Here is a 115343-nt window from a genome sequence, read left to right as displayed (position 1 = left end):
CTCGAGCAGGAGATCGAGCCCCTTCTGCCAGGACAGGCGGCTGATGACGCCGAGCAACGGCGCCTCGTCCGAGGAATCGAGATTGAACTGTTGCTGAAGCACCGCCTTGTTCGCGGCGCGGAACGTGAGGTCGTCCGCGCCGAAGCGGTAGGCGATGTGCGGATCGGTTTGCGGATTCCACACGTCGGTGTCGATGCCGTTGAGGATGCCGCTCAGCACATCAGCGCGCTCGCGCAGCAGGCCGCCGAGCCCCATGCCGCCTTCATCGCTCTGGATCTCCTGCGCATAGGTCGGCGATACCGTGGTGATGCGATCGGCGAGTCGAAGCCCCGCCTTGAGGAAGCTGATGCCGCCGAAATATTCGAGGCCGTGAACGTCGAAGGAGTCCCAGGGCAGGCCGATCGAACCGATCAGCTCGGGAGCGAACTTGCCCTGATAGGCCATGTTGTGGATGGTCATCACGGTGCCGGGCCGTGGACGGTTGTCATAGTGCAGATAAGCGGGCGCAAGCCCCGCCTGCCAGTCATGGGCGTGCACGACATCGGGCACGAACGCAGGGACGAGGCCGTGGCCGATGTCGGCGGCGATGCGTGACAGCGCGGCGAAGCGCAGGCCATTGTCGGGCCAGTCGACGCCCTCGGGAGTAACGTAGGGATTGCCCGGCCGCGCATAGAGATGCGGCACGTCGAGCACGAACAGATCGAGCCCGTCATGCGAGCCAGCGAGCAGGCGGCCCGGGCCGCCGAAATAATCCGGCCAGCGCCGGATTTCGCCGGCTCCCCCCAGCATCCGCATCACGTCGGGATAGCCCGGCATCAGCGTGCGCATCTCGACGCCGTGCGCCTTCAGCGCAAGCGGCAGCGCGCCGGCGACATCCGCGAGGCCGCCGGTCTTGACGATCGGGTAGACTTCGGAGGCGACCGCGAGGACGCGAACAGGCGTCATGTATTGAGCCTGTCGAGCATTGTCTGGGTGATGAGCGAGATGCCCTGCTCGGTGGTGCGGAAGCGCTTGGCGTCGAGCTCCGGGTCCTCGCCGACGACGAGCCCCTCGGGGATTTCGACGCCGCGGTCGATCACGACGTTCTTCAAGCGAGCGCCGCGAGCGACGTTCACGTAGGGCATGATCACGGCGTTCTCGACAGTGGCGTAGGAGTTGACGCGCACGCCGGTGAACAGCAGCGAGCGGCGCAGCGAGGCGCCGGAGATGATGCAGCCGCCCGAGACCAGCGAGCTCACGGCCTGGCCGCGCCGGCTCTCCTCGTCATGGACGAACTTGGCGGGCGGCGTGATCTCCGCATAGGACCAGATCGGCCAGGCGCGGTCGAACAGGTCGAGCTCCGGCACGACGTCGGTGAGGTCGATATTGGCCGCCCAATAGGCATCGACCGTGCCGGCATCGCGCCAGTAGGCGCGGGGATCGCTGCCCGAGCGTACGCACGAGGTCGAGAATTGATGCGCGATGGCGCGGCCGTTCTTGACGATATAGGGGATGATGTCCTTGCCGAAATCGTGACTGGAGTTCGTATCCTCGGCGTCGCGCTTGAGCTGGTCGAACAGGAATTTCGTATCGAACACGTAGATGCCCATGCTGGCGAGCGAGACGTCTGGCTTGCCCGGCATCGGCGGCGGATCGGCCGGCTTCTCCAGGAACTGCTGGATCCAGCCGTTCTCGTCGACATGCATGATGCCGAAGCCGGAAGATTCCTGGCGCKGCATTTCGAGGCAGCCGACGGTGACGTCGGCGCCGCTGTCGACATGCTGGCGCAGCATCACCTCGTAGTCCATCTTGTAGATGTGATCGCCGGCGAGCACGACGATGAAGCGTGCGTTGTGCGACTCGATGATGTCGATGTTCTGATAGATCGCATCCGCCGTGCCGACATACCACATGTTCTCCGAGACGCGCTGACTGGCCGGGAGGATGTCAAAGCTCTCGTTGCGTTCGGGGCGGAAGAAGTTCCAGCCCATCTGAAGGTGCCGGATCAGGCTGTGCGCCTTGTACTGGGTCGCGACCGCGATCCGGCGGATGCCGGAATTCACCGCATTGGACAGCGCGAAATCGATGATGCGGGACTTGCCGCCGAAATAGACCGCGGGCTTGGCGCGCCGGTCGGTCAGTTCCAGAAGCCGGCTGCCGCGTCCGCCGGCCAGGACGAACGCCAGCGCCTGACGGGCAAGCGGCTCGGGTCTCGCGGCACTCATGTCATCCTCCCACACCTCTGGCGCTTTGCGAGAAGCCTCCCGGCCGCGCACATTGGAACCGATAGTAACGGTACGAATAGTAAATCGGGAAGGTGCTTGTTGGTTGCGAACGCCCGGGAAGCTTAATGCTTTGCTGTGGCCTGTGGCTCCGTCGCACCGGCGTCATGTCCGTGCGGGCGCCGGCGTTGGCCGGACCACAATCGAGGCATGCGCGGGCATTCTTGTGCGGTGCACGCAATGCAGGCTGTGACTTTCGGAGGCTTTGACTTGGGGCAAGGATGCCCGATCATGGCCCTGCGATCCTTTTCCAAGCGAAACGTCAGACAGGGAGCAAGACGATGAGTATCTGGAAAGCGGCAATTGCCTGTTCGCTGGCGGGCGCGGTGATGGCCGGCCAAATCGAGCAGGCGGCAGCGGCTCCGCTGCCGACCAACGTTGCGACCATGAAGGCCGCCGTTGGTGACGATGTCACCCCGGTGTATTGGCGCGGCCGTGGCTGGGGATGGGGCGCAGGAGGCCTCCTCGCCGGAGCAATCATCGGCGGTGCCATCGCGAGCAGCGCGCCCTATGGTTACTATGGCGGCGGCCCGTATTACGGCGGTTATGGTGGTTATGGTTATGGCTCGGGCTACGGCTATGGCTACGCTCCGTCCTATGGCTATGCGCCGGCCTATTACGGCGGCTACGGGCCGAGCTATGGGTATGGCGGCTACTACGCGCGTCCCCGCTACTACGGCTATCGAGCCTATAGTCCATATTACGGCCCTCGCTACGGCTACTATCGACCGTACCGGGCCTATGATCGCGGATATTGGTAAGGACGCTGCGCGGCTAGAGCGAGAGCCACACGATCAGGCTCATGCAGGCGAGATGCGCGAGCACGATCGCGGCGAGATGCAACGGGCCGGCCTTGAGGCTAGACTTGCGCATCCCCGCCGCGCCCCGCGCTAGTTTGACCCCGCGGCCGCGGCTGTAAAGCTGCGGTCGACGGCTTTGCTCACATCGAGCGTCTTCGGCAGGATGCCGTAGCGCGTCGAGCGGTCGGAGGCTTCCTGCACCTCCTTCACCACGTTTTGGTCGATCACGATCGGGCTGGTGCGCTGCGCGGTGTATGCCGACAGCAGCACGTCCTCCGGCAGTTTTGTCAGTTCGGCCGTGCTCTTTGCGTATTCGGCAACATGATCGAGCGACCATAGCCGCGCCTTGTTCAGCCGCTGCACGAGGTCCTGCACCGCCGCGCGCTTGGTGGCGATGGCGTTGTCGGAGGCCACGATGAAGGTGATGGTCGGCGTCAGGCCTTCGCCGTCGGCGATCACGCGGGCCTTGTCCTTCAGCGTCGCGAACGAGACGTAGGGCTCCCACACGGCCCAGGCATCGATCGAGCCGGCGACGAGTGCGATCTTGGCGTCGACCGGGCCGAGCGGCGCGAGGGTCGCGTCCTCCAGCTTGATCTCCGCTTTCTCCAGCGTCGCGTCGATCAGGAACTGGCCCCAGCCGCCGCGCGTGCCGGCGAGGCGTTTTCCCTTGAGATCGGCGGCCGACTTGATCGGCGAATCCTGGCGCACGAGGATCGCTTGCGTCTTCGCATCCGACTTTGTGCCGCCGATTGCCTTGATCGGCGCGCCGGCCGCATAGACCGAGAGGAAGGAGAGATCGCCGGTGTAGCCGACGTCGAGCGCGCCGGCGTTCAGCGCTTCCAGGATCGGAGCTGCGGCAGGGAATTCCGACCATTCGATCCTGTAGGGCAGGTCCTTCGCATAGCCGGAGATTTCGAGCAGCGAGCGGTTGCCGCCCTTCTGGTCGCCGACGCGCAGCACGACGGTGTCGGCCGCGAACGAGGCGGCAGCCGTCGACAAGGTGATGGCTGCGGCGAACAGCGATGCTGCGAGCCGGCGTGTGATGGAATGGTCGTCGAAGTTGATGCTCATTTGGCCTGTCTTGTTGCTTTGCTCACGACGCGTGAGCGAGCGATGCAGCGAGACGATCAAGTCTATGACGGCGCGATGCGCAGTCAATGAAATGGCTATCCGTATTGCAGATGCGTCGGGAAATGACGTTTCAGCGCAGCGCCGCTTTCGAGAACGCACCGCGTGCGCGGCGGGTGATGCGCAAGAATGATGCAGGCTGCGGAGTCGCGGCGCATCCTTGCAAGATGATGCAGCAACGAAAATCGTTTCATCGCTGTCCCATGCGCTGATGGAGAGAATGACCTCGCTTCGCGCCACATTCGAAATTCCATTTCATTGACGATGCGGCGGGCGCGCCGCATGATTTGCGCATCGCATCAAAGCGGCGCGGGAAGCGTCGGCGAAATTATTCTCTCAACGCAGCTCCACATGGAACATGCGCAACGCGAGACGTTGCGTGAATGGCGGAGCTGTGCCAGCGCAGGAGTGGGGACTGATGGGCAACGACAACAAGGGCAGCGGATCGGGCCTCGACCGGCGTCATTTGCTGCAGGCGGGGCTTGCGGCGGCATTCGCCGCGCCGGTTGGTGCCTTTGGTGCAGCCCAGGCCTTTGCGCCACAGGCGATCGCGCCCGGTGTCGATCTCTCTGAGTTTCCGCTGTGCCGGACGGCCGCGGATGGCCCCGTCCTCACCGGCGCGCCGCGCAAGCTGAAACTCTCCTGGAACGCCGGCGCGGTCTGTCTCGCCCCGGTGCCCGTCGCCATCGAGCACGGCTTCTTCCAGAAGCACAATCTCGACATCGAGCTCATCAACTATTCGGGCTCGACCGATCAGCTGCTCGAGGCGATCGCGACGGGAAAGAGCGATGCCGGGCTCGGCATGGCGCTGCGTTGGCTGAAGCCGCTGGAGCAGGGCTTTGACGTCAAGATCGCCGCCGGCACCCATGGCGGCTGCATGCGCGTCCTGACCCGCGCCGACTCCAACGTGAGCAAGCTCGCCGACCTCAAGGGCAAGATCGTCGCGGTCGGCGACCTCGGTGGCCCCGACAAGAACTTCTTCTCCATTCAGCTCGCCAAGCTCGGTATCGACCCGGTCAAGGATGTCGACTGGCGCGCCTATCCCGGCAACCTGCTCAACGTCGCCGTCGAGAAGGGTGAGGTGCAGGCTTTCCTGTCATCCGATCCGCTGGGCTATCTCTGGCTCAAGGACAGCCAGTACAAGGAAGTCGCCTCCAATCTCGACGGCGAATATCGCGATAAGAGCTGCTGCATCCTCGGCCTGCGCGGCAGCCTGGTGCGCGAGGAGCCGCAGGTCGCGCGCGCCTTGACGCAGGCGCTGCTCGATGCCGCGATGTTCACCGCGCAGAACCCGACCGTAACGGCGAAGTCGTTCCTGCCTTATGCGCCGAAGACGGCATCACTCGCCGATATCGAGGGCATGGTGCGCTACCACACCCACCATCATCATCCCGTGGGTGAGGTGTTGAAGCGCGAGCTGAAGTCCTATGCCGACGATTTGAAGAGCGTCCAGGTCTTCAAGCAAAGCACCGATACCGCCAAATTCGCGGAGCGCATCTATGTCGACGTATTCGCTGTCTGACGGCCTCGCCTCCGGCGCGCCGCGCCTCTCGCGCGCGCCGGTTCTTGCGAGCTGGGTCCGGGAATCCGGCGTCGGCATTCTCGCCAGCGTCGCGTGGATCGCGTTCGGCCTGTCCTGCCTGTGGTGGGAGGATGTCGGCGACTGGTCGCGGACGCACTCGCTCGGCATCGCCGCCTTCATCGTTGCCGCAATCGCCTTGTTCGGCACCGTCGGCGCCGACTACCTCGGCTCCGCCGGTAAGGCCTTGCGCCGGCGCGCGCCCTGGCTCGTGGCGCTCGGCGCATTCCTGACGCTGTGGGAAGTTGCCACAGCAAAATTCGCCTGGCTGCCGCTGCCGTTCTTCCCGCCGCCGCAGTCGATCATCGAGGTCTATACCGACGATCTGCCAAAGCTGCTCGACAGCGTCTTCGCCTCGGTCAAGCTGCAGCTTGGCGGCTATCTGATCGGCGCCACGGTCGGCTTCCTGACCGGCGTCTCGATCGGCTGGTCGCGCGCGGTCGGCTATTGGGTGCATCCGGTGCTGCGCTTCATCGGCCCGCTGCCGGCGACCGCCTGGCTGCCGATCGCCTTCTTCACGTTCCCGTCGAGCTGGAGCGCCTCGACCTTCCTGATCGCTCTGGCGACCGGCTTCCCGGTCACCGTCTTGACCTGGTCCGGCGTCGCGAGCGTCAGCAACGCCTATTACGACGTCGCACGCACGCTCGGCGCAAAGCCGTCCTTCCTGGTGCTGAAGGTCGCGATTCCTGCGGCACTCCCGCACGTCTTCGTCGGCCTGTTCATGGGCCTCGGCTCGTCCTTCGCCGTGCTCGTCGTGGCCGAGATGATCGGCGTGAAGGCCGGGCTCGGCTGGTACCTGCAATGGGCGCAGGGCTGGGCCGCCTACGCCAACATGTATGCGGCGCTGATCGTGATGTCGCTGCTCTGCTCCGGCGCCATCACGCTGCTGTTCGCCATCCGCGATCGCCTGCTGGTCTGGCAGAAGGGGACCGTGAAATGGTAGCCGCAACCGCACTGGCCGAGGTCACGACCCCGCCGGCCGCCGGCGCCGCGCTCGACATCGAGCAGGTCAGCCACGCCTTCGACATCGATGGCACTGAGCTGCCTGTTCTCAGCGACGTCAGCATCTCCGTTGAGCCGGGCGAGTTCGTCGCGCTGCTCGGCCCCTCCGGCTGCGGCAAGTCGACCTTGCTGCGGCTCGTCGCCGGCCTCGACAAGCCCAAGGCCGGAACGCTCCGCGAGGACGAGGTGCGCATCACCCGCCCGCATCCCTCGCGCGTCGTCGTGTTCCAGGATCCGACCCTTTTTCCCTGGCGGTCGGTCTGGGACAACGTCGCCCTGGGCCTCGAGGCCCAGGGCATTTTGAAGAGCCAGCGGAAGCGTGTCGATGACGCGCTCGATCTCGTTGGGCTGTCGTCGTTCCGCAATGCCTATCCGCATCAGCTCTCCGGCGGCATGGCGCAGCGCGTCGCACTCGCCCGCGCGCTCGTGAATGATCCAAAAATCCTGATCCTCGACGAGCCGCTCGGCAAACTCGACTCGCTGACCCGCATCACCATGCAGGCCGAGCTCGTCTCGCTCTGGCAGCGCAAGGGCTTTACCACGCTGCTGGTGACGCATGACGCCGAGGAGGCGCTGGTGCTCGCTAACCGCGTCATCGTGTTCAGCGACCGCCCGGCGCGGATGAAGGCCGACATCCGTGTCGACCGGCCCTATCCGCGCCATCGCGGCGATCCATATCTCGCGGATCTGCGCCGCCAGATTCTTGGTCTCCTGGGGTTAGACGCCACATGGTAACGTCCGTAGCCAAGGGCCGGGCGGCCCATAGCGAGCCCGACTACATCGCGCGCGCCGAGGCGCTGGCCGAAGGCTTTGCTGCGCGTGCAGCCGAGCATGATCGCGCCGGCAGCTTTCCCTTCGAGAATTTTCGCGAGCTGTCCGAGGCGGGCCTGCTGTCGCTGACGGTGCCGGCCGTTCATGGCGGGGCCGGAGCGGGCGCACGGTACACCGCGCGCGTCATCGGCATCATCGGCAAGGCCGATTCGTCGACCGCGCTGGTGCTGTCGATGCACTACATCAACCATCTGGTGATGGGGCGCAGCCCGACCTGGCCGTTACGGCTGTCGCGCAAGCTTGCGCGCGAGAGCGTCGAGGGCCTCGCGCTCGTCAACGCGCTCCGCGTCGAGCCCGAGCTCGGCTCGCCGTCGCGCGGCGGCCTGCCGGCGACGATCGCGCGGCGCACCGAGACCGGCTGGCGCCTCACCGGTCACAAGATCTATTCGACGGGGTCGCCGATCCTGAAATGGTATCTGGTCTGGGCGCGGACCGACGAAGCCGAGCCGCGCGTCGGCCAGTTTTTGGTGCCGGCGGGACTGCCGGGCACCCGCATCGTCGAGACCTGGGATCATCACGGCCTGCGCGCCAGCGGCAGCCACGACGTCATCTTCGACGACGTCGTGATCCCGCTCGATGCCGAGGTCGATGTCCGCAATCCCCAGGAGTGGCGTGCGCCCGACGTTGCGCAGGCGACTGTCCACACGGTGTTCGTCGCCGCGATCTATGACGGCGTCGCCCGTGCCGCACGCGACTGGTTCGTCTCGTTCCTGAAGCAGCGCGTTCCCGCCAGCCTCGGTGCGCCGCTTGCGACCTTGCCACGGGCGCAGGAGATCCTCGGTGCCATCGAGGCCACGCTCGCAGTTAATGCACGGCTGATCGAGACGTTCGCCCGCGACTTCGACGAAGGCGTCGATCTCTCCACCGGCGAATCCAACGTGATCAAGCTGACGGTGACCAACAACGCCGTCGCCGTGGTCGAGGATGCACTATCGCTGACCGGCAATCACGGCCTGTCCCGCACCAATCCGCTGGAGCGGCACTATCGCGATGTCTTGTGCGGCCGCGTGCACACGCCACAGGACGATGCCACCCGCACCGGCCTCGGCCGCGCCGCATTGGGCCTCTAGCTTTCAGGACAACAAACAGGGAGACGATCATGTCGATCGAGTTCATCGGCTTCATCAGCAACAACAATTCGTCCGAGACCGTCGTCCGCGAGGGGCCGGTCCTCAACCCCACGCACATCGAGACGGTGGCGAAGGCGCATGAGAACGCCGGCTTCGACCGCGCGCTGCTGGCGTTTCATTCGACGACGCCGGATGCGCTCCAGATTGCCCAGCACGTGCTGGGCGTCACCGACCGCCTCAATGTGCTGATCGCGCAGCGGCCGGGCTTCACCGCGCCGACGCTGCTGGCGCGCCAGTTCGCCGTGCTTGACCAGTTTTCCCGCGGCAGGGTCGCGCTGCATGTCATCACCGGCGGCAATGCGACCGAGCTTCGGCAGGACGGCAACACGCTCGACGACAAGGACGAGCGCTATGCCCGCACGTCCGAATTCCTCGATGTCCTCAAGCTGGAATGGACCAGCGACAAGCCGTTCACCTACAAGGGCAAGCACTACCAGGTCGAGAACGCATTCTCGCAGGTGAAGCCGTATCGCCCCGAGGGCATCCGAATCTATTTCGGCGGCGCTTCGGATGCGGCGATCGAGGTCGCCGGCAAGCATGCCGACACCTTTGCGCTGTGGGGTGAATCCTATGCGCAGGTGCGCGACGTCACCTCCCGCGTCCACAACGCGGCGGTTCGTCAGGGACGGCCGACGCCGCGTTTCAGCCTCTCGGTACGGCCGATCATTGCCCCGACCGAGAAGCAGGCCTGGGAGAAGGCGGAAGAGATTCTGGCACGTGCCACCGCGCTCCAGGACAAGACCGGCTACCGCAAGCCCGCCGACGGCCATGCCACGGCCGGCGCGCGGCGTCTGCTCTCGCTTGCCGACCAGGGCAGCCGCATCGACAAGCGGCTGTGGACCGAGATTGCAAAGCTCACCGGTGCCAACAGCAACACCACCGCGCTGGTCGGCACGCCCGAGCAAGTCGCCGAAGTGTTCGGCGACTATTACGATCTTGGTATCAGCCACTTCCTGATCCGCGGCTTCGATCCCCTGATCGACGCCATTGAATATGGCCGCGAGCTGATCCCGCTGACGCGCGAGCTGGTCGCCAAGCGCCAGGCCGTTCGCGGCGAGGCGGCGGAATGATCCGTCTCATGCTGGCCGGTGCGCTGCTGTTCGGCTCGTTGGAGCTTGCGGCGGCGCAAACCACCTTGCGCGTCGGCGACCAGAAGGGCAATTCGCAGGCCGTGATGGAAGCGGCAGGTGTGCTCAAGGACGTGCCTTACAAGATCGAGTGGAAGGAGTTTCCGGCAGCGGCACCGCTGCTGGAGGCGCTCGGCGCCGGCGCGATCGAGACCGGTATCGTCGGCGATGCGCCCTTCACCTTCGCCGCCGCCTCCGGCGCGCCGGTGAAGGCGATTGCCGCGATCCGTCAGACGCGCGAGGGGCTCGCGATCCTCGTGCCCGAGAATTCGCCGATCAAGAGCTTCGCGGACCTGCGCGGCAAGAAGATCGCGACGGGCCGCGGCTCGATTGGGCATCAATTGATCCTCGCTGCGCTTGAGAAGAACGGCTGGGCTGCGTCCGACGTGCAGATCGCGTTCCTCGCGCCGTCCGATGCCAAGATCGCCTATACCCAAGGCTCGGTCGATGCATGGTCGACGTGGGAGCCGTATGTGAGCCAGGAAGAGGTGCTGTTCAAATCGCGCCGCGTCATCACCTCGGAGGGCCTGACGCCGGGGCTGAGCTTTCAGGTCGCGCGGCCCGATGCGATCCGCGACAAGCGCGCGGAGCTGACGGACTTCATCCGTCGCCTCACGGCGGCGCGGGCGTGGTCGCTGAGCAACGTCGACAGCTATGCCGCGACCTGGGGCAAGTTGATGAACATCCCGACCGCCGTGCCGCAGAACTGGCTGTCGCGCGCAAAGATCCGCATCGCGCCCATCGACGACGGCGTCGTCGCGGACGAGCAGAGCACGATCGACCTCTACTTCCGCTGGGGCCTGATCAAACAGAAGCTCGATGCGGCCGAGATCGTGGATCGGTCTTTTGCGGATGCGATCGCCAAGGCGGGGCTGTAAGCCACTCGTGAACCGGACGCGGCGCTTTCCCTCTCCCCTTATGGGAGAGGGTGGCTCGCCGCGATAGCGGCGAGACGGGTGAGGGGTATCTCTCCGCGTACTCACCTCTCACTATTGAGTTCGCGGAGAGATACCCCTCATCCGGCGCTTCGCGCCACCTTCTCCCACAAGGGGAGAAGGGGAGTAGCGTACGCCGGGTTACCCTCGAAACATTTCTTCTGCGTTCCTCACCGCCGACAACAGCCCCATTGCTATTTGCATCGCCTCCCTTGCACCACACCGCATCCCCGCAAAAATCACACAGACGACCACATCGGGAGACCGGCCATGGGCCTGCAAGAAACAAAAATCGAATCGCTTCCCTTCGTCACTGCTGAACTCAACTACCTCGCGCCGGTTTCGGGCAAGCCGCGCACCTATGCTTTCGATCCGCCGCCGGGCGAGCCCAAGAGCACGTCGTTGCCGGAGCCGCATCAGGTCCCGATCTTCGATGCGCGCCTGATCGCGGACAATTTCTCGCTCGATCGCGAGGGCTTTGCGCTGGTGCGTCACCCGACGCAGGTGAAGGATTTTTACAACGACGAGGAAATCCGCGCGGTCTACTACCCCGCGGTCGAGGCGTTCCTCCGCGCGACGCTGAAGGCCGACCGGGTCGTCATCTTCGATCATACCGTGCGCAGGCGTGTCGAAGGGGCGGCGGATATTCGCGACGGCGGCCCGCGCCAGCCTGCGACGCGCGTCCATGTCGACCAGACCGCCGTCTCCGGCGCCAACCGCGTGCGCGAGCATCTGCCCGACGAAGCCGACGCGCTGTTGAAAGGGCGGGTGCAGGTGATCAACCTGTGGCGGCCGATCCGCGGACCCTTGCGCGATTCACCGCTGGCGATGGCCGACGGCACGAGCGTCGCGCCCGAGGATCTCGTCGCCTCCGATCTGATCTATCCCAATCGCCGCGGCGAGACCTATTCGGTGAAATACAATCCGAACCATCGCTGGTTCTATTTTCCCGAGATGACGCCGGACGAGGCGCTGCTGCTCAAGTGTTATGATTCCGCGACCGACGGCCGGACCCGGTTCGGGCCGCATACGGCCTTCGTCGATCCGACCACGCCGGCCGATGCGGCACCGCGCGAAAGCATCGAGGTCCGCACGCTGGTGTTCCATAAACAGTAACAATGTGTGATGGCACTGCCGGGCGCGCCCGGCAGTGTTCCTGGAACTTACCGGAACAAATCGACGTTTGCAGCGCCGGGCAGGGCAACCGGGAGCGGTGCCGTGCGAACGCAGACGACGCTTTTCTTCAGTCTGGCCACTTTTTCGCTTTCTGCATTTTCTGTCGCGCAAGCCGAAAGCGGGCTTGCCTCATACTACGGTTACGGAAAAGCCGGTAAGGGCGGCGAGCTGACCTGCGCTCACCGCACGCGTCCGTTCGGCACCGTGCTGAGGGTGTCCTACGGCAGCCGGTCGATCCAGTGCCGCGTCAATGATCGCGGCCCCTTCATCCGCGGCCGGATCGTCGATCTCTCGGTGCCGGCGGCCAAAGCGCTCGGCATGATGAGCGCCGGCCTGGTGCGGGTCTCGGTGGAATAGGCTGGCCGTCGCGCTATAGTGCCGCCCAACGCAAGGGTAAGGGGGGCGCTATGGCCAGGATTCGGGTGGGACTTGTCGGCTGCGGCTTCGTGTCGGAGCTGCACATGTATGCGTTCCGCCGCGTCTACGGGGTGGATGTCGAGGTCGCGGCGGTCGCGGCGCGCGGCGATCATGTCGTTGAATTCGCCGGCCGCCACGGGATTCCGCGGGTCTATCGCAGCTTCGCCGAACTGGTCGCGGACCGCGAACTCGATGTCATCGACATCTGCACCCCGCCCAATCTCCATGCCGACATGATCGTCGCCAGCATGCAGGCCGGCAAGCACGTGATCTGCGAGAAGCCGTTCGCCGGCTATTTCGGCCGTGCAGGCGACGCGCAGCCGATCGGCAAGCATGTGCCGAAGGCGCTGATGTATGAGCGGGTGCTGGAGGAGATGGACGCGACCCGCGTCGCGATCGAGCGCACTGGAAAGCTCTTCATGTATGCGGAGGATTGGATCTACGCACCGGCGGTGGCCAAGACCGCGGAGATCATCAGGGCGACCAAGGACAAGATCCTGTTCATGAAGGGCGAGGAGAGTCATTCCGGCTCGCACGCCGCGCATGCCGCGCAATGGGCGATGACCGGCGGCGGCTCGCTGATCCGCATGGGCTGCCATCCGCTCTCGGCCGTGCTTTATCTCAAGCAGGTGGAGGCCAGGGCGCGCGGCGAAACCATCCGCGTCGCCAGCGTCACCGGCGATGTCGGCAACGTCACGGCCGTCCTGAAGCCCGAGGAGCGCACCTACATCAAGGCCAATCCGGTCGATGTCGAAGATTGGGGCACGCTGACGGCGACTTTCTCCGACGGCACCAAGGCGACCGTGTTTTCCGGCGACATGATCATGGGCGGCGTGCGCAATCTGATCGAGACCTACACGAGCGGCGGCTCACTATTCGCCAACATCACCCCGAACACGCATCTGATGAGCTACCAGACCAGCGAGGAGAAGCTCGCCAGCGTCTACATCACCGAGAAGGTCGACCGCAAAACCGGCTGGCAATATGTCTGCCTCGAGGAGGAGTGGACACGCGGCTATCTCCAGGAGATCCAGGATTTCATGGAATGCGCCGCGAGCGGGAGGCAGCCGCTGTCGGACCTGGCGCTGGCGTATGAGACGATCAAGGTGAACTACGCGGGCTACTGGGCCGCGGAGGAGGGACGGCGGGTGGTGTTGTAGGGCCGCTGAAGAGACCGCGGGCACGCTGCCATCCCTTCTCCAACCGTCCTGAGCCTCGAAAACCGATTACGCAACAGGCCCACAAAGGGAGAGGGGAAGAGACCGTCCGCATCACCTCACGCCCCGTAGGTCGAGCCTTTCGGCAGCGGAAACACCGGGTCCTGCGTGCGGATGTTCGTCGGCCACACCACCGAGATGCGCTCGCCGGCGTTCTGCATCACGACCGGCGTCGAGCGTTCGTTCTGGCCGGACAGCGGCGTTCCCGGCGGGAAGAATTTCACGCCGTAGCCCTGGATGGTGCCGCCGGCGGGAATGTCGACGTCGAGCGCGGCCTTGCGGATGGCCTCGGGATCGAAGCTGCCGTATTTCTCCTTGGCGACCGGCAGCACGTTGTTGAGCAGCACCCAGGTCTGGTTGAAGCCCATCGAGCAATGCGGCGGCACTTCGGTCGCGCCGGTCTTGGCCTTGTAGCGCGTGACCATGGCGTTGGTCAGATCGCCGATGCCCGGCGCGAGCTTTGCGGGATCGAGCAATTGCGCCGGCACCGGATCGATGTTGCAGAAATTGTCGATGTCGGCGCCGAAGGTCGCGCGCAGCTTGTCGAGCTGGCTGTAGCCGGCGCCGGCGCCAAACAGCATCTTGAAGCGCAATCCGCTCTCGCGCGCCTGGCGCAGGAACAGGGTGATGTCGGGGTTGTAACCGGCATGCGAGATCACGTCGGCCTTGGCGCGCTTGATTTTCGTAACGAGCACCGAGAGGTCGGGCGCCGAGGCGGAGTAGCCCTCGCGCAGCACCACCTGGATGCCGGCCTGCTTGGCATAGGCCTCGTCGGCCGCCGCGACGCCGACGCCATACGGGCCGTCCTCGTGGATCAGCGCGACCTTGACGTCCTTCGGATCCATACCGAGCTTGCCTTGCGCATGCTCGGCGAGGAAGCTCGCGAAGGCCTGGCCATACTGGTCGGAATGGATCTGCGCTCGAAACACGTATTGCAGGTTCTTGTCCTTGAACACGGCGGTCGAGACCGCGGTCGTGATCCAGAGGATCTTCTTCTGCTGCTCGACCTTGGCCGCGAGCGGCACCGCATGCGAGCTCGCATAGACGCCGTTGATGATGTCGATCTTCTCCTGACTGATCAGGCGTTCGGCCTCGTTGATCGCAACGTCGGGTTTGCTCTGGGAATCCGCGGCGACCGGAGCAATCTTGGTCTTGCCGCCAACACCGCCTTTCTCGTTGACGAGATCGATCGCGATCTGCGCGCCGATTGACGAGGCGACCGAGCCGCCGGCGGCGAAGGGGCCGGTGAGGTCGTAGATCAGGCCAATGCGCAAATTCTCGGCTTGCGCCTGGGCCCGGGTCCAATCGAGGCTGAGTGCAGCGGCGGCAGCCGCAGTGCTCTTCAGCAGCTGCCTGCGTGAAGTCGGCATCCTATCCTCCCTCAAAACCCGTCTGTTGATTGGTCTTGTTATTTTTTTGCGAATTATGGGGAGCGGGGAGGCGGAAAGTCAACATGGCGAAAGGTCGATAGACGGGTGCTGGCGCAGAACGCAACTGCGAAGGCGAGCCGCATCGAGCGATCTGCCCGACCTCAGTTCGTGTCGGAGCGCATGGCCTCGAATACCGCAAAGCCCGCGCCGTCGAGCAACGGCACCACCCTCGCCAATCGGAATCCGGCCTGCTCCAGCAGGGATCGATATTCGGCGTCGGTGCGCTCCATGCCGGAGACATTGACCAGCATCTCCATGTCGATATGGAGCACGCGCATGGCGTCGCGATGATCTGGCTCGATCCGTCGTTCGATCAGCAGAACCCGAGCATGTCCTGGCATTGCCGCGCGAACATTTCGCAGGATCGCCAGCGATTGATCGTCGTCCCAGTCATGGATGATCTGCTTCAGGATGTAGGCATCTGCGTCTGCCGGAACGGTTTCGAAGAAGCTCCCGCCGATGATCTCACATCGCTTCGTGCCTCCAATCGCCTCCAGAGACGCGCCGGCTACGACATCGGGAAGGTCGAACAGCACGCCTTGCATGGTCGGGTGGTTGGCCAGAATCGTTGTGAGCGTGAAGCCATGTCCGCCGCCTATGTCGACGATGCGGCCGATCCCGTGAAAATCGTAGTGCTTGAGAAGCGCGGTGGCCAACCGGGCGGAGCTGGTTGTCATCGTCGCGTTGAAAATCGCGGAGAGCTCGGCGTCCTCGCGCAAATAGTCGAAGACCCCCGTCCCGTGTGCGTGATCGAAGGCATGCTGGCCGGTCTGTACGGAGTGCAGAAGATGGCTCCAGGATTGCCAGTGCGACTCGCTGAGMCATAGCCGCACCACCGGACAGATCGAAGCCGGGATATCGGCGCGGAGGGTAGACCCAAGAGGTGTCAGCGCAAACTGCTTCGGAGACGTCTCGTCGAGCAGGCCGGCACCGGCCAGGAAGCGAAGCAGCCGGTAAAGCGTCGGAGCATGGCTTCCGGTCGTTGTCGCCAGATCGTCGCAATGGCGCGGGCCTGCCGCCAGGTGATCCGGAATGCCAAGCTCGACGGCAACGCGTAGGGCCTGCGAAATGCGGTACCCACCGATCAGCCTGAATATCTGGGCGAAATCTTGAGGTGCGGGAGATTGTCCGGGAGAGATGCCTGCGTCCATCTGAGATGCTCCGCTTCATCACCGGCGGGGTACATGGCGGAGGTTGCGGCAAAACGTCAACGTGACCCAAGGTCGCTACGGGCCGCCCGCGGCGCAGCATGTTTCCTGAAGGACAAAGATTCTTGAAGAACAAAGAAAAGCCCACCGCTCGCGAACGAGCGGTGGGCCTGATGCCGGGACGAGCCGGTTACTGCGACAGCTTCACGAAGGCGGGAAACTTCAGCTTGCCTTCCGCGATCTTCTCGGGCCAGACCACGACCTGCTTGCTGTCCTGCCACTGGAAGACGAGGCCGGACACGGTCGTGGGACCGGACTTGATGCCGTGGGTGAACTCGTCGTCCTTGCCGTAGAACTGGATGCGGCCGATCGTGCCCTCGTAGTCGGTCTTCTCCAGTTCGGCGACCATCTTGTCGGGATCGGTCGAGCCGGCGCGCTTGATCGCTTCGGTGATGAAGTAGACCTCGTCATAGGCGGTGTAGCCGGTATAGGCCGGCGGCGTGCCGAACTTGGCCTTGAACGCGGCCGCGAACGGCTTCGTCTTGGATGTCACGGCGACGTCGGGCGTCGCCACTGCCAGCGACGGCACGCCGTCGGCGGCGCCATTGGTGTCCTTCCAGAAGGTCGGGCTCAGCGCCTGCGCGCTGATGCCGAACATCGGGATCGGCACCTGCTGGTTCTTCCACTGCACCGTCGGCTGCACGCCGACATGCGAGATGCCGGTCACGATCACGTCGGGCTTCTTGCCCTCGATGTTGTTGAAGATCGGCGTGAAGTCGGTGGTATCGGGCGAGAAGCGCACATGCTCGACGACCTTCAGGCCCGCCTTGGGCAGGCAGGCCTCGTAGCCGACGTCGAGCGGCTTGGTCCAGGCCGCGTCCTCGCTCATGATCGCGACGGTCTTGAACTTGAGCTTGTCGACCAGGAGATCCTTGGCGGCGTCGCAGACGAGCTGGGCCTGGGCGGCCGAGGTCAGATAGCCGTGGAAGGTGTACTTGTTCTTCTCGTAGTCGTTGTGGATCGCCTTGGTGATCTCGTTCGAGGCGGCGCCCGGCGTGATCAACGGCATTTTCAGCCGCGCCGCCCAAGGTTCGAGCGCGAGAACGACCTCGCTGATATAGCTCGCGATCACCGCGGAGACCTTGTCCTCGCTCACCGCGCGCTGGAACGCGCGCACCGAGTCGGCCGACGAGCTCTTGTTGTCATAGGTGACGATCTCGACCTTGCGGCCGAGAATGCCGCCCTTGGCGTTGATCTCGTCGGCAGCGATCTGCGCGCCGCCCGGGGTCGCAGCACCAGCGATCGACTGCACTTCGGCGATGACGCCGATCTTGATCGGATCGTTCGACTGCGCGTAGGCGGGCGCGGCAAGGCACAGCGCCAATGCGGAGGTGAGGAGGCTGCTGCCGAGGATTGAAGGTCGCATGGTCGTTTCCCTTTCTATGTTTTTTATTGATGTTGACGGACTTAAAGAAAATCGGCGCCGGCTTCGCTCGCGAAGCGGCCGGGATCGCCCTCCCAGACGATGCGGGCGTGCTCCAGCACATAGACGCGGTCGGCATGCGGCAGCGCGAAGGTGACGTTCTGCTCGCCGAGTAGCACCGTGATCGCGGTGGTCTGCCGCAGCTTCGTCAGCGCCTTGGACAATTGCTCGAGGATGACGGGAGCGAGGCCCAGCGTCGGCTCGTCCAGGATCAGGATCTGCGGCTGCATCATCAACGCGCGGCCGATCGCGAGCATCTGCTGCTCGCCGCCGGAGAGCGTTTGTGCCATCTGGCCCTGGCGCTCCTTCAGGATCGGGAACAGCTCGAACAGCCAGGCGAGCTGCGCGGCGCGCTTGTCGTCGGAGAGATGCTGGCCGCCGAGATCGAGGTTTTCGCGCACGCTCATCTCGCCGAACAGCTCGCGCGATTCCGGGCATTGCACGAGCCCGCTGCGCGCGATCTTCGCGGGGCTCGTGCCGCGCAGCTTGGCGCCGCTGCGCACGATCTCGCCGCTATAGGGCAGGAAGCCGGAGATGGTGTTGAACAGCGTGGTCTTGCCGGCGCCGTTGAGGCCGACGACGGAGACGAACTCGCCCTCGTGGACGTGGATCGAGACGTTTTCCAGCGCCTGCGCCTTGCCGTAGAACACGCTGACATTCTCGACCTGGAGCAGCGGCACCTTGTCCTTGAAGCTGGTCTCGGGCCGCGCATGGGTCTCTATGGCGCCGCCGAGATAGACCCGGCGCACCGTCTCGTTCTTCATGACGTCGTCGGCCTTGCCGGTGACGATTTCCTCGCCGAGATACATCGCGAGCACGCGGTCGACCAGCGCGGCGACGCTCTTGACGTTGTGGTCGACCAGCATCACGGCGCGGCCCTCGTCGCGAAAGCTGCGGATCAGGTCGGAGAAGACGTCGACCTCCGCCCGCGTCAGCCCGGCAAAGGGCTCGTCCACCAGCACGACCTTTGGGTCACGCGCGATCGCCTTCGCAAGCTCCAGCCGGCGCAGATCGGCGAAGGGTAGCGTCGGCGGGCGGCGGTTCATCACGCTGCCCAACCCGACGCGGTCGGCGATCCATTTGGCGCGCTCGACCAGCGCCTTGTCCGGGAACAGCATGAACAGGCTGTCCGGCAGCAGCGCGACCATGATGTTCTCCAGCACCGTCTGCCGGTTCAGCGGTCGCGAGTGCTGGAACACCATGCCAAAGCCTTTGCGCGCGATCTTGTGCGCGGGCAGGCCGGCGACGTTCTCGCCCTCGAAGATGACTTCGCCCGATGTCGGGCGCTCGATGCCCATCACGCTCTTCATCGCGGTCGACTTGCCGGAGCCGTTCGGCCCGATCAGGCCGAAGATCTCGCCGGCGTTGACCTCGAAGCCGAGGTTCTTCACCGCCGTCAATCCACCGAAGCGTTTTGTCAGGCCGCGGACGTCGAGCACGGCCCGGTTTGCGATCATATCCATCACGAACGCGCCTCACGCGAGAGGGCCGCTCCGAGGAAGCCGCCGGGGAAGAACAGCACGACGAGCAAGGCAATCGCCGAGACGATGAAGGTCGCGAGCTCGCCAGTTGGCCTTAAGAATTCACCGGCGACGATCAGGAAGATCGCGCCGAGCGCGGCGCCAAGCACGGTGCGCCGGCCGCCGAGCACGGCTGAGACGATCACGTTCACGCCGACCGCGACGTCGACGACGGTACCGACCGAGGCGGTGCCGAAATAGAACACCAGCAGCGCTCCGGATAAACCAGAGAAGAACGCGCTGACGATGAAGGCGGCGAGCTTGTGCTTGACGATGTTGAAGCCGAGCGCGCCGGCCTGCACCGGATCCTGGCCGCTGGCCTGGAGCACGAGGCCAATCGGCGATTGCGACAGGCCGTAGAGGATCGCCGCCGAGATCGTCATGAAGCCGAGCGCGATCCAGTAGTTGGCGCCGGCGTTGATGGTGATGACGTCGGGGATGGTCAGGCCGATCTCGCCGCCGGTGAGATCGGCGAACACCACGATGAAATTCTGCAACATCAACACCGCGACCAGCGTGGTCAGGCCGAAATAGGGCCCGCGGACCCGGAGCGCCGGCAACGCCAGCACGAGGCCGGCGATGACGGAGGCGAGCGCCCCTAACACGATGCAGAGATAGACCGACCAGCCGTACTGGGCGTTGAGAATGCCGGCCGTGTAGGCGCCGACGCCGATCAGGAAGGTGGGCCCGAAATTGACCTCGCCCGCGAAGCCGAACAGCAGGTCCCAGGCCATCGCGAACACGCCGAAATAGAACGCGACGGTGAGCAGGCCGAGCACGTAGCCGGAGACGTAGAGCGGCAGCGTTGCCGCGACGATGACGAGCACGACCGAGATGAAGAACAGGCGGGAGGTGAAGAAGGTGGACATCTCAGCGCCTCCCCAGAAGGCCCTGGGGCCGGATATACATCACGAACACGAGCAGCAGCAGCGCCGGAATGGTGCGGTAGGCCGGCGAGACCAGGTAGGCCGTCAGCGTCTCGAGATAGCCGACCACGAAGGCCGCGATCAGCGAGCCGGAGACGCTGCCGAGACCGCCGAGCACCACGATCGAGAACGCGCTCGCCGTCAGCGGTCCGACGCTGTAGGAGCTGACCCCTAAGAACATGCCGAGCAGCACGCCGGCGATGCCGGCGAGGATGCCGTAGATCGCCCAGACCACGACGTAGATGTTGGTGAGCTCGAGGCCGAGTAGCGTCACGCCGCGCGGGTTCATCGACGCCGCCAGCACCGCCTTGCCGGTGCGGGTGCGATTCACGAGCAGCCACAGCAGTGCGATGACGAGGCAGCACACGATGGCTGTGAAGATCTCGTTCTTCGGCGTGCGGACGCCGAGGATCTCGACGACGCCCTCGACGATCGGCAGCACGGTCTTGGCGTTGTTGGTGAAGAAATAGGCGATCAGCTCCTGGATCATGATGCCCCAGAGCAGCGTTCCCGTGAGGACGAATATCTCCTTCTCCTCATTGGGGATGCGCCGGGAGTCCTGAATGGGCTTCACCACCGCGAAATAGGTCGCAAAGGCGGTGAGGAGGGCGACGGCGACCCCGATCAGTGCACCGGCATAGGTGCCGACGTTGAGGATGCTGGCAGCGGCCCAGGCCGCCACCGCTGCGGCGACCATGATGGCACCGTGGGAGAGATTGAGCACGCCGGAGACGCCGAAGATCAGGGTGAAGCCGGTGGCACCGAGAGCGTAGAGAGCGCTGATGGCAAAGCCATCGATCAATATCTGGAAAGCTCGCATCTATGATTGGCCGGGTGGCAGCCGAGCTGCCGCTTTGAGGAAAGGTGCTGCGGAGAGCCGCATGCGGAAGCTCCCGGGAGGTGGTCCCGGGAGCTTGTCCTGCTAGTTGCTGAGCTTGATGAAGCTCGGGAACTTGACGTCGACCTTGGCGACGTCCTTGGGCCAGACCGCGCTCTGCTTGCCGTCCTGCCATTGCAGCATCAGTCCGGTGATCAGGCCCTTGCCATATTTGATCGAGTGGGTGAACGGATCGTCCTTGCCGTAGAACTGGACGCGGCCGATCGTGCCTTCCCAGTCGGTCTTCTCGAGCGCGGTGACGAGCTTGTCGGCGTCGGTCGAGCCGGCGCGCTTCACCGCGTCGGCAATGTAGTAGACCTCGTCATAGGCGGTGTAGCCGGCATAGGAGGGATAATTGCCGAACTTCTTCTTGAAGTTCTCCGCGAACGGCACCGATTTCGGCGTCACCGCCACGCCGGGCCCGGAGACGCCCTGATAGAGCACGCCTTCGGCCGCCTGATTGGTGTCCTTGCCGAAGGTCTCGTTGGTTGCCTGCGAGGAGATGCCGAACATCGGGATCGGCACCTGCTGGTTCTTCCACTGCACCGTCGGCTGCACGCCCACATGGGAGATGCCGGTGATGATCACATCGGGCTTGGAGCCCTCGATCTTGTTGAAGATCGGCGTGAAGTCGGTGGTATCGGGCGAGAAGCGGATGTGGTCGAGCACCTTCAGCCCGATCTTGGGCAGGCATTCCTCGTAGCCGACGTCGAGCGGTTTGGTCCAGGCGGCATCCTCGCTCATGATGACCGCGGTCTTCATGTGCATCCTGTCGACGAGCAGGTCCTTGGCGCCGTCGCAGACTGAGAGTGCCAGCGCGGCCGAGGTCAGATAGCCGTGGAAGGTGTATTTGTTCTTCTCGTAATCGGCGTGGACGCTCTTGCTGATCTCGTTGGAGGCGGCGCCCGGCGTGACGAACGGCGTCTTCAGCCGCGAGGCCCAGGGCTCCAGCGCCAGCACGACCTCGCTGATATAGCTGGCGATGACCGCGTTGACCTTGTCCTCGTTCACAGCGCGCTGGAACGCACGCACTGAATCCGCCGACGAGGAGTGATTGTCGTAGGAGATGATCTCGATCTTGCGGCCGTCGACGCCGCCATTGGCGTTGATCTCGTCGGCGGCAAGTTGCGCGGCCTGCGGAATGGAGGCGCCGGCGATCGCCTGCGCTTCCGCGATCACGCCGATCCTGAGGGGATCGGCTGCAAGTGCCGCGCCTGACGCTGCCATCATCGCGCCTGTCGCGGCCGCACCGAGCGCTATTCGCAATGCAACAGAGAGTCGTTTTTTCATGTTGTTCTCTCCCTTTGAACAGGCCTCTTGTGAGCCATTATGTCGCAACTATAACGGCGACGGCATTCTCGGCAAGTGAAACCGCGTCCAGGATTGGTAGAGACGGACTAAAGTCTAGCGCTGCGCAAATTGCGGGCAGGATAGGTGCGAGACACCCATGACGCGCGCAGGCATGCAGATTCTGTCGGCGGGCATGCGTGAGCGTCGAAGCCTTGGAATCGAAGCCTTGGAGTCGAAGCCTTGGAGCGGACGGTCGCCTGGCTCCATCCAGGCTACAAGACGAGCAGCGATGCCGGTTCAGCGTGCTTGCAGCAGTGATGGATCGAGCGGCCTCAATCGGGCCGGATCGAATGGCGACAAGTCACCACGCGTCGCATCTTTGGCGATCAGCTGCGCCAGCGCTTCGCCGGTGGCGGGCGCATTGAGGATGCCCCAGACATTGTGCCCGGTCGCAACATAGAGGCCTTCGCTCTGCGGCACCTTGCCGATCAACGGCAGGCCATCCTCAGTCACCGGTCGAAAGCAGGCCTGCTGCGCGATGATCTTTTCGGGACGAAACAATGGCGACAGCCGTTCACACATGATTTGCAGGCGCGCGATCGCATCGACGTCCGGCGTCACGGCTGCCGGATCGAGCGGCAGCGGCGCGATGTCAGAGAGTGCGGTGATATGCGTGCTGCCATCGGCGCGTGGAAAGACCTCGATCGACACGGCGCTGCCGTCCTCGTCATACTCCAGGAACAACGCATCGGCCGGCACGTTGGGGCCGAGATCGTACACGATGCTCGGGCTGCGCTGGCCATAGACAGCGGGCAGGCGCATCCATTGCGCGGCGAGCAGCGACCATGGCCCCATCGCGATCACGACGGCATCCGCCTCAACGAGGCTGCCTTCGACCTCGACACCCTTCGCGGTCGTCCCATTCGCGTCGCGCACGATGCCCGTGATGCGGCCAACGCGAAGCTCGGCGCCTTGCGCGACTGCCGCGTTCATCACGGCCGACGTAAATTTGCGGGGATGAACGATCGCCGTCGTCTCAGTCGTACCGATGCGCTGCGCGATGACGACGCCGTTGGCGAGCCAGCCGAGCGCGGATGGTGCATTCCGGCGCGGATCGCCGCCGGACGCAACAAAGCCGCTATACGCGGTCATCGGGCGATAGCCCCAATCGCCCGCGATCTCCTGCGCCAGTTGCGCATGAAGCGCAAAACTCCGCCGCGCGAGTGCGTCGAGCGGCGAGCCGGCGCACCAGTCACGCGCCAGAAAGCCGCCGGCCTTGCCGGAGGCGGCGGCCGCGACCTCGGTCCGTTCGATGACGATGACCTCGATGCCGTGGCGCCGGAGAAACCAGGCGGTGCAGGCCCCGATCACGCCGCCGCCGCAGATGATGACGCGCATGGCTTGTTCCTTGGATAGTGCTGCGCTGATGTGCGCAACATCGCCTGTTCGGCACGATCGTTCAGGCGAAGATTGCCGCTTCGCCGCTAGAGGTGCAATTCTGTCGTATATCGAATGTCGTCACTCAACGATCATGCGAGCGTCATAAAGAATCACAAAAGCGTCATGCCGCAAGCCGCCAATGGAGCAGGCGCTGGGGCGAACACTCTACGGGGAGGGTAAACCATGGCGCTCAGATTCCGCAGCATCGACGGCTCCAACAACAATCGTGCGGATCCCACCTTGAACCAGGCCGACACCGACTTTGCTCGGCTGGGGCCGGCAAATTTCGTCGATGGGGTCAATGAAATGACGCCAGGTCCGAATCCGCGCGAGATCAGCAACATTGTCGTGGCGCAGACGGATATTGGCGATGACGCGGAAGGCCCGCATCTGGTGGATGACGCCGGCGTCGCGCTGTCAGGCATGATGTATGCGTGGGGCCAGTTCATCGATCACGATCTGGATCTGCAGAAGGAGGGCACAGGCACGGATGATATCTCGATCAAGGTCCCGGCTGATGATGAGTTTCTGCCGCCCGGCAGCATGATCCCGTTGACGCGGGTGGCGATCGATCCTGCGACGGGGGTCACCGGGCATCCGGCAGCCGCGATCAATACGGTGACGGGTTGGCTGGACGGATCGCAGATCTACGGTTCCGACGCGGCCACCGCAGCGAGCCTGCGAACGGCCGACGGCCATATGAAGGTGTCGGCGGGAGACAATCTCCCGATCGTCGAGACCGAGCACGGCAACGTCTTTGCGGCCGGTGACGTACGGGCGCAGGAGAATCCCGACCTGACCGCTTTGCAAGTCTTGTTTGTGCGCGAGCACAATTACCAGGTCGATCGACTGCACGAGGACCATCCGAACTGGAGCGGCGACAAGCTATACGAGACGGCCAAGGCCATCACCACGGCCGAGATGGTCAACATCACCTACAACGAGTTCCTGCCGCATCTGTTGGGCGAGGACGCCATCAAGCCGTACCAAGGCTATGACCGCACGGCGGACGCGCGGATCACCGAAGAGTTTGCCGGTGCGGCCTTTCGCTTCGGTCACTCTATCGTCTCCGACGAGATCAGTGCGACCAGCAATCTGGGTGCCTTTACGTCGGAGCAGACGCTGGCGCAATCGTTCTTCGAAGACACGGCGACTTTCAAGGCGACTGGTGCGGATGGCCTGCTGCGGCATCTGTCGGGGGACCTGGCCAACCCGCTGGACGCTCACATTGTCGATGGCTTGCGAAACCTCCTGTTCGATCCTCCGGACGGCATGGATCTGGCCGCGATCAATATCCAACGCGGCCATGATCTTGGGCTGGGTACACTGAACCAAACCCGGGAGGCGCTGGGGCTTGCGCCTTACACCAGCTTCGATCAGCTCAGCTCTGATCCGGCGACGGCAGCAGCGTTCGAGAAAGCCTATGGTTCGATCGATGCCGTCGATTTGTGGGCCGGTGGATTGGCTGAGGATCATGCGCCAGGAGCCGTCATCGGGCCCACCTTCGGCACAATCATCGCCGACCAGTTCGCCGCTTTGCGCGACGGCGATCGCTACTACTTCGAGAACCAGGGCTTCGATAAGCAGACCCTGAATGAGATAAAGAACACCACGCTGTCGGACCTCATTCTGCGCGACACCGATACCACTGCGATGCAGAGCGATGCCTTCGTCGCCACCGAGCGGCACAGCGGCACGCTGGGCGGCGTAGACCCGACCGGAGAAAAGGCTGCAGCAGGCATGGCGCAGCTTGTGGTCGGATCTCCCGGCAGGGATACCCTGACCGGCGGAGATCTGGATGACACGCTGGTCGCCGCGGCCGGCCGCATGACCATGACCGGAGGTGCCGGTGCCGACACATTCGAATTCGACCTTGGTGTTCTCGCAGGTAAGCACAACACCGCGGTCATCACCGACTTCGATCCCAAACAGGACAAACTGCAATTTTCGAACGACGTTCACGTCACGAAATCATCTGACCATCATGGCGGAACGCTGTTGCAGGTCGGCTCCGAGACCATCGACCTGCTGGGCGTAAAGCCGCATGAGATGCATCTTCACGAATGGGGATAATGCTGGGTCGCTTCAAACGAGCAATACAGCATCATTCGGCGCCGGCGGGGCACGCCGGCGCCGTGTCGTGATCCTGCTCGTCCCGCGTCAGCCTGGGCCGGCGCCTTGCGTCGCCGTGTACACGGCGTAGAGCGACTGGCTCGCGGCCATGAACAGGCGGTTGCGCTTGGGGCCGCCGAAGCAGACATTGCCGCACACTTCCGGCAGGCGGATGCGGCCGAGCAGCTTGCCCGCCGGCGACCACACCGTCACACCGCTATAGCCGACGGCGCGCCCGGCGTTGCTGGAGGACCAGACATTGCCGTTGACGTCGCAGCGCAGGCCGTCGGGCCCGCACTTCACCCCGTCGATCACGCAGTCGCTGAACTTCTTTCCATTGGAGAGCTTGTTGTCGGCGCCGACGTCGAACACGAAGATCTCGCCCTTGCCGCCGGGCCCGGTGTCGCCCGGTCCCTTGCCGGTCGAGGCGACGTAGAGCTTCTTGTAGTCCGGTGAGAAGCATAGGCCGTTGGGATCGGGCACCTGGTCCTCGGTGACGACGAGGTCGATGCGGCCACTTGGATCGATGCGATAGCAGTTGGTGGGCAACTCGCGCTTGCCCGGCACGAAGCCGGCCGGCTGTCCGATCCGCGGATTGAGCTTGCCGCCTGCATTGCTCGGGCCGCCCGCGACGTCGGGCTCGCCTTCATAGAGCTGGCCGCCATAGGGCGGGTCGGTGAACCAGTAGCTGCCGTCGGGATGCGCGGCGACGTCGTTCGGCGAGTTCAGGCGCTTGCCCTGATAGGAGTCCGCGAGCACCGTGGCCGTGCCGTCATGTTCGTACCGCGTGACCCGCCGGGTCAGATGTTCGCAGGAAAGCTGCCGGCCCTGGAAGTCGAACGAGTTGCCGTTGGAATTGTTGGAGGGCGTGCGGAACACGCTGACGCGGCCGTCGTCCTCGGTCCAGCGCATCTGCCGGTTGTTGGGGATGTCGCTCCAGAGGAGATAACGGCCCTGCGCGCTCCAGGCCGGGCCCTCGGCCCACAACAAGCCGGTGTAGAGGCGCTTGATCGCGGTGTTGGGCTGCGCCAGATCGTCGAAGGACGGATCGACGGTGATGATGTCGGGGTCCGAGAAATAAGTCGTCGGCGCGCCGTTGGGGCCGAAATCGCGCGGCGGGGTGGTGATCGTCGTTGGCGGTGCGGCAGGTCCGGTCTGGGCCAGCGCAGGGCCGGCCACGGTCGCCGCAGCGCCGAGCGCAAGTCCCCGCACAAGTGTTCGTCGTGAAAGCGCAGCATCCTGGTCACACTGCTCTGGGCGTTTCATCGCGTCCTCCCGGTTATGTTCGGCTGGCCGGTTGATCCGGCCGAGCGGGCGAAGGTTAGTCCGGTCCGCGGCCGGTTGCGAGGGGCAGGTACGCATCCTCCGCGTGATGCCGCGAGAACGCCGCAACATCGCCGCATTGCGGCTGTGCAAGGCGACAATTCGTCCCGCCCGCGCGCGGTTAACCGGAAGCGGTTTAGGGCCTGTCAAGCCTTGACCTCGCCCGCGATGCTGGCAGAACGTCGTCCAGGAGAAGAAGGCCGGATCTCATGGTGCTAGCTGTCGTCGTCCTGATCATACTGCTCGCGATCGCGTTTGCGGCCGGCTATTTCACGCGCGACCACGTCTCCCGCAAACGACGCGCGGAGGCGCGCCGCTGGCGCGAATATTCCGAGCCGGACTGGCTTCGCGCCGCTGCACCTGCCAACACCAACGAGGCCGCAAACACCAATGCGGCTGTCCCCGTCGCCACCGGCGAGCTCGGCCAGATGCTGGACCGTTGGGAGAGCAGGGCCCGCGCGCGCCGCGTTGGGTAGAGGCCAGATTGCCTGACGGCTGATCAGTCTGTAGCCCCTGATCCCGAGTGGCTCGGAGCGCAGAGTGTGTCTGCGCATCGAGTCCACCTCCCTGAAAGCAAAAGACGAGCGCGTCGGGTGTTACCGCCACGTTCGCCGTTGTGCCGGTCATACGCTCGTTGCGTGCAAGATTACTGAGTCGGCGGCAGCACAGCCGGCGAAAGCGCGCGTGCAGTGCCACTTCGCGCGACATGCGGCGATTTGCTCGTGCCATTCGCCCAGGTTGTGTGAACCAGTTAACACACCTGATGCCGCATTGCGCCTAATTCTGGTTCGACCGGATTCACCGGCAGGCGCAAAGGAGGCCGTCATGAGAGCGGCAGGGGTTGTCGTCGTTCTGGCCATGATCGCGGGCTCGTCGTGCCAGGCCGATGAGTGTCAGAGCTTTTCGGCGAGTACAATGAAGGCGAATGGCACGGTTGCCACGGCAAGTGGCGAGTCGATTATCCGCCGGTGCGCCCCAATCCCAACGATCCGCAGCCTTGGGAATCGGTCGATTTTCGCACCAAGCCGGCTGACTACATGAATGCCGTGCTCAGCACCGCGAAGACGTCCTTCAAGATCGCGGATCGCAAGCTCGTCGGCACCGGCCAGGAGGAGTGGTGGATTTCGCAATGGCTCGACTACGGAAACTCCGGGCGCGAGCCGTTGATGGGGCTGACCAAGGAACGCGGCCCCGATCCCGGCGATCTGTCCAAGACCAACACACGAGGTTCCCAGGTCTGGGCGGTCGGCTTCTACAACAAGCCGGGAGCAGCGGTCTTCGGGGAGGTCTTCGCCGAGCCCTGCGATCCGTCATACCCGGTCGCGATGAAATTTCCGAATGACACCGTCTCCGTCAAATTTCTGTTCACCGATGCCTCACCCGACGAAGTCGCCTACCTCCAGGGCGCACCGGAATACGACGCCTTTATCGACAATTTGGGCGCTGGCTCCGGCGGTCAGGATCCCAGCACCCGCACGATCCGGTCGGTGCGCCTGCTTCAGGTCGATATTTCAGTGAAGGATTCAGCGAAGACTGGCCGGTCGTTGGACACCGGATGGGTGTTCGGGACGTTTGTCTGGCGCGGCCCGGCGAAGGGCGACGCCCTGTTCGACAATCTCGTGCCGGTATCGCTGCAATGGGGCAACGACCCCGGTGTCTACGACGGCGCGATCCGTGAGAGCTGGATCAATCCCGATTTGCGGAACGTGACCTATGGCTGGGACCAGCGTCTCACCATGGGCTTCATGGGGCGAGCCAACGGACCTGCCGACAATATCCGCTCATCCTGCCTGTCGTGCCACTCAGCGGCGCGCACGCCGCGCGCCTCGATCGGGCTGCTCGACAATCGCTTCAACATGGACGACGTCGCCAATCCTGCGAAGGTAAAGGCCCACATCGACACCTGGTTCCAGAACATCAAGGGCAGCCAGCTCTTCCAGCCGTCCGAGCCGGCTGCATCGACGCTCGACTATTCGCTCCAGCTCGAGGCGGCGGCGTTCCGAATTTGCCTCGCCTGCCAGGCCGGCGATCTTCGCGGTCCGACGCCCGCCTTGTGTCGCAGCAGCGGCTTCTACAATCGGCCGGTCTGCAACGCGCCTCTGGAAGTGGCCGTCCGCAAGCGGTTGCTCGACCTCGTGCCGCCGCCCCGGCAATAGCCGGGAAACCAGGTCAATCGTTCTGACCATCTTTTGGCGTTGCGGTTGCAGCCGTTTCTCGTCTAGAAACGGCGCATCGAGCCTCCCGGCAACCAACCGTCAACGGTTTTGACCGAGGATTTGAGGGCTCATAAGGGTCTGGCAATGCTGATTCGCGGCCAAATCGATGGGATTTCGGGGGAGGTGGCTCTGGCCGCCGCCACGATCCCGGCCGCGCTGCTGCCCACCCTCCTGATTGGCGGCCTTCTTCTTACTTGCCCCTGAGGGCCGGCTGGGCGCCATGCGCCTGGGCGCTCAGGGGTTGGTCGAGATCACCGGACACCTCAAGCGCCCAGCAGACTGACGGCGCAAAAAGCTCATAAAGGAATTTTGCAATGGCCCCCGTGAACAAGTCCGATAAGGACCGCGTCATCATTTTCGACACCACGCTGCGCGACGGCGAGCAGTGCCCCGGCGCCACCATGACGTTCGAGGAGAAGATCGAGATCGCCGAGATGCTCGACGACATGGGCGTCGACGTCATCGAGGCCGGTTTCCCGATCACCTCCGAAGGCGACTTCCAGGCCGTCAGCGAGATCRCCCGCCGCTCCAAGAACTCGGTGATCGCCGGCCTGTCGCGTGCCAACCCGAAGGACATCGACCGCTGCGCCGAAGCGGTGAAATTCGCCAGGCGCGGCCGCGTCCACACCGTGATCGCGACCTCGCCGCTGCACATGCGCGTCAAGCTGAACATGACGCCGGAGCAGGTGATGGAGCTCTCGATCGCCAACGTGACCCGCGCCCGCAACCAGATCGACGACGTCGAATGGTCGGCCGAGGACGCCACCCGCAGCGAGATGGACTATCTCTGCCGCATCGTCGAGGCCGTTATCAAGGCCGGCGCGACCACCGTCAATATCCCCGATACCGTCGGCTACACCACGCCCGAGGAATATGCCCGTTTCATGCGCACGCTGATCGAGCGCGTGCCGAATTCCGACAAGGCGGTATTCTCGGTTCATTGCCATAACGACCTCGGGATGGCCGTGGCGAATTCGCTGGCCGGCATTGCCGGCGGCGCGCGGCAGATCGAGTGCACCGTCAACGGCATCGGCGAGCGGGCTGGCAACGCTTCCCTCGAGGAAGTCGTGATGGCCATCAACGTCCGCAACGACGTGTTTCCGTGGTGGAACAAGATCGACACCACGCAGCTGACGCGCGCCTCGAAGGTCGTGTCGGCCGCAACCTCGTTCCCGGTCCAGTACAACAAGGCGATCGTCGGCCGCAACGCCTTCGCCCATGAGAGCGGCATCCATCAGGATGGCGTGCTGAAGGACGCCTCGACCTACGAGATCATGCGGCCCGAGATGGTCGGGTTGAAGCAGTCGTCGCTGGTGCTCGGCAAGCATTCCGGCCGCCACGCCTTCGTGCACAAGCTGGAGGAGATGGGCTACAAGCTCGGCGCCAACCAGCTGGAGGATGCGTTCACGCGGATGAAGGCACTGGCCGACCGCAAGAAGGACATCTACGACGAGGACATCGAGGCGCTGGTCGACGAGGAGATGGCGGCCTCCCACGACCGCATCAAGCTGACCTCGCTGACCGTGATCGCCGGCACCCACGGCCCGCAGCGCGCGACCATGAAGCTCGACGTCGACGGCCAGATCAGGATCGAGGAAGCCGAAGGAAACGGGCCGGTCGACGCGGTCTTCAACTGCATCAAGGCGCTGGTGCCGCATGAGGCAAAGCTCGAGCTGTATCAGGTCCATGCGGTGACCGAAGGCACCGACGCGCAGGCCGAAGTCTCGGTGCGGCTGTCCCATGACGGCCGTTCCATGACGGCACGCGCAGCGGATCCGGATACGCTGGTGGCCTCGGCCAAGGCCTATCTCGGCGCGCTCAACAAGATCGTTATGAAGCGCCAGCGCGATACGGTGACGACGGCAGCGGCGAGCTGACGCTTCATCCTCTCCAGTTCATCGGCAAACGCGGCGCCCTCGGCGCCGCGTTTTTCGTTTGGCACACGATCCCGTCATGTGGGGGTGCATCGCAATAAATATGTTATTAACATGTCATGTTAACATTCCATTAACCGGCAGCGTCGCGCGCCCTTGCTGCTGGAGAATTTGGAATGCCCCTTTCCGCTGGTTCGATCGCCTTCACCGGTTTCAACGGTGACGGCAACGATAATTTGTCCTTTGTCGCCCTGACCGACATCCCGCAGGGCACTGTCATCAATTTCACCGACAGCAACTGGAACGGCTCCGCCTTCGCAACCGGCAGCAACGCCGAAAGCACGATCGCCTGGACCGCGACCGGCGCGATTCCCGCTGGCACCGTCATCGACATCAACAACATCGGCAAGGGCACGTTCGGCACCAGCGCCGGCTCGGCCACCTTCACCAACGCCAACAATACCGGCCTGTCCAACGACAGCGAGGTCGTCTACGCCTATGTCGGCACCTCGACGGCGCCGACCTTTCTCGCCGCGATCTCCAATGTCGGCTATGCGACCTCAGACGGCACGCTGACCGGCACCGGCCTCGTTGCCGGCCAGACCGCGGTCAGCTTCACCGGCGGCCTCGACATCGTCGGCTATAACGGACCGCGCTCGGGCTTCGCCAGCTTCGCCGACTACCTTGCCGCGATCGGCAACACCGCCAACTGGGCCACCCAGAACGGCAGCGGCGACCAGAGCACCGACGGCACCACGCCCGACGCGCCGTTCCCGACCACCGCCTTCACCGTGGCCGCGCCCGCCACGCAGACGATCTCGTTCTCGTCGCCGAGCGTGTCGGTTGCCGAGGGGCAGAGCGGCACCAAGACCATGACTTTCACCATTGCGCGCACCGGCGGCACCACCGGCGTACTCAGCTTCTCCGGCAGCTTCGCGGCCGGCACCACCGATGCGGCCGATTTCGGCGGCACGCTGCCGGCCTCGACCTTCAGCGGCAGCTTCGCCGACGGTGCGACCTCGGCGACCATCACCATCACGATCTCCGGCGACACCACCGCGGAGCCCGACGAGAATTTTACGCTCACGCTCACCAGCGCCAGCAATCCGGGCGCGGCGGTTACGATCGGCACCGCGACGGCGACCGGCACCATCGCCAATGACGACGGCACTCTCGTCTCCGGCAACTCGTCGAACCCGATTACGCTGGCGAACAACGATCATCTGACCGTTCTCGCCGGCGCGACCCTGTCGGGCTCGACCCCGGTCACCTGGATCGGCGGCAGCACCTCGCCCGGCGCGGTGGTCGACAATTCCGGCACCATCACCGGCACCAGCCGCGCGATCGCCACCAGCGGTTCGACCAGCGGCAGCTTCACCATCAACAACAAGGCCGGCGCCACCATCACCGCGACCAAGGATGCGGTGAAGATCTCGAACCTGGTCTCGGGCAAGAGCGGCACCTTCACCGTCAACAACGAGGGCACGATCTCCTCGACGGGGACCGGCAGCAATGCCGGCCAGGCGCTCGATCTCGACGACATCAATTCGAGCGGCGCCAATACCGTCATCAACAACGCGGCAACCGGCGTGATCTCGGCGGCCGATGCCGACGCGATCCGGCCCGGCGCCAACGCCACCATCAACAATTACGGCCAGATCGTCAGCCACAATGCCTCGGCGGCCTCGTCCGGTAACGACGCGATCGACTTCCAGTCGGTCAACACCGGCGGCGTGGTCAACAACTATGCCGGCGGAATCATCGACGGCGCCCGCCACGGCATCACCGGCGACCAGCCGATCACCGTCAACAACGACGGCACCATCACCGGCCGCAGCGGCTCCGGCATCAACATGGACAGCGCGGCTAACACGACGACAACAGTGACCAACCGCGGCACCATCACCGGCACGGCGGTCGGCGGTGCTGACGCCGACGGCGTCGATGTCGACGGTCTGGTCTCGATCGACAATTTCGGGACGATCGCAGCGGTCGGCCTGACCAGCGGCGCCAACGGCCTCAACGAGGCGCTCGCGATCGGCGGCGGCTTCCTCCACAACGAGGTGGGCGGCCTGATCATCAGCGATCAGCGCGCGATCACCGTGGACGACAGCAATGACGGTAGCGCCTTCGGCGTCATGACCATCATCAATGACGGCACGATCCGCGGCAACAACGGCGAGGCAATCTCGATCGTCGGCACCTTCGGCGACACCGTTACCAACACGGGCGGCATTTTCGGCAGCATCGCCACCGACGGTGGCAACGATACACTCACCAACAGCGGCTCCATCATCGGCGACGTCTCGATGGGCGCAGGCGACGACAGCATCAATCTCGCCACTGCTTCGATCGTCACCGGCACGATCGACGGCGGCGACGGCGTCGACACGCTGGTGCTGTCGGGAAGTGGCTCCGGTTCGCTCCTTGGCACCGTCGTCAATGTCGAGAAGCTCGACGTCCAGAGCGGCGTCTGGCGGATCAAGGATGCGTCCGGCTATTCCGACATCCAGGTCGAGAGCGGCGCGGCGGTCGTGCTGGAGGGCTCGGCCAATGGAATGGTGGTTGCCGCGGGCGCCGCGCAGCTGGTGTTCGGTCTGGCCTCGAACTCCGTGATCTCGGGCAATCAGTACATCCAGATCGGCGGCTCGGCCGACGGCACGACGATCGAGGCCGGCGGCGACCAGGATATCCTCGGCGGTGGTATCGCGACCAACACCACCGTGGACGGCGGCACCCAGAACGTCTTCGGCGTTGCGATCCAGACCACGGTCGCGAATGGCGGCTTCCAGCACGTTCACAACAATGCTTTCAACACCATCGTCAATGCCGGGGGTGAGCAGAACGTCTACATCGACGGCAGTGCGACCGGATCCACCATCAATGCCGGCGGCATCCAGATCGATTGGGGCTTCACGATCATCACGACGATCAGCGGCGGCGGTCAGTACGTGTTCGGCTCGGCGAGCCTCACGACGATCAATTCGGGCCTGCAGGCCGTCGAGAGCGGCGGCACGGCCTCGGACACGACGATCCATGGCGGCGGGCAGGACGTCTATCTGGGTGGAACCGCGATCAACACCACCATGGATGGCGGCGTCCAGTCGGTCTATGGCGGCACGGTGGTCCAGACCACGATCAGCAATGGTGCCCTCCAGTATCTCCACGGCAACGCGTCGATCACGACGGTCAACGCCGGCAGCCAGCAGAGCGTCTACGCCGACGGCACGGCGACCGGTACCACGATCAATGCCGGCGGAGTCCAGGTCGATTGGGGCGCCGCCAACGCCACCATCGTCAACGGCGGCGTGCAATATGTGTATGGCAGCGCGACCGGCACGACGGTCCTGTCCGGCACGCAGCACGTGCAGGCCGGCGGCAGCGCTGACGACACCACGATCGGCTCGGGCGCGCTTGCCTTTGTCCATGCGGGCGGCACGATCGACGATGTGATCTTCGCCGGTCCCAATGCCTCGCTGGTCCTGGCCCAGGCGTCGGCCTTCACGGGAACGATCTCCGGCTGGCAGGACCATGACAGTCTCGATCTCGGCGACATCCTGTTCAGCGACGGTCTGACCTCGATGGCCTATGCGCAGAACAACGACAACACCGGCGGCACGCTGACAGTCTCCGACGGCGCCCACGTCGCGACGCTGCACTTGCTCGGTCAGTACAGCGCGGCCGATTTCGCGCTGTCCTCGGACGGGCACGGCGGCACCCTGATCACCGATCCGGCGGTCGCGCAGCAGGCCCAGCTCGCGCCGGCGCTGCACGGCTGAGGTTGCGAGAGGCGGCAGCGGCGATGGCAGGGTTTCCCTGCCATCGCCCTGCATGAGCCAGTCCGGCAGATTTCGCCTCCGGATACCGCATTTTTGCAAGCCGCCCCCTGCTAAGGGGCAATGGCGCCTGTGTCCGCTTCCCTATAATCCTGCCTTCAAGTCTTGAATCTAAGGCTTGGGGGCGACGGTTCGTGCCCCACCAAAAACGTGCGGGAGGAAGCATGCGGAAACTCATTTGGGCTGCGGCATCGGTTGCGGTCTTGACCGGGGCGTTGGCCCTGACCGGGCCGGCATCGGCCCAATCGCCGATCATCATCAAGTTCAGCCACGTCGTCGCCACCGACACGCCGAAGGGCAAGGCGTCGGAGAAGTTCAAGGAGCTCGCCGAGAAGTACACCGGCGGCAAGGTCAAGATCGAAGTCTACCCGAACTCAACGCTCTACAAGGACAAGGAAGAGCTCGAGGCGCTCCAGCTCGGTAGCGTGCAGATGCTGGCGCCGTCCAACTCCAAGTTCGGCCCGCTCGGCATCCGCGAATTCGAGGTGTTCGATCTGCCTTACATCCTTCCGGACCTGAAGACGCTGCGGAAGGTGACGGAAGGCCCGCTCGGCCTCCGGCTGCTCAAGCTGCTGGACTCCAAGGGCATCACCGGCCTTGCCTATTGGGACAACGGCTTCAAGCAGATGAGCGCCAACAAGAAGCTGGTCACGCCCGCCGACTACCAGGGCGTCAAGTTCCGCATCCAGTCCTCGCGCGTGCTGCAGGCACAGTTCAAGTCGCTCGGCTCGCTGCCGCAGGTGATGGCGTTCTCGGAAGTCTATCAGGCGCTGCAGACCGGCGTCGTCGACGGCCAGGAGAACACCTGGTCGAACATCTATACGCAGAAGATGCACGAGGTGCAGAAGTACATCACCGAGACCAATCACGGCTACATCGGCTACGTCGTGATCGTGAACAAGAAGTTCTGGGACGATCTGCCGGCCGACATCCGCGACCAGCTGTCGAAGGCGATGAAGGAGGCGACCGACTTCAACAACGCGCAGTCGCAGAAGGAGAACGACGACGCGCTGGCCGAGATCAAGAAGAGCGGCAAGAGCGAGATCATCAAGCTCACGCCGCAGCAGGACGAGGCGATGCGCAAGGCGATGGAGCCGGTCTACAAGGACGCCGCAAGCCGCGTCGGCCAGCCGCTGATCGACGAGTTCCTCAAGGAATCGAAGAGCACGACGAACTGATCCGGATCGACCATCAATGAAGGGGCTTCCGTGCAGCCTGCGCGGAGGCCCTTTTTGTTGCAAATCATTTCAGTCTGCATCTGAATGGACATTCAGGGGAGTTACATCTTCGTAAGAACGCTCTCTCTGTCCAAGTTGTAAGTTGCGCGTCAGCCGTCCGGCGCTCATCCTCGCCGGCATCCTTCCAGAGGAGGTCCGTATGAGGAAGTTTACCATCGCCGCCATCGCCGTGCTCAGCATCGCCGGCTCGGGCGCGGTCTATGCCCAATTTCATCGCCCGTGGATGGAGCACTTCCGCCACGTCCGCATGAACCCGGAGGACCGTGCCGCCTTCGTCGACGCGCGGATCGCCGCCGTCCATGCCGGGCTGAAGCTCAACGCCGACCAGGAGAAGCTGTGGCCGCCGGTCGAGGCCGCCGTGCGCGACTTCGCCAAGCTGCGCATCGACCGCGCCAACGCACGGATGAATGCCGGCCCGGGTGACGCCGGCAAGAACGCCGACAAGCCCGAGGATCCGGTCGCCCGCCTGCGCCAGCGCGCCGAGGACATGGGCGCGACCTCCGCCGCCCTGAAGAAGATCGCCGATGCCGCCGATCCGCTCTACAAGACGCTCGACGAGGGCCAGAAGCGGCGCCTTGCCGTGCTGACCCGCCACCGTGGCCCGTTCGGGGGCGGTGGGGACGGCCCGTCCCGACACTTCATGGAACGGGGCATGGACCGCATGATGGAGCGCGGCATGGACCGCTTCCACGGCGACCGTTTCGACCGTGACGGCGGCCCGGACCGGGATCGCGAGGGCCGGCTCTGAGCCACCCCGTATTTCCCGAGGAATTAACCCCGGGATTGGCCTTGGCGAAGCCGCTGGAATCCAGCGGCTTTTCGCATTTTCGGGCCTGTGGAAGAACCTTGGAAAACATGCGCCACATCGCTTGCCATACCCGGATCGCTTTGCTAAACGACCGGCCTCGCAAGGCATTGACCGCCTTTCGGGCGCATAGCTCAGTTGGTAGAGCAGCTGACTCTTAATCAGCGGGTCCCAGGTTCGAGCCCTGGTGCGCCCACCATATAAATCAAGCACTTAGCATCTGGCTTGGTATCGTAGGCGACCTCGTTTTACAGGTCGTTTTACAGTTTTGTTCTCGCTTCGAGCTTGAGTACCGCAGCTTCTGCAAGCTGAATGTCGCGACCAAGATAGTGCGCGTCCAGAATGGCCTCGACGTCCTTTAACGAGTGGCCGGTCACAGCCGCGATCTGCGGTACGCTCGCGCCAGCGATCGCCAGCCGAACCACTGCGGTGCCCCTCAAATCGTGAAACGTCAGGTCGCCAATGCCCGCCCGTTCGCAGGCCTTTGCCCACGATGTTCGAAAGCCGTCGGAAGTCCAGGGCCGGCCGAGCGTGTTCGTCAGGATAAGAGGTCCCCGACGCTGCGTGGTGTCGAGCAGAGCTCTCAAGGGAGTGCCGGCAGGCATCACTACGCGGCGCCCGCCTTTCGACTGGCGGAGACGAATATGAGGGCTCTCGTAGGCTGACCAAGGTAAGCGCAAAAGGTCGCCTTGTCGTTGACCGCTCCATAAAGCCAAGATCAGCGCCAACCTGATCTCTTCAGATGCAACTGATAGAACTGCGGCAATGTCCTGCTCGGTCCAGATCTTGTCTCGGCGGTCTGCGACGTAGAGCCGACCACCACGCTCGCAAGGATTGCTGGTGATAATGCCGCGATCTTTCGCGAAGGACAGAATGCGCGCCAACACCGTCCAGGCGAGATCAGCCTTGCGCGGCGTGTTGGCGAATTTGTCGCGCCAGCCTTTGAAGTCGCCGCGAATCCTGTGATCGGCGAGAGCGGCGATCGGCAGGTCAGCGAATTCTTCTTCAATGAGTTTGATGTACCTCAGATAATCGCGGCGAGTGGACGCCGCGATCTTGGTGAATTCCGGTGCCGCCTTGTATCGCGCGATGATTGACATGAAGGTGCCGGCGCGTGGCTGCCGTAAGTTCGAATGCGCCTCCTGGTATTGCTGGACGAAATCAGGGGTGCCTGGTTCTGCCTTGATCTGGGGGCCGCCGCGATAGGCGTAATAGTACGTCTTTGGTTCGCCGCTTGAGAGCGTCGCCTTTACTTTATGAATGCCTTTGAGATTGACGCGCACGCTTCGCTCTCCACTCGTCCAGCGCGGATGTCGCAACGTCCGGAGTTTGAGTTCTGAGTAATCCACTCAGCGAGTCTAACGCGAGATCGATCGCTTTCAAGTCCCATCGCGACGTGCCAGAAAGAGCAGAGGGTAGTCTTCCGATTTTTACCCAGTTCGAGAAGGTGCTGACTGACAGACCACAGTATGAGGCAGCTTGGTCACGCGACACCAGGCGCTGGCCAATACCGCCCCGAACAGAATCCATCGGAATTATCCAGTCGTGACAGCACCACGCCGAGGTAATTGGAAGATCGCACTTTCGCTGGCTGGCGCAACTGCAAGCACCGGCACGGAGATCAAGCTGCAGCCTTGTAGGAATGCGATCACGCAAGAAGAATCAAGCCAGATCAGGCGGCTCACATTGTCTTGAGATGCGACGAAATCCGTCGATCGCCGAAGATGGCGATCCTGGATCGGCTCACTCTCCCCGCCGCTGTCTCACTGATTCTGATTTGGGTGCGCGTGCGGCTGTCGCCGCATCGGGCTCTCGTGAACCGAGCGCGTTGCGTCTCGGCCATTCGGCTTCGATCCCTCACGCAAGCAGATATAGATATAATGTGTCGCTCGCCGGAGGCACTCGCACGAAGGGCTGCCGCTGCGCGGCACCGCTATCACTGCCCGTCGCGCGGGTGCCTTGTTAACCGGTCTCGCGACTGCACTCGGTCCCGGGTCCCGCCGCTACGCGTCGGCGCTATGCTGACCCTCCTGCGGGTGCCTCTTTTGATTTTCTCACTCTTGCTCTTGTTTTCGATCTCTTGTTTTGGCCTGCGCTGACTTGCTCAACGTTCTAACGCTTGAGACCTAATGGGCGCTGCCCCTCGCGCGCGCCAGGGTAAAGCGCCGGCTGGCGCCGGCGCCGACCCGAGCGGTCTCCCCGGTCTTCCGTGCTTTCGAGGGCGTCACCTTCTCGAACGGCTGACATGCGCTCGTGCAGACCCGCTCTTGCGAGCGGCCCTTGCGGGCGGGCGATCCCCCTCCGCTCGGGTCGCCCTGGCGCTTGCTACCCCCGGTCTCGCCGACGGGCAGGGGTGCAGGCGCGGAGTGCGCGCTGCACCCATGGAAGCAAAAGGAAGAATGATCATGTCGGCCAAATCAGTTGAAATCATTCCCGCGAGCGGGACGGAGACTTTGATTCCGCTCAATAAGCTCAAGAAGTCCCCGAACAATGCGCGCAAGACGCCGCACAGCGAGACGGCGATCGAGGGCTACGCGGCGAGTATTGCCGCCAAGGGCATCCTGCAAAATCTGGTGGTCGAGCCCGAGTTGGACGGAGAGGGGACGGCCACGGGGTTCTATTTGGTGAGCATCGGCGAGGGCAGGCGGCTTGCCCAGCTTCTGCGAGTGAAGCGAAAGGAGATCAAGAAGACCGAGCCGATCCGCTGCGTTATCGACACCGCGAATGACCCCCACGAAATCAGCCTGGACGAGAACGTCACCCGCGAAAACATGCATCCCGCCGACCAGTTCGAGGCGTTCCGGAAGCTCGCGGACGAGCGTGGTTTCGGCGCGGAGGAGATCGCCGCCCGCTTTGGCGTGACGCCGCATGTGGTGCGGCAACGCCTCCGGTTGGGTGCGGTTTCGCCAAAATTGATCGAGCTCTATCGCGATGGCGAACTGATCTTGGAGCAGTTGATGGCTTTTGCCATCACTGACGATCAGGCTCGGCAAGAAGGCGTCTATGAGCGTCTGTCCTACGACCGTGATGCCAGCACGATCCGGCGTCTGCTCACCGAAACCCATGTCGCTGCAACCGATCGCCGCGCGCGGTTTGTCGGGCTCGAGGCCTATATCGAGGCAGGCGGTACGATCCTGCGCGACCTCTTTACCGAGGATCGCGGCGGCTATCTGGAAGACGTGGCGTTGCTCGATCTCCTGGTGACAGCGCGGCTTGGCCGGGAGGCGGACGCCTTACGGGCGGCCGAGGGATGGAAGTGGACGGAGCCCCATCTCGACTTCCCGCACGCCCACGGCATGCGTCGCGCCTACCCGCATCCGGTCGAGCTTTCGGCGGAAGATCAGACTGCCCTTCAGGTCGCCCAAACCGAGTTCGACGAGCTGACCGAACAGCATCAAACGGCCGAGGAACTGCCTGATGCGGTGGATGCGCGGTTCGGTGAATTGGAGAACCAAATCGAGCAGTTTGAGGCGAAATGGCAGGCTTACGATCCCGGGGACGTCGCGCGCGGTGGCGCGTTTGTGATCCTCAATCACGACGGCACCGTCAGGATTGAACGCGGTTTCATCCGCCCCGAGGACGACAAAGCCCAGCCTGAAACCGGGCAGGAAGGCGACGCTCAGACACCGGACGAGGAGGGCGGAGGAGGTGATCAAACCACGCGCGATGGCGAGGGAGAGGAGGGAGAAAACCGACGAAACCCAACGCTCATTCGTCATCGACCTTTACACCAAGATGCGCGAGACTTGGGAGCATGCAATCGAGGAGATCCTCTTCGCCGGTGTGGTTGGGAGGTTCCGGCCCAACATATCGACAATGAAGCTGCGGTCTGCCTGCGTCGAAAAGGCTGACTATGAGGCTGTTTTTGCTGGGATGACGCGGTGCTCGAAGTTCTCGGGGCACGATCAATCGGTCGGAGTGCCGGCCGAACTTCCAAAGTTCGACGCTATCAAGGCGGACCTCGACAAGCTTAGTCAGTTTGTTGCCGCTGCAGACGGCCGCCGTAAAACGCTCGAAAAGGACGGCAAGGCGTTCGAGGAAGGGCCGATGGCCGCGGATATCCTCTAGACTTTCTGCAAAAAGGTCTTTCGAGCGAGCAAGCGCATGACCTGCTCTTGTTTCCTCCTATTGCTGTGGCGGTCCATGCTGCTGCGACCGACGTACAATGGCATTTTCGCTTTTGCGGCAATGCATGAGGCACCAACCGCTTGCGACACCCGTAGTGCTTGAGCTTCCTCGCCCTCGGTGTGGCCTTGCCCGGTTGACCGTCATACGTACCGGCGAGACGTTTTTAGCGGATTATTTGATCGAGCTGACCTTCTCGCTGGCGCTGCCAACGCGGCCGTAAAGGTCGTGCGACTAGGCCGGCAGTGCGTGCCGGCAAGGCATCCACCCGCATCCCGAAGACGGGAGCCCTCGGGCGGAGCCTACTTGCCTGCACGCTCGGTCCTGCCGGCCTCGAATTCTCCCGACCGGCCGCGATGGCGCAGCCGATAACCAACGGGAGAAACTCAAAATGTTCAACGACACCCAAACCGACAAAATCCGCAGCCTGCGCACGAACGAAAAGTGGACGTATCTGGTGCGGTTTTTGGTGCGGTCGTCGCGGGACGGGCAACGAAGACCAAGCAAGATACTGATATTCTTGGTGGGCCCGGCAGAACGAACACAATAGCCAGAATCAACGCCTTACGTTGTCTCAGCGGCGTAACGGCGTTGTGGGCCGTGAAGGCTTTTAAGCGGATTGTCTCAGGTAGAGGAGGGGCCCGATCGTTTCGGATTCGCGAATCGGCTCATCGATCACCACGTAAATCCTGATGCGCTTTCGCAGAGCGCGCCAACCAAGGAGACCAAAGCCGCGAAACATCGACTGAGACTGAAAGGGACAATCGCAAATGCCACCGCCCGATGCGAAAGGGCGCGGTCACGCCAATGACCACGCCCTTCTAAATTCGCTCTCGCCAGAGCATCAACAGCACACCAGAAATAAAGCCGCCGAACAAAAACCGCAAGCTCACCGCCACAAAAATTGCGGAGGCGGCGCCATGGATGACTCCGCAGACAAAACCGCGCTGCTTGCCCGCTGCCGCCTCAAACAAGCGCGGAAGTGGTTCGCTATTCGAGGCTGGAAGCAGCTGCCGCAAAACGAACGGGGCCGGAGTATCTTGCGCTGGGGTGCCGATCATGCCTGGCTTGCGGCATCAGGGAAGCCGCAGACCTCGGTGCAGCGCTGGTGCCGCAAGTTGGCGCCGTGGCTGACAGTTGCCGAACTCAATGAGCTCGTCGCTTACGCCAAGGAGTCCAACAAGCGCTGGTCCGCCGATCACTCCGCCGCCGTGCTCGAGATTTCCGTCACGGACCGCACGAAGCATAAGCTGTGGCACTTCGGCGCCAACGATGATCCCAACTACGAGGTGCGTCTCGGCATTAGGCGCGCGAAGGCAGCAGCACGCGCCCGGAAGTCGCGCGCTGCCCGCAGCACCGGCCGCCCTCGTGGAAGACCGAAGGCCGAGGTACCGGCATGGCAGGCCGCCGGATACAACAGCAAGCGCACCTACCAGCGACACAAGGCGCTCGGAACCTTGGCGCAGAATGGCACCAAAAATCCGTCACGCCATATAAGTAAGAATAGGGAGCGTGACGGAATTTCGGTGCCACGGATGCCATGCGCGATGATCCGCGCCAACGCAATCGATCTCGACACGATCGACCTCGCCAAGTTCGGGATCGTCGCCTTCACAATCATGAGCGGCCAAACCTTGGTATCGGCCTGGAGCGCGCCGCCCTAAGCGGGCGCGCGTCCACACCGCTCACCGAATACGGGACAAGTGGGACATGCCGGGACATTGTCCCATCTTGTCTCAGATGTCCCAGGCGCGCGCTCCCGCGCGCGTCGACCATTTTCCACACTCACATTAGTCAATAGCCGCCTGAACGAATTGATTGATGCGCGAGACAGCCGCTATACTCGCCTGCGGGGGGGGCATGTCTCAAGCTGTCGAAGCGTTTCGCCAGATATCGTGGCCAATCGCCAACTGGTCCCACATCACCTCGTAGTCATCTGGAGCGGTTTCGCCGCCAATAACCGTGCGTCGCATTGAAAGTCGTCTGCCATCCCGCATCATTCCGGTCGGCGCTGGATGGCAAGTATCTCACTCGAACCTAGGGAGTAGCTCCATAGCCTATGGAGTTCACCCCTGGGGCTTAGGTGCTTCGTTCCTGCCTTGGGCCTACCGCACTCAAGCCCTCAAAGCCGTGGCCTGAGAACGACGCTTGCAAATCGAGAGCGCCCCAATATGGCTAGTTCGAAATCGCAATTGCCGCAGGCATTTTTAGTTTTAGCATATCGATAGTCGTGCGAACTTGGTCGATGACACATCAACTCCCGGCCATTCACGCGATCAGGGACCGTCGCTCCGCTCCGGCGCGACGGCCCCGCCGAGATGAGAGCGATGAAACTGGCTCCCAGCCAGCAGTTGCGGAATGGGCCGTCCGGTGATCGGAGGCTTGTTCTGTGTCAGTGCGGGGGCCGCGGACTACGCGACCAGAATGTAATCGAGGCTCAGATTTGAAATGTTTATGGGAATCGGGATAGCGAAGGCGAGCGAGGACTTTGTTCAATATCAAGAGCTAGCGCGGCTGCCCCATTTGGACCGAGACGGCTTTGCGGTTGTCGAAAACATCACCGACCTCGATGATCTTGCGGTGATCAGAAACGAGATTGACGAGCTTCTCCGGCGCGGTCATGTGCCGACGAAGGAGCTCGGAGAACGAGGCGGCCCACCTCAGATCATCGAGATTTTGTGGCCTATGAAGTTATCAGAACGAATCGCGAGGTCTCGCTTCGTCCGGAACGCATGCGCTGTTTCCCAGGCCCATTTTGGCCATAGAGTAACATACAACTTCGATCACGCTATCATTAAGCCCGCTTTCAATTCTAGGGAAACGGCTTGGCATCAGGATTTCGCCTATTCCACTTGGTTCAATTTTTCTGAACGACAACGATTGCATTGGTGGTTACCTCTTCATGATGTCCCGACCGACCAAGGATGCATGCATTTCGTGCGCGGCAGCCATCGCATGGGCCGCCTCCCACACGTCCGCGTAGCGGCAACTTCTGACGCTTTGAAGACCACCGTCCCTGAGAACGCCGACGTCGTTTCGTGCCCGTTAAATGCCGGAAGCGCCACCGTGCACACAGAGGCCACATTGCACTTTACAGGGCCCAACAAGACGAGCTCGGCTCGGTATGCGTTCATTCTGCAGTTCGAACGATCAACCTGGCCAACAAGGTTACGCACCTCGGTCAAGAGCTTGGTGTGGAAATTTGGCCGGCTATAGTGGAAGCCAACTGACCGCCAACCCGGGTGCTTTTATGCGCGTGCGCGAAAGCTCTATTGGGATTTCGCACACAGGATGAAGCTTGTGGCGTGAGGGGGCTACCCTTTATTTTTTAGGAAGTAATTGCGACCACTCCTGGCGGGAGATGCACGATGATCGAAGAAAGAATTGCTCGTTTACGGACCCATCGAAACAACATCGCTCGGTATCGGCGCCTCCTCAAAACGAAACTAAGTGATATTGAACGGAAGTATTTCGAAACGCGGCTGTCCGAAGAGCAAGCTGCGATGAAAATGAACTTGAGCGCGGTCGACGCGTCGCCGGTTATCGTGGGGCTTAAATAACCGCTCGGCTACTTCGTCGAGCGCGCGGACGCGCCCGTCTTTTTTTCCGATGCCGCCTTAGCGCATAAGCTCGACCGCGATGGCAGCGGCGAACGCCACCACCAGCAGGCTGCCGGCGGTTACCGCTATCCAGTCGATTTGGTGAAGATGAATCCGCATAGTGTGACCTCCCCGTGAGGCGCCGCCGCTGCCGCAACGGGGCAAAGCGGTTTAGGCGGCGGCGCGCCGGGGCGCGGTTGAAGTCCGCGCTCTCTCGCATCTAACGGCCGCCGGGCCGGTGCCGTTCCTGATCGGAGCGCCTATCTTTGAGCGCGCGTTGGCGATTTGCGAAACTTAGGAGTTTTGCAAAATACTTGTAGACCCACAAAAACAACGTGTTACAGTTTGCGAAACTTATTTGCGAAAGTGGAGCGTGCAAATGACCATTCTTGGATATGCCCGCGTCTCGACGCGGGACCAGCACCTGACCGGGCAGATCGAGGCACTGACCGCGGCCGGCGCCACCACGATCTACCGCGAGAAGATCAGCGGCGTTAGGGCTGATCGGCCGCAGCTGACAAAACTGATGATGGCCCTCAAGTCCGGCGATGTCGTCGTGGTGACGAAACTCGATCGGCTCGGCCGCAGCACTAGGGAGCTTCTGGACCTGATCGAGCAGATCGGCGTGGCCGGCGCCGCATTCCGTAGCCTGGGCGACCCGCTATTTGACACGACGTCGTCGCAAGGCCGCTTGCTCCTGGCCGTCCTGGCCGCGATCGCATCGTTTGAGCGTGACTTGATCCGCGAGCGCACCAGCGACGGCCGCAAGCGCGCCATGGCGGAGGGCAAGAGGTTTGGCAGGAAGCCCAAGCTGACGCCGCACCAGCGCGCGGAGGCCTTGAAACGCCGGGCCGCCGGCGAGACCTTGGCCGAGATCGCGAAGTCATACGCTGTCGACGTATCGATGATATCGCGGCTGCGATAGCTCCACCCGCCATCGCGATCCGAACGGGCCGCCATCTCGGCGGCCCTTTTCATTTGCGCCCAGCCCGCGAGCGCGGCGCCCCCAGCGCGTGGCGTGACGTCGGCCGGCCTCCACGACCCGCCGAATGGAAGGCCGCTGTACGGCCTCCGCAAGGGCGCCTACGGCCGCCCCGGCAGAGGCGGGAAGATGCACCAGATAGGTGCAAAAATACGTGCAAACTCAGTAGCTTATTGACTTGTGTACTGGTTCGCATATATTAGAACGTATGCCGAACACAAACACCATTGCGACCCCCATCCCCAAAAGCCGCGGCTGGCGCCGCTACCGCGAGCTGAAGCAGCGGGACGACGCCGATCGCCAGGCCATCGCTACTGAGCTGTTAGCAGGCCTCGGCCGGCCGTCGACGATGGCGGACCGGTTGGCGGCTGAGAACATCGCAAGCCTTACCGTATGGGCTCGCGTGTTAGAGCGCCGTGGCGCCTTTCAGGGCGCGACGGAGGTACGGCAGCAGATCACCCAAGCGGCGCGGGCCTTCCCAGCATTCAAGCCGCAACCAGCGGCGCCGCCGAAGAGTGATGCCGGTGCCGACTTTATGGCCGAGATGCAGGCCGCTGCGACGCCGCAGGGGGGCTAGATGCACTCACCCCGCGCGCTCGACCTCCGTCAAGCCGGTCTGACCCTCCAAGAGATCGCAGACTGTCTTGGTCTCTCTCGGCTCGATGTCTTTCGCGCCCTTGAGCAGGGCGGCATGATCGTGAGCTGTGCGACCGGCCGATTCAATCGAGCAGGACGGCCGCAATGAATCGCCAGCCCGATCCGGTCGCCTTCATCAATGCCGTGCTGCGCGATCCGGCGACCGGTCGACCATTCGAGCTGTTGCCCGCCGAGATCGCCTTCCTCGAGCACGCCTTCACCCTCGATGGGGATGGCCGGGCAATCTATCCCGAACTGACGTATTCGGCGCCCAAGAAGTCCGGCAAGACCGCCTTCGCCGCCATCCTGACGTTGACCGTGACGCTGCTCTACGGCGGCAAGAACGCCGAGGCGATCTGCTGCGCAAACGACCTGGAACAATCGCAGTCGAGAGTGTTCTCGGCGATCAAGGCGATCGTGCTGGCAAGCCCGCGCCTCAGTGAGCGCGCCAAGATCACCAAGAGCGAGATCACCTTTCCCGACGTCGGCGCCTCGATCCTCGCCATCGCGAGCGATGCCGCCGGTGCGGCCGGTGCGAACCCGGTGATTACCGTGGGCGATGAACTTTGGGGGTTCACCACGGAGGCCTCCCGGCGCCTCTGGGATGAGCTGGTACCGCCGCCGACCCGCAAGCCGGCATGGCGACTCGCCGTCACCTATGCCGGCTACAGCGGCGAGTCACAGTTGCTGGAGGAAGTCTACAAGACCGGTACCGTCCAGCCATCGATCGGCCCGGATCTCTATGCCGGCGACGGCCGACTGACGTTCTGGACGCATCGCCCGGTGGCACCGTGGCAGGATGATCGCTGGATTGCGCAGATGCGCTCCACGATGAGGCCGAACGCCTTTGCGCGGATCATCGAAAATCGATGGGTGACGTCGGAGTCGGCCTTCGTTGATCTCGCCATGTGGGATCGGTGCGTCGATCCCAGTCTCCGGCCGCTGCAAGCTGATCGCGGTCTCCCGGTCTTCATCGGTCTCGATGCGTCACTGAAGCGCGACAGCACCGCAATCGTCGCCGTGACTGGAGACGGTGACCGCATCAGGCTCGTCTCGCATCGCGTATTCCAGCCGAGCCCAGATAATCCGCTCGACTTCGAGTCGACCATCGAGGCGGAGATCGTCTCGCTCTGCGACCGGTTCTCGGTGCAGGCCGTCCGCTACGATCCATGGCAACTTGCCAGCGTGGCTCAGCGCCTGATCAAGCGCGGCGGCGTTCCAATGGTCGAGTTTCCGCAGACCAGTTCAAACCTGACCGACTCGTCATCGAATCTCTACGAGCTGATCAAGGGCGAGAGCCTTGCGGTTTATCCAGATGAGGCCATGCGCATTTCAATCTCGCAAGCTGTCGCGATCGAGACTCCGAGAGGCTGGAGGATTGCGAAGGAAAAGGCGCGGCACAAGATCGATGCCGTCGTCGCGCTGGCGATGGCGGCCCTGGCCGCGGTCAAGCAAGAGCAGATGCATGGATTCGGCGTCTTCGAGCATTACCGCCGTGAGAGCGAGGCGGCCGAAGCGGCGACCAAGCCGCCGCCGATCGCCGATGTGGTGCGCGTGGTGTGGCCGCGAGGCCGCACGCCGGAAGTTTGTTGAAGCCGACGTAGAGGCTATCGCAATCCGCGATACGCTATTCGAAATGGGCCGAGATCTTTCGTCATCGGCATGGTTGCGAGCAGGCGAGGCCGCCGCCGATGCGTATGCAGCGACGTTGCTGCCCGAACCGACGCGCACGCAAGTTGCTGAGGCATTGCAGCGTTGCAGCGAGCTCTTGGCGCGGCTTCCCGTCGATCCGTCGGCGAAGCTGGCGCCGACTCGCTGTCAGCACGCCACGCCGCAGGATCAAGCCAACTTCTGGCGCAGCATCGGATTCCAAGCGGTACTATCCACCCCGGCGCAGCTTGGTGAGCCGGGTATGATGGTGGAGTGCTGAGTCATGCCAAAAACCGCATCGACCCATTGTTCGCGACCCAACGCAGTCCAGCATCTGCCGGTCGTCACGCCACGGTCGTGACACCAAACAACACGAGCGATCTCAGCAACGTGACATCGTCGTTGATCGTTACCACCGGCGCCAGCGCCGCCTCACCGTGGTCTTCGCCGACGATGCCGATCAGCAGACCACCCTGATCCCGCTGCCGTCCGGCATCACATTACAGATCTACGCACAGGTACGTCGCGTCATGTCGACCGGCACCAATCTCGGCACCGGAACCAGCGGCGTCGTTGCGACCTGGGGCTAACGACGAGGAGGGAGCTTAAAATGACGACTGCCATATGGACGGTGCGACTCTTCGGTGGTCGAGATGTCGGCGTCACTTTCGACTCGAGCGCTGGCACGATCGCGATCCTCGGTCAGGCGATTACACTATTTCAACACTGTCTGCATCGCTGCAGCAGAGGTGGAACGATGCGCTCAACAGCGGCAGCGGCGTCCCGACCGGCGCGCGAGGCGCCTTCGCTGGGGACAATGTGCAAGCGGCAGTAGGCGCAATCTTGAGCGACCAAGCCACCTGGCGCAACGCCGTCCAGGCAGCTTTGGCGGGCTATCTGCAGACACAAAGCAGCGGCGGACCCCTAGTCGAGTTCTGGAATCGATGAGCTTCTACCGCGACCATCACGAGCGCTGTTCTCCATGGCGGCGTGGTCGCGCCCGGCGGCGAGCGTCTATCTCCTGGCGCCCGCCGCCTCCCTTTCCTTCGAGCGCGCGGGCCTATCCACCTCGCGCGCTCGGGGAGACGGTTAACGCCTACATCGAGAAGAAGCTGCAAGAAGAGTTAGGCCGCCTCAGTTGGAGGCCTCTCTCATTCAGCGGTTTTTAGCGGCTTTTTCGGCTTCTGGCCCCCATCAGCGAAGTGGCGGCACCTCACATGGAGGTCCGCTTTGTGGGGCATTGCGGAATAGATTTGCTCGCGCTGAGCCTTTCGCGTTTTGACCCAAACTGGAAATGGCTGTCACGCAGGGCGACGTCCGATGCTGAGGTAAAACCGGTCGCAGTTGTTCTAGTCGTTTCGTTAGTGACTTACGTCTTCCATAACATCGACTTACGCTTTCAGGCGCCGCCAACTATTCGCAGCACTTGATCTCGGCCGTATGAATTGCCTGTGCTTCCTGACCAAATGGACGCCCACGAAGGGGACGGCTCTTTCAGTCCAGTGCCGGAGGCGCTTTGGTCGTTTTACAGCGGGGGATCGGACCGGGCGGCATTATTGCAAAGGGTCAGTGCTCCTTCCGTAGTTCTCCGACTGCGAACATAGTTCCGCCTCCTCGGCTGCGTTAAAAACGCCAGTGCAGAGCAGCTGGCAGGAAAGACGATTGACGTGCAGCTGCATGCCAATCCGTGGGAAGCCTCGCAGGCTCGAGACCAGTGCGTTCCGTTGCGGGTTAGCTCGCGCCGTAGCGCAGATGCGCGGATCGCTCTCACGCGAATGCCAATGCAATTTGATACGGAGCATCAAATGAAGTCCATGCTGGACGACGGGTTCGCGGAAGAGCTCGCAAGCTTTGAGGAGCAGCTGTCGAACCTGCGCGAAGCGAGTGTCGTTCCTACGGCCCCGCCGGCCAGCATGAAGAGGTCTCCCGCCGCCCTGACAACGATTCAGGCGCATTGGCACTATGTGGCTTTCGTCGTTTTTCTGTTGGCAGCATCTATTAGTGTGGCTGCCTGGTGGCGGTCACCCTCCGTTGATACGGCAAGGATGACTGCCTCAGATCCAGCAGTTCTGATACGCGCCGCGCCGGACTCCGTCGCACCGACTGCAGTTGCACTGAGCTCCGAGTTGCAGCAGCAACTCCAACCGATGGCGCGCGATCTCGCTGCCTTGAGCCAAACAGTCGAACAACTCAAGGCGAGGCAAGAACAATTGATCCGCGACAATGACAATTTAGCGAGCCAACTCAAGGCGAGCCAAGAGGAGTTGGCACGCGACGACCGTATCATCGACCAGGTCAAGGCCAACCAGATCGAAATGGCACGCGAAAGCCTGACGCTTACCGAGCGGCTCAACGCAAGTCAGGAACAACTCGCCCGCGTTCTCGCCAACGCTTCAGAGCCAAAGGCGATGCCCGAAGCGCCGCCAAAAGTGAGCCCCGAAGAGCCAAAGGTGATGCCCGACGTACCGCTGCCGCGTCCGCGGCAGTCGGGCAATGTCGCCCAGACGCAAAGGCCGGCGCCAACCCAGGAGCGATCGCAGGCCAAGAAGCCGCAACCGTTATCGGCATGGCCATGGTCAGTGCGCTAAAGCGGATATCGACGTTCCATAGAAGCTGACGTCGCCAGCGATGGCAGTCGGCGAACTTGGGATGCGGCAATTCGGGCGGGTTCGGCAACGGCTGACGGGAAATATCGCTGGTTCGCCGTGGGACTTCTTCATAACTTCGGATGGACGAATCGCTTTAGGTCGGCGATTGCACTCCCGGGCTCGGTCAATACCAACTCGCAATGTCCGCGTGCCGGCAGAAGCGGACCGTCATTCCGGGCCACCGGATGTCTGCTTGTGGCCCAGGGCTGAACAGCGTTCCGGCTGTTAGCACGTCAGCTGTCTGAGTTAGACCGGACGCGCCCTGCGCTTGCTTCAGCGTTGCGCGGTCACTCTGAATGGCGGCCCGGCGCAATTGTCCTGCCAAGATACACGGCGACCGGCCCGGTCAGCGCCATGCCGCGCAACTCGCTCGGCGATATCAGCCGTGCGCCGATGATCTCGCGGTTGTCGAGATGTAACTCGGGCAGCCGATCCAGTCGTAGTTCAAAGAAATGCACATTATCTTTTCGCCCTTCCCAGAGGCCCCGGGCGTCGCCCACGGCGACCAGCGGGAACGCACCGGCGAGGCCGATCTCTTCTGCCAGCTCGCGGCGAGCCGCTACTTCAGGCGTCTCACCCTGCCGGACAGTGCCGCCGGGGAAGTTCCACTCGACCCTATACGACGAGCGCACCAGCAGCATCGCTTGACCGACGTAGACAGCCACAAGTGCCCCTTCATGCTGCTGGCGCCGCAGTCGCCACCAGATGCGGGCAAGCGGGAAACCGACGCGGTATGCTGTCCGCCAGGCAGCGTCGAGAAGCGTGGAACGTCGAGTTTGTCCAAGGTCTGACATAGATCAACTTCTACTACCTTTGCCGGCAAGAGGGACAGCTTTTCGCCGGTACCGGATCTCGGACTGTTGTCCCAGCTACATCGTGTGGTGACCCTGAAGCGAGCCCTCGAGATTCAAACGACGCCCACTCCACATTGGAGCGAGCCGACCAGGTGACCGAATAGCACCTGCCTGCTTGCGGCGCTCTTGAGCTCCGCGCGCCTTGACCGGCAATTGCTCGCTTGTCCTACTTTTCTGTAGGGGCTGTGGATGACTAAGAGTGGCCCGACGCGCAAAAAAACTGAAATGGTGCAGGTACTTGCATTTTCATTTTTGTTGACGCCGATCGGACGTGGCAGATAATCCGATTGCCGCTCGTGCAGCGACTTGGCTTTCGCAGGGCCGATTTTTCCCAAGGAGACCACCAACAGTGACCGGTTGACGCTGCTCGCAGCGCCGCCGCTGAAAGTGCTGTTCAGGAGTCTCAACAGGGAGAATGACAATGACCAAATCTGCGAAGACCACGCCTAAGACTACATCGCCCCGCCGCGCAAAGCGCGGCACTACGCCCGCGAAGGCGAATTCCGACGCCGCACTGGACGCCGCACTGCTCGCGACCGTCAGGCGCCACGAGCAGCTGTGGAGGCGTATGGACGATCTCGTTGCCAGTGGTGGCGACGACGCTACGGACACGCCGGAGTACCAGGCCGCTAGCCAGGAGGCGATGGATCTCGAATTCGAGATCGTCCTGATCCCGGCACATACGCGGCGAGGACTCGCCGGAAAGCGCCGTGTGATGGGACAGAGCTCCTTCGAGGACAATTGCGGCTTCTTCGATTGGGTTCTCGACCGTGACGCCGAGCGCGTCGCCGGCTGATCCAAACCCCACAAATCAGCCAAGGGCCCGCCGATCACCCGGCTGGCCTCAACTTTTCGTGGGTTATTGCGGAGACCAGTCCAGCTCCTCACCAAGGAAATTTCTGTAGCGCATTACCGATTTCGTGGTGCCCTTGATTATCCCGCAGGAACGGCTGCCCTTGTTCTGCCGTGCGATGCAAATCAATATTCCGCATAGGCTTTGTCAACATTGTCGACATAGGAGGCCGGTGTGAATCAAGCGCAAGACACGTCAATGCTGACCATAAAGGTCGCCTCTGACGTGCGTCAGAAACTGCAGGAGTGGGCTGCTCGCAACCTGTCATCAATGACCACCGAGCTGAACAGGTCCGTTCGGGAGCGAGCCGAGCGCGAGCAGGCCGAGAAGGCGGTGCAGGCGTGAGATTACCGCGTCGGCCGGATGCCGGCATAACCACGGGAGTGCCATCGTGGCCAAGATCACGACCTCACGTCAGGAGCTAAAGACCTTCGTCGACGAAGCGCAATTCTGTCTCGGCGTCCTCCTTACTGAAGCCGACGACGATCCGTTCGAGCTAGTGTTGGAATACCTGGAGGAGCTTGCTGACGCCCAACACGATAGCACCCGACGCAACCTCGCGCGTCGAATGCGAGATCAGGTCATGATAGCCGTGCGGCTCGGCATTGCGGGATGGATGAAGTACGGCGCCTTTGATGAGCTGATCGATTCGGAGATGGAGGTGGCGCAATGAGCGAAAAGCAGTCAGGCGCCGAAGGTTGGTTAGAGTATTACCGGCGCCTCTTGGAGGCTGAGAACAAGCTAGTTCGCATCCGTGTGCCGGATGGCATCAGCCACGTAATCCTGATGGATGGCACTTCGCTGCTCGTGCCACCCGATCGCATCATTAGTGTTTCGCAGGCTGATGCCGCCGCACTTGGTGCGCGCGGCTGGGAACGGCTAATGGACTGATGTCCCGTGCCGCCCAACGCTTCCGGCAATCCGACTTGGTCAAAGCGATCAAGGCCGCGGTGGCTGCCGGCCTGTCGGTCGCGCGGGTCGAGGTCTCGCCGGAGGGGCGCATCATCGTGATTGCCGGCAAGCCTGGGCAGGGGCAGGATGTCGACCATTCGACTAACGAATGGGACAGCGTCAGATGACGAAGCAGCGGCTTCCGAAACACGTACAGGCCTACGTCACGCCCTGGGGCAAGCAGGTCTATTACCTTCGGAAGCCGGGGCGTCCTAAGATCAGGATTCAAGTTGCCGATGATGTCCTGCCGTGGTCGCCGGCATTCATGGCCGCGCTGGAGGCTGCCAGCACCAAGTTGCCGGCCAACCAGAAACAGATCGTTGACCGGCCGCCGGCGGGCGGCACCGTCAATGCAGCGCTGATCGGCTATTACGACAACGCGGTCTTCAAGGCGCTGGGCAAGACAACGCAGAAGAACCGGCGCGCCATCCTCGAACGGTTGATTCGCGCGGAGCATGGCGACAAGCGCACCCATATGATGCACGCTCAGGCGGTGCAGATCATCACCGGGAAGCTGACGCCGTTCGCGCAACGCAATTTCAAAAAGGCGATGCGTCATTTCGTAAAGTACTGCATCGGTCTCGGACTGATGACGGTAGATCCGCTGACCGGGTTGCAGTTGACGGACAAGCCGAAGTCGAAGGGCTTTCACGCCTGGGCCGACGACGAGATCTAGCAGTATCGCAAGCGCCACCCGGCCGGCACTAAGGCACGGCTTGCGCTCGAGGTGCTCCTACAAACCGGGCACGCCCGCAGCGATGTCGTCCGCATGGGTGACCAGCGCGTCAAGAGCGGGCGCCTCGCCATGGCCAGACAGAAGACCGGCACCGAGTTCTCTATCCCGCTGTTGCCCGAACTTGTGGCCGAGCTTGCACTGCATCGGCGCGACGGCGCCGTGGCATCAATGGTGTGGCTCACCACTGAGCGCGGGACGCCGTTCGGTAGCGCTGCATCGTTCGGGAATTGGTTTGCCGATCGCTGTCGTGAGGCAGGCGTCCCTGGTCGCGCCCACGGGCTGCGCAAGGCCAACGCAATCAGGCTCGCGCTACTTGGCGCGACCCCTTATGAACTGATGGCGTGGCATGGGTGGAAGACTATCAAAGAGGCGCAAGAGTATGTCGAGCAGGCCAACAGGATGAAGCTGGCAGACAACGCTGCGGCAAAGCTCATTTCAGGAACAAAGGTTGTCTCAGTGGCCGACCCGCTGAGCCAAAAAATAGAAAAAAAGCAGTAACATCAAAGGGGATATGACGGTGTAGCGATCCCAGCAGGACTCGAACCTGCAACCAGACCGTTATGAGCGGCAGAATATCGGTCAGCTTCGTGATTTTCCCGCGTTTTGTTCGAGTCCAATTGCTTTCGTTACGTTTGGTTGACGCCGTTTCCGGTGCGAAACTGGTGCGGTGCCTCTGGACCCCGACTGCTAGACGTCTCTGTGTATTGAGACCTCGCTCACCGATCGACGCGCGGATCCCCGCTTCGTCGTGATCGGCCCGGAGTCGCAAACCCGATGACCGGCAACTATTAGCGCAGATCCGTCGAACAGTTCCTGGCTATCACTTTGCGTGACCGACCACGCTCCTATCTCGCTCGGGTGTGGACCAGGAGGGCACGGTGGAGCCTTCCAATGTGTTCAAGCCACCCTCGCGAGCGTACTCGCCAGCCCTGGAATAAGGGAAGGATCGTCAGTCAAAAGCGACCTTGAAGCCGAAAGAGGTCTAGACGATCCCTGTCGGGTTTCAAAGGAGTGACCGGTCGCAAGAAAACGGCAGGAGATGGTATCGTTACCATGGGGCAGTGCAAATTCGAGCTTTCATCCAGACTAGCTCAGCGAAGCTGGGCCGGAGAACAAAGCGATGTTTCGAAGGCAAAAGGGCAGATCGCACGCGCATGTTGGCGTAGATTGCGACGGGCTGTCGAATGCGCATTTGCAACGCGAGAAGCCCTCAAGCCAACCTAGCTCCAAGCCACTGACCGCCAGTCACCAATTCCCGGGCAGCCTCTTCCACTACTGCCACCACGGTGGCCGCTGCTGGAGATAAGGCTGCTCCCGCCGCCTGGCACAACACAATGGTACGATGGCAGCCCCCCTCCGCGAAGGGCATCGCCCGAATACGGCCCTGGTCGGCATCCATGCGAATGCAGCCGCCTGGCAGCAGCGAGACGCCAAGCCCGGCTTGTACGCATTGCGTGATCAGGGCGATGGCGTCGACTTCGTGTTTGACGTTGAGCGGCAGGGAGCGGGCGCGAAAATGTCCTTCTGCCGTATGGCGAAGGCCATTGCCGACCGAAGGAAGGATAAACTCGTGCACCGAAGCATCCAGGAAGGAGATATGGGTCTGACGGGCACTCAGGTCGGCTGAGGTCGGTCCGACAAAAAGAAGCTCCTCTTTCAGAAGTTGCTGGCAGTGCAGGCCCGATGCTGAGCGCGGTTCTGCCATTACGGCGAAATCCAACTTTCCCGCTCGGATATCGTTAACCAGCAAATGGGTGTGCTCTTGCTTCAGCTCCAGGCGAACATCGGGATAACGCGCCGTAGTGAGCTGCAACAGTGGCAAGGCGAGCACCGTCATCAAGCTGTGCGGTAGTCCGACGGTCACTACACCCGACGGTCGTTCGATCGATTTGCGTACATCGTGCCGGGCCCGGTCGAGTTGTTTAAAGACAATCTGACAGTGCTCGTAGAGCCTGGCCCCTGCTTCCGTCATAGCAACACCCTTGGCCGAGCGTTGCAAAAGCACTGCACCTAGTTCTTGTTCGAGCGACTGGATGCTCTTGGTCAAGGCAGGCTGGGCTACGTGAAGACTCGCAGCCGCTTTGCTGATGCTTTTGGCCTCGACGACGTCGACAAAATATCGAAGCTTGCGAAGATCCATCGCTGCACGCTTTAGTTGTTTAAGGCCATTCCTTGCAGGAATGCCCCTCTAACAACATTATATTTGCCGAACAAGCAATCTAAGGATGGAATGACGCGGCTTTCCGGAAAAGCCAACGCGAAAACGGGGGCTCGCTGGACGGCGAGGTATAACCCGCTCTCATAGGTAGGTCGTGGCGATGTCTGCTACCCGTTCCCCGTCGATGCGAAGCAAGCTCTTCGTACCGGGTTCCCGTCCCGAGTTGTTCGACAAAGCGTGGCAATCGGCCGCCGATGCAATCTCGTTTGATCTCGAAGATGCCGTGGCGGAAGACCGCAAGATCGAAGCGCGCGACTACGTCGCGAGGGCGCTTGAACGTCGCACAACGTCGGGAAAGGTTGTGATTGTCCGCATCAATCCCTGGGGCGAGCCTTTCTTTGCCAACGATCTTGAGGCGGTCGTGCGACCCGGCCTCGACATCGTCAATCTTCCGAAGGTCGAAAGTGCCGAAACGATCCTGGAGACGGCGCGCCTCCTCGATCGGCTCGAGCGCGAAAACGGTATCGGCCGCCGCGTTGGCATTCTCGCCAATATCGAAACCGCCCGAGGCCTTCGTGTGGCGGCCGAGATCTCGTTGTCCCATGAGCGGGTTATCGGCTTGCAGCTGGGCTTCGGCGATCTGTTCGAACCACTTGGAGTCGAGCGTAGTCCGCTTGCGTTGGCACCGGTGCGGCTGGCTGTCCGGCTTGCCGCTGCCGAAGCCGGTATCGACGCCTTTGACGGAGCATTCGTCGGCGTGGCGGATGGCGAAGCGTTCCGTATGGATGCTGAAGCCGGCCGCGCGTTAGGTCTTGCGGGAAAGAGTTGTATCCATCCCAGTCAGATCGACATCGCCAACGCGGTATTCTTTCCGCGCCCCGCGGAAATCGAAAATGCGCGGCGCATCGTCGCCAAAGCCGAAGAGATGCTCGCGCGCGGGGTCGGGGCGTTCATGGTCGATGGCGTCATGGCCGATGGACCATTTATCGACCGGGCCCACGCAGTGCTGAGAATCGTCGAAGGGGCGGCCCACCATGCCTGAAACGATGAAAACCGAACGCGCCATGCCTGCAGCCGCAGGCCCTCTGAAGGGTTTGCGCGTCATTGATTGCGCGACGCTGTTCGCGGGGCCGATCATCTCGACGCTCATGGGCGATTTCGGGGCCGACGTCATCAAGATCGAGCACCCGAGCGGCGATCCGTTACGGAACATGGGCGCCAAAAAAGAAGGGCACGGCCTCTGGTGGAAGACCACTGGGCGCAACAAGCGTTGCATCGCGCTCGATTTGAAGACCGCCGCGGACGCCGAGATCTTCAAGGCGATGATCGTCGACGCGGATATTCTCGTGGAGAATTTCCGAACCGGAACGCTTGAAGGTTGGGGGCTTGGCTGGGACGTGCTCTCAAAGATCAATCCCCGGCTTGTGATGGTGCGGGTGACCGGCTTCGGCCAGACCGGGCCGTATAGCCGACGCGCTGGCTTTGGCACGCTGGCGGAGGCGATGTCCGGCTTCGCCCATATAACCGGCCAGCCCGATGGCCCGCCGACTTTGCCGCCATTTGGGCTCGCCGACGGCATTGCGGCCTATTACGGCTGCTTTGCGGCGATGTTCGCGATTTACGAACGTGACATCGGCGGCAGCGGCAAGGGCCAGTATATTGATCTTGCCATTTACGAACCAATCTTTGCCTTGCTGGGACCGCAACCGATCATCTTCGACCAGCTCGGTGTGATCCAGAACCGCACTGGAAATCGTTCGGTCAACAATGCGCCGCGCAATGCCTATCGTACGCGTGAGGGGCGCTGGGTGGCGCTTTCGGCGGCGACACCCAGTATCGTCAAGCGTGTGCTCGACCTGACGGGGGGCCCGGGTACGGCGGATGATCCGCGCTTCCAGACCAACCTCGACCGCATCAAGCATGTCGAGGAGATAGATCGGATCGTCGGTGGCTGGATCGCCAAACATGATCTGCCCCAAGTCCTCGAGACCTTTGAGCGTGTCGAGGCCGCGATTGCGCCAATCTATGATGTTGAGCAAATCTTCGGCGATCAGCAATATATCGCGCGAAACTCGGTGGTCTCGGTACCGGACGAGGATCTCGGCCCGGTGCGGATGCAGAACGTCTTCCCGGTGATGTCGCGCACGCCCGGCGCTATCCGTCGCACCGGCGCACGGATCGACCAGGATCGCGACGAGATCATTGATGAGTTGCGGGCCGCAGGCCGGCTCCCTGCACAGGGAGAGGACAGAGCATGACAGGCGTCTGGCGGCCAAGTTCCGAACATCCGCGTGATTTCGTAGGTTACGGCCGAAAACGCCCCGATCCGCGCTGGCCTGGCAACGCCCGGATCGCCGTGAATTTTGCGATCAACTATGAAGAAGGGTCGGAATACAGCGTTCCCGACGGCAGCGGTCGTACCGAGCTTGGCCTTGCCGAGGCCCCGGGCGGGCGGGTGCCGGCCGGACAGCGCGACCTCGCATTCGAGACCATGTACGAATATGGCAGCCGGGTCGGAATCTGGCGGCTGTTCGATCTATTCCAGGAACGGCAGTTGCCCGCAACGGTGTTTGGCTGTGCTGTCGCGCTGGAACGCAATCCGCAGGTAGCGGAGGCCATCGCTGCTTCGAATTTCGATGTCTGTTGTCATGGCTGGCGCTGGGAAGAGCATTTCCGCCTGAGCGAAGAGGAAGAGCGAGAGCGCATCGCGCGCGCGGTTGCTTCTATCGAGCGCACGACCGGCAAGCGGCCGCTCGGCTGGTATTGCCGTTTCGGGCCGAGCGAGAATACGCGCCGCCTTATCGTCGAGGAGGGCGGCTTCCGCTACGATTCGGACGCCTACAATGACGAGCTGCCTTATTGGGTCGAGGTCGAGCGCAAGAACCATCTTGTCGTGCCCTACACGATGGATGCCAATGACGGAAAGTTCGCGGCTCCCTCCGGCTTTTCGGCGCCCGACGATTTTGAGGGCTATCTGAAGTCGACTTTCGACCAGCTTTACAGGGAAGGCGCCGAGAAGCCCGGGCTGATGTCAATCGGCCTTCATCCGCGCATCACGGGACGGCCGGCAAGGGCGCGAGCTCTGGCGAACGTCCTCGACCACATCCTCAAGCATGACCGCGTTTGGGTCTGCAGGCGCCTTGATGTCGCCGAGCATTGGCACGCCCACCACGCACCCTCCGAGGATGACCGATGAACAACACAACCGGCACGCAGATCTGGGATAGCTATTTGGGTGAGGCCGACCGCGCCGTATTGGCGAGAGGGCGGTTTGCACAGCGGATGGGTTTCGGCGTGAGGCCCGCAATCGTAGTCATCGACGCGCAACGCTACATGGTCGGCGAGCGCGGCATTCGCGACGAGCGCTATCCCTCGTCCTGCGGTGAAATAGGATGGGCGGCGGTCGATCGGATCGCGACCATCCTGGATGCCGGACGAGCGGCGGGCGTTCCGGTGTTCCTGACCCGCTTCGCCCTCGACGCCAGCGGCAATGATATTGGTGTCTATGGTCGCAAGCGCGCCTTCATGAAGGAGCGCGATGACTGGTGCATCGACGGAACGATGGGCGCTGAATTGCTGCCCGAGGTCGGACCCAAGCCAGGAGATATCGTCTTCGTGAAGAAGAAGCCGAGCGGTTTCCACGGGACGCCACTGCTCGGTTATCTGGTCGAACGCAATATCGACACCGTGATCGTGCTCGGCGGTGCAACCAGCAATTGCGTGCGCGCTACCGTCTTCGACGCCGCTTCCTACAATTACCGCGCGATCGTTCCGGCCGACGCGGTGTTCGACCGGTTGCCGATCTCGCACGCGATCAGCCTCTTCGACATGGATCGGCAATTCGCCGACGTGACGGATGCGGCCACCGTCATCGCCAGACTGCAGAAATACAGCAAGGGGGATAGACAATGAAACGTCTCGTATTGGCGGCTCTCGTGTTCGCCGCATCGACCTTCTCCGCGGACGCGCAAGAAACATGGCGCATCGGGGCACTCTACCCGCTGACAGGCGGCCTGGCGCTGCTCGGTAATGAGAACCTTAATGGCGCGCGTATTGCCGTTGACATGATCAACGAGAAAGGCGGCATCGCCGGCAAGAAGGTCGAACTCGTCCAGGGCGACGCCTCGACCCCGGACAAGGCTCAGTCGGAGGCCGAGCGCCTGTCCTCACTTGAGAATTTGCAGATCATCACCGGTACGTATTCGAGCGGGCTGTCTTACGCAGCAAGCCAGGTGGTGGAGCGCCGCGGCGGGATATATTGGGAGACCGGCGGCATCGCCGACGGTTTGACCAAGCGCGGTTTCAGCGGCTATTTCCGCCTCGTGTTCACGGCGAGCTCGAACGGTCAGCTTGCCGCCAGTCTCGCCGCGAGCGCCATTGCACCACGCCTTGGCAAGAAGCCTGCCGATCTCAACATGCTCATCGTTCACGAGGATTCGGATTACGGTACCTCAGTCGCGACCGCGGCCGAGACCAAGGCCAAGGAACTCGGCTTCAAGGTCGCGGGGCGTCTGCCGTACAAGGCCGCGACCACCGATCTCGCCCCGCTCGTGCTGCGCATGAAGGCGAGCAACGCTGACATCGTCATCGCCTCGTCCTATGCCAATGACGCGCTGCTAATCCAACGCCAGATGAAGCAACTCGGCATCAATGTCGGGGCTTTCATCGGTACCGGTGGCATTTACGGTCTGGCGAGCTTCGGTGAAGGATTGGGGAGCGCCGTCAATGGAATCTTCGACACTGAGGGGTCGGCGGGGATCAATCCGGCGTCGCTCTCAGATGAGGCGCGAACGCTGCTCGCCGAGTTTCAGAAACGCTTCCAGGCCAGTCAGGGCAAGGCGCCATCCTATGTCGGCACCCAGGGCTTTGTCGGTACCTACATTTTGCTCGACAAGGTGCTGCGTACGGCGGGCGTGACGGATCCCGCCAAGCTGAAGGAGGCCGCGTTGGCGCTCGACATTCCCGCCGGCGGCACCTCGCTCGGCTGGGGCGTCAAGTTCGTCCGGCCGGGTAGCGAGATGCAGGGGCAGAACGAGCGTTCCTTCCCGGTCGCGCAGCAATGGCAGGATGGAAAGCTCGTCGTGGTGGCGCCGGATAACCTCAAGACCGGCGATCCGGTGCTGGTGCCGCTCCGGACCTGGGACAAGCGCTGATCTGGCCGCGGTGGCTGGCAATGCCAGTCATCGTCCATAGCCTGGATACGAGATGCTGGACATCCTTCCTCAATTGCTTGTCTCGGGCCTGCTCATCGGCGGTGTCTACGGATTGCTATCGATCGGCCTGACATTGATCTTTGGTGTCCTGCGAATCGTCAATTTCGCGCAAGGCGAGTTCATCATGCTCGCCATGTTCGGCGCCTTCTGGCTTAACACGCTTTGGGGGATCGACCCCTATGCATCTATCCTTATCGTCACACCGGTTCTGTTCGGGCTTGGCTTGCTCGCCGAACGCGTGGTGATCAAGCCGATCCTGCACGCGCCACATGCGATGCAGATATTCGCGACCTTTGGCCTATCGGTAGTGCTTCAGAACGTTGCCCTTACCTTCTGGGGCCCTGACTACCGTTCGGTTCAGACGACCTATTCGTCGCAATCCCTAATCGTCGGGAATGTTGCCATCTCCGTGAGCTCACTTTACGCCTTCATCGTCGCCTTTCTGATGGCGGGAGCGTTGATCGCGTTTTTGCAATTCTCGCGCGACGGCAAGGCACTGCGCGCCATGGTGCAAAACCGGTATGCTGCTTCGCTGATGGGGGTGAACACGGACCGGCTGAACCGGCTGGCGTTCGGCGCCGGCGTTGCCTGTGCGGCGGTGGCAGGCTGCATCCTGACGCCGATGTTCTATACGTTTCCGACCGCAGGGGTCGACCTGATCATCACTGCCTTTGTCGTTGTCGTTCTCGGCGGGCTCGGCAGCGTCGCCGGCGCTATGGTTGGAGGGCTGATCATTGGCGTCACCCAGACGCTGACAGGCTTCTACGTCTCGGTCGAACTCAAGGACGTCATCGCGCTTGTGCTGTTCATTCTGATTCTGTTGATCCGTCCTCAGGGACTATTCGGCCGCGCTGGCATGGAAGAGGTCGGCACCAAATGAGCGCGTTCTTCAATGACTACTACCTCAACATCGCCGTGATGACCTGTCTCTGGGCGGCCCTGTCCGGCGCCTGGAATTTGATGGCGGGTTATGGCGGACTGGTTTCGCTCGGACAGTCGGCGTTTTTCGGTATCGGCGCCTACATCACTGCGATTGCCTTCACCAGATACGGTGTTTCGCCCTGGCTGGGCCTGATCGCTGGTATCTTTGTTACGACCGGGGTTGCCGTCGCGATCAGCTGGCCTTGCTTTCGGCTGCGGGGAGCATTCTTCTCGCTCGCAACGCTGGTCTTCCCGATCGCGATGGAAATCGTCGCCAATAACTGGAGCGATCTCACGCGCGGTCCAAGCGGCATCGCGATCCCGTTCCAACCGGGTATCTCTACATTCATCTTCAGCTCGCGGTGGGCTTATCTCGTCGCGGCCTTCGCGCTGATGATGACAGTCTACGCGATCACCCGCTGGATGCATCGCGGCAGGCTCGGCCTCTATCTGATCGCTGTTCGTGACGACGAGGCAACGGCGGCCAGCATGGGTATTGAGACGGTCAAGGTAAAGTTAATCGTCACCATGATCAGTGCTGCACTCACAGCCGTTGGCGGCTTCTTCTATGCCCAGTACATCCTGTTCCTCGATCCGCCGAGCGTGTTCTCGATCAACATTTCAGTGCAGATCGCGCTTTTGAGCATCATTGGTGGGCTTGGCACACCGCTTGGCCCGATCGTGGGTTCGCTGGTGATGACTCCGCTCGATGGGGTGTTGAGCCAGTTCTTTGGCGGCGGGCCCCGGCTATTGATCTATGGCGCCGTGCTTCTCGGGACTGTGCTGTTGGCGCCCAGGGGTATCGTCGGCACACTCAAGGCATGGCGCCCCACATGACGGACACGGCCAGCCGATCTATTGGTAAGGAACTGTTGCGCGCGAGCGGGCTTGTACGCCGCTTTGGCGGACTCGTCGCCGTGAACGAGGTGTCGCTGAATGTGACCGACCGCGAGATCGTTGGGCTCATCGGTCCAAATGGCGCTGGCAAGACATCGCTGTTCAATATCCTGAGCGGTCAACTTGGGCCCGATTCCGGCAACGTCAGTTTCGCCGGCCAGGACATTACCGGTGCTTCTGCAAGTGTCTGCGCTCGCGCGGGCATTGGCCGTACGTTCCAGATCGTCAAGCCCCTCGTCAGCCTGACGGTGCATGAGAATGTCACCGTCGGCGCGCTGCTGAACTATCCGCTGGCGACGGCACGCGAAAAGGCCGCGGAGATCATCGGCCGCGTCGGCATGCGTTCGTTGCTCGACCGGCAGGCGGGCAGTCTGACCTTGGAGTCCCGCAAGCGGCTAGAACTCGCGCGCGCTCTCTCGATCGAACCAAGGATGTTACTGCTTGATGAGATACTCGCCGGGCTCAATGCTTCGGAAATCAACGAGAGCATTCATTTGATCCGCAGCTTTGCGCATCAGGACGGCCTCGCCGTCATCATGATCGAGCACAATCTGCATGCCGTAATGTCGCTTGCCGACAAGGTCGTAGTGCTCGACTACGGACGCAAAATCGCCGAGGGCAAGCCGGAGGTAGTGGTGCGAGACCCCGCTGTAGTGGCAGCTTATCTCGGAAGCGACGACTGATGGCGCTCGATGTAACCGATCTCAGTGCCGGCTATGGCGACGTTACCGTATTACGCGGCGTCACATGTTCGGTATCAACCAACAGCGTTGCTGCATTGCTCGGCGCCAATGGTGCGGGGAAGACCACCACGCTGAACGCGATCTCCGGCCTGCAAGCGAATGTCTCCAGCGGTACGGTCCGGCTCGAAGGCATCGATATTACGCGTATGCCGGCCCATGAGCGCGTCGAGGCGGGCATCGCGCATGTTCCGCAGGGTCGCCAACTCTTCGCCTTCATGAGCGTGCGCGAGAATCTTGAACTCGGAAGCTACGCACCGCGGGCGAGGGGACACGAGAAGGACGCGCTTGACCGGGTCCTTTCCATTTTTCCCCGGTTAAAGGAGCGGCTTGGCCAGCAGGCTGGGTCGCTGTCTGGCGGTGAGCAGCAGATGTGCGCAATCGCGCGCGGCCTGATGTCGAGGCCTCGCTACCTGCTGCTCGACGAGCCCTCGCTCGGCCTGGCTCCCATTGTGGTCAAGCAGGTTATGGCCGTCATCGGCCAGATTGTGGCACAAGGCATCGGCATTCTACTCGTCGAGCAGAATGTCGCCCTGGCCCTCAAGCAGGCGCAGTACGCTTACGTGCTGGAGCACGCCAGGATCGCGATCGAGGGCCCTGCCGCCGCTCTCCAAAACGATGATCGGGTCAGAAAGGCCTATCTCGGACTTTGAGCTCGCTGGCGAGTATCAAGTCACGGCAAAAAAGGGAAAACCATGGATCTTAAGCTCGCCGGCAAGGTCGCGCTCGTCACCGGTGCCAGCGTCGGCCTCGGCCGCGCGATCGCGCAGATGCTTGCTGAAGAGGGATGTCGTCTCGCAATCGTGGCCCGGCGAGAAGACCGCCTAAGAAATGTGGCGGACGAGATTGCGGCTTCTGGACGCGAGCGGCCGTTGATGATCGTCGCAGATGTCACACAGCACGACGCAGCCGCGCGTATCAGAGATGAGGTGCTTGCCGCTTTCGGCCGCCTCGACATCCTCGTCAACAATGCTGGCGGTTCGCGGCCATTCGACGGCCTAGGCACGCGTCAGCAATGGGATGAGGCTATGGCGCTTAATTTTCATGCCGGTCGGGAACTCGCCCATGCCTTCGTGCCCATGATGCAGGCTCAGAAATTCGGTCGGATCATTAATCTGACCGGAGGCGATGAGCCGTTGGCGTTGAATGGTGGCATTCCGCCCAATGGAGCCACCCATATCTGGGCAAAGTCGCTTTCCCGTGTTGTCGGCAAGGATGGGATCACGGTCAATTCGATCCCGCCCGGCCGGCTACACTCCGAGCAGATCGATCAGAAATTATTGCCGACCGAGGAATCTCAGCGCAAATGGGTCGCGGAGAATTGTCCTGCTGGCTATATCGGCGAGCCGGAAGATCTCGCAGTGCTTGTCGCCTTTCTTGCTTCGCCACTTGCCCGTTACATCACGGGCCAGGTAATCCACGTTGACGGAGGTGCGCGACGCTTCTCGCACTAGGTCAGGTTCGTGAATATTTGTCAGATCGAAGGCATGAACTCATTGCCACCGCCGTGACCGGCGTCGTCAAGAATATGTAGCCTAGTGGTCGTCCATCGCTTGTGCAGTTGCCAGGCCGTGGACAATGGTCCGCTGATGTCGAAACGACCGTGGATCAGGGCGCCGGGAATGCCGTTCAGCGACAGGGCGGCGCAGATGCATGCCCTGGATGCGGCGATCACCCATTGGGAACGAGAGCTTAAAATAGCAACGAACAGCACCGATATCCTGCCGGTCTGCGAAACGGCCCGCGGCGTGCTCGAGGTGCGTTCGATCGCCGCGAGCAGCCCCCGAATCCGGTGCGCCTTGCTGGGAGCGGAAGACCTCTCCAATGATCTGTGCGCCGAACGAGGCATTGACGCGGTCGAGCTGGACTACGCACGCCGGCGGTTCATCCTGGAAGCTCGCGCGGCCGGCATTGAACCGATCGATGCCCCTTATACGTTCAGCGACGTTGAAGGTGCGGTCCGCGAGGCTGCGTTCTCACGTCGTCTCGGCTATCGCAGCAAGTCCCTAGTGCGCCCCGCGCACGCGGTTGCGCTGAACGCGGTCTTTACTCCAAGCGCGGACGAGCTGGCGCGTGCGTCTGCAATTGTCGAGGGCTTCGATGCCGCGCGGAAGCGCGGCATCGACCGCGCCCAGATCGACGGGCTCTGGATTGAAGTGCCAACATATCGCAACGGCGCCGACTGATCGAGCGAGCAGAACGATTGGGATAAGGAGCCGGATGGGTCTCGCGCAGCCGACCAAGGCCATAGCGGAACCATCGTCTTGCAACTCGAACGGTGCTCGCCCGTTGCAGCCCGTCAGCAAAAGGCCGCAGCGGCTTGCGACGCTGCGGCCCCGCCGGGTCAAAAAAATACGTGAAATATGGTCCAGCCCCGGCGTCGACAAAGCTACGCCCGAGGTTTTTGCGCCGCAAATAGAATCGGTGCGTCGCTTACCGAACGAGATTAGCTGTTACCGCTGGACAACTAAAACCTCAGGAACCTTGACCTAGAGGTCGGTCGAGGCTTGCGGGTTAATTTAGGTCAACTATCTGGTGCGACAGGCTGCCGCGCCGACAAAGTCCTCCCTTATCGATTTCTCCAGTATGCTTGGCTTGCGCTCGGCGGGGCGTGCTTCACGAGGGATGGAGCGGCCCCGGCGCTTGCCAGCCCCTGCCGGGGTCGCTTCCCTAGTGAGAGTCCACGCTCATCCGAGCTGTGACACCGGCCGCAAGCGGCGCAACGGTATGTGCGCCAAGCCAAGAGAGCGACCTTCCGAGTGCGCAAAGCGACTTCAGTTGCGCAGCCGAACGCGCGACCGCTTGACGATGGACGATACGACCCGATCGTAGGTTTCTAGTGCTGCCTCGGTCGCCAACTTGACCATTTCGCGATAGGCGATTTCGTTCATTTGAGTGAAACGGTCCCGGATCGCTTCAGCCAACTCTTCATCGGTGACCGATGATCGATTTTGATCTGCTTTTTCCGTCAGGCGGCTATACAAATTGAGACGGTAGACCTCGGCCGAAATTCGCCAGGCCCAATCTTCGGGATTTAGCTGTTCTGTCATCACCGCAATGCAGGATCCGGAGGGTGGTAAGTCGTTGCAGCGGGGATCAGATAGCTGATGAAGATCGGTCTAAACACCAACCCATGGTTGGACCCATATGCTGCTCTGGTTGCACCGCTGTTGTTTGGGGCTTCGTAGACGATGTCCGCTATTGGTAACCTATTCCACACGCAAGCATCATCGCTTTAGTTGTTCCCTGGACTCCGCTGTGTGTCACCCTGGCGACCCAGCGTTCGGCGATCTGCTCAACCGATCCTCTCCGGTGTCGGCGAAGCGGCAGCGTATCCCTCCGATCGCCATACGCCTTCGCATGGGCCAGGTGCGATCGAGACCAATTATCGGCACGGTCCATTTGGGGCGGCCTCAGTGCTGACGAGGCAAAGGCGCGTCATAGACGTTGGACAACCTCTTACATTGGAACCGCAATCACAACCGCCCCAGCGGCGATCGGATATTTTGGCGGCCCTCGCGCCTAGACGCCCGGGTGACTTTTTGCAGAGCACAATATACTCGAATTTGTGCGGATCGCCGGACGAATCCAGGCATCTACATGTGATGCTCAACGTTGATCGCAGCACAAGGAAACTTGGCTTACGACCTCACGTTAATCCAGCCACCCGTGGGATCGACCGCCTCTTCGCTGGCCTTCGATCCCAGCGGTGCTACTCTTTCGAAAAACGGAGGGAGGAAGACATGGGAGATCGATCGACGCAACCTACGTGGGATCCTCTTGTTCTCGCCGGCCAACTGCACTCGGTCGCGAAGCAGAGCCAGTTGTTGATGCAGCGGTTCGCCACATCCCAAGCCGACGCCACGAAGGTCGGCATGGGAGACACCTCGACGCTCGGGTTTGATTTCGTCGATCTCATGACAAGAATGATGTCGGACCCGACGCCGGTGGCGAAGGCCCAGATCGACCTCTTCAACGAAAGCATGGCGGTTTGGAAATCGGCGGCAGAAAGCATGTGGCTGACGCGGCCTTGCGAGTCCGACAAACCCAAGGACAAGCGTTTCAAGCATCCCGACTGGACCGAGAACGCAGTCTTTAACTACGTGAAGGAAAGCTATCTGGTCGCCGCCAAGGCAATCCTTTCGACCGTCCGAGACGTCAAGGGCATGGACGACGCCACTGCTCGAAAGGTCGACTTCTACACGCGTCAGTTCGTCGACGCTATTTCTCCTTCGAACTTCGTCGCCACCAATCCGGAGGTGCTCAAAGCCACGCTGGAGACCGGAGGACAAAACCTGCTCCGCGGGCTGGACAACCTGCTTTCCGATCTCGGTCGTGGCGAGGGTCGCCTCTCCATCACGATGACCGACATGAAGGCTTTCCGGCTCGGCGAGAATATCGCAACGACTCCCGGGAAGATCGTTTTCCAGAACAACCTGATGCAGCTTATCCAGTACGCTCCTTCGACAAGCGACGTACGCAAGCGGCCTCTCCTCATTATCCCGCCGTGGATCAACAAGTTCTACGTCCTCGATCTTCAGCCGAAGAATTCGCTTATCAAGTGGGCGGTCGACCAAGGCCATACCGTCTTCGTCATCTCCTGGGTCAATCCAGACGAGAAGCTCGCTGAGAAGGGCTTCGAAGATTACATGCTCGAGGGTCCAGTCGCAGCCCTGGATGCAATAAAAAGGGCGACCGGCGAAGAGCAGGTCAATGCCATCGGATACTGTCTTGGGGGCACTCTGCTCGCCTCAACGGCCGCCTACCTGGCCGCGAACGAAGACGACAGGATAGCAAGCGCAACCTACTTCGTGACGCTGGTGGATTTCGCGGAAGTCGGTGATATGGCCGTCTTCATAGATCAGGAGCAGCTCGCAACGCTCGAAAGGCGCATGCGCGAGCGCGGATATCTCGACGCTCAGGATATGGCGACATCATTCAATATGTTGCGGGCCAACGACCTGATCTGGTCCTTCGTCGTGAACAACTACTTGCTCGGCAAGGAGCTGCTCCCGTTCGACCTACTGTTTTGGAACTCAGACTCCACACGGATGCCCGCTGCCATGCATTCATTCTACCTCCGGGCAATGTATCTGGAAAATCGTCTATCCAAGCCCGGCGGCATCACGCTCGCTGGCACCCCGATCGACCTGTCGCGGATCAAGATCCCGTCGTTCATCCTGTCCACGCGCGAGGACCATATCGCCCCATGGACGTCGACCTATGCGGCGACGCGTCTGTATTCCGGTCCCGTCAAATTCGTTCTGTCCGCCTCCGGACACATGGCGGGAGTCATCAGCGCACCGGGCAGCAAGTATGGCCATTGGACGAACGATAACTTGCCGCCTACCCCCGATCAGTGGTTCGCAGATGCAACCAGTCATCGGGACTCCTGGTGGCCCGTTTGGGACAAGTGGGTGAGCCGCCTGGATCATCAGCGCGTTCCCGCGCGCGAACCGGGCGGCGGCAACTTGCCGGTAATCGAGGACGCTCCTGGCTCCTACGTACGCGTGAGAGCGGTAGCATCCTAGCTGATCCGCACACGCGCAACCGCTCCGACGAAAATCGGTCGGCGGCGACGGCGACAATTAGACTTCTTCACCGGCTCGGATATGTCTCAGTCGCAACGGCAGTGCTTACGAAGGCCCCTGTGCTGTTCTTGGCACTGGCTCGGATCAACCACCTCGGCGGTGGCGGGAGGCATGTGGATCTTTCCGCGATGCGAGCCCCCCGGGCAACTGTCTAGCTGCGCCGGGCAGTCATCGCGGAACGAAATCGGGACCAAGTCCCTTTCTGCTAACCGCGCCAGCCCCAGAGCCATAATCTCGGCTGATTCCGGCCCGACCTTGCCAGGGCTGAAGGGTGGGGACCCGTCGAAAGTGATCCGATTGTTTGCCTTGGGAGTGGCTGGCCTGGTGGCGCTGGGTGCTGTTGCGGCGCTTGGTCGAAGCGCTGCTCCAGTCGCCTCCGCTACAGTCGCGCCCGAGATTGTGAGCTACCCGGTTGTATCCGGTACCAAGGGTGACCGACTGCTCGCGGCCCAAAAGGAAGATGTGGCGCTTGCCGTTTCCGCCGCGGCCACGATAGATCCGAAACCGACACCCGAGGTCGTCGTAGCGACGCCTGCTCCTCAAGCGAAGGCCAAGCCGAAAGAGCCAGCCTTCATTCCGCGTCATTGGCACGATAACGCCGCTTCCGGCTACCAAATCCGCAAGCGCAGCACTGCCGAGTCAAAAGACGCTCAATCCAGAGCGATCGAGAGGCCAAAACAGAGCTGCAGCCAGGGCGGGCTAAGTCCGCTGCTTCGAAAGCTCAATCTGCAACCGAACTGCGAGCTTTGATCTCCGCAACGGCCGGAGACAGCCTGCGCGGCCGATTGTCGAAGTTCCAGACGCGCGCGTTCGGATCGGACAATGCAGAAGCGGAGCGTACCCTTTCGGGCATCAGCATGGGCGGCGGCTATTCGAACGATACGCGAGCAGCGAGAGCGCCACGATCAACCTCTTTCCAAGGCTGCGGAGCCAGAAGAGCTTAGGCCTGCAATCGAGCAGAGCGGCGATCGCGACCGAAAAAGGCCGAGACCTCTAGGAGGTCTCGGCTAAGTAAGGGAGGAAACGACCATTCGCCCGGTATATGACCAAGCCCGTAGTCCGCGACGGAACTCTAAAATCTAGATGTGCCGTGATCGCGCGACGTGCCGCTTTCGCGTGTCAATGATATTTGACGAGCTCGAGCTCGTGAGATTTGCAGCCGCGTTGCACCTGACATGCGTTCTGCAACTCGGGCATAGGCATCACCGTGCAACGATCAGCCGTGCGGTCGTGGCGATGCGAGCAACGAAGACGAAGTAAGTCACTGATAATCTTGGTGGGTCCGGCAGGACTCGAACCTGCAACCAGACCGTTATGAGCGGTGAGCCAACCTGACCTCGCATAGGGCAGGGCTGTTCTACAGCAACTGTGCCAAAGGGCACTTTTGGGCGCGAATGCACCTAAACTCGTTGTCCTCCGCTGTAGCCCGTTGAAATCACAGCAAACGCGAACGCCCTCCGAGCGCACCATAAACCCAAAGCGGAGATACGTCGTCGCTATGGGCTTCATACTAGGCGAGCATCCGCCTCGGGAATTCTGCCAGGAGATCGCGCGAAGTTATTTGCTATCACGACGCTCGAGACGGACTCCCTTTATACGTCTGAGCGATAGAGGAGATGGGACTGAAGGCTAAGCTACATGCCCGCTTATCGCGCGATAGGAGACCGCCATCCCTTGGTCGGCCATCGTCAGCTCTTGGACCCAAAGCGGACTCTGGCGAGCAAGAACGAGCTTGACGCAAGGCCCGTCCATCGGGTCTATCCCCATCATGAGCAAGTTCAACGCAGTCTGCGTTTATTGCGGTTCCTCGCCCGGTCACGATGTTGCCTACGTTGAGGCAGGCGAACGATTGGGACGCGCTCTTGCTACATCGGGATTAACGCTGATCTACGGCGGCGGTACCCATGGTGTGATGGGCGCGGTAGCTCGCGGCACACTGAATAACGGCGGTAAGGTCGGCGCGATCATTCCGAGATTTCTTACAAACTGGGAAACGACGACTGATGCGCTCAAGATGTTCGAAGACTTGACGATCACAGACACCATGCACGAGCGCAAGCAGAGAATGTTCGAGCGTTCTGATGCCTTCGTGGCACTTCCGGGTGGTATCGGCACCGTCGAAGAAATCGTGGAAATCATGACTTGGGCCCAGCTTGGGAAACACCGTAAGCCGATAGTTTTGGTGAATATCAAAGGCTTTTGGGCGCCTATGATGGCGATGCTGGACCACATACGCAGCGCAGGTTTCCTTCATAGAGACCACCTGCTTCAACCCATTATCGTTGATCGTGCCGACGACGTAATTCCTGCGATTGTCGCCGCCGCTGCTAATGATCGCGCGTCCGAACACGGTGTTTCGTCGATCATCGACAAGATGTAGATTTCTGCGTCCTCAGGCATAATGAGGCCGGGTGCCGTTGGCTTCTGATGTTGGCCCATCAGCGAAGTCGCGACACGTCTCGCTATGGTCAGCTTGGTGGGGCGCCCCGGACGAGATTTGCCTACGTTGAGTTCTTCGCTTTTTGACCCAGAACGGACCTCGCCCTGTTCTGGTAGGAGCATAGCTCGCACGAGCAACCGGGTTGCACTGGGCCATGCCGATCCGGGCGGCTTCACGCATGCGTTTCAGGGCTGGGCGGGCGTAGCGCCGAGCGAATGGCGGGCCAACTGATTGGCATCGGCCCAACCTGGTTATCGACGTGACCGGCACGTCAAGCTAATCGGCGTCGCTCGCCTCGCGGCACAATGCACGGCCCGCAACAGCGGCCAAAACAGGATTCCGAAGAACCAGCAATAATGAAGAGGCCGCCTTAGTTGGCGGGCTCTTTATTTCAGTCAAGCGCTGCCGCGCGGGGCTTCGTCTCACGTATTAAGGAATGCGCCTGAACTCTCGGACAGCGATACCCATCAAGCGTCAGGCCGTACGATCTCGAACGACAGCATCGCATGGCACAAGCCGATCGACCTCATCGAGCTCCTTGGCATGATGGGCGCCCCATGAGCGAAGGGAATCCAGCACCGGCCGCAGGCTTTCGCCGAGTGGGGTGAGCAGGTATTCGATCCCTTGGCGATGCCCGGCGCTGGACTGCCGGCTCACCATTCCATGTACTTCGAGCGCCCGCAGTTGCTCTAACAACACCTTCTGCGAGATGCCGACAATGCGCATCTCGAGCTCGCAGGTGCGTTGCGGACCATCCAGCAGCACATCGAGGATCACCGCCTTCCAGCGTCCCGAAAAGACGCCTAGCGCGCGCTCCACCGGTAAGCCCGGTAGTCTCTTGATGATCTTCATCCGCCACTGACCAAAGGGTGTGTAGATGGAAATGACCACCGAAGAATAACCTTCGGCAGAAACCTGCTCGAAGGATGATCTATGACCGACTTGTTCGAATCTCAACTGCTCGGCGGCACTGTTCCGCTGAGGAACCGCATCGTCATGCCGCCCATGACCCGCACGCGAACGTCCGAGGGCGACCTCCCGACCGACGGTGACCTCCCGAATGCGCTGATGGCGACCTATTACGGCCAGCGGGCCAGTGCCGGCCTGATCATTACCGAGGCCGCCGATGTGGATCAGTCTGGCCATGGTTACGCGAGGACACCCGGCATCCACTCGGAAGCTCAAATGCAGGGCTGGCGTCTGGTGACCGATGAGGTTCACCGTCATTGCGGCACGATCTTCCTGCAGTTGTGGCACGTCGGCAGGATGGCGCATTCCTCGATTCTGCCGAACGGTCAGGCTCCGGTGGGCGCAACCGAGCAGCGGGCCGACGGCTCTTCGGTGTTTGCTCACCGGTCGGACGGCCGATTGGGTTATATGCCTACGGAAACACCGAGGCCTCTCAGCACGGAGGAGGTGTTGGCCATGGTGGGCACCTTCGCCAAAGCCGCCGCCAATGCGCGGAAGGTCGGATTCGATGGTGTCGAACTGCATGCGGCCAACGGCTATCTGTTCGAGCAGTTCATGAGCTCGGTGCTCAATACGCGCACCGACCGCTACGGCGCGCGCAGAATGGAAGATCGTACGCGCCTCCTGTTGGAAGTCGTCGATGCGGTGGTGGCTGAATTCGGTCCGGGGCGCGTTGGCGTTCGCCTGTCTCCGTTCGGTAAGTACGGCTCCATGCCGACTGACCCTCTTGTCGAGGAAACGTTTCTGTACCTTGCCGAGCAACTGGGGCGCCGCGGCGTGGCATACATCCATCTGCTCTACGAGCTGATGCCCGACGCAAACATGGAGATGGCGGAGTTCAAGCCTCGGTACCTCGACCACGCTCTGCTTGCCAAGGCTAGGGCGGCATTTCGTGGCACCTTCATCTGGTGCGGCGGCTTCAATGACCGCGAGCGCGCCCAGGCTTCGCTCGACACCGGATTAGTCGACCTGATCGCCTTCGGCAGGCCGTATATCGCAAACCCGGACCTGGTCGAGCGCCTCAAACACGGCTGGCAGTTGGCCGTAGCGGAACGATCGACTTATTACACCCGACGCGGCGAGGTGGGGTACACGGACTTCCCTGCATATCAATCGGTAGCGCTGCACGCGGTAGCAGACTGACCGGGACGGCGGGTCGAGCAGCAGGTCAGCGCATCCACAGGCGCTCGCGACGCTGCAAAAGTCCAAATGCGAAGTCTAACCTAATCCCAAGCAAAGGAGTCCCATGTGAGTGCACCAACGAAGCCTGCCGACCCCACCATCGTCAACGGCATCAATCTCGACGATCTCTTTGCGCTGATCGACGACGTCAAGCGCGAACCGGCCAAAGGCAAGACGAACTGGCATGTCATCACGACCTGGCAGGGCCAGACGCGGAGCCGCGCAGAAGTTGAGAGTTATGAGGTCGGCGGAGAGCAGGTGTCACGCCGGTTCTCGATCGACATCGACGAGCCCCGCGAACTCGGCGGATCGAACAATTTCGCCAATCCGCAGGAGCATCTGATCGCGGCGCTCAACGCCTGCATGACCGTCGGATACGTGGCGCAGTGCGCGGTGCGTGGAATCACCCTCGAAAGCTTGTCGATCGAGACCGATGGCGACATCGATCTTCGTGGCTTCCTCGGGATCGATCCTGCCGTGCCGCCCGGCTACGAGACCCTCAGCTATACCGTCCGGATCAAAGGCCGTGGTACAGAAGAGCAATTCGCTGAGGTTCACGAGGCGGTGATGGCGACCTCGCCCAATTTCTACAATTTATCCCGGGCTGTGGCTCTCGAACCTGTCTTGATTGTCGAGTGATTGCACGATGGCGCACATCCCGGACGAAGTCCGTCAACATTGACACTCCGACCTAGGCAACGTTGATGTACGGCATTGAGTCTCATGAACGATTTGATCGGGGGAGTTTTCAACTCACTCGGAAACGAGCTAGTAGGCTGCACAGATGTTCTATTCGGCGCGCCCACACTCCCTCGGTCCAGCCATTGTGCTGGCAGCTTGCATCTTCCTCATGGACACGCTGTCGTCTCTTCAATTTGCTGTGGCCTCTCTGTACGTAGCTGTCATTTTGATCAGCGCATACGATCTTCAATGCCGTGGCATCATTTTGACCGGGATTTGGTGCGCGGCGTTGACCGCGCTTAGCTATGTGCTTACACACGGATTCACGGTAGCTGGCACAGCGCCGTTGAGATCTTTAATAAGCTACGTATCGATCACGATCACGGTAGTCTTGGTGATCAGGAATCGTTCGGCAAACGAGCGCCTTGCGGAAGTCAAACGAGAGCGCACAAACCTAGCGCGTTTCTTCTCCCCAAAAATTGTTGAACAGCTTGTTCAGATCGACGTGCCCCTTTCTGTCGCGCGGCGCCAGAAAGCAGCGGTGCTATTCGCCGACATCGTGGGATTTGCAGCACATGCATCTGGCAAGGCGCCTGACGAAGTCATTAAGCTGCTGCGCGATTTGCTAGGCTTGCTCAGCGAGGCCGTCTTTATATGCGAGGGCTCGATAGATAAGTTCCTCGGGGACGGTCTCATGGCCGTGTTCGGGCCGCCGATTTCCAGCAAGCAAGATGCAACAAACGCAGCGCTCTGTGCATTGCAGATCCATGAGCGTCTTGGCCGTTGGAATGAACAACATGCTGACAACCCCGATATGGCCATTCGCGTTGCCGTCGGTATCCACTGCGGCGAGGTTGTACAGGGCGATGTTGGCACCGACAAACGGCTTGAATTCACGGTGGTCGGCGACGCTGTGAACATCGCGAGCCGTGTCGAAGCTTACTGCCGGGTTCTTGATGCGACGGTGCTCGTCACAGGCGATTTTATACGATGTCTTCTTGCGGAGGGTAGCTTCGACCTCGCCAAAGCTTTCACGAGTGAAGGCAAGCATCGGCTTCGAGGCTACAAAGAGCCCATTCAACTCTATAGTTTAAAAGCAGGGTGAGCCTTCGTACGTCCGAGCATGGATTGCACGGATCCGAGATCAATCAAACCCGGTGTGTGATATTGGGGTGGATGGTTGCTTGAGGACAAGGGCGCCTGTTTGAATACGATCAAGCGCGGTGTTTTCAGACAGCCAGGGTCAGAGGTCGACCGTTTGGAGCGCAGCGTGTCTAATAAAGGCCAGAAGACGCCGCTCCAGCCGATATCCAACGTCTCAACCTCGGGGTGGGGAGGCGCGGCCGCTAGCCAGCACCGACAGCAGTGCGGCCACGCCGAACGCCGCCGCCACCCAGCCGAGCCGATCCACTCCGCCATGGGCGATGACCAGCGCGCCAAATGGCCGCGCCTGTAGCGCTGCCTAGATAAATGGCCGACGAGTTCAGCGACAGACTGACCGCGGCCAGAGCTGGGCTTAGCGCGACCAGCCGCGCCTGCTGTGCCGTCATCAGGCCCCAGCTGGCCAAGCCCCAGAGCAGAATGGCTGGTAACATAGCGAGCATGGCTCGCGCAGGCTCGAGCGCCGCGCCCAGCAAGAGGACAAGATAAGCCAAGACGGTTAGGCCACCGCCCACGATCACGGCATGGTCCGCACCCCAGTGGTCCGCCGCGGTGCCACCGAGCCGGGTACCGGCCGCGCTGGCGACTCCGAAGCCGAATAACACGAGAGCCAGGCCCTGAGGTCTGATCCCGGCGACATCTGCGAGGAAGACGCCCAGATACGTATAAAGCGTGAAGGTTGCAGAGACCGTCAGCACGCTGGTCGCCAGGATCGCCATCATGTCGGGGCGCTTGGCTAGTGCCCAACGCTCTCCGAGACCCGCAGTGGAAACGGGCGGCTGACACGGCATTCCCACGAGGATCCCGAGCGGCGAGAGTGTCGCGAGCCCTCCGACGCTGAGAAAGGTCGCGCGCCAGCCGAAGCTTTCTCCGACCAGCACTCCGAGCGGCACGCCGGCGATGATTGCCAAGGTCAGCCCGTTGGTGACCATTGACAAAGCCCGACCCCGCCGCTCCGGTCCACCCAGTGCGGCTGCATATCCGCCGGCGGCCGGCATGAAGCTGGCGGCAGACAGGGCCAGCAGCAACCGAGCTATGAGCAGCTCGGCGTAGCTCGGTGCCAATGCGGCGAGCAGATTCGCAATGCTGAATCCTGCCATGGCGATGGCGAGCAAGCGCCGCCGTTCCAGTCCGGCGGTCAGCATGGCTATCGTGGGGGCGCCTATGGCGTAAGCGAGGGAGAAGGCGGTGACCAGGTGGCCGGTGGCGGGCAGGGTGACATCCAGGTCTCGCGCCAAGCGTTGCAACAGTCCGGCAATCATGAAGCCTTCGGTTCCGATCGCGAAAGCGCCGAGTGTCAACCAGAGCAGTGAGTTTAGCGATCCAGGCACACCGAGCCCTCGTACATTGGAACACGTGTGTTCTACGATTGCCTCGATCCGCCTAAATATCGATGCTGCCGTGCTTTTCCTGACGGTGTCGTTTCACCGCGAATTTGTCCGTGGCGAATTCCACGCTCCTTACGCGATGCACCCGCACGCTTTCGGGCATGATGCGTAGACTATAGTCGCGCCAATCAGCATCGCGAGGGGCAGCCGGCGCAGCTTTCGCGGTTGCAACGGCGGGGCATGTCGGCTCTTGCTCGTTGTTATCAACGTCCCCCTGAGTTGACGGAACTTTCTCAAGCACCTCGTAGTCGTCCACCCAGCCATCCTCTGCCCAACGGCCCGTGCTCGCGCTGATCTCTGCCCTCTCTGGCACGTTCACGGGCTCAACACGGGCCGCCCCTTGAAAAAGGACGATATTAAAAGCGTCTCCGACCGCCTGTACTGATGGAAAGATGATGCCATCAATAGGCGCCGAGACCTCTGTCGCAAGAAAATGGACCATGGCTTCCGTTGCAAGATACTCAGACCCATCGTCATCGGGCATTGCCGGCCGCGTGAGACGTGACCTTAGCAACCTCAGAAAAACAGCACCCTCCATCCTCCCAGCCAGCCCGCAATCAGCAAGGCCTTCAGTGATGCGGACGTCACCGAGGGTGGTCACGTCGAGCAGTCGAAGCGTTCTGATGATCTCGAATTGAGCCACCGCGATCCGACTACCAACAGGTGGCCGCACCTCGGCGACAGCCACTTTCTGATTGTTTGCACCGTAGAAAGCCGAGATACCGCGCGCATTCATGCGACCGGCCGCCGCTGAGGGCACTTGCGGTGAGCCGAGGTGGATGTCTGGCCTGGTGAGGGCTGCTTTTAGCTTGTCGTCAGATTGAAAGACCCGGGCGCGATAAAGGGTAGGGAAATCCGTTCCAGGACCAGCATCCAAGATGAGCGGGTGGCCTTCGCGCGCTTCCAGTTCGCCTATGCAATCGAAGAACGATGCGAGATTTTCCGCTGCTTTCGGGCTGAATAAGCGCGCCTCAGCTTTGAGTAGATTCGCCAGGCTGCGCCATCCCGTACCTAGAGTCATTCGTGTTCTCCTGAGAACTACCGCGCCCTGGCCGAGCAAAGACGGCTGACGTGATCACGCCCACCGCTTTAGAACCGTCGTGCCACGGGTCGAAGTTGCATCTGCCGTTGGTCATGACCGATAGATGCGCGATGCGCGCTCTTAAAACAGTACCAAGATTGCTGATTCTGGCTGTACCACCGCGCGATGGCACGGCGCTCGCGAGTAGGGCGGATTGCGGGGCCGAAGCGGCAATATGCGTCTTTGAAAGCAGGTGCCGGATGAAGCTTACGCGGTCGCGCATGTTCAACGAGCGGTAACTTGTGGTTCTCACGATCGTGATTGGAGTGATGAACGCCTATAAGCGTATGGCGATTGGCAATCGAAATGCACAGCAAACTCCGGGACGATTTGAATACGGCAGAGAATGACCATCTTGTCGCGCCTGTTGGCGCAGTCGCGTTATTGCCCGCTATCTCGATTCAGGCGTACAACGAAGTTAACCTTCGGCGCGCGCGCCAAGTGGACGTACAGAATCAGGCGCTCGGTCTCGCTAAGCTCGCCGCCGAACAGCAGCAACAGATCGTTCAGGGCATTCGGCAGGTCCTGATTGCGCTGTCCGAACTCCCTGCGATAAAGGCGAAAGATAGCAAGGGGTGCAATGCGGCGATGGCAGGGATGAGGTCCCGGTTTCCGGCTTTCCTCACTTTCGTCGCKACCGATCTGAGTGGCCAGCCCTTCTGCGATACAAACACRGATCGCAAGCCGGTGAATGTCTCCGGGCGTCCCTACTTTGCGGAYGCGTGGGAAGACGGGYGCGTTTACGGTGGGACAATTCTCGATCGGTCTGTCCGTCGATCGGAAAYTCATTCAGTTTGCGCTGCCTTTCTACGGAGATGATGGTCAGCCAGGGGGCGTCATCATTGCGCCTCTCGGCCTGGACTGGTTAGCGGACTACATCGCGCGCGCGGGTGTTCCGGCGGGAGACGCGCTGGCCATCACCGATCGCAACGGCACCTACCTTGCMCGCTATCCGGACAATGACCGATTTGTCGGTAAGAAATTGGTTCGCGCTGGTGATGAGAGGCAGTATGGCGACGGTCTCGCAGCCGACCTGGTTGATGTCGACGGCGTCGAGAGGATCGTGGGTTTCTCGGCTCTCGGGCCCGATTCTGGGGGACTTCGCGTCAGCTTCGGCCTCGACAAGGCGAACGCCTTTGCCGAGATCCAGAGCCGGACCCGACACGACATCTTCCTCATCGCCCTCAGCGCCATGATGGTGCTGGGCCTGACGCTGCTCGGMGCCCGGCAATTCATCCATCGGCCGCTCGGACTATTAGTTGACGCCGCGAACCGATGGCGCCTCGGCGACTATGCTCGCCGKGTGAACATCCGCGGCAGTTCTGAAATCGCRGGCGTAGCCGGCGCCTTCAACACCATGGCYGATGCGCTGGATCGCCGCGAGCAGGAATTGTCCGATGCAAAAGAGAAGGCCGAGGACGCCGCGGCCCGGCTTACGATGCTCTTCGAAAGCACAACCGACAGCGTCGTGATCGTCGAYCACGATTGGCGGATCAGCTTCTTCAACCAGAGGGCCTGGTCTCAGATCGCTCAGGGGCGTGATCTSATTGGAATGCACCTGCAGGCGTCGCTTCTGGATGCCSSCGATACGGGAATCGTCGAGCAGCTTCGGGAAGTCATGTCGGACCGCCGTCCGGTTTCGTTCGAAGCGCACTGTCCTCGTCGTGCCRCATGGTATGCGATCAACGCGTTTCCTTCTGGCGAAGGGATCGCGRTCTTCTTTCGAGACGTCACCGAGCAAAAGCATGCYGTGGAGGCGCGCCAGCGCATCGARGAGCAGCTTCATCAGAGCCAGAAGATGGAGTCCGTCGGACAGCTCACGGGCGGTGTTGCCCATGACTTCAACAACCTGCTTGCCGTCGTTTCGGGAAACCTTGATCTCATCGAGCGCGCGGCAAATGACGGCAAGATCCGGCGCTTCGCCGCGACTGCGCGGCGTGCCGCCGACCGGGGGGCGAAGCTCACCGCACAGCTCCTCGCTTTCTCTCGACGGCAAAAGCTCAACCCTAAACTGATYAATGCCAACGAGCTGATCTCCAACTTCCAGGGGCTCGTCCGTCAGGCGGTCGGCGCAGAATGCGAGGTCAGGCTGAAGATCGACGAGCGATTGTGGCTCTGTCAGGTGGATCCATCCCTGCTGGAGACTGCCCTTCTCAATCTAGCGCTGAACGGCCGCGATGCGATGCCGGGCGGCGGAGTGCTCGAGATCGAGGCGCGGAACGTCGTTCTGGATSGGGAAGCCGTCGCTGGATGTCCGGCCGGATCATATGTGAGGCTGTCCGTCTCGGATACGGGGCAGGGGATGTCTCCCGAGGTGCGAGACCGGATTTTCGAGCCCTTCTTCACKACCAAGGAAGTTGGCAAGGGCACTGGCCTCGGTCTCAGCATGGTGTATGGCTTTGTCCGGCAATCCGGTGGCTATATTTCAGTCGAAAGTGCCCCTAACGCCGGCACCACGATCTCRCTGTAYCTGCCGAGAGCCAATCAGGAGGCTCGCGACGAGGTGGAAACTGAACAGACCCGGGCTATGCCGGGAGGYTCCGAGCGAATTCTTTTGGTCGAGGACAATGAAGATCTGTTGGAAGTCGTGTCTGCAATGCTGACGAGCTTTGGCTATCGGATTCGCCTTGCTCACAACGGTACCGAAGCCATCCGAATTCTCGACAGCGATCAGGGGTTCGATCTTCTGTTCAGCGATGTCGTCATGCCGAATGGTCCCAATGGCGTCGAGCTTGCTCGCGAAGCAAAGCGGCGGAACAGCAGGATCAAGATATTACTTACGTCGGGCTACGTRGGAGACGTGCTCGCGCGTCAYGGGGCGACAGACGAGTTCCCGATTATTCACAAGCCCTTTGGCGTGKCCGAACTCGCTCAACGTYTGCATTCTCTTCTTCAGAAAGAAGATAGTTAGGCAGGCACGAAGCCAGACGGCATCGCCGTCCATAGCGACAATGCGTATTCGTCTCTAGAGCCAGCCATCTCGCGGTTCTTGCAGATCAGGTCGAGGCAGCCGTGCGCGAACGCAAAGTCCCTGACGTAACTTAAGGTGGCGCAGATCGCATAGCCAGTACCGGTTGAGCGCATGGTTGCTGCCTCAATTTCGCGAGGGGCACCATGACCGAGCGACTTAAGAGCGTGCTTGCAATGTTTAGTATATAGTGTTTCACTAAACAAATCGAGCTTGGCTGAATCCCTAAGAATCCAGGCAGGCGCGAGGAAACGTCCGTTTAGTCGTTCAGCCCGTGAAGGACTGTATCGCTCTGCTCGAAGCATTCGAGCGGGTTGGAGAGTCGCGCCATGTCGATGGCCGGCCCCACTGGGAGGGAAAGCGTTATGAAACAGACAGTAAAGGCGCTTCTTACTACGTTCGGAGTTCTCGCATCCGCGCTCGGTGTCGGAGTGGGGACTACTCCTGCGCATGCGCAGGCCAAGACCATCACGCTGTGCTGGGCCGCGTGGGATCCTGCCAACGCCCTGGTCGAACTGTCGAAGGATTTCACCGCCAAGACCGGCGTCGGCATGAAGTTCGAGTTCGTGCCGTGGACCAACTATGCCGACCGCTTCCTGAACGAGCTCAATTCGCATGGCTCGCTGTGCGATCTCATCATCGGGGATTCGCAATGGATCGGGGGCGCCGCCGAGAACGGTCAGTACGTCAAGCTCAACGATTTCTTCACAAAGGAAGGAATCAGCATGGACGACTACATGCCGGCGACAGTGGTCGGCTATTCCGAGTGGCCGAAGAACAGCCCGAACTATTGGGCGCTGCCCGCCATGGGTGACGCGGTGGGCTGGACCTATCGCAAAGACTGGTTTGCGCGGCCTGAGATCCAGGCGGATTTCAAGGCCAAGTACGGCCGCGATCTCGCCGTGCCGAAGACGCTCGATGAACTGCGCGACATCGCAAAATTCTTCCAGGGCCGCGAGATCGACGGCAAGAAGGTCTATGGCGCTTCGATCTATACCGAGCGGGGCTCGGAAGGCATCACCATGGGCGTGTCGAACTACCTCTATGATTACGGCTTCCAGTATCAGGATCCGAAGAAGCCGTATTCAATGGACGGGTTCGTCAACTCGCCTGGCGCCGTGAAGGGGCTCGAGGCCTACAAGGAGCTCTACAAGTGCTGTACGCCCCCCGGCGCATCCAACTCCTACATGTCCGAAGGGCTTGATGCGTTCAAGTCGGGGCAAGTCGCGCTTCAGATGAACTTCTTCGCCTTCTTCCCGGGCCTCTACAAAGATCCGAACGTCGGTGGGGACAAGATCGGCTTCTTCAGCAATCCCGCCGGCCCCGCGACCCGGGCGACGCAGCTCGGCGGGCAGGGCATCTCGGTCGTTTCTTATTCCAAGAACCAGGCCGAGGCGCTGCAATATATCAAATGGTTCTCCGGTGGAGATGTGCAGAAGAAGTGGTGGGCGCTGGGCGGCTATTCCTGCGCCAAGTCAGTGTTGAACGATCCGGGCTTCCCGAACAGCGCGCCGTTTGCCGGCGAGTTTTTGAAGTCGATGGGAATGGTCGTCGACTTCTGGGCCGAGCCTTCCTATGCCCAACTCCTGCAAGCCGAACAGAAGCGCGTGCATGACTACGTGGTGGCGGACAAGGGCACCGCGCAGGAAGCGCTCGATGGCCTGGTAAAGGACTGGAAGGCGATCTTCAAGGAAGAAGGCAAGAAGTTCTAGGGCAAACGCCTGGAGCGCACGCCGAGCGCGCTCCAGGCTCTCTTCGGTAGAACCCGCAGGCGTCGCATAGTCGACAATCGCGACGCCAGGATTGACCAGGGCCATGAACGATTTGAGCACTTCGTCGCAGATCACCTACCGGGCCGTCCCGATCCGACCAGGCGTGATACGTCGTATCCGCGGCCTTTCGGACCAGGCGCTCGCATGGCTCTTCATCACACCGACGATCGTGCTGCTGCTGGCGATCAATATCTTCCCGCTGGTATGGACGATCTACCTGTCATTTACCAACTACCGCGCCAATCGGCCGAACGCGCCGACGCTATGGCTGGGGACCGATTGGTACCAGTCGATCCTGACCGATCCGGATATCTGGGCGGCAATGCAGGTCACGGCGCATTTCGTGGTTTGGACCGTGCTGATCGAGACTGTGCTCGGATTCGGCCTCGCGTTCCTGATCGACAAGAAATTCCGTGGCCATGGCCTGTGGACCACGATCATTCTGTTGCCGATGATGCTCTCACCAGCGGTTGTCGGCAATTTCTGGACCTTCCTCTATCAGCCGCAGATCGGGCTGTTCAACTACGTGGTCGCCTTCTTCACGGGGCGCGGCGCTTCGTCGTTCCAGATGCTGGGAGACGTGACCCTCAGCCCGTGGGCCATCGTCATCGTCGACGCCTGGATGTGGACGCCCTACGTGATGCTGATTTGCCTGGCCGGGCTGCGTTCGATCCCGGATTACATCTATGAGGCGGCGGAGGTCGATCGCGCGTCGAATTGGCGGCAGTTCTGGTCGATCACGCTGCCGATGGCTCTGCCGTTCATCATGCTCGCGGTGCTCTTTCGCGGGATCGAGAATTTCAAGATGTTTGACATGGTCAACCTCCTGACCGGAGGAGGGCCGGGCTCGACCACGGAAGTCGCTTCGATCACACTGAAGCGCGCAGCCTTTGAGAGTTGGCGAACCGGCTATTCCTCGGCCTTCGCGATCATTCTGTTCGTGACAGTGTTTGGCCTTGCCAACATCTACGTCAAGGCGCTGAACCGGGTGAAAAGCAGATGAGCGCCTCAAATGCAGCCCACTCAGTCGTCGAACCGTCGACCGGCACTCGCCGCTTTGCCGGCCTGCTCGTCATACTCTATGCCATCATAACGATGGTTCCGCTGATATGGATCGTGCTCACCTCGTTCAAGTCGCCTGACGATGCGATCTCCTATCCGCCGAAGGTCCTCTTCAAGCCCTCCCTTGAAGGCTATTGCAATGTCTTCACAACACGCTCGCGTCAGACTCAGGAGTTTATCCAGACGCTGGGGCCGCCGCAGGGGCTTTGTGACAACATCGCGCGCAGCCGCAACATGGTTGTCGCCGGGCCGTCGAACTACGTGCCGCGCTTCATCAACTCGCTGATCATCGCCTTTGGCTCGACGGTGCTTGCCGTCGCGCTCGGTACGCTTTCGGCTTATGGTTTTTCGCGCTTCCGCGTGCCTCTCAAGGACGACCTCCTGTTCTTCATTCTGTCGACCAGAATGATGCCGCCAATCGCGGTCGCGATCCCGATCTACCTGATGTACCGGACCGTCGGGCTATCGGATACCCGTCTCGGGATGATCCTGCTCTACACTTCGGTGAACGTCTCGCTCGCCGTCTGGCTACTCAAGGGCTTCATCGACGAAATCCCGCGTGAATACGAAGAAGCGGCAATGATCGATGGCTATACGCGCTTTCAGGCGTTCGTGAAGGTGGTTCTACCGCAGGCGACGACGGGGATCGCGGCGACGGCGATTTTCTGCCTTATTTTTGCGTGGAACGAATACGCCTTTGCTGTGCTTCTGACCTCTGGCAACGCTCAGACCGCGCCCCCATTCATTCCGATCATCATTGGCGAAGGCGGCCAGGATTGGCCGGCCGTAGCCGCCGGCACGACGATCTTTCTTGTGCCGATCGTCGTGTTCACGGTGCTGCTTCGCAAGCATCTTCTGCGCGGGATTACCTTTGGGGCCGTTCGCAAATGAACCTTGATGTGAACACGTCAACGCCGAACGTCAGCCTGACGACCAGAATGTTGCGGCGCGGTCCGCTGGAGGCCATCGCGACGGCGATCATTGCCGCAGGCGTGGTCATGCTGATGCAGCCGTTTTTTCTAACGCTTTATTCCTGGTCTTTCGCGGTCACTCTCTTTGGGACGGTGATGTTCACGATCGTCTCGAAGGTCCGGGAGTAGCGCTCGATGGCACAGATCAGGGTCGAAGCGCTCGACAAATCCTTTGGAGAGTTTCACGCAGTCAAGGGCGCGAGCTTTACGGTGGATGACGGACAGTTCCTTTGTCTGCTTGGGCCGTCCGGCTGCGGCAAAACGACAACGCTGCGGATGATTGCAGGACTGGAATTGCCGACATCCGGCACGATCAGGCTCGACGGTGAGGACGTGACGATGAACCGTGCCTCCGCGCGAGATATCGCCTTCGTCTTCCAGCTATTTGCGCTCTATCCGCACATGAATGTCCGGCGTAATATCGGCTTTCCGCTCAAATGCGAGGGCATCGGAGCCGCGGAGTGCGACCGGCGCGTGGTGGAGGCCGCTCGGATCCTGCGTATCTCCCACCTCCTTGATCGGTCGGTTTCGACCCTCACCGGCGGCGACCGTCAGCGCGTCGCGCTTGGGCGGGCGATCGTCCGCAAGCCGAAGTGCTTCCTGATGGACGAGCCGCTCGGAGCGCTCGATACCGAGATGCGCGAGGCGATGATCCAGGAATTGCGCGCGCTGCATGACCGGCTTGGCGCGACCACCGTTTACGTCACGCATGATCAACTGGAGGCCATGGCAATGGCGGACCAGATTGCGGTGATGAACAACGGCGTGGTCGAGCAGATTGCGAGTCCGCGCGACATTTATGACCGGCCTGTTTCGCTCTTCGTCGCGGACTTTATCGGTTCTCCAGCGATGAATTTCCTGCCGTTTCGCGGCAGCCTGCAAGCCGGGGCGCAGGCGATCCGGCTCGGGGATCGCGACGTTGCGATACCCACCGCACGCGAGGCTCTGGTGGAGAGCGACCTTGTCCTGGGCGTCAGACCCGAGCATGTGCGTTTTTCCGATAGCGGCATGGTGCGGGGCGAGATCTATGGGTCGGAATATCTCGGCACGACGCAGATCGTGACGGTGACGACGCCTTACGGCGCTCTCAAGGCCCGCTCGCCCGCCAGCATGCCCTTTCGGATTGGGATGAATGTCGGGCTCGATTTTCGGCCCGATACGTTGTCGCTCTTCGACCAGGGGTCGGGACGGGCAATACGCACCACATTGCACGAGGGAGGCAAGCATGGCTGAAGTCGAGATCGGCGCGGTCTCCAAGGCGTTTGGCAAGACGCAAGCCGTCGTCGATCTGTCCCTCACCATTGGAGATGGCGAATTCGTTGCGTTGCTGGGGCCGACCGGCGCCGGCAAGACGACGACGCTGCGTCTCGTTGCCGGATTAGAGGCGCCCGACAGCGGTTCGGTCCGCATCGACGGACGCGATGTGACCAGTGATGCGCCGGCGGATCGTGACGTCGCCTTCGTATTCCAGCAATATTCGTTGTACCCGCATCTGACCGTGTTCGAGAACATGGCCTTTGCGCTACGCGCGCCGACTCGGCGCCTGCCGGAGGCCGAAATTCGCGCAAAGGTCGAACAGGTTGCGCGTCTTCTCCATATCGAGGCCAAGCTCCACAGCAAGGCGACCCAGTTGTCGGGCGGGCAGATGCAGCGCGTTGCGATTGGCCGCGCTCTGGTGCGCTCGCCCTCGATCTACCTGATGGACGAGCCGCTTTCTTCGCTCGATGCCAAGCTGCGCGGTGAAATGCGCCTGGAGCTTAAGCGCATCCAGATCGATCTCGGCGCGACGATCCTCTACGTCACCCACGATCAAACCGAGGCTATGACCATGGCATCGCGCATCGGCGTGATGGAGGCCGGGCGGCTGATGCAGATCGGCACGCCGCGCGAGATTTACGAGAACCCGGTCAACGCCTATGTCGCTGCCCGGCTCGGCCAGCCGATGATCAACCTGCTGCCGGCAACTCTATTTGCCGGCGTTCCGCCCGGCGTTAAGACGATTGGCGCTCGTACCGAGCACCTGGCGATCGCACGCAGCGGCGGGGACGTGTCGGCCACCGTCACGCGGGTCGAACATCTCGGCGACCAGAGCCATGTCCATCTCGATCTCGGCGGCCGACCTGTCGTGACGTTGGCGGACCCTGAGGCGAGGTTAGACGTCGGCGACGTCGTGTCGCTACGCCTTAACAGGCCGCTGTTCTTCGATGCGGCCGGCGGGAGGGTCGCGGCATGAGTCTCGATCGGACCTCTAGGGAGAATCTGGTGCGGGCGCTTGCGGAATCGGTGATCCAGCACGCCGACGAACTGACCAGCCTCGACCAGGCGATCGGTGACGGCGATCATGGGCTGAACATGAAACGCGGCTTCGAGGCCGTGCTCGCGACGTTGCCCGGCCTTGCGGACAAGTCTCTGCCAGAAATGCTGAAGTCGATCGGAATGACGCTGGTCATGAAGGTCGGCGGGGCTTCTGGGCCGCTCGTTGGCACCTTCTTCATGGAGTTGGGCAAGGCGCTTCCAGAGCAGCCAACACGCGCGGAGTTTGTCGCGGCTACGGATATGGCAATCAATGCCGTAAAGGCGCGCGGACGCTCGGAGGCAGGACAGAAAACCTTGCTGGATGTCCTGGTGCCCGTGCAAGCGGTATTGGCTGCAGGCGGCGATGCGCGGGCGATTGCGTTAGAAGCGGTGCAGGCGGCAGATCGCACGACGCCGATGCTCGCTATTCGCGGCAGGGCTTCTTTTCTCGGCGAACGCTCCATTGGTCACATGGACCCCGGTTCGCGCTCAACGTCCCTGTTGATCGGGGCTGCAGTCAAAGTATTGGAATTCGAGGCAAGGTCATGAACAATCCAAATGGCGGCAATGTCGGAATCGTTATCGTTTCACATTCGCCCAAGATAGCGGAAGGCGCGGCAGATATGGTGCGCCAGATGGTGGGCAATGCGGTGCCGCTCGCCTGGACCGGCGGCGATGTCGATGGAGGGCTCGGCACGAATGTTGCTGGAATCCTGGAGGCGATCGAGGCGGCGTGGTCCGCAGCAGGTGTGGCTGTGCTCGTTGATCTCGGTGGAGCGGAGACAAATTCCGAGATGGCAGTGGAAATGTTGGCTGAAGATCGAAGGGCGCGCGTCGTCGTCTGCAATGCTCCGGTGGTCGAAGGAGCGGTGATTGCAGCGACGGAATCCTCGGGTGGCTCATCGCTCGCAGCCGTTAAGCGTAGCGCGGAGGAATTCTATGCATGATGCCCACGCCAGCCGGGCAGGTGAGACGTCGGTGCCGCTGACCGCCTCGGTGGTTCTCGTCAACAAGGTCGGACTTCATGCGCGGCCGTCGGTCAAGCTCACGCAGTGTGCGAAGAGGTTTGCCGCAAAGATCGAACTCGCCCTCTCTGGAGACGGGCCTTGGACGGATGCCAAGAGTCCGGTGAAGGTGATGCGTGTAAAAGCTCCGCAGGGGGCGACGCTGCATTTCCGGGTCGCCGGACCGGACGGAGAGGTGGCGCTGGCTGCCATGCTTGCGCTTGTGCATGACGGTTTTGGTGAGGCTTAACGGCAGTGGCAGAGATCCAACTTATCGGCCGTGCCGCATCGCCGGGCCTCGCGTTCGGGCCGGTCGCCGTGCTGACTGCGGCCGTGGCCGGGCGAATGGCGAGCGAGGATCCGGAGCAGGAGGCTGCAGCGCTGCGGGCGGCGATTGGGGGGGCGAGGGCGCAACTCGCCGAGCAGATCAAGACGATTCAGAGTGAGGCGGCAGACATTCTGGAGTTCCAGGCCGCCATGTTGGAAGACGATGCACTCACAGATACGGCATATGAACTTATCGCGATCGGGATCGCTGCCGACCATGCCTGGCGCCGGGCACTCGACCTAGAGATCGCCGGCTATCGCGCGGCTGAAGATGAATATTTCCGTGCCCGGGCCGTTGATATCGTTGACATCCGCGATCGCGTGCTTGCGCATCTGGGCGGTGTGGACGTTGTCGCCGGAATCGCGGGCGGTTCAATTGTTGCGGCTGAAGATATCACGCCTTCGACCTTTCTTGCGACCGACTGGTCGCAAGGCGGCGCGATCGCGCTGGCCAGTGGCTCACCTTCCTCGCATGTCGCAATGTTGGCGCGTGCGCGCGGGGCGCCGATGGTCGTTGGATTAGGTCCGTTGTCGTGGCACGGACAGCCACCAGTCTTGGCGCTGGTAGACGGCGACGCCGGAAGGGTCATCTTCGATCCGGAGCCGGAGACCATCCGTCTCTTTGAGCTGCGTATGGCGGCTGCGAAGGCCGAACTGGCTGTCGCCGAGGAGACCAGCCTTGCGCCTGCCTTCGTCGCCAATGGTCGGCGGATAGCGGTTCTGCTCAATGTCGCCGGGCCTGAAGACCTTGCAAACCTTGATTCCGCAATTTGCGACGGCATCGGCCTTGTACGCACGGAATTCCTGTTCGAGGCAGCCCACGGCCTGCCGGACGAGGAAACGCAATACAGGGTCTATCGAGACATTCTCGTCTGGGCCCAAGATAAGCCGGTGACGATCCGGACCTTGGATGCAGGCGGAGACAAGCAGGTTCCCGGTTTGACGGTCGAAGGTGAGAGCAATCCGTTTCTCGGCCTCCGCGGTATCCGCCTCTCGCTCGCGCGGCCGGAGGTGTTTCGCATGCAGCTCCGCGCGCTCTGCCGTGCGGCTGTCCATGGCACGCTGAAAGTGATGTTGCCCATGGTTGCGATCCCGTCGGAATTGGACCGCGCGAACGAAATACTTGACGCGGAGTTCACAGCCCTCCAAGCGAAAGGAGTTGCCTGCGCTCGACCGCCGCTCGGCATTATGGTCGAGGTTCCAGCGGCGGCGCTCTGTGCAGCGGATTTTGGCGCTGCATTCTATTCCATCGGTTCGAACGATCTAACCCAGTACACCATGGCGGCGGCGCGCGACATCGGCGCAGTCGCTGACCTCAATGATACCAGCAATCCGGCTGTGCTGGCACTGATAGCCGCGACCGTCGAGGCCGGGCTAAAGCGTGGCGTCGAGGTTTCGCTCTGTGGCGACGCCGCGGCCAACACTCACCTCACGGCGGCGCTGCTCGCGACCGGATTGACAACTCTCTCTGTGTCGCCGATTGCCGTCGCACGGCTCAAGGCCGCAATCGCAAAGGTGAGTTCATGAAGGACGATGTCGGCAAGGACACGCCCGGTGACAAGAATGTCGCAGAATACAAAATAATCCTGCGAAAGGTACTCGACAATCGGCCCTCGGGGACGCGCCTGAAGCTTGCGGCGGCGCTGGGCAAGAATCGTTCGTTCGTGAGTCAAATCACGAATCCGGCTTATCTGGTGCCGATCCCGGCGAAGCATGTCGCGGTCATCTTCGACGTCTGCCATCCGTCCAGCGCCGAGCGTGCGGCATTTCTCGATGCGTATGGCCGCGCGCACCCCGGAAGACTGCGCGCACCCCACCGCGAAGCGCGCACGCGTGTCATTACCGTGACCGTTCCTGAACTTGGTGACGACAAGAAGAATCGTGCGCTCGAGCAGCTCATCGTGGATTTGGCCGCGCAGCTCGCGCGCTTTGCGGAAAGCGTCGGTTAGCCATTGAATCGAACTTTAGACCGGACTGGGAGAACGCTCATGAAAAAGCTGATCAACAGCGCCGATACGGTACTCGAAGAAAGTCTTGACGGCCTCGCCGCAGCGCACGCCGATATCCTGCTTCTCGGCGCCGAGCGCAAATTTGTGCGCCGTCGCACGTTGAAACCAGGCAAGGTCGCGCTGATTTCGGGAGGCGGCTCGGGACATGAGCCGCTGCATGCGGGCTTTGTCGGCCTGGGCATGCTTGACGCGGCTTGTCCTGGCCAGGTCTTCACCTCGCCGACGCCAGATCAGATGATCGAGGCTGCGGAGGCCGTCGACACCGGCGCAGGTGTGCTGTTCATCGTCAAAAACTACGAAGGCGATGTGATGAATTTCACCATGGCAGCCGAGATGGCCGGCCGAGAAGTCGCAAGCGTGGTGACGAACGACGACGTGGCGGTCGAAAAGTCGACCTACACGACCGGTCGTCGCGGTGTCGCTGGAACGTTGATCGTGGAGAAAATGGTCGGCGCCGCTGCCGAGACCGGAATGCCGCTTGCCGCGCTCAAGGCGCTCGGCGATGAAGTCAACCGGCGTACGCGCTCGATGGGGGTAGCTCTATTGCCATGCACTGTGCCGGCCGCCGGACGGCCAAATTTCACGTTGGCCGACGATGAAATGGAAATGGGCGTCGGCATTCATGGCGAGCCTGGCCGGCGCAGGGTACCGTTGGCTTCCGCCGATGCGATCGCCGCCGAGGTGCTTGACGCGATCCTGAAGGATCTTGCGCCGAGCAAGGGCAGTGAAGTGCTGCTTCTCATTAACGGATTTGGTGCGACGCCTCTGATCGAACTCTATCTGATGGTCAATGCCGCAAAGCGGACTCTGGATCGCGCGGGGATCACGGTGACGCGCTTCCTGACCGGTTCCTACGTCACATCCCTCGACATGGCCGGTGTCTCGATCACCGTATCGGTGCTCGATCGCAAAGCCACGACATTATGGGATGCCCCGGTGCAGACCGCAGCTCTGCGTTGGGGCGTCTGATTTCCGCGCGCGGCTCATTTTTTGCTGATATCGCAAATCTGCGTCGTGTGGGGAGAGGCGTTAGCGGTCTCCTGACTCGAACCCTGACGCCGCATCTTGTCGGTTCTCGCGAGCCGGTCCGCCCGTGCCGGGTGTGCCCGCCGCCTCCCGTTGTGCCCGGAGCGCCGTCATCCGCTATCCGTAGCGGCTTGCCTGTCCCGCGCGACCGGGCGCATCCTCTCTCGCATGGGCAGCAATCGTTCGAGTAGAGGAGCAGAACAGATGAGCGACCTTGTCGTAATTGCATTTCCAACCGAGGCGAAGGCGGAGGAAGTTCGTCAAAAATTGCTGGCCATGCAGAAGGAGTATTTGATCGAACTCGGCGATGCCGTGATCGCGGTGAAAGACAGCAACGGAAACATCAAACTAAATCAACTGATCAATACCACGGCTGCTGGTGCGGCTACTGGCGCCTTTTGGGGCACGCTGATTGGCCTGATCTTTTTGATGCCGCTTGCTGGTGCTGCCCTTGGCGTCGCGTCCGGCACACTCAGCGGATATTTAACGGATGTCGGCATCAACGACAAATGGATGAAAGAGACCGCTGCCGCCGTTCAACCCGGAACCGCAGCGCTCTTCGTACTGGTGCGCAAAGTCACGGCAGACAAGGTTCTTGAGAGGCTAAAAGGCGAAGGCGGCACGGTGCTAAAGACTTCTCTCGACCACACTAAGGAAGCCGCCTTGCAAGCGGCGCTGGCGGAGGTCAAAGCGGCGGTACCGGCGGCTTCGCCTCCTGATTTGCCGGGCGCTTGAAACGATGGCGACCGCCTGCCGACGACCGCTCAAGGCATTACCGCAGCCCTCTCTGGCCCAGTGACGCCGCGCCGGGTGCGATCATTGGTGCAGTTCCGGGTCCTTTGTGAGGGCCAGAGGCAAGTGCCGGGACCGCGCGACCGCGCCGTATGAATATATTTGCAATTCATCATACCGCGTTAAATTTAGTGCGATCCGTTCACGTGCCTGAGCCCGAGGCACAGCGTTGACCTAGATCAAGCCATTGATGGCGGTGACGTTCTTCTGAACGGAGAGGGCCGCCGGGTGAGTGTCCGGCTGGGCTTGTTCTTTTAGGATTTTGATCTATTTCGCCAAATGCGTGAGGGATGCAGATGTCGGACAATCCCATCGACGTGATCGAAGCCGCCATTCGCTCCGCCTTCACCAGTTACCCAAAGGAAGACGACCCGGATTGGAGAAGTCCGCACTGGATCAAGTCTGAAGAGTGCACGCACTTGGCACAGGGCATACTACTGGAATTGCACGCAAAGGGATTTGAAATCGTGAAGAGGCAGACCTGATAGATCGGCGGCGGGCCCGCGCAATTGGTCATTTGAAGCGACCAGATCTCGCGACGTGACACAGGCTCGACGCAGGCGGCCAAGGCGCGCCGCTCGACCGGCACCTTGCGGGCGTTACCATTCTTGCTCGTGCGCTTCCCAACTGCGACAGATGTCGCAGTTGATTTCTTTCGCTCGAACCTTCGTCGCGGCATCGCCTCTTCGCCAGTGCCGCCGGCCGCACCGCCTCGACCGCCTCGATCACGCCAGAGGCGCGTGGGAAAGGGAGGGAGAGCTTAAATGGAGCGGGCTGATGGCAAGAGCGGTCAGACGCGAACCAACGATGCCCCTATTTGCTTTCCTGGGTCCCTCGGAGACCAGGGCCAAACGGGGGTGATCGATTGTCGCACTTGCGCCACATCGCGCGCCGCCTTTGTGTACGGGACCGCATAGAATTAAACCAGGAATGCGCGATGGCAAAAATCCTCGTTGGCGTTGTTGCGATGCACCGAACAACGTACGCTCGGCGAGCGGCTCAGGCTGTATGTCGAAGAGAACTTCCATAATGCTTGAAGAAGTTATCGAGCTTCACTGGTTCGCCGGTATCTCGCCAGAACAGTCTTTTACCGAGGCTGGCCGCCACTGCGAGGCGGTGGTGGCCGCCGATTAAAGTATGGTCATCGGATGCTGTTGCGATGATCTCGCCGTCTTCGTCCACGATTTTCATGTGCTGCCTCCAATCCAGCGTGCAGTCAGGCCGCCGCGACGGTGCGCAATCTATCTAACCTTATGCGGGCCCTGGGCGTTCCAACCCATGAAGATCACGGCTTCCGTATTTGACATGCGCCACATCGCCGCCCTTTGTGTACCAACTGGCAAGGCCCGATTGCGGACGGCGCGCGCCAGCACTCGACGGTCCCGGACCTGGAAGCCGCCCGGCGATGACAAATGGGCAAATTGTTTGTTGTGGATCAATTCCAAGGTGCCCAGACAGTCGTACGCTGCGCCGAAAGCGAGGGAGGTTCCACATGGCATCAATCTTCTCGACGCCCCATCCAGAAAAATGCCCTCAATGTGGTTCTGGGTTGGTCCATCTAGAGTGGCGTGAGCGCGTCAATGCCCAAGAAATCCATGATCTTTGGCGCTGCTTTAACTGCAAAAGCGAGTTTGTCACCGCCGCCACTCCTGATGAGAGAGAACCCTCGGTCGTCGAGATAACCAAGCCCTTCTTTACGAGCCTAATAGTCTAATCGACTGGCGTGGCTCGCGCTTTACTTGACGCCTTGACCGCCGACGCGCGCCGTTCGGCGGAGATCGTGCGGCGTGAAGCGCTTGAGGCCCAATAAATCACAGAGCCGGGGCGTCTTGCTCTTGTCCTCGTTCCGGCGCTAAACGCCACTCTTTGCGACGATTGGGCAAATAGGTCCTTGCCGTTACCTACCGCGAGCTTCGTCAGGCAGGATGCGAACGAGCAAGCGCATCCGGTCCTCCACTGGCCCAGGAAACAGGCTAAGGTCGCAGCCCCCATCAAGGGTCAAAAGGACAAGCTCGATGACCACAATCAAGTTCTTGGCGACTGGATTGATCGCGATCACCGTCCTTACAACGACCGCCGTGGCTCGCGAGAAATTCGCAGCCGGGCCAACGCGCATCACGGTGTACGGCAAGCCCTGTCATATATTCAATACCGGCCCCGGCGGCTGCTGGATTGTCTGGGAGGGCATTCCAATATGGTTCGGTCCGTCGGTCCGGGGCGTGCCCGGCCGCATTTGCGACAATGGCGACAATCCGAGGATATGTTGAGATGCGGACGATAGGAGGTGCGCAGCGGTATCCGAGGCAATCGCTGCGCGGTTCGGCCCTCGGCGGCGTCGGTCAGCGCGGTGGCGGCGAGAAGTACGCGCGGGTGCTTGTGCTCGCGTTTCGGCACCGTCTCGCTGAAGTGCCGGATCGCATCGCGCAACGTGATGAGCTCGGTGCCGCTGGGCAGCACGATCCGAGTGTCAAAGCGGCGTAAGCAACCATCGGATTCAGCCATGCTGACGCCAGTCYGACGGTATCCGTTCGCCGCAATCAAAGCCGCGTATTTCTCGCGAGTCCACGCGTCATGAACGCGCGAGGCCTGGAAATTGGCCTCTGTGCTTTTGGGCAGGATATTCGCTCCATGCCACCTCGAACGCCGCGCGGGAGCCGCCTCGAACGACGGCGCCGAGCCTTTGCGGTGCTCGCGGGGCTTCGAGCCGGGATAGAAGCCGCACTGCCATTGCCAAACCTCGGACGAGTCTGGGGTTTCCGACGGCTTTTGCTATGCTGCCGACGTGATGTCGTCAAAGTGGATGTGCCAGCAATCGCTGCGGTGCGGATCGCGCCGGCGGGTGAGGACGGGCATAGGCGCATTTGAGCGGGGCCGGCAAGGTGCGGCGACCCGGATTGGCCGCGCCCGCTACTGGTCGAGCGGCCCCTTCCAATCTGTAAAGTCGTATACGGCCCACCATCGATGCAACGTCTGCCCGCACGCTTTGCAATCGAAGCGCCCGCTTGCCACGACCGGCCGCCTTATTTGGATAGCGCTGTGAAGCGTCCCGCAAAACAAGCAACTAAAAAAGACGCGCATTGGTCATCGATCCCCGGTCGAAGTGCACCCCGTGCGTTGGGCCAACTGGGTCGCCATAGTAAAAAGGGCAGTTTGTATCTTGGCAGTTCAGGCCGAATATTTGTGAGTTCGCGCCAACGAGGGTCCTCGRTCGCGATGCGGCGCGGTGGGCCCAGGGTGCAGTGAGTGCACATAATTCACAAAGGACAAAAGGCCCGGCTGGGCCGGGCCCCATTGCATGCCACTCGCGTCGGTGACTTGTGAGTTCAGAGGCCAAAGGACCAACCGATTGCGAGACGCTGGCTCACTGGCGAATCAGTACCGTAATTTGTCGACACAATTGAGGCCAACGACGGTCGTCCCCGAGCATCTCAAGCTCGGCACTATGCGGCAGTCACGGCCATGGCAGCGATCCTCACGGCCTATCCCTTCGGCGGCTGCAATTCCCCAGCAAACCACCTGGCGACCTCGGGCGACGTGATCGGATCGGCTTCCTCGCAATGCAAGCATGTCGGCCGGAGTGGGCCCTTGCCATCCGGTCGCGCTATCAGGACCAGCGGCTTGCCGCAACGCGCACAATTTAAGGTTTTGGATATCCCGTCCATCGCCTCATTATGGCGCGTGGAACCGGAGAGTCCAGATATTGATGGCGATCTCCGCGACTGACACGCACACAAATTCGCGAATGCCTCATCAGGCTACCGCATCGTCCAGCCACAGTTCGAGCAGCGCGCGATCTGCGTCGCATCCCCTCGGCCGCCAAGAGCACCTGGGCGCGCGCAGGCGCGGCATGCACCGGCGGCAAGTCGGTAGCGCAAGCATGGATGACGCTTATTGCCGCTGGCTTCGCCTGGGATCGAATCAACATCTATCTAGCAATGGTTGGCCTGGGCCTAGCGGCGGCGTCTTGGCTGATCGGGTACGCGCTTCGATACGTTCTCACGGGCGGAGATGATGTCATGTCGAAATTGAAGAGAGACAGTTGAATAAAGCCCACTTCAGTTGGTAGCTTCTGGACGTCGCCTGTTGGCCCTTAGAACGAGCTGACACCGGCCTCAAACTGCAAAGCGACGCGGATCACTCCATCCGGAACGGCCTCGAAGCCGCTTCTACGCCGAAAAAGGCCGACTTGGAATGATCACATCAGGTTCACGCGCCTGAAGCTTTACTGGGCCATTGCCGAGGTGTTGCTCTTGCGAAGTCTGTCGAGGTCCTCATCAACCGCCAGAGCCATCGGCGTATTCCGCGGCGTCATCCGGTACGTCTGCAAAGAGGGTGCGGCCGCGACCAAAGCGGGCCACGCCGCCTCCGCGTCGGCGGCATGGCCGGTACGAATAAGCGACGATAGCCAGACCGCCTTGCAGACACCTATCGCAGGTGTTCGATCCATACATTCGCGGGCGAAACGCAGCGCATCCTCGTAATCCTGCACGGAATAGCGCAGCCTTGCCCCGTAGAGCGCGTAGTGTGCTGGGCGTACCGGGTTCCAGGAGATCGCCTTCTCGAAGGCTTCAATCGCTGCCTGGGTTCGACCGGCATAATGCAATGCACCGGCAAGGACGACCCAGTTGTCCGGATCGCCAGGGCCGAGCTCGATCGCCCGCTCGGCCGCGCTCACCGCTGACTCAGGGTCCTGACCTGCGTCGGTTACTAAGGACAGCACTCGCCACGAACTGGCACGCAGCGGGTCCAGCGCAATCGCGCGCCTGACGTCGGCGATCGCCTGCGGCAAGTCCTGACGACTGAGCCCAGGATCGTGATGGCCAAAAATCAGCATCTTCTTCACCAGTCCGAGTCCCGTCCACGCGGGCGCGTAGTTCGGATCAAGGCGGACCGCCAGTTCGAGTTCCTGCCGCGCTTGGCGGAGGCTCTCGGAACTTGGTGCCATGGTCAGCGCAAGCGTGCGCAGCACGCGCGCATGCACATCAAGCGAGGCCGGCGCGCGGCTCCGTAACGCCGCCCGGTCCGACTCGCGCACGGTTGCACCAAGCGAGGCGCTGATCCGAGAGATCAACGTTTCAGTAACGTCGGGCAGGTCCTGCGCAGTGGGCTCGAACCGGCCGCTCCAGACGATGCGGCTGTTGCCGGAATCGATCAATTGCACGTGGAGCTGCAGCCGGTCGCCGCGTCTCTCCGCGCTGCCATCCACAAGGTAGCGAGCGTGGGTCATCGCGGCGATCTGGGCCGGCGGCAGGTTCTTGCCGCTAAGCTCGGCTGTGGCGAGGGTTGAGACGATGTGCAGGTCGGGGTTGCGCGCAAGTTCGGAGGCAATCATGTAGGCTAATCCGTTGCCGTCCGGACTGCCTTCCTGAGAGGTGTTGAGTACGCGCAGGGGTAGAACTGCAACGTCGGCCACCATCCTGTTGCGTACCTTGGGGGGCCCGGAGCCGGCGCCGAGCAGTAGATGTTGCCAGACCAGCACGATCGCGACTGCCACCATCGCAAGGGCGGCGGCCAGGCGATAGAATCTTCGCACATCGCGCGGCGCCGTGTCGGCTGCGTCAACGATCAGAAGGTAACCACGTCGTGGCATCGTCCGCACGACTTGCTGCCGGCTGTCACCGAGCGCGCGCCGGATCTCGACCACGCATTGCACGAGCGAGTCGTCGGTAACCGAAACGCCCGGCCACACTCGCGCACCGAGATCGAGTTTTGTAACCAGCTCTCCGGGACGGCGCCCCAATTCAAGCAACACTGCCAGAGCCTGAGGCCGCAGCTCAACGCCCTGGCCGTGCAGGTCAAATAACTGCGCCTGATCCAAATTGAGCGTGTATCCGTTCAGCCGCAGGCAGGTCATGCGCACACCTCCCGCCATTGATCTTAGCGGACCGGAAAGTGCGTCTCAAGGCAGCGGCAGAGCCCGATTTCGTCCTTTATCGTGCCTTTTCGTACGGTTTTCCCGCAGACCTGCACTACGTTGACAACCGAAGAGCCGCTGCCATGAGCCCGCGGTAACCGAATAACGCGATACCGAGAAAGCTGCACCGCGCTCACAGGCGCAGAGTGTGTCCAGTGCCAGACGGTGGTCTCTTTCTTCTCGCGAGATTGCAAATGCGGAAGAGATTTTCGATAGCCATCACAGCGGGAAGGGCGCATTGCGGCGGAGTCGACCGTCATTCGCGCGCGCGCCGGGGCAGCCGTTACTTCATTGTGTCGATACTGTGCGCGGCCTGCATCGTTCAGTTCGCAACCAATCCAGCGCGGGCTCAATGCACGGCTCGCGATGTCTTGCAAAACCAGCTGAAGCTCAAGACGCGCCCCGCCGAAGTGTCCCAGCAACTCATTCAGTCCGGCCGCGATGTGGCGACATGGAAGACCATTACCATTGGTACCTTCGCTGATCCGCTTGGACTACGCAATAAGCTGGACGGCATGGGCTGCGGTATCGGGGGGCAGGCCGCTGAAATACTTGCTCGACCGACATTCATCCTTGGCTCTCGCAAGACAGACGTGGAGCTTGTCCTCGTATCGCCAGCCCAGCTTGGATTCACGTCCGATACTGTGACCTTGGCTGATGTTTACGCGCGTGCTCGACAGCTCGGCTTCGAACTCGCGGCAGCCGAAGTCGGCCCGCAATTGCGCATCCAATATCTTGACCAGCCTATCGGTGAATTTCTCATCATCGGAATGGAGCCAATCAAGACGTGGAGTGGCGAGCCGATTGTTCTGAATGTAGCAAATGGCGGCGCCGGATTGATCCTCATCGGCCAGGACGGCAGAGCCGCCTCCGAAATACATGTGACATCTCGGTTCGTCTTCGCACGCTCGCATCAATCCGCGCCCGGCACTGGACCGATCGATCAGGCAGCGGCGTTTCTGCCACCATGAAGAGGAACCAGCAGCGAGGCCACCATGCTTCATCGTGTCTCCATCGCAGCGGCATTGATCGCCGGAGCGATCGCCGGAGGTGAAGTCGCCAACACGGCCGCCCTCAATTCGGGGTACCGACTGGTTGCCGGCAGCGAGCAGCCATCGGTCGATGTCGAACTCGTTCTTGCTGTTGATGTCTCCTATTCAATGGATCCTGGCGAGCTTTTGCTTCAGCGCGAGGGTTACGCGGAGGCAATCGTTTCCAACGAATTTCTCCAGGCGCTCAAGGCCGGGCCGAACCGAAGGTTGGCCCTGGTCTATGTCGAATGGTCTGGACCGAACGATCAGAAAATCATCGTGCCGTGGAGATTGATCGACAGCCACGAATCTGCAGCTGCGGTGGCGGCGGAAATCGCGAAAGCGCCGGTTCGCATGGGCTCACGCACCTCGATCTCTGGCGCGATAAATTTCGCATTGCCGCTGTTCGATGCGGATCCGTATCGTGGACTGCGGCGTGTGATCGACGTTTCCGGCGATGGCGTGAACAACGACGGAAGCCCAGTTACCATCGCACGTGATGCGGCGCTGGCAAGGGGCATTACCATCAACGGATTGCCGATCATGCTCGAAGGAAGACTTTCGTCGCAAATGGACATCGACGACCTCGATCTCTATTACGAGGATTGTGTGATTGGCGGGGCCGGCTCATTTATGGTGACGATCAGAAGCCGTGACGGGTTCAAGGAGGCGATCCGAACAAAGCTCGTGCTCGAGGTTGCCGGCGGCGTGCCCAGGGACCGGATCGTTTCGGTGACCGAAAGGGAGCCGCGAATATCCTGCCTCATTGGTGAGGCAATATGGGCGAAACGAAGCCGGTGGTGAGCGCTTCGGTACCTTTTGGAAGGCGCACAGTTCGATCCGCGTTGAACGAGCGTAGTACGTCTGCTCACGGCCCTCAGCCGACATAATTGGCGTTATGGCTGACTTCCGCTTTACCGGAGATGTCCGACTTCATCATCAAATGCGGAAACCGCTTCCGTCGGCCGGAAAGGCAAGGATCGTGGATGCTGTCGCCCCCCACTCATCAGCAGGCGAGCTTGCCTGACACCCTCGCGGGCTGTGCACGAACGAAAAGAGCACGTATCCGGTGTGGTCGTCGCGCTGGGGGTAGCGAAGCTCGCTCCGTGCTGTTGTATCGGCGCGGCAGCTTCGGGCCTGGTGACCCGGAACGGACCTCGTCAAGCGAACGCGGCCGTTGCAGACGATCTGTACAACGCGTACCGTCGCCGATGCCGATACAAGGAGCCCCAATGACTGATCGAGACAAGATTCTGATTGCCCTTGGCGAAAAGCCTCTGAAGGTTTTCGAAATCATGAAGCGCGTGAACATAAAGCATGAGGACGATTGCCAATCGCTCTTGTTGAAGATGCGTGACGACGGCGCCGTGAAGTTCGATATTCACAAGGGATATTGGCTCGCTGTCTGACAATTTTCGCTTGATCACCAGCGGCTGGTAGAGTTGCTTGCAAGTTTCCTTAGCGAAGAGAAGACTAGCCGCGTTCAACGACACTCTGAGTCAATGTGGCGCCAGTTTCGACTGAGGCATGGCGCGTGGAACATCACCGACGTCGTCAAGATCGGGCGCCTGGCCGTAGCCTATGCGTTTCATCTGTTCGTGGACCTGTGCCATTTCGGTCTCGCTGAGGCGCGGAGGTTCGCCGATCGCCAGCGCGTGGACATACATCTTCGCCAGGGTCTCCACCTCCACGGCAAGCCAAAGCGCCTTTTCAAATGTCTGCGCCGTTACGATCAAGCCATGATGGCCGAGCAAGCAGGCATTTCGTCCTTCGAGCGCATTGACGGCATAATCCGACAGCGCCTGTGTGCCGAAGCAGGCATAAGGCGAACAACGGATATCGTTGCCACCGGCTACCGCGACCATGTAGTGGAAGCAGGGAATGCCACGCTCGTGCACGGCGAGAATGGTGCTGAAGGTGGAATGCGTATGAAGCACGACGTTTATGTCGTCCCGCGCTCGCAGAATATCGCGATGAAAACGCCATTCTGAAGAAGGGCGATGGTTGCCCTGGTAATTCGCGGCAAAATCCATCGCGACAATGTCTTCTGGCCGCATGCGCTCGTAGGGCAAGCTTGTCGGTGTGATTAGCATGCCGTTTGGAATCCGGTGCGAAAGATTGCCGGAAGTCCCTTGGTTGAGACCGTTTCGGTTCATCTCCTTGCAGGTATCGACGATGCCCTGGCGGAGATCGGCATGATTGCGGTCTGTCATGATGGGTGCTCCGAAAAAGAAATCCAGGATTGATAGGCGGCGGAAAGGGTGCGTTTGCACTCATCCTCGCCGAGCGGCGTGACAGCTTCAAGCACCACGCTCGAAACCGGAATCGTACGCGAAAATCTCCGCCACAGCAGCGCCGCGCCGAGCGCCGTTCCATCCCGAGATTGGCTCACGGAGACGCTCTGCGATGGCCGCAACGCGGCCAGAGCGCGCGCGAAGGGCAGGTTGGCGGCGAAGCCACCGTCGATGACGATGTGTTTCGAGCTGCCAAGCGCATCTAGACAGCGGTTTGCGCTGAATGCGGCGTAGAGGACTGCCAACCCCTGCCATTCGGCTGGCGTCTCGGGCCGCGGTCCGATAATGCGTCCGCGGTGAGCTGCACCGGGGAACAGTCCATCATCCCCAACGAAGGAGGGGAGTGCCAGGGTTCCAAGGGCCAGTAGACTCGGCAATGCGGTGAGGACGGCTGCATCAGAAGCGTCGTGGTCTCTGCTGATCAAGTCGTATTCGCGGCCTGTCGCGATCAGCGTGGAGGGTACGTTCTCACCGTCGACATCGATATTGAGCACCATGCCGCGTGTGGCGTCGAGCTTGTCTAGCGCGAGGCCGCGCTGAAAGCCGATCATCCAGGTGCCTGTTGATAGGATCGAGGTATCGGCCATGCCGGCGGCCTTGTAGCGGAACAGGTTGGCGTTGGAATCATGCACGCCGCAGAGGATTTCGGTCGAGCGCGCCAGGCCGGTACGCTTGGCTACGGCCTCCGAAACCCTCCCTAGCACCGCACCGGCGGATGCCCGCTCCGGCAGAAGACGGTCCCAGCCGCGCTTGCGCATCAGGGAGGAAGCCTGATGGTGGAAAAGGTCCCAGATATGGCTCTGAGCCGCGAGCTGTGAAATTTCACTTGCAGCACACCCGCCGAGCCGCAAGGCGAAATACTGCGCAGTCGTAAGATAGGTTTTCGCGCGGGCGAATTCGGCGGGATATGCGCTTTCCTGCCAGAGCAATTGCTTGCCGAGCCGCATCGCGCCGCTGATACCGCAAAACACTTCATCATAGGCAGGCGCAATCCGGGCGTAGGCCTGGTCGATCTCAGGCGGCGAGACCGCATCATAGTCCATCATCGGCAGCACTGGCTCGTCACCTTCGACAAGAACGGCGCCACACCCATGCGCGGTCGCGATCACCGCGCCGATAGTGTGGCGCTGCGTCACCACGGCCAAAGTGTCGAGGAACCACTCTTCCAGCCCGGCAAGATCATAGGCGAGGTATGGTCCTGCCGTGGTCGGCACATTCGGGATCGAAAGTGTTTCGAGCGGCCAGCCGTCCTCACTCGCGACCAGCAGTTTCAGATTCGTCTTGCCAATGTCGAGAACCGCGATCCGGGGAGAGGCTTCCGATCTTGTCATCGTTGTCTACCGGGGCGCTTTGCCGCCCAGATGAGGAACTGCGGCAACGGCAATCAGGATGCCACCCCAGATCGCCAGAGTGAGGAATTGGCTGAGATTGAGAAGGTTGAACGCCGAGGAGATCACCTGAAGGATTATCAGCGCAAGCAGCAATCCGCCGACTTTGCCAAAGCCGCCAAATGGATCGACGCCACCGAGCACTGCTGCAAGAATGGTGACGAGCAGATAGCTCTCGCCATATGCCGCGTTGGCTGAATTGAAACGTGCCAGCATGACGACCGCTGCGACACCGGCGAGCAGGCTCGAGAGGACATATAGCTTGAGCAGGACGGCGCGGGTATCGACGCCGGAGTAGCGGGTTGCCTTCTCGTTCGAGCCGATCATGTAAACCCTTGCCCCGAAGGGCGTTGCGTTTAGCATGAGCGCGACCGGCAACGCACAGAGCGCCAGCACGATCAGGGCAAAAGGCACCCCGAGAACCGTTCCATTGCCGATGAAAACAATGGGCTCCGGAAATCCGGAGATGACATTGCCGCGCGTCAGGCCGATCGCGAGTCCCTTGCAGAGTGTCATGGTGCCGAGGGTTGCGAGGATCGGCGAAACGCCGAGATAGGCGATGACAAATCCGTTGACAAGGCCGACCAGTGCCGCGACGGCAAACCCTGCCGCAATCGCCAGCACCTGTACGCCGGCCCAGGCAATGCCCTGAGTGCCCGGAATGTAGTGCGTCAGCAGGAAGGCAATGGTCAGTCCGGAGAGATTAGCGGTGGCGATGATGGAAAGGTTGAGGCCGCCAGATAACAAGGCCAGCATCATCGCAAGCGAAAGGATGCCGAGCTCCGGCATCTGGAAGGCCATCGATTGCAGCGTGTTGACGGAGAAAAACCGGTCGCCGATGGTAATGGCGAACACCAACCAGAGCGCGACCAACAACAGCATCAGGGTTGCGATCGTCCCGCTGCCGGCAAAACGGATCAGGCGTCCGCGAAGGGCGAGGGTGGACTCATTTCTCATGGCCGCGCGCTCCGGGTCCGCCGTTCTCGCTGCGACCAGGCTGTTGCCGAGACCGAGATCAGAATGACCAACCCGACAAAAAATGGCGACCAGTAGGACGAAACGCCCAGCAAAATGATTCCATTCTGCAGGATGGCGAGCAGTGCCAACCCCAGAAACGTGCCGAGAACGGTGCCGACGCCGCCCATCAGGCTGGCGCCGCCGAGCACGACGGCCGCAACCACATCGAGCTCCTTGCCCACCAGCACCGTCGGAGCGACGGACTGTGCAAGCTGCGCCTGGACCAGCGAGGCGATACCGGCCATGACCCCCATGTAGCAATAGACCAGCATGTTGAGGCCGAAGACATGGAAGCCAAGTCGCTGCGCGGCATCGGTATTGCCCCCCATGGCGTAGATCTGACGACCGATATTGCTACGATTGAGCAGGAGCCAGGTGAACAGAAATGAGAATCCGAGCGCGAGGATCTGCAGGTTGACGCCGTAGGACGTATCCTTGCCCCAATCGAACTCGAACCAGAATATCCCGGTCGCGAACCAGTCGGGTAACGAATAGATATATTTACCGCCCGTGAAGAAAATCAGCAGCCCATAGAAAATGTTCAACGTTGCCACGGACACGATGATTGATGGTATCCGAAGCTTCTGGATGAAGATCGCGTTGAGGGCGCCGAGCGCACCGCCAATGCCGATCGCGATCGCAAAAACGCAGATCCAGTTCGCGCCGTATGCGTTCGCCACCGTAAGCGTGACATATTGCGCCACCGATGCCGTCGCCGTGAAGGAGATGTCGATTCCGCCGGCGATCAGCACCACGAGCAGCCCGAGGGCGAGGATGCCTACGAATGCGTAGGAGGTCAGCAGGTCGAACAGATTCTGCATGGTCAGGAACTGGCCGTTCGCCGCGCCCAGGCTGGCGCAGAGCACGAGGATCACGATCAACAGCCAGAACTCATGGCTGCGCCGAAACCTGCCAAATGAAGCAAATCGCGATTCAGGCATTGACTGCCTGCCGAAGCGCATCTTCGGAGGTGTCTGCGGCCATCACGTCAGCGGTCAAACGTCCTTCGCGCATCACCAGCACGCGATGGCTGTGATAAAGTACCTCGGGGATTTCGTCTGATATCATCAGCACTGCGACGCCCTCGCGGGCCAGCCGCCGGATGATCTCATAAATCCCATCCTTGGCGCGGATGTCGACACCGACCGTTGGGCTATCGAGGATAAGCACCCGCGGGTTGGTCGCCATCCATTTGGCGAGCACGATCCGCTGCTGATTGCCGCCGGAGAGCGTCTTGACCGGGTTGTTGGGATCAGAGACCTTGATTCCGAGTTCGGCGACCCATCGCGCAACATGGCTTTGCCGCGCGCGTGCGCCAATCAGGCCGAACGCGCCGGCGAGACGTTCCAACACAGTCAGCGTGACGTTCGACGTGATCGACTGGTCAAGGATGAGGCCAAGTGTAAGCCTGTCTTCAGATACGTAGGCGATGCCTCGACGGATCGCGTCTGCATTCGTGTTCAGCGCGATGCGGTGGCCGTCAAGCGCCATGGTGCCTCGATCGGGTGGGTTCATGCCGAACAGCGACAGTGCGAGCTCGGTTCGGCCCGATCCAAGCAATCCGGTAAGGCCCACGACTTCTCCGGCGCGTAATTGCAAGCTCACATCGTCGTAGTCACCATCGCGGCCAAGGCCCTGGACTTCGAGAACAACGGCACCCACGGCAAGGTCGGGCACCTGTTTCTGATACTCGAAAGCCTTCCCGGTCATCAGGTGACTGAGTTTGCTGCCGTCGATGGTCGCTGCGGCAAAGGTGCCTACCTTGGCGCCGTCCCGCAACACCGTCACGCGTTCGGCAATCTCAAGCACCTCGTCGAGGCGATGGCTCACGAATACGACGCAGATACCGCTTCTTTTCAGGTCGCTGACGAGCTTAATCAAGGTGTTGACCTCGTGGCGGGTCAGCGACGCCGTCGGCTCATCCATGATGAGAAGTTTGGCATCCGCCGCCAGGGCCCGGCAGATCGCGACCAGCTGGCGTCCGGCAATGCTGAGTTCGGAGACTTTTGTTTCTGGATCGACCTCAATGCCGACCTTCGCCATTGTCGCCATGGCGATGGCCCGCATAGAGGACCAGTTCACCGTGTGGACGCCGCCAAGATGGTGCGCCATGGCGATGTTCTCGACGACCGTGAGGTTGGAGAATAGCGATAGATCCTGATAGATGACCTGAATGCCGCAATGGGTGGAGTAGACCGGGCTTAGTTTTGGGTACTCCTTGCCGGAAATGACGATCCGGCCTCCTGGTTCCGGCGCCTCGACGCCGGAAATGATCTTGATCAGCGTGGACTTGCCGGATCCGTTTTCGCCGACAAGGCAATGCACCTCTCCGGCCTCCAGCGTCAGATCGACGTCGCGAAGCGCATGCACGCCGCCGAAACGTTTTGATATGCCGGACATCTCCAGGAAAGTCGTCAAGGCTTCGTCCTGTAATGGGACCGCTCGTCATGCGACCGCCTCGACGAGGATCGCATTCCCGGCCGGAAAGCCGGGAATGCGGCGCGACGAGGCGGCTGGGACCGGTGTAGTTCTAGAGTCCTCCGGCGATCAGTCCGTCGATGGTTTCTTTGTTGATCCGCATGATCTTGTCGACCTTGATCTGCTTGCCAGCCACATCGACCGCAGCCTTGCCGAGGCCGGGAACATCGACGCCATCCGTGATTGGCTTGCCATCAAGCACGAGCTTGGCAACTGCAACCATGGCGTAACCTGCATCGGTGGGATTCCACAGGAAACCTTCGCGGATGGTATCATCCGCGATGAGCGATTTCGCCTGGCTCGGCAGCACCGTGCCGACCACGGCGATCTTCTTGCCAAGGCGTTGCTGACGCACCGCATTGCCGGCCCCGATCGGCCCATTCGAGCCGAAGCCGAGAATGCCGCGCAGGTTCGGATAGGCCTTGATCACGTCAAGCGTCGTGCGCTGGCTGGTATCGATCTCGTCGGCGCCGGGGAAACGGTCGGCGACGAGCTTCATTTTCGGGAAATTCTTCTGCTGATAGGCAATCGCGGCGTCGGCCCATTTGTTGTGAAGCGGCGTCGTCAACGTCCCGACATAAACCACGTAATCGCCTTCGCCGCCCATGTCCTTGGCGAGACGCTCCATCTGCACTTCACCGAAGCGAACGGAATCGATCAATTCGACATTCCAGTCACGGCCTTCTTGTTCGGGGCCCTCATGGGTGATGACTTTGATGCCGGCCGCCTGGGCGCGCTTGAGCACCGGCTCGCACACTTTGACGTCCAGCGGCACCAAGCCGATCACGTTGACCTTTTTGGCGATCAGGTCATCGAGCAGCTTTACCTGTTGTGCCGGATCGACGTTCGCCGGTCCAACCATGGTGGCATTGATGCTGAAGTCCTTGGCGCCCTTCTGGATTCCCTTTTCAAGAGCGTTGAACCACGGAATGCCGGCGATCTTCACGACCGTGACCATTTCCTTTTGAGCCTGCGCAAAAGCAAACCCCGGAAAACCGGTACCGGCGATCGCCGCCGCACCACCAAGCATTTTGATTGTCTGGCGTCTGTCCATTGTTCCCTCCCAGGAAGCTATTTTTAGCCTCTGCTCCTTTACCCGGCACTCGCCTGGCGGAGCAGTTGGCCTTATTCTTGATTGGCGGCGAAAATTTCGCCTCCAGCCTCAGGACTTGCCTGGGGATTAGAGACCAACGCTACGAGAGGTGTCAAGCAAGCGACATGTCAGCTAGCCCCGCCTGTGGCGATGTCCGGGCATGGCCGATTTTGTTGCAAAAGTCGGCTGTAACCGACGGATGTCTTTCGGCCATTCGGTAAGGCCGACCGGCTTTGATCCGCCGACCCTAACGCGCGAGGCGCCTCAGATTTTGAGCGATTGCAGCAAGAACAAACTCGTCCTGGGCGCCCCGTGGGCCACGAAGCCGAAGCCGACCAAGCCTCAGGATGCGCTTCAAATGCGCAAACCGCATCTCGATCTTCTTGCGCTGACGTCGCGACGTCTCGAATCCCTCGGTGCCAGCGAACGACCGGGCGACGTCCCGGGCGTGCTCATGTATGTTGCGCGGGATCTTGCGCGATGGTTCTTTTGGACAGCACTGCGGTTTAAGCGGGCATGCGTCGCAGTCGAGCTTGCTCGCACGATACAAAAGCGTTTTGCCCCCGTGCACGGTGCCGCTCGTCCCGAGCCGCTTTCCGGCCGGGGCAGTGGTAGACGTCGCTGGTCGGATCATATCGAAAGTCGCTGCGCGAGAAGGTACCGTCATCTCGCTTCGACTTGTCGAACACGGGGATATGTGGTGCGATGCCCTTCGCCTCGACCAGCCAGTTCAGCATCGGAGCAGCCCCGTAAGCGGTATCCCCGGCAAGCCGCTCCGGCTTGAGACCAAAGCGCTCCTCTGTTCATTCGATCATTGTCCTCGCCGCTCCGACCTCGGCCTGGCGAATTCCCATCCCTCCGGCTCGCCACGAGCCTTTGCGGGCACACTTCAGGAAATCAGGCAGATGGTCTAGTGAACTGATGTCGCTGCGCCGTTTTCGAAATAATTCCGCTTGGCCGACAGCATCTGGCAGGAAGTCTGCGCCTATCGCGCGGACTTAATCGGCATGTCAAAGATCTCGCCACTCATGAGGAGGGCGATCTCGGCGGCGGGCAGTGGCTTCTGACATTCGGACAACGGATTGAGCCAGAAATTAGAGTCAGGCAACATTTCGAACAGATTGCGCGCGGCGGCGCCAAGGCACACCTCAGGCTGCTTTATATAGTCGTAGATGCGCTTCTTTGAGGTGAAGGTGGGGTGCCATTTCATGTTCTGGAAGTCGACCGTTGCAACGTTGATCTCCTCCTGAAATTTGAGCGAGCGACGGCGTCCAGGTTTCATCGGCGCTTCCGGCGTCAGAATGTAGATCTCCGTCTCGAGCAACGCGCGATAGAATGCTGGAACGATGCTGGCGTCCCTTGCGGCAGCCTGCATCAGGGCTTCGAGACCGTTTTCCGGTTCAAACATGGCGACACTCCCAATTGAACCCGACGAGGGGCTGGACTTCAGCGCCTCCAGTTACAGCCGGATCGCGCTGCCGCCGCAGAGCCTTCGCCACGATTGTGCTAATCCTTGTTGCCGCGCAGGGCACGATAGATCGTATTGCGCGACACGCCTAGGCGGCGCGCGGTCTTGCTGATGTTGTTGCCCGTTTCCGCATACGCGGTCAGCACATGCGAGCGCTGAATCTCATGCAGATTGGCCTTGAGCCCACCACCCACCGCCTTGCCGGTCAAGCGCTCGCCGCCTGAATGTGCAAGTACGGACTCGACCGATGTCTCGTCGATCAGATCTCCCGGCTCGGCCAGCGACAATCGGGAAAGCACGTTGCGCAGTTCGCGGATGTTTCCATCCCAATCGAGTTCGGCCAAACGATCGATCGCCCCTGCGGTCAAATCCATCAAGGGATCGATCTTGTGGATCAAATGGCGTGCGATCTCGGCGAAATCGGAACGCTCGCGCAAAGGCGGTAACGTCACCTCCAGCGTGTTGAGACGAAACAGCAAATCGGATCGGAATCGGCCCTTCGCAATCGAGTCGTCGAGATTGGCATTGGTGGCAGACACCAGGAGAACGTCGACCTGACGTTTGGTGCCACCGACCGGCCGGACAGTCCAATCGTCCAGAAAGCGCAGCAGCACGGCCTGCAACGTCACCGGCATGTCGCCGATCTCGTCGAGGAAGAGCGTTCCGCCGTCCGCTTCCTTGAACAGTCCAGCAGACCCGCCCTTTTTTGCTCCCGTGAAAGCGCCTTCGGCATAGCCGAACAGCTCCGCCTCGATCAGGCTGTCAGGGAGCGCTGCGCAATTCACCGGGACGAAAGCGCCGGCCCGTCCACTGGCGGTATGAGCATGGCGGGCGAGTTGCTCCTTGCCGGTGCCGGTTTCGCCTCGGATCAGTATCGGCATCTTGCGGACCGCCGCGACTCCCACCCGTTGGACAACGGAAGCGATCGCCGGATCGGCGGAGACGAACTGGGTGGGAACGTCCTTGGGCGTCGACAGCCGAGGCCGCGAGATGGCTTGCATCATCGAGGACTGGCGCGCGTTCTCGATTGTTGCGACGAACTGGCTACCGACCTCGTCCTCGAGGCGCTGGCGTTCCTTGCGCCGGCCTTCATCGACAAAGGCGTTGAATTTCGTACGAAAGACGTCGGCGAAGCGACGACCCGGCAAGGCTGGCAGGCCATGCAGCAGGACGCTTGCGGCCCTGTTAGCTGCAAGGATCCTGCCCTCGTTGTCGACGGCCAGCAGGCCCGCGCTCAACGTATGCAGATATTCGCCGCGGCTATGGAAAGCGATCAGGATGTTTCCGCGGTGATGTTCGCGGAACAGACCATTCTCGATCTGGGTTGCCGCCATCGCGACGAGCGCCTGGGTATGCGCCTGCCTCGACATGCAATCCGATGACGCATCCAGTATTCCGGCCAGTTCGCCATCGGGCGCGAAGATTGGCGCCGCGATGCAAGTAAGATTGTGGTAGCGCGAGAAAAAGTGCTCGCCCCCGTGAACGACGATGGCCCGCTTGAGATACGCGGCGGTGCCCAGGCCGTTGGTGCCGCAAATGGCTTCAGTCCAGATAGTGCCGGGCCGAATGCTCGCTGCGTTCGAGGCATCACTGAAGCTCGAGTCCGAGATGATGTCGAGCAGCAGGCCGTTGGCATTTGCAAAGGCGATCATGAAATTGGAGCCGGCAATCTGCTGATGCAGCGTGTGCATCTCCGCGAGCGCCAGGCCGCGAATCAGTGAGCAGCGCTGCTGCTCCTGGCGCAAAACGGCGGTGCTCACGAACTCGGGCGAAGGAGGGCGCAATGTATCGAGACCAAGCGAAATGCAGCGCATCCAGCTGTCGTAGATATCGGCCGATAGCAGCTCTGCCGGCGGCGCGCCGCGCTGATCGAGCGTCATCCAAGCATTGTCCATGCGTCGGCTGGCGGTCAGCATCATAGCTCCTCCGGGAGTCGCTGCTTGGCGATTTCCTCTTGGTCGTAGCCCGGTTCGGGTCGTTCTCGCGTGTGGCGCGGTTCTCACGATCATAGATCAAACAATCAAAAATCCAAATTTCTGCTCACCCGCTGTTGCAGCCGTCGAACTGTTCCGTCTCGGAACAGTCGCGCGCAAAGTCTGCTCCGAGGCGGATCGGCGCGAGCACTCCCGAGATCGCAAGAACAATAGAAAGATCAGGCCGTTGTGCGCTTGGCACAGCCCTTGCTCAACTGTTCAGCAAGATGGCGATCGCGTCAGATCGACAGAATAATAATTTTGCCGGGGAGGCGTTTAATGAAAGCGGCGGTGCTTCATGAGTTCGACGAGAAGCTGACGGCGAAGGAGTTCGTCAAGTTCGATGACGTAACTGACCCGAAGATCTCGCGCCCGATGGACGTGATAGTGCGCATCGGTGGTGCCGGCGTCTGTCGCACCGATCTGCACATCGTTGAGGGCATCTGGCGCAGCAAGGTCGACGTCAAGCTTCCATACATCATGGGCCACGAGAACGCCGGCTGGGTCGAAGCGATCGGCCCGGGTGTCGAAGGGATCAAGGTTGGCGACAGCGTAATTTGTCATCCGCTGGTGACCAGCGGGCATTGTCTCGCGTGCCGGCGCGGCGACGACATGCATGCGCTGGACAGCTCGTTTCCCGGCATCAATGCCAATGGCGGCTATGCGCAGTATCTGCTGACCGGGCAGCGCTCCCTGATCAAGCTGCCGAAGTCGCTCGCACCGAAGGATGTTGCTCCCTACACCGATGCCGGGCTGACGGCTTATCGCGCCGCGAAGAAGGCATCCCGTCATCTGTTGCCCGGCGAACATGTCGTGGTGATCGGCGCCGGTGGGCTGGGCCATATCGGCGTCCAGGTTCTCGCAGCGCTCTGCGCGGCAGAAATCATCGTGGTCGATCGCGCCGAACAGTCTCTCGAACTCGCCAAGAAGTGCGGTGCACATCACGTTGTGAAGGCAGACGGCAACGAAGTCGAGGCGGTGCTGGCGCTGACCGACGGGCGCGGCGCGGAGGCCGTGATCGATTTTGTTGGCGAGGGTGACGCTATCGCCAAGGGCCTGTCGATGACAGCGAACGCCGGCTACTACTACATCGTCGGGTATGGTGGGAAGATCGATATCCCGACCATCGACATGATCACATCGGAAAAGACCATCGTCGGCAACCTGGTCGGTACATACGCCGAGCTGGTGGAGCTGATGGCGCTCGCGGATCGCGGCCTCGTCGAACTCCACACCAAGGAATACAGGCTGAGCCAGGCCAATGACGCGCTTCACGATCTGCATCATGGACGCATTCATGGCCGCGCGGTCCTGATCCCTTAGGGATGTGCCGCGACATGCAAAGCCTCGGTCCAGATCATCGAACGAGAGTGGCGCGAGTGACAAAGGACAGCCGATGCCGGCCACCGATCACCGCCGAGGAAGCCGCTGAATTGCAGCGCGCCCGCGATCGGATGATTGCCCGGGACAGGCTGATCGACGAGATGGTCGATAACAACGAGATGCAAATCAAGAATGAGTACGCGCGCGGCGGAGCCGAAATCGAACTCGCATGCGCCGCGCGTAGCGCGGCGCGCGCCGACGCCGGAAGCGACGCGCATGCTGAACTGGAGCGAGCGATCGCGCGCCTGGAGATGCTCCGGGAGGAGCATCGACGCCTGGTGGCCGAGCGTGAATGGCTCGACACGTCCCTGCTGGAGATCGACAACGGTCCTTCGTCCGGCGACCACCAACGTTCGGGGCACGCATGATGAGCAGGAACAACGCAACCATGATTGCATCAAAGCAACAGGCACAAATGCCGTCTCCGCAACCGGACATGAGCGAGGAAGCCGGGTCGAAAGACGCCTTCTTCATTCAGCTGGCCGAGATCGCGGAGGCCATGATCGCCGCGCACGGAAGGGATTTCGCTACTGGCGCGCTGGTCCTCTCGGCGAAATTCGTTGCCGAAGGCAAACCTCTCATCAAACGAGCCAACGGAGGTGACGAGACCGTCAGCGCCGAGAAACCGGGCTGACGTGAAACGACGAGTCAGCAGATCAATCAATCCATTTAACGGACTCAAAGTGTGTTTTGCAGCTGAGAATTTCAACAAAGCGATCCAGGGGATTGACCTGGAACCGAAGCGAGAATGCTGAAGATAACGCAACGTTCAAAGGAGCTGGAAATGTCTGCAAGTCTGACACTGAACAAGATCACCGCGCAGAAGGGGATCAGCATCGCTGAAGCGGCCAACCGCGTCGCGGACCTTGGTTGGACGCCAAGCTACGTGCAGGAGGCGATGACTTTCCCAACCGACTACAAGATCTCGAAGACACCGCGCGACCCGATGAAGCAGGTCCTGCGGTCATATTTCCCGATGCAGGAAGAGAAAGACAACCGCGTCTATGGCGCGCTGGATGCGGCGTTGCGCGGCGACATGTTCCGCAATGTCGAGCCGCGATGGGTCGAGTGGATGAAGCTGTTCCTGGCGATCATCCCGTTCCCGGAGATCTCGGCGGCGCGTTCGATGGCGATGGTCGGGCGGTTGGCGCCCGGCGAGGAATTGCGCACCGGCTTCACCATGCAGATGGTCGACGAGTTCCGGCACTCGACGATCCAGATGAACCTCAAGAAGTGGTACATGGAGAATTACATCGATCCAGCCGGGTTCGATATCACGGAAGCCGCGTTCGGCAAATGCTATGCGACCACGATCGGCCGCCAGTTCGCCGAGGGCTTCCTGACCGGTGACGCAATCACCGCGGCCAACGTCTATCTGACGGTCGTCGCCGAAACTGCCTTCACCAATACCCTGTTCGTGGCGATGCCGTCGGAAGCGGCGCGCAACGGCGACTATGCATTGCCAACCGTGTTCCTGTCGGTCCAGTCGGACGAATCCCGTCATATCGGCAACGGTCACTCGATGCTGATGGCGATGATCAACGATCCGTCGAACCACCAGCTGCTGGAGCGCGATCTGAAATACGCCTTCTGGCAGAATCACGCGATTGTCGATGCCGCGATCGGGACGTTCATCGAGTACGGCACGACCAACCGCGACAAGAACAAGGAGTCCTACGCCGAGCTCTGGCATCGCTGGATCTACGAAGACTATTACCGGACCTACATGTTGCCGCTCGAGAAGTACGGCATCAAGATCCATCACGATGACGTCGCCGCCGCCTGGGATCGGATCGTCAAGAAGAACTATGTCCACAAGACCGCGCAGTTCTTCACCGTCGGATGGTCGGTGAACTTCTGGCGTATCGAGGCCCAGACCGAGCGTGATTTCGAGTGGTTCGAGCACAAATATCCGGGTTGGTACGCCGAATTCGGCGATTTCTGGAAATGGCACGCCAAGCTCAGCGTGCCCGGCGAGACCAACATCCTCTTCAACAGCGAGGTGGGCTATTCATACCCGCATCGTTGCTGGAGCTGCATGGTCCCTTGCCTGATCCGCGAGGACTTCGTCTGCGACGAGGTCGACGGCAAGATCTACACTTACTGCTCCGAAGGTTGCCGTTGGACCCACAAGGTGGCGTTCGCCGCGGAATACGAGGGCCGTGCGACGCCGGCAATGGGCCGCTTCAGCGGTCGCCGTGAATGGGAGGACTGCTATCACGGCTGGGACGTCGCCGACGCGATCAAGGATCTCGGTTTTGTCCGGCCCGACGGCAAGACCATGATCGCGCAACCGCATCTGCGCTTCGACTCCAAGGACATGTGGACGCTCGATCACGTGCGCGGACACACGCTTGGCAGTCCGTTGCGTGGCTTCAGAGCGCTTTCGCCGATCGAGCGCGAGGTGGCGACGGCCGAATACCGTAAGGGCTTCAAGATCAATCCCTGCCACTAAAGAGATGATTAGGGGGAGGGGCCGCTTTCGGCGGCCCCTCTTGCCG

General features: G+C 61.5%; 103 protein-coding genes, 1 tRNA gene and 3 pseudogenes (1 of these 107 cut by a window edge). 75 read left to right on the top strand and 32 right to left on the bottom strand.

The window, feature by feature from the left end:
- Both glgA and glgC read right to left on the bottom strand, forming a co-directional pair.
- Nucleotides 1–945 carry the 5' portion of a glycogen synthase GlgA gene (gene glgA / locus AC1DW2_RS06955; protein WP_477005546.1) on the bottom strand. Its footprint begins 513 nt before the window's first position, so only the first 945 of its 1458 coding nucleotides appear in the window; its start codon is at nt 943–945; its stop codon lies beyond the left edge, outside the window.
- The gene (glgC, locus tag AC1DW2_RS06950) at nt 942–2204 is read right to left on the bottom strand and encodes a glucose-1-phosphate adenylyltransferase (RefSeq protein WP_477005545.1); all 1263 of its coding nucleotides are present in this window, start codon (nt 2202–2204) and stop codon (nt 942–944) included. Before glgC ends, glgA begins: the two co-directional genes overlap by 4 nt.
- Nucleotides 2205–2542: 338 nt before the next feature.
- Between glgC and AC1DW2_RS06945 the strand changes: the two genes are divergently transcribed.
- The gene (locus tag AC1DW2_RS06945) at nt 2543–3022 is read left to right on the top strand and encodes a hypothetical protein (RefSeq protein ID WP_477005544.1); all 480 of its coding nucleotides are present in this window, start codon (nt 2543–2545) and stop codon (nt 3020–3022) included.
- Nucleotides 3023–3151: 129 nt separating this feature from the next.
- Here AC1DW2_RS06945 and AC1DW2_RS06940 read toward each other — a convergent pair whose 3' ends face one another.
- Both AC1DW2_RS06940 and AC1DW2_RS06935 read right to left on the bottom strand, forming a co-directional pair.
- Nucleotides 3152–4132 (bottom strand): ABC transporter substrate-binding protein, encoded by a 981-nt coding sequence (locus tag AC1DW2_RS06940; protein ID WP_477005543.1) that lies wholly within the window; start codon nt 4130–4132, stop codon nt 3152–3154.
- A 95-nt stretch (nt 4133–4227) separates the two neighbouring features.
- Nucleotides 4228–4473: a hypothetical protein gene (locus AC1DW2_RS06935; RefSeq protein ID WP_477005542.1), complete on the bottom strand. Its 246-nt coding sequence runs from the start codon at nt 4471–4473 to the stop codon at nt 4228–4230.
- Between the two features lie 134 nt (nt 4474–4607).
- On the opposite strand from AC1DW2_RS06935, the gene AC1DW2_RS06930 reads away from it, so the two are divergent.
- From AC1DW2_RS06930 to AC1DW2_RS06890, 9 genes are all read left to right on the top strand, one after another.
- On the top strand, nt 4608–5711 hold the full coding sequence (locus AC1DW2_RS06930; protein WP_477005541.1) for an ABC transporter substrate-binding protein: 1104 nt from the start codon (nt 4608–4610) through the stop codon (nt 5709–5711).
- Nucleotides 5689–6711 (top strand): ABC transporter permease, encoded by a 1023-nt coding sequence (locus AC1DW2_RS06925; RefSeq protein WP_477005540.1) that lies wholly within the window; start codon nt 5689–5691, stop codon nt 6709–6711. The genes AC1DW2_RS06930 and AC1DW2_RS06925 overlap by 23 nt, the downstream gene beginning before the upstream one ends.
- Nucleotides 6705–7505 (top strand): ABC transporter ATP-binding protein, encoded by an 801-nt coding sequence (locus AC1DW2_RS06920; RefSeq protein ID WP_477005539.1) that lies wholly within the window; start codon nt 6705–6707, stop codon nt 7503–7505. Before AC1DW2_RS06925 ends, AC1DW2_RS06920 begins: the two co-directional genes overlap by 7 nt.
- Nucleotides 7499–8671: an acyl-CoA dehydrogenase family protein gene (locus tag AC1DW2_RS06915; RefSeq protein WP_477005538.1), complete on the top strand. Its 1173-nt coding sequence runs from the start codon at nt 7499–7501 to the stop codon at nt 8669–8671. The genes AC1DW2_RS06920 and AC1DW2_RS06915 overlap by 7 nt, the downstream gene beginning before the upstream one ends.
- A gap of 29 nt (nt 8672–8700) precedes the next feature.
- The gene (locus tag AC1DW2_RS06910; RefSeq protein WP_354122061.1) at nt 8701–9801 is read left to right on the top strand and encodes an LLM class flavin-dependent oxidoreductase; all 1101 of its coding nucleotides are present in this window, start codon (nt 8701–8703) and stop codon (nt 9799–9801) included.
- Nucleotides 9798–10736: an ABC transporter substrate-binding protein gene (locus AC1DW2_RS06905; RefSeq protein WP_477005537.1), complete on the top strand. Its 939-nt coding sequence runs from the start codon at nt 9798–9800 to the stop codon at nt 10734–10736. Before AC1DW2_RS06910 ends, AC1DW2_RS06905 begins: the two co-directional genes overlap by 4 nt.
- Before the next feature lie 327 nt (nt 10737–11063).
- Entirely contained in the window at nt 11064–11909 is an 846-nt protein-coding gene (locus tag AC1DW2_RS06900) for a CmcJ/NvfI family oxidoreductase (protein WP_477005536.1), read from the top strand.
- A 102-nt stretch (nt 11910–12011) separates the two neighbouring features.
- A complete protein-coding gene (locus tag AC1DW2_RS06895; protein ID WP_477005613.1) occupies nt 12012–12326 on the top strand; it encodes a septal ring lytic transglycosylase RlpA family protein in 315 nt (104 codons plus the stop codon).
- Nucleotides 12327–12376: 50 nt separating this feature from the next.
- Nucleotides 12377–13546: a Gfo/Idh/MocA family protein gene (locus AC1DW2_RS06890; RefSeq protein ID WP_477005535.1), complete on the top strand. Its 1170-nt coding sequence runs from the start codon at nt 12377–12379 to the stop codon at nt 13544–13546.
- Between the two features lie 116 nt (nt 13547–13662).
- On the opposite strand, the gene AC1DW2_RS06885 is transcribed toward AC1DW2_RS06890, so the two are convergent.
- From AC1DW2_RS06885 to AC1DW2_RS06850, 8 genes are all read right to left on the bottom strand, one after another.
- A complete protein-coding gene (locus AC1DW2_RS06885) occupies nt 13663–14973 on the bottom strand; it encodes an ABC transporter substrate-binding protein (protein WP_283017455.1) in 1311 nt (436 codons plus the stop codon).
- 161 nt (nt 14974–15134) lie between these two features.
- Nucleotides 15135–16184 (bottom strand): methyltransferase, encoded by a 1050-nt coding sequence (locus tag AC1DW2_RS06880; RefSeq protein WP_477005534.1) that lies wholly within the window; start codon nt 16182–16184, stop codon nt 15135–15137.
- A 187-nt stretch (nt 16185–16371) separates the two neighbouring features.
- Nucleotides 16372–17607 (bottom strand): ABC transporter substrate-binding protein, encoded by a 1236-nt coding sequence (locus AC1DW2_RS06875; protein ID WP_085401578.1) that lies wholly within the window; start codon nt 17605–17607, stop codon nt 16372–16374.
- 41 nt (nt 17608–17648) lie between these two features.
- Nucleotides 17649–19127, bottom strand: a complete 1479-nt coding sequence (locus AC1DW2_RS06870) for an ATP-binding cassette domain-containing protein (RefSeq protein ID WP_477005533.1) — start codon at nt 19125–19127, stop codon at nt 17649–17651.
- Nucleotides 19127–20053, bottom strand: coding sequence for a branched-chain amino acid ABC transporter permease (locus AC1DW2_RS06865; protein WP_477005532.1), 927 nt, complete (start codon nt 20051–20053; stop codon nt 19127–19129). The genes AC1DW2_RS06870 and AC1DW2_RS06865 overlap by 1 nt, the downstream gene beginning before the upstream one ends.
- Nucleotide 20054: 1 nt before the next feature.
- Nucleotides 20055–20930 carry a branched-chain amino acid ABC transporter permease gene (locus AC1DW2_RS06860; protein ID WP_028156504.1) on the bottom strand — a complete coding sequence of 292 codons (876 nt, stop codon included), beginning with the start codon at nt 20928–20930 and terminating at the stop codon, nt 20055–20057.
- 102 nt (nt 20931–21032) lie between these two features.
- Complete coding sequence (locus AC1DW2_RS06855; RefSeq protein WP_477005612.1) at nt 21033–22217, bottom strand: ABC transporter substrate-binding protein; 1185 nt, start codon at nt 22215–22217, stop codon at nt 21033–21035.
- Between the two features lie 357 nt (nt 22218–22574).
- Nucleotides 22575–23675 (bottom strand): NAD(P)/FAD-dependent oxidoreductase, encoded by a 1101-nt coding sequence (locus AC1DW2_RS06850; RefSeq protein ID WP_477005531.1) that lies wholly within the window; start codon nt 23673–23675, stop codon nt 22575–22577.
- Between the two features lie 225 nt (nt 23676–23900).
- On the opposite strand from AC1DW2_RS06850, the gene AC1DW2_RS06845 reads away from it, so the two are divergent.
- A complete protein-coding gene (locus AC1DW2_RS06845) occupies nt 23901–25790 on the top strand; it encodes a peroxidase family protein (protein ID WP_477005530.1) in 1890 nt (629 codons plus the stop codon).
- Nucleotides 25791–25877: 87 nt separating this feature from the next.
- Here AC1DW2_RS06845 and AC1DW2_RS06840 read toward each other — a convergent pair whose 3' ends face one another.
- The gene (locus AC1DW2_RS06840) at nt 25878–27095 is read right to left on the bottom strand and encodes an SMP-30/gluconolactonase/LRE family protein (protein ID WP_477005529.1); all 1218 of its coding nucleotides are present in this window, start codon (nt 27093–27095) and stop codon (nt 25878–25880) included.
- 269 nt (nt 27096–27364) lie between these two features.
- Between AC1DW2_RS06840 and AC1DW2_RS06835 the strand changes: the two genes are divergently transcribed.
- The 7 genes from AC1DW2_RS06835 (at nt 27365) to AC1DW2_RS06805 (ending at nt 37320) form a co-directional block, all read left to right on the top strand.
- Complete coding sequence (locus AC1DW2_RS06835) at nt 27365–27628, top strand: hypothetical protein (protein ID WP_477005611.1); 264 nt, start codon at nt 27365–27367, stop codon at nt 27626–27628.
- A gap of 414 nt (nt 27629–28042) precedes the next feature.
- Nucleotides 28043–29308: a hypothetical protein gene (locus AC1DW2_RS06830; protein ID WP_477005528.1), complete on the top strand. Its 1266-nt coding sequence runs from the start codon at nt 28043–28045 to the stop codon at nt 29306–29308.
- Between the two features lie 374 nt (nt 29309–29682).
- Entirely contained in the window at nt 29683–31245 is a 1563-nt protein-coding gene (locus AC1DW2_RS06825; RefSeq protein ID WP_477005527.1) for a 2-isopropylmalate synthase, read from the top strand.
- Nucleotides 31246–31418: 173 nt separating this feature from the next.
- Nucleotides 31419–35021, top strand: a complete 3603-nt coding sequence (locus tag AC1DW2_RS06820; protein ID WP_477005526.1) for a beta strand repeat-containing protein — start codon at nt 31419–31421, stop codon at nt 35019–35021.
- Between the two features lie 221 nt (nt 35022–35242).
- The gene (locus tag AC1DW2_RS06815) at nt 35243–36256 is read left to right on the top strand and encodes a TRAP transporter substrate-binding protein (protein WP_354077009.1); all 1014 of its coding nucleotides are present in this window, start codon (nt 35243–35245) and stop codon (nt 36254–36256) included.
- Nucleotides 36257–36455: 199 nt separating this feature from the next.
- A complete protein-coding gene (locus AC1DW2_RS06810) occupies nt 36456–37064 on the top strand; it encodes a Spy/CpxP family protein refolding chaperone (protein WP_155794966.1) in 609 nt (202 codons plus the stop codon).
- 180 nt (nt 37065–37244) lie between these two features.
- Nucleotides 37245–37320: transfer RNA gene (locus AC1DW2_RS06805), tRNA-Lys, on the top strand.
- A 61-nt stretch (nt 37321–37381) separates the two neighbouring features.
- On the opposite strand, the gene AC1DW2_RS06800 is transcribed toward AC1DW2_RS06805, so the two are convergent.
- Entirely contained in the window at nt 37382–38404 is a 1023-nt protein-coding gene (locus AC1DW2_RS06800; protein ID WP_477005525.1) for a tyrosine-type recombinase/integrase, read from the bottom strand.
- 1122 nt (nt 38405–39526) lie between these two features.
- On the opposite strand from AC1DW2_RS06800, the pseudogene AC1DW2_RS06795 reads away from it, so the two are divergent.
- The 11 genes and pseudogenes from AC1DW2_RS06795 to AC1DW2_RS06745 all read left to right on the top strand — a co-directional run.
- Nucleotides 39527–40807 (top strand): annotated as a pseudogene (locus tag AC1DW2_RS06795) (ParB/RepB/Spo0J family partition protein); the annotation flags it as partial.
- Between the two features lie 130 nt (nt 40808–40937).
- Nucleotides 40938–41189, top strand: coding sequence for a hypothetical protein (locus tag AC1DW2_RS06790; protein ID WP_477005524.1), 252 nt, complete (start codon nt 40938–40940; stop codon nt 41187–41189).
- Between the two features lie 827 nt (nt 41190–42016).
- Nucleotides 42017–42910, top strand: a complete 894-nt coding sequence (locus AC1DW2_RS06785) for a hypothetical protein (RefSeq protein ID WP_477005523.1) — start codon at nt 42017–42019, stop codon at nt 42908–42910.
- Nucleotides 42911–43826: 916 nt separating this feature from the next.
- Nucleotides 43827–44462, top strand: coding sequence for a phytanoyl-CoA dioxygenase family protein (locus tag AC1DW2_RS06780; protein WP_477005610.1), 636 nt, complete (start codon nt 43827–43829; stop codon nt 44460–44462).
- 152 nt (nt 44463–44614) lie between these two features.
- Nucleotides 44615–44806, top strand: coding sequence for a hypothetical protein (locus AC1DW2_RS06775; protein ID WP_235547332.1), 192 nt, complete (start codon nt 44615–44617; stop codon nt 44804–44806).
- 418 nt (nt 44807–45224) lie between these two features.
- Nucleotides 45225–45770: a recombinase family protein gene (locus AC1DW2_RS06770; RefSeq protein ID WP_477005522.1), complete on the top strand. Its 546-nt coding sequence runs from the start codon at nt 45225–45227 to the stop codon at nt 45768–45770.
- A gap of 265 nt (nt 45771–46035) precedes the next feature.
- On the top strand, nt 46036–46404 hold the full coding sequence (locus AC1DW2_RS06765; RefSeq protein ID WP_477005521.1) for a hypothetical protein: 369 nt from the start codon (nt 46036–46038) through the stop codon (nt 46402–46404).
- A 164-nt stretch (nt 46405–46568) separates the two neighbouring features.
- The gene (locus tag AC1DW2_RS06760; RefSeq protein ID WP_477005520.1) at nt 46569–48056 is read left to right on the top strand and encodes a terminase TerL endonuclease subunit; all 1488 of its coding nucleotides are present in this window, start codon (nt 46569–46571) and stop codon (nt 48054–48056) included.
- Between the two features lie 43 nt (nt 48057–48099).
- On the top strand, nt 48100–48393 hold the full coding sequence (locus AC1DW2_RS06755; RefSeq protein WP_477005519.1) for a hypothetical protein: 294 nt from the start codon (nt 48100–48102) through the stop codon (nt 48391–48393).
- Nucleotides 48394–48550: 157 nt separating this feature from the next.
- Nucleotides 48551–48703, top strand: a complete 153-nt coding sequence (locus AC1DW2_RS06750; RefSeq protein WP_477005518.1) for a hypothetical protein — start codon at nt 48551–48553, stop codon at nt 48701–48703.
- A gap of 1215 nt (nt 48704–49918) precedes the next feature.
- Nucleotides 49919–50701, top strand: a complete 783-nt coding sequence (locus AC1DW2_RS06745; protein ID WP_477005517.1) for a hypothetical protein — start codon at nt 49919–49921, stop codon at nt 50699–50701.
- A gap of 347 nt (nt 50702–51048) precedes the next feature.
- Here AC1DW2_RS06745 and AC1DW2_RS06740 read toward each other — a convergent pair whose 3' ends face one another.
- On the bottom strand, nt 51049–51555 hold the full coding sequence (locus AC1DW2_RS06740; protein WP_477005516.1) for an NUDIX domain-containing protein: 507 nt from the start codon (nt 51553–51555) through the stop codon (nt 51049–51051).
- Between the two features lie 481 nt (nt 51556–52036).
- On the opposite strand from AC1DW2_RS06740, the gene AC1DW2_RS06735 reads away from it, so the two are divergent.
- The 7 genes and pseudogenes from AC1DW2_RS06735 to AC1DW2_RS06705 all read left to right on the top strand — a co-directional run.
- Complete coding sequence (locus tag AC1DW2_RS06735; RefSeq protein WP_477005515.1) at nt 52037–52411, top strand: hypothetical protein; 375 nt, start codon at nt 52037–52039, stop codon at nt 52409–52411.
- A 231-nt stretch (nt 52412–52642) separates the two neighbouring features.
- Nucleotides 52643–52813, top strand: coding sequence for a hypothetical protein (locus tag AC1DW2_RS06730; protein ID WP_477005514.1), 171 nt, complete (start codon nt 52643–52645; stop codon nt 52811–52813).
- Nucleotides 52814–52859: 46 nt separating this feature from the next.
- On the top strand, nt 52860–53141 hold the full coding sequence (locus tag AC1DW2_RS06725; protein ID WP_477005513.1) for a hypothetical protein: 282 nt from the start codon (nt 52860–52862) through the stop codon (nt 53139–53141).
- On the top strand, nt 53138–53359 hold the full coding sequence (locus tag AC1DW2_RS06720; RefSeq protein ID WP_477005512.1) for a hypothetical protein: 222 nt from the start codon (nt 53138–53140) through the stop codon (nt 53357–53359). The genes AC1DW2_RS06725 and AC1DW2_RS06720 overlap by 4 nt, the downstream gene beginning before the upstream one ends.
- 35 nt (nt 53360–53394) lie before the next feature.
- Nucleotides 53395–53547: a hypothetical protein gene (locus tag AC1DW2_RS06715; RefSeq protein ID WP_477005511.1), complete on the top strand. Its 153-nt coding sequence runs from the start codon at nt 53395–53397 to the stop codon at nt 53545–53547.
- Entirely contained in the window at nt 53544–54095 is a 552-nt protein-coding gene (locus AC1DW2_RS06710) for a hypothetical protein (RefSeq protein ID WP_477005510.1), read from the top strand. The genes AC1DW2_RS06715 and AC1DW2_RS06710 overlap by 4 nt, the downstream gene beginning before the upstream one ends.
- A gap of 24 nt (nt 54096–54119) precedes the next feature.
- Nucleotides 54120–54653 (top strand): annotated as a pseudogene (locus AC1DW2_RS06705) (tyrosine-type recombinase/integrase); the annotation flags it as partial.
- Between the two features lie 712 nt (nt 54654–55365).
- Here AC1DW2_RS06705 and AC1DW2_RS06700 read toward each other — a convergent pair.
- On the bottom strand, nt 55366–56295 hold the full coding sequence (locus AC1DW2_RS06700) for a LysR family transcriptional regulator (RefSeq protein ID WP_071909849.1): 930 nt from the start codon (nt 56293–56295) through the stop codon (nt 55366–55368).
- Nucleotides 56296–56473: 178 nt separating this feature from the next.
- Between AC1DW2_RS06700 and AC1DW2_RS06695 the strand changes: the two genes are divergently transcribed.
- From AC1DW2_RS06695 to AC1DW2_RS06645, 11 genes are all read left to right on the top strand, one after another.
- The gene (locus tag AC1DW2_RS06695; RefSeq protein WP_477005509.1) at nt 56474–57355 is read left to right on the top strand and encodes an HpcH/HpaI aldolase/citrate lyase family protein; all 882 of its coding nucleotides are present in this window, start codon (nt 56474–56476) and stop codon (nt 57353–57355) included.
- A complete protein-coding gene (locus AC1DW2_RS06690; RefSeq protein ID WP_085400549.1) occupies nt 57348–58571 on the top strand; it encodes a CaiB/BaiF CoA transferase family protein in 1224 nt (407 codons plus the stop codon). Before AC1DW2_RS06695 ends, AC1DW2_RS06690 begins: the two co-directional genes overlap by 8 nt.
- Nucleotides 58568–59509 carry an allantoinase PuuE gene (locus AC1DW2_RS06685; protein ID WP_231143412.1) on the top strand — a complete coding sequence of 314 codons (942 nt, stop codon included), beginning with the start codon at nt 58568–58570 and terminating at the stop codon, nt 59507–59509. The genes AC1DW2_RS06690 and AC1DW2_RS06685 overlap by 4 nt, the downstream gene beginning before the upstream one ends.
- The gene (locus AC1DW2_RS06680) at nt 59506–60225 is read left to right on the top strand and encodes a cysteine hydrolase family protein (RefSeq protein ID WP_231143411.1); all 720 of its coding nucleotides are present in this window, start codon (nt 59506–59508) and stop codon (nt 60223–60225) included. The genes AC1DW2_RS06685 and AC1DW2_RS06680 overlap by 4 nt, the downstream gene beginning before the upstream one ends.
- Nucleotides 60222–61466 carry an ABC transporter substrate-binding protein gene (locus tag AC1DW2_RS06675; protein ID WP_231143410.1) on the top strand — a complete coding sequence of 415 codons (1245 nt, stop codon included), beginning with the start codon at nt 60222–60224 and terminating at the stop codon, nt 61464–61466. The genes AC1DW2_RS06680 and AC1DW2_RS06675 overlap by 4 nt, the downstream gene beginning before the upstream one ends.
- A 52-nt stretch (nt 61467–61518) precedes the next feature.
- The gene (locus tag AC1DW2_RS06670; protein WP_477005508.1) at nt 61519–62406 is read left to right on the top strand and encodes a branched-chain amino acid ABC transporter permease; all 888 of its coding nucleotides are present in this window, start codon (nt 61519–61521) and stop codon (nt 62404–62406) included.
- Nucleotides 62403–63284, top strand: coding sequence for a branched-chain amino acid ABC transporter permease (locus AC1DW2_RS06665; RefSeq protein ID WP_477005507.1), 882 nt, complete (start codon nt 62403–62405; stop codon nt 63282–63284). Before AC1DW2_RS06670 ends, AC1DW2_RS06665 begins: the two co-directional genes overlap by 4 nt.
- Nucleotides 63281–64027, top strand: coding sequence for an ABC transporter ATP-binding protein (locus tag AC1DW2_RS06660; RefSeq protein ID WP_477005506.1), 747 nt, complete (start codon nt 63281–63283; stop codon nt 64025–64027). The genes AC1DW2_RS06665 and AC1DW2_RS06660 overlap by 4 nt, the downstream gene beginning before the upstream one ends.
- Nucleotides 64027–64737: an ABC transporter ATP-binding protein gene (locus tag AC1DW2_RS06655; RefSeq protein ID WP_085400557.1), complete on the top strand. Its 711-nt coding sequence runs from the start codon at nt 64027–64029 to the stop codon at nt 64735–64737. The genes AC1DW2_RS06660 and AC1DW2_RS06655 overlap by 1 nt, the downstream gene beginning before the upstream one ends.
- Before the next feature lie 42 nt (nt 64738–64779).
- Nucleotides 64780–65538: an SDR family NAD(P)-dependent oxidoreductase gene (locus AC1DW2_RS06650; protein ID WP_071909857.1), complete on the top strand. Its 759-nt coding sequence runs from the start codon at nt 64780–64782 to the stop codon at nt 65536–65538.
- Nucleotides 65539–65706: 168 nt separating this feature from the next.
- Nucleotides 65707–66270: an HpcH/HpaI aldolase/citrate lyase family protein gene (locus AC1DW2_RS06645; protein WP_477005505.1), complete on the top strand. Its 564-nt coding sequence runs from the start codon at nt 65707–65709 to the stop codon at nt 66268–66270.
- Nucleotides 66271–66858: 588 nt separating this feature from the next.
- On the opposite strand, the gene AC1DW2_RS06640 is transcribed toward AC1DW2_RS06645, so the two are convergent.
- The gene (locus AC1DW2_RS06640; protein WP_477005504.1) at nt 66859–67134 is read right to left on the bottom strand and encodes a hypothetical protein; all 276 of its coding nucleotides are present in this window, start codon (nt 67132–67134) and stop codon (nt 66859–66861) included.
- Between the two features lie 693 nt (nt 67135–67827).
- On the opposite strand from AC1DW2_RS06640, the gene AC1DW2_RS06635 reads away from it, so the two are divergent.
- From AC1DW2_RS06635 to AC1DW2_RS06625, 3 genes are all read left to right on the top strand, one after another.
- A complete protein-coding gene (locus tag AC1DW2_RS06635) occupies nt 67828–69615 on the top strand; it encodes a PHA/PHB synthase family protein (protein ID WP_477005503.1) in 1788 nt (595 codons plus the stop codon).
- Nucleotides 69616–69963: 348 nt separating this feature from the next.
- Nucleotides 69964–70425, top strand: coding sequence for a hypothetical protein (locus tag AC1DW2_RS06630; RefSeq protein WP_477005502.1), 462 nt, complete (start codon nt 69964–69966; stop codon nt 70423–70425).
- Nucleotides 70426–71443: 1018 nt separating this feature from the next.
- On the top strand, nt 71444–72055 hold the full coding sequence (locus AC1DW2_RS06625) for an LOG family protein (RefSeq protein WP_477005501.1): 612 nt from the start codon (nt 71444–71446) through the stop codon (nt 72053–72055).
- Between the two features lie 534 nt (nt 72056–72589).
- Here AC1DW2_RS06625 and AC1DW2_RS06620 read toward each other — a convergent pair.
- Nucleotides 72590–73006, bottom strand: coding sequence for a winged helix-turn-helix transcriptional regulator (locus tag AC1DW2_RS06620; protein WP_341850537.1), 417 nt, complete (start codon nt 73004–73006; stop codon nt 72590–72592).
- A gap of 42 nt (nt 73007–73048) precedes the next feature.
- Here AC1DW2_RS06620 and AC1DW2_RS06615 point away from each other — a divergent pair, with 42 nt between their 5' ends.
- From AC1DW2_RS06615 to AC1DW2_RS06605, 3 genes are all read left to right on the top strand, one after another.
- Nucleotides 73049–74227 carry an alkene reductase gene (locus AC1DW2_RS06615; RefSeq protein WP_477005500.1) on the top strand — a complete coding sequence of 393 codons (1179 nt, stop codon included), beginning with the start codon at nt 73049–73051 and terminating at the stop codon, nt 74225–74227.
- Nucleotides 74228–74332: 105 nt separating this feature from the next.
- Nucleotides 74333–74905 carry an OsmC family protein gene (locus AC1DW2_RS06610; protein WP_085400573.1) on the top strand — a complete coding sequence of 191 codons (573 nt, stop codon included), beginning with the start codon at nt 74333–74335 and terminating at the stop codon, nt 74903–74905.
- Between the two features lie 145 nt (nt 74906–75050).
- Entirely contained in the window at nt 75051–76052 is a 1002-nt protein-coding gene (locus tag AC1DW2_RS06605; protein WP_477005499.1) for an adenylate/guanylate cyclase domain-containing protein, read from the top strand.
- Nucleotides 76053–76293: 241 nt separating this feature from the next.
- On the opposite strand, the gene AC1DW2_RS06600 is transcribed toward AC1DW2_RS06605, so the two are convergent.
- Together AC1DW2_RS06600 and AC1DW2_RS06595 are read right to left on the bottom strand one after the other, a co-directional pair.
- Nucleotides 76294–77370: an MFS transporter gene (locus tag AC1DW2_RS06600; RefSeq protein WP_477005498.1), complete on the bottom strand. Its 1077-nt coding sequence runs from the start codon at nt 77368–77370 to the stop codon at nt 76294–76296.
- A 121-nt stretch (nt 77371–77491) separates the two neighbouring features.
- Nucleotides 77492–78517 carry an RES family NAD+ phosphorylase gene (locus AC1DW2_RS06595; protein ID WP_477005497.1) on the bottom strand — a complete coding sequence of 342 codons (1026 nt, stop codon included), beginning with the start codon at nt 78515–78517 and terminating at the stop codon, nt 77492–77494.
- An 805-nt stretch (nt 78518–79322) separates the two neighbouring features.
- Between AC1DW2_RS06595 and AC1DW2_RS06590 the strand changes: the two genes are divergently transcribed.
- Complete coding sequence (locus tag AC1DW2_RS06590) at nt 79323–81488, top strand: ATP-binding protein (RefSeq protein WP_477005496.1); 2166 nt, start codon at nt 79323–79325, stop codon at nt 81486–81488.
- Here the strand turns inward: AC1DW2_RS06590 and AC1DW2_RS06585 are convergent.
- Nucleotides 81485–81661, bottom strand: a complete 177-nt coding sequence (locus AC1DW2_RS06585; RefSeq protein WP_477005495.1) for a hypothetical protein — start codon at nt 81659–81661, stop codon at nt 81485–81487. The genes AC1DW2_RS06590 and AC1DW2_RS06585 overlap by 4 nt on opposite strands.
- 249 nt (nt 81662–81910) lie before the next feature.
- On the opposite strand from AC1DW2_RS06585, the gene AC1DW2_RS06580 reads away from it, so the two are divergent.
- The 14 genes from AC1DW2_RS06580 to AC1DW2_RS06515 all read left to right on the top strand — a co-directional run bounded on the left by AC1DW2_RS06580 (nt 81911) and on the right by AC1DW2_RS06515 (nt 93288).
- Complete coding sequence (locus AC1DW2_RS06580) at nt 81911–83257, top strand: ABC transporter substrate-binding protein (RefSeq protein WP_063981213.1); 1347 nt, start codon at nt 81911–81913, stop codon at nt 83255–83257.
- Nucleotides 83258–83360: 103 nt separating this feature from the next.
- The gene (locus tag AC1DW2_RS06575) at nt 83361–84320 is read left to right on the top strand and encodes a carbohydrate ABC transporter permease (RefSeq protein WP_014492573.1); all 960 of its coding nucleotides are present in this window, start codon (nt 83361–83363) and stop codon (nt 84318–84320) included.
- Nucleotides 84317–85270 (top strand): carbohydrate ABC transporter permease, encoded by a 954-nt coding sequence (locus AC1DW2_RS06570; RefSeq protein WP_028150087.1) that lies wholly within the window; start codon nt 84317–84319, stop codon nt 85268–85270. Before AC1DW2_RS06575 ends, AC1DW2_RS06570 begins: the two co-directional genes overlap by 4 nt.
- On the top strand, nt 85267–85479 hold the full coding sequence (locus AC1DW2_RS06565) for a hypothetical protein (RefSeq protein WP_477005494.1): 213 nt from the start codon (nt 85267–85269) through the stop codon (nt 85477–85479). The genes AC1DW2_RS06570 and AC1DW2_RS06565 overlap by 4 nt, the downstream gene beginning before the upstream one ends.
- Nucleotides 85480–85485: 6 nt before the next feature.
- On the top strand, nt 85486–86583 hold the full coding sequence (locus AC1DW2_RS06560; RefSeq protein WP_477005493.1) for an ABC transporter ATP-binding protein: 1098 nt from the start codon (nt 85486–85488) through the stop codon (nt 86581–86583).
- The gene (locus tag AC1DW2_RS06555) at nt 86576–87583 is read left to right on the top strand and encodes an ABC transporter ATP-binding protein (protein WP_477005492.1); all 1008 of its coding nucleotides are present in this window, start codon (nt 86576–86578) and stop codon (nt 87581–87583) included. The genes AC1DW2_RS06560 and AC1DW2_RS06555 overlap by 8 nt, the downstream gene beginning before the upstream one ends.
- Nucleotides 87580–88194 carry a dihydroxyacetone kinase subunit DhaL gene (gene dhaL / locus AC1DW2_RS06550; RefSeq protein ID WP_063981217.1) on the top strand — a complete coding sequence of 205 codons (615 nt, stop codon included), beginning with the start codon at nt 87580–87582 and terminating at the stop codon, nt 88192–88194. Before AC1DW2_RS06555 ends, dhaL begins: the two co-directional genes overlap by 4 nt.
- Complete coding sequence (gene dhaM, locus AC1DW2_RS06545; RefSeq protein WP_028150082.1) at nt 88191–88592, top strand: dihydroxyacetone kinase phosphoryl donor subunit DhaM; 402 nt, start codon at nt 88191–88193, stop codon at nt 88590–88592. Before dhaL ends, dhaM begins: the two co-directional genes overlap by 4 nt.
- Complete coding sequence (locus tag AC1DW2_RS06540) at nt 88585–88899, top strand: HPr family phosphocarrier protein (RefSeq protein WP_477005491.1); 315 nt, start codon at nt 88585–88587, stop codon at nt 88897–88899. Before dhaM ends, AC1DW2_RS06540 begins: the two co-directional genes overlap by 8 nt.
- Nucleotides 88900–88904: 5 nt before the next feature.
- The gene (gene ptsP / locus AC1DW2_RS06535) at nt 88905–90503 is read left to right on the top strand and encodes a phosphoenolpyruvate--protein phosphotransferase (RefSeq protein WP_477005490.1); all 1599 of its coding nucleotides are present in this window, start codon (nt 88905–88907) and stop codon (nt 90501–90503) included.
- The gene (locus AC1DW2_RS06530; RefSeq protein ID WP_038932448.1) at nt 90500–90925 is read left to right on the top strand and encodes a hypothetical protein; all 426 of its coding nucleotides are present in this window, start codon (nt 90500–90502) and stop codon (nt 90923–90925) included. Before ptsP ends, AC1DW2_RS06530 begins: the two co-directional genes overlap by 4 nt.
- Nucleotides 90926–90964: 39 nt before the next feature.
- Nucleotides 90965–91954 (top strand): dihydroxyacetone kinase subunit DhaK, encoded by a 990-nt coding sequence (gene dhaK, locus AC1DW2_RS06525; protein ID WP_028150078.1) that lies wholly within the window; start codon nt 90965–90967, stop codon nt 91952–91954.
- A 261-nt stretch (nt 91955–92215) separates the two neighbouring features.
- Entirely contained in the window at nt 92216–92746 is a 531-nt protein-coding gene (locus AC1DW2_RS06520; RefSeq protein ID WP_028150077.1) for a DUF1269 domain-containing protein, read from the top strand.
- Nucleotides 92747–93099: 353 nt separating this feature from the next.
- The gene (locus AC1DW2_RS06515; RefSeq protein WP_224517481.1) at nt 93100–93288 is read left to right on the top strand and encodes a hypothetical protein; all 189 of its coding nucleotides are present in this window, start codon (nt 93100–93102) and stop codon (nt 93286–93288) included.
- A gap of 514 nt (nt 93289–93802) precedes the next feature.
- Here the strand turns inward: AC1DW2_RS06515 and AC1DW2_RS06510 are convergent.
- Both AC1DW2_RS06510 and AC1DW2_RS06505 read right to left on the bottom strand, forming a co-directional pair.
- A complete protein-coding gene (locus AC1DW2_RS06510; RefSeq protein ID WP_028150075.1) occupies nt 93803–93994 on the bottom strand; it encodes a ParB N-terminal domain-containing protein in 192 nt (63 codons plus the stop codon).
- A 3031-nt stretch (nt 93995–97025) separates the two neighbouring features.
- On the bottom strand, nt 97026–98657 hold the full coding sequence (locus tag AC1DW2_RS06505) for a winged helix-turn-helix domain-containing tetratricopeptide repeat protein (RefSeq protein ID WP_477005489.1): 1632 nt from the start codon (nt 98655–98657) through the stop codon (nt 97026–97028).
- A gap of 254 nt (nt 98658–98911) precedes the next feature.
- Between AC1DW2_RS06505 and AC1DW2_RS06500 the strand changes: the two genes are divergently transcribed.
- The 3 genes from AC1DW2_RS06500 to AC1DW2_RS06490 all read left to right on the top strand — a co-directional run bounded on the left by AC1DW2_RS06500 (nt 98912) and on the right by AC1DW2_RS06490 (nt 101157).
- Nucleotides 98912–99688 carry a hypothetical protein gene (locus tag AC1DW2_RS06500; protein ID WP_477005488.1) on the top strand — a complete coding sequence of 259 codons (777 nt, stop codon included), beginning with the start codon at nt 98912–98914 and terminating at the stop codon, nt 99686–99688.
- Between the two features lie 24 nt (nt 99689–99712).
- Complete coding sequence (locus AC1DW2_RS06495; RefSeq protein ID WP_477005487.1) at nt 99713–100552, top strand: DUF1194 domain-containing protein; 840 nt, start codon at nt 99713–99715, stop codon at nt 100550–100552.
- A gap of 428 nt (nt 100553–100980) precedes the next feature.
- Complete coding sequence (locus AC1DW2_RS06490) at nt 100981–101157, top strand: hypothetical protein (protein WP_208088530.1); 177 nt, start codon at nt 100981–100983, stop codon at nt 101155–101157.
- Between the two features lie 90 nt (nt 101158–101247).
- Here the strand turns inward: AC1DW2_RS06490 and AC1DW2_RS06485 are convergent, their stop codons facing one another.
- The 9 genes and pseudogenes from AC1DW2_RS06485 to AC1DW2_RS06445 all read right to left on the bottom strand — a co-directional run bounded on the left by AC1DW2_RS06485 (nt 101248) and on the right by AC1DW2_RS06445 (nt 111402).
- Complete coding sequence (locus AC1DW2_RS06485; protein ID WP_477005486.1) at nt 101248–101961, bottom strand: class II aldolase/adducin family protein; 714 nt, start codon at nt 101959–101961, stop codon at nt 101248–101250.
- The gene (locus AC1DW2_RS06480; RefSeq protein WP_477005485.1) at nt 101958–103373 is read right to left on the bottom strand and encodes a carbohydrate kinase; all 1416 of its coding nucleotides are present in this window, start codon (nt 103371–103373) and stop codon (nt 101958–101960) included. The genes AC1DW2_RS06485 and AC1DW2_RS06480 overlap by 4 nt, the downstream gene beginning before the upstream one ends.
- A gap of 6 nt (nt 103374–103379) precedes the next feature.
- Nucleotides 103380–104387 (bottom strand): ABC transporter permease, encoded by a 1008-nt coding sequence (locus AC1DW2_RS06475; protein WP_028150070.1) that lies wholly within the window; start codon nt 104385–104387, stop codon nt 103380–103382.
- Entirely contained in the window at nt 104384–105388 is a 1005-nt protein-coding gene (locus tag AC1DW2_RS06470; RefSeq protein ID WP_028150069.1) for an ABC transporter permease, read from the bottom strand. Before AC1DW2_RS06470 ends, AC1DW2_RS06475 begins: the two co-directional genes overlap by 4 nt.
- Nucleotides 105381–106865 (bottom strand): sugar ABC transporter ATP-binding protein, encoded by a 1485-nt coding sequence (locus AC1DW2_RS06465; protein ID WP_477005484.1) that lies wholly within the window; start codon nt 106863–106865, stop codon nt 105381–105383. Before AC1DW2_RS06465 ends, AC1DW2_RS06470 begins: the two co-directional genes overlap by 8 nt.
- A gap of 112 nt (nt 106866–106977) precedes the next feature.
- Complete coding sequence (locus AC1DW2_RS06460; protein ID WP_028150067.1) at nt 106978–107979, bottom strand: autoinducer 2 ABC transporter substrate-binding protein; 1002 nt, start codon at nt 107977–107979, stop codon at nt 106978–106980.
- Between the two features lie 286 nt (nt 107980–108265).
- Nucleotides 108266–108866: pseudogene (locus AC1DW2_RS06455) on the bottom strand (transposase); the annotation flags it as partial.
- Between the two features lie 137 nt (nt 108867–109003).
- Nucleotides 109004–109426, bottom strand: a complete 423-nt coding sequence (locus AC1DW2_RS06450) for an SseB family protein (protein WP_071909902.1) — start codon at nt 109424–109426, stop codon at nt 109004–109006.
- 98 nt (nt 109427–109524) lie between these two features.
- Nucleotides 109525–111402, bottom strand: coding sequence for a sigma-54-dependent Fis family transcriptional regulator (locus tag AC1DW2_RS06445; protein WP_477005609.1), 1878 nt, complete (start codon nt 111400–111402; stop codon nt 109525–109527).
- Nucleotides 111403–111738: 336 nt separating this feature from the next.
- Here AC1DW2_RS06445 and AC1DW2_RS06440 point away from each other — a divergent pair, with 336 nt between their 5' ends.
- The 4 genes from AC1DW2_RS06440 to AC1DW2_RS06425 all read left to right on the top strand — a co-directional run bounded on the left by AC1DW2_RS06440 (nt 111739) and on the right by AC1DW2_RS06425 (nt 115297).
- Complete coding sequence (locus tag AC1DW2_RS06440; RefSeq protein WP_135215639.1) at nt 111739–112782, top strand: NAD(P)-dependent alcohol dehydrogenase; 1044 nt, start codon at nt 111739–111741, stop codon at nt 112780–112782.
- Nucleotides 112783–112838: 56 nt separating this feature from the next.
- On the top strand, nt 112839–113210 hold the full coding sequence (locus AC1DW2_RS06435; protein ID WP_477005483.1) for a hypothetical protein: 372 nt from the start codon (nt 112839–112841) through the stop codon (nt 113208–113210).
- A gap of 20 nt (nt 113211–113230) precedes the next feature.
- Nucleotides 113231–113476 (top strand): hypothetical protein, encoded by a 246-nt coding sequence (locus AC1DW2_RS06430; RefSeq protein WP_063629851.1) that lies wholly within the window; start codon nt 113231–113233, stop codon nt 113474–113476.
- Between the two features lie 150 nt (nt 113477–113626).
- Nucleotides 113627–115297, top strand: coding sequence for an aromatic/alkene/methane monooxygenase hydroxylase/oxygenase subunit alpha (locus tag AC1DW2_RS06425; RefSeq protein WP_028156528.1), 1671 nt, complete (start codon nt 113627–113629; stop codon nt 115295–115297).
- Nucleotides 115298–115343 lie beyond the last annotated feature (46 nt).

It is taken from the genome of Bradyrhizobium sp. P3_C3, assembly GCF_056402655.1.
The sequence above is the reverse complement of the archived record's forward strand: the minus strand, read 5'-3'. Positions and strand labels throughout refer to the sequence as shown.

Bases quoted from the DNA above. Each gene is read 5' to 3' on its own strand.
- AC1DW2_RS06485 (WP_477005486.1), bottom strand. From the start codon at position 101,961: ATGACAGACCGCAATCATGCCGATCTCCGCCAGGGCATCGTCGATACC.
- AC1DW2_RS06935 (WP_477005542.1), bottom strand. From the start codon at position 4,473: ATGCGGCGCGCCCGCCGCATCGTCAATGAAATGGAATTTCGAATGTGG.
- AC1DW2_RS06930 (WP_477005541.1), top strand. From the start codon at position 4,608: ATGGGCAACGACAACAAGGGCAGCGGATCGGGCCTCGACCGGCGTCAT.
- AC1DW2_RS06585 (WP_477005495.1), bottom strand. From the start codon at position 81,661: ATGCGCTCAACCGGTACTGGCTATGCGATCTGCGCCACCTTAAGTTAC.
- AC1DW2_RS06740 (WP_477005516.1), bottom strand. From the start codon at position 51,555: ATGTCAGACCTTGGACAAACTCGACGTTCCACGCTTCTCGACGCTGCC.
- AC1DW2_RS06665 (WP_477005507.1), top strand. From the start codon at position 62,403: ATGAGCGCGTTCTTCAATGACTACTACCTCAACATCGCCGTGATGACC.
- AC1DW2_RS06875 (WP_085401578.1), bottom strand. From the start codon at position 17,607: ATGCGACCTTCAATCCTCGGCAGCAGCCTCCTCACCTCCGCATTGGCG.
- AC1DW2_RS06675 (WP_231143410.1), top strand. From the start codon at position 60,222: ATGAAACGTCTCGTATTGGCGGCTCTCGTGTTCGCCGCATCGACCTTC.
- AC1DW2_RS06765 (WP_477005521.1), top strand. From the start codon at position 46,036: ATGCCGAACACAAACACCATTGCGACCCCCATCCCCAAAAGCCGCGGC.
- AC1DW2_RS06450 (WP_071909902.1), bottom strand. From the start codon at position 109,426: ATGTTTGAACCGGAAAACGGTCTCGAAGCCCTGATGCAGGCTGCCGCA.
- AC1DW2_RS06520 (WP_028150077.1), top strand. From the start codon at position 92,216: ATGAGCGACCTTGTCGTAATTGCATTTCCAACCGAGGCGAAGGCGGAG.
- AC1DW2_RS06845 (WP_477005530.1), top strand. From the start codon at position 23,901: ATGGCGCTCAGATTCCGCAGCATCGACGGCTCCAACAACAATCGTGCG.
- AC1DW2_RS06500 (WP_477005488.1), top strand. From the start codon at position 98,912: ATGCGGAAGAGATTTTCGATAGCCATCACAGCGGGAAGGGCGCATTGC.
- AC1DW2_RS06810 (WP_155794966.1), top strand. From the start codon at position 36,456: ATGAGGAAGTTTACCATCGCCGCCATCGCCGTGCTCAGCATCGCCGGC.
- AC1DW2_RS06490 (WP_208088530.1), top strand. From the start codon at position 100,981: ATGACTGATCGAGACAAGATTCTGATTGCCCTTGGCGAAAAGCCTCTG.
- AC1DW2_RS06510 (WP_028150075.1), bottom strand. From the start codon at position 93,994: ATGAAAATCGTGGACGAAGACGGCGAGATCATCGCAACAGCATCCGAT.
- AC1DW2_RS06605 (WP_477005499.1), top strand. From the start codon at position 75,051: ATGTTCTATTCGGCGCGCCCACACTCCCTCGGTCCAGCCATTGTGCTG.
- AC1DW2_RS06690 (WP_085400549.1), top strand. From the start codon at position 57,348: ATGCCTGAAACGATGAAAACCGAACGCGCCATGCCTGCAGCCGCAGGC.
- AC1DW2_RS06495 (WP_477005487.1), top strand. From the start codon at position 99,713: ATGCTTCATCGTGTCTCCATCGCAGCGGCATTGATCGCCGGAGCGATC.
- AC1DW2_RS06870 (WP_477005533.1), bottom strand. From the start codon at position 19,127: ATGGATATGATCGCAAACCGGGCCGTGCTCGACGTCCGCGGCCTGACA.
- AC1DW2_RS06460 (WP_028150067.1), bottom strand. From the start codon at position 107,979: ATGGACAGACGCCAGACAATCAAAATGCTTGGTGGTGCGGCGGCGATC.
- AC1DW2_RS06555 (WP_477005492.1), top strand. From the start codon at position 86,576: ATGGCTGAAGTCGAGATCGGCGCGGTCTCCAAGGCGTTTGGCAAGACG.
- AC1DW2_RS06660 (WP_477005506.1), top strand. From the start codon at position 63,281: ATGACGGACACGGCCAGCCGATCTATTGGTAAGGAACTGTTGCGCGCG.
- AC1DW2_RS06945 (WP_477005544.1), top strand. From the start codon at position 2,543: ATGAGTATCTGGAAAGCGGCAATTGCCTGTTCGCTGGCGGGCGCGGTG.
- dhaL (WP_063981217.1), top strand. From the start codon at position 87,580: ATGAGTCTCGATCGGACCTCTAGGGAGAATCTGGTGCGGGCGCTTGCG.
- AC1DW2_RS06430 (WP_063629851.1), top strand. From the start codon at position 113,231: ATGATTGCATCAAAGCAACAGGCACAAATGCCGTCTCCGCAACCGGAC.
- AC1DW2_RS06440 (WP_135215639.1), top strand. From the start codon at position 111,739: ATGAAAGCGGCGGTGCTTCATGAGTTCGACGAGAAGCTGACGGCGAAG.
- AC1DW2_RS06445 (WP_477005609.1), bottom strand. From the start codon at position 111,402: ATGCTGACCGCCAGCCGACGCATGGACAATGCTTGGATGACGCTCGAT.
- AC1DW2_RS06560 (WP_477005493.1), top strand. From the start codon at position 85,486: ATGGCACAGATCAGGGTCGAAGCGCTCGACAAATCCTTTGGAGAGTTT.
- AC1DW2_RS06865 (WP_477005532.1), bottom strand. From the start codon at position 20,053: ATGTCCACCTTCTTCACCTCCCGCCTGTTCTTCATCTCGGTCGTGCTC.
- AC1DW2_RS06635 (WP_477005503.1), top strand. From the start codon at position 67,828: ATGGGAGATCGATCGACGCAACCTACGTGGGATCCTCTTGTTCTCGCC.
- AC1DW2_RS06710 (WP_477005510.1), top strand. From the start codon at position 53,544: ATGACGAAGCAGCGGCTTCCGAAACACGTACAGGCCTACGTCACGCCC.
- AC1DW2_RS06570 (WP_028150087.1), top strand. From the start codon at position 84,317: ATGAGCGCCTCAAATGCAGCCCACTCAGTCGTCGAACCGTCGACCGGC.
- AC1DW2_RS06670 (WP_477005508.1), top strand. From the start codon at position 61,519: ATGCTGGACATCCTTCCTCAATTGCTTGTCTCGGGCCTGCTCATCGGC.
- AC1DW2_RS06540 (WP_477005491.1), top strand. From the start codon at position 88,585: ATGCATGATGCCCACGCCAGCCGGGCAGGTGAGACGTCGGTGCCGCTG.
- dhaM (WP_028150082.1), top strand. From the start codon at position 88,191: ATGAACAATCCAAATGGCGGCAATGTCGGAATCGTTATCGTTTCACAT.
- AC1DW2_RS06815 (WP_354077009.1), top strand. From the start codon at position 35,243: ATGCGGAAACTCATTTGGGCTGCGGCATCGGTTGCGGTCTTGACCGGG.
- AC1DW2_RS06840 (WP_477005529.1), bottom strand. From the start codon at position 27,095: ATGAAACGCCCAGAGCAGTGTGACCAGGATGCTGCGCTTTCACGACGA.
- AC1DW2_RS06905 (WP_477005537.1), top strand. From the start codon at position 9,798: ATGATCCGTCTCATGCTGGCCGGTGCGCTGCTGTTCGGCTCGTTGGAG.
- AC1DW2_RS06925 (WP_477005540.1), top strand. From the start codon at position 5,689: ATGTCGACGTATTCGCTGTCTGACGGCCTCGCCTCCGGCGCGCCGCGC.
- AC1DW2_RS06790 (WP_477005524.1), top strand. From the start codon at position 40,938: ATGAAGCTGCGGTCTGCCTGCGTCGAAAAGGCTGACTATGAGGCTGTT.
- AC1DW2_RS06655 (WP_085400557.1), top strand. From the start codon at position 64,027: ATGGCGCTCGATGTAACCGATCTCAGTGCCGGCTATGGCGACGTTACC.
- AC1DW2_RS06475 (WP_028150070.1), bottom strand. From the start codon at position 104,387: ATGAGAAATGAGTCCACCCTCGCCCTTCGCGGACGCCTGATCCGTTTT.
- AC1DW2_RS06850 (WP_477005531.1), bottom strand. From the start codon at position 23,675: ATGCGCGTCATCATCTGCGGCGGCGGCGTGATCGGGGCCTGCACCGCC.
- AC1DW2_RS06695 (WP_477005509.1), top strand. From the start codon at position 56,474: ATGTCTGCTACCCGTTCCCCGTCGATGCGAAGCAAGCTCTTCGTACCG.
- AC1DW2_RS06860 (WP_028156504.1), bottom strand. From the start codon at position 20,930: ATGCGAGCTTTCCAGATATTGATCGATGGCTTTGCCATCAGCGCTCTC.
- AC1DW2_RS06775 (WP_235547332.1), top strand. From the start codon at position 44,615: ATGATCGAAGAAAGAATTGCTCGTTTACGGACCCATCGAAACAACATC.
- AC1DW2_RS06480 (WP_477005485.1), bottom strand. From the start codon at position 103,373: ATGACAAGATCGGAAGCCTCTCCCCGGATCGCGGTTCTCGACATTGGC.
- AC1DW2_RS06820 (WP_477005526.1), top strand. From the start codon at position 31,419: ATGCCCCTTTCCGCTGGTTCGATCGCCTTCACCGGTTTCAACGGTGAC.
- dhaK (WP_028150078.1), top strand. From the start codon at position 90,965: ATGAAAAAGCTGATCAACAGCGCCGATACGGTACTCGAAGAAAGTCTT.
- AC1DW2_RS06625 (WP_477005501.1), top strand. From the start codon at position 71,444: ATGAGCAAGTTCAACGCAGTCTGCGTTTATTGCGGTTCCTCGCCCGGT.
- AC1DW2_RS06575 (WP_014492573.1), top strand. From the start codon at position 83,361: ATGAACGATTTGAGCACTTCGTCGCAGATCACCTACCGGGCCGTCCCG.
- AC1DW2_RS06920 (WP_477005539.1), top strand. From the start codon at position 6,705: ATGGTAGCCGCAACCGCACTGGCCGAGGTCACGACCCCGCCGGCCGCC.
- AC1DW2_RS06645 (WP_477005505.1), top strand. From the start codon at position 65,707: ATGCCGTTCAGCGACAGGGCGGCGCAGATGCATGCCCTGGATGCGGCG.
- AC1DW2_RS06760 (WP_477005520.1), top strand. From the start codon at position 46,569: ATGAATCGCCAGCCCGATCCGGTCGCCTTCATCAATGCCGTGCTGCGC.
- AC1DW2_RS06900 (WP_477005536.1), top strand. From the start codon at position 11,064: ATGGGCCTGCAAGAAACAAAAATCGAATCGCTTCCCTTCGTCACTGCT.
- AC1DW2_RS06565 (WP_477005494.1), top strand. From the start codon at position 85,267: ATGAACCTTGATGTGAACACGTCAACGCCGAACGTCAGCCTGACGACC.
- AC1DW2_RS06915 (WP_477005538.1), top strand. From the start codon at position 7,499: ATGGTAACGTCCGTAGCCAAGGGCCGGGCGGCCCATAGCGAGCCCGAC.
- AC1DW2_RS06640 (WP_477005504.1), bottom strand. From the start codon at position 67,134: ATGACAGAACAGCTAAATCCCGAAGATTGGGCCTGGCGAATTTCGGCC.
- AC1DW2_RS06595 (WP_477005497.1), bottom strand. From the start codon at position 78,517: ATGACTCTAGGTACGGGATGGCGCAGCCTGGCGAATCTACTCAAAGCT.
- AC1DW2_RS06530 (WP_038932448.1), top strand. From the start codon at position 90,500: ATGAAGGACGATGTCGGCAAGGACACGCCCGGTGACAAGAATGTCGCA.
- AC1DW2_RS06515 (WP_224517481.1), top strand. From the start codon at position 93,100: ATGTCGGACAATCCCATCGACGTGATCGAAGCCGCCATTCGCTCCGCC.
- AC1DW2_RS06785 (WP_477005523.1), top strand. From the start codon at position 42,017: ATGCCACCGCCCGATGCGAAAGGGCGCGGTCACGCCAATGACCACGCC.
- AC1DW2_RS06855 (WP_477005612.1), bottom strand. From the start codon at position 22,217: ATGATGGCAGCGTCAGGCGCGGCACTTGCAGCCGATCCCCTCAGGATC.
- AC1DW2_RS06425 (WP_028156528.1), top strand. From the start codon at position 113,627: ATGTCTGCAAGTCTGACACTGAACAAGATCACCGCGCAGAAGGGGATC.
- AC1DW2_RS06470 (WP_028150069.1), bottom strand. From the start codon at position 105,388: ATGCCTGAATCGCGATTTGCTTCATTTGGCAGGTTTCGGCGCAGCCAT.
- AC1DW2_RS06700 (WP_071909849.1), bottom strand. From the start codon at position 56,295: ATGGATCTTCGCAAGCTTCGATATTTTGTCGACGTCGTCGAGGCCAAA.
- AC1DW2_RS06600 (WP_477005498.1), bottom strand. From the start codon at position 77,370: ATGATTGCCGGACTGTTGCAACGCTTGGCGCGAGACCTGGATGTCACC.
- AC1DW2_RS06885 (WP_283017455.1), bottom strand. From the start codon at position 14,973: ATGCCGACTTCACGCAGGCAGCTGCTGAAGAGCACTGCGGCTGCCGCC.
- AC1DW2_RS06505 (WP_477005489.1), bottom strand. From the start codon at position 98,657: ATGACCTGCCTGCGGCTGAACGGATACACGCTCAATTTGGATCAGGCG.
- AC1DW2_RS06770 (WP_477005522.1), top strand. From the start codon at position 45,225: ATGACCATTCTTGGATATGCCCGCGTCTCGACGCGGGACCAGCACCTG.
- AC1DW2_RS06615 (WP_477005500.1), top strand. From the start codon at position 73,049: ATGACCGACTTGTTCGAATCTCAACTGCTCGGCGGCACTGTTCCGCTG.
- AC1DW2_RS06940 (WP_477005543.1), bottom strand. From the start codon at position 4,132: ATGAGCATCAACTTCGACGACCATTCCATCACACGCCGGCTCGCAGCA.
- AC1DW2_RS06735 (WP_477005515.1), top strand. From the start codon at position 52,037: ATGACCAAATCTGCGAAGACCACGCCTAAGACTACATCGCCCCGCCGC.
- AC1DW2_RS06910 (WP_354122061.1), top strand. From the start codon at position 8,701: ATGTCGATCGAGTTCATCGGCTTCATCAGCAACAACAATTCGTCCGAG.
- AC1DW2_RS06745 (WP_477005517.1), top strand. From the start codon at position 49,919: ATGAAGTCCATGCTGGACGACGGGTTCGCGGAAGAGCTCGCAAGCTTT.
- AC1DW2_RS06755 (WP_477005519.1), top strand. From the start codon at position 48,100: ATGGGCCGAGATCTTTCGTCATCGGCATGGTTGCGAGCAGGCGAGGCC.
- AC1DW2_RS06650 (WP_071909857.1), top strand. From the start codon at position 64,780: ATGGATCTTAAGCTCGCCGGCAAGGTCGCGCTCGTCACCGGTGCCAGC.
- AC1DW2_RS06890 (WP_477005535.1), top strand. From the start codon at position 12,377: ATGGCCAGGATTCGGGTGGGACTTGTCGGCTGCGGCTTCGTGTCGGAG.
- AC1DW2_RS06580 (WP_063981213.1), top strand. From the start codon at position 81,911: ATGAAACAGACAGTAAAGGCGCTTCTTACTACGTTCGGAGTTCTCGCA.
- AC1DW2_RS06685 (WP_231143412.1), top strand. From the start codon at position 58,568: ATGACAGGCGTCTGGCGGCCAAGTTCCGAACATCCGCGTGATTTCGTA.
- AC1DW2_RS06720 (WP_477005512.1), top strand. From the start codon at position 53,138: ATGAGCGAAAAGCAGTCAGGCGCCGAAGGTTGGTTAGAGTATTACCGG.
- AC1DW2_RS06680 (WP_231143411.1), top strand. From the start codon at position 59,506: ATGAACAACACAACCGGCACGCAGATCTGGGATAGCTATTTGGGTGAG.